The sequence below is a fragment of the Aeromicrobium sp. Root472D3 genome (assembly GCF_001426485.1).
Lineage (GTDB): Bacteria > Actinomycetota > Actinomycetes > Propionibacteriales > Nocardioidaceae > Aeromicrobium.
The window spans coordinates 1899076-2011513 of record NZ_LMET01000001.1; the positions used below are offsets into that span (position 1 = coordinate 1899076).

Here is a 112438-nt window from a genome sequence, read left to right on the forward strand (position 1 = left end):
GCATCACCGCGGCGCCCGCCGATCTGGCCGGGAGCCCGTGCAAGAACCAGTACGGCGACTCGTTCGAGGACACGGTCCGAGGCACGACGTATCCCGCCCTGGTCAAGGCGCTGACCGCCGTGCAGCAGCGGTCGCCGTACGCGCAGGTGCTCATCCTCGGCTACCCGTCGATCCTGCCGGCGACGACGGGCTGCTACCCGTTCGTGCCGGTCGCGACGGGCGACGTCCCCTACCTGCGCAGCCTCCAGGGCACCCTCAACGACGCCGTCCGGAGGGCGGCGTCCGCGACCGGTGCGACGTACGTCGACCTGAACGGCCCGTCGGAGGGGCGCGACGCCTGCCAGCCGATCGGGACGCGCTGGGTCGAGCCGGTCATCGGCGGCACGAACCCCGTGATCCTGCACCCCAACGCGCAGGGCGAGCAGGCGTTGGCCGATCTGGCCTTCGCGGCGTTCTCGTCCCTGCCGTCGTCGTCGACCCTCACGGGCCGGGTCACGGGCTACTCGGGCAGGGCGGTCAAGGGCGCCGACGTCCGCGTGACCGCCGTGGGTGGAACGTCCACCCGTTCGGTCACGACGCGCGCCAACGGCCGATTCACGCTGCCGGGCCTGCCGAAGGGGTCGTACGTGGTGCGGGTCGTCGACCCGAAGAAGGCCTGGGCCTCACGCTACCTCGGAGGTGGGTCGAGCCGGTCGACCGCACGGGTGGTGACGGTCAAGCGCGGCAAGGACGTCTCCGGGCTCGACGTGAGGCTCAAGGCGGCCGTGCGCGCGAGCGTCGCGCGCAGGGGCGGTGACGGCTCCGTCAAGGTGTCCGTCTCGATCAGGCGGGCCGTGACCAAGACGCGTCCCGGCGGCAAGGTCACCGTCTCGTACGGCTCGCGGGTCAAGGCCGTCAAGGTCAGGAAGGGGCGCGCGACGCTCACGCTGTCGCGCATCCCGGCGGGTACCCGCACCGTGAAGGTGACGTACTCGGGGACGGACAGCACGGCGGGGTTCACGCGCACGTACCGCGTCCGCGTGCGGTGACACGGATGCGCGCCCCGATCGAGGGGCGTGGTGGGATACGACGGTGACCGCGTCGACGTCCTCCGCTCTCGTGGCTCGCCTGCGCGCGGCCGGCAGCGTCTTCGCCGAGGACGAGGCCGACGTGCTGCGGTCGTCCGCCGCCTCACCGGGCGAGCTCGAGCTGATGACGGCTCGCCGGGTGCGGGGCGAGCCGCTCGAGGTCGTGGTCGGGTGGGCCGAGTTCCACGGACGACGGGTCGTCGTGGACGCGGGAGTGTTCGTGCCGCGGGCCCGCTCGGCCGTGCTGGTGGAGCACGGGATCGGGCTGGTGGGCGAGGGGGCCGTGGTGGTCGACCTGTGCTGCGGCACGGGGGCCGTCGGCGTGGCGCTGCACCACGAGGCGTCGGGCATCGAGCTGCACGCAGCGGACGTCGACCCGGGGGCGGTGGCCTGCGCCCGACGCAACGTCGAGCCGCTCGGCGGCCACGTGCACGCGGGCGACCTGTTCGACGCGCTGCCGGACGAGCTGCACCGGCGCGTCGACCTGCTGGTCGTCAACGCGCCGTACGTCCCGACCGACGCGATCGCGTCGATGCCGCCCGAGGCCCGCGACCACGAGCCCCGCACCGCGCTCGACGGTGGCCCCGACGGGATCGCGTTCCACCGACGGCTCGCCGCCGGGGTGGCGGACTGGTGGGCACCGGGTGGCCACCTGCTCGTCGAGACCAGCACGCGGCAGGCACCACTGACCGCCGAGGCCTTCGAGCGGGAGGGGCTGTCGGCACGAGTCGTCCGGTGCGAGCACGTCGACGGCACGGCGGTGCTGGTGTCGTCCACAGCCTGACGGCCGCCGCGACCGAGCTGTCGTGGGCTCCTGACACGATGCTCGTATGCCTTCTGCGACCAGCACCGCCTCCGACGCCACGACAGCGCTGCGGCGCCTCACGAGCCGCGACGACGCCGTCTTCCACGACGGGCAGCTCGAGGCGATCGAGGCGCTCGTCGACGGCCACCGGCGTGCCCTGGTGGTCCAGCGCACGGGGTGGGGCAAGTCGGCGGTCTACTTCATCTCGACCCTCCTGCTCCGCCAGCGCGGAGCTGGCCCGACGCTGCTCGTCTCGCCCCTGCTCGCGCTGATGCGCGACCAGGTCGCGGCCGCGGCGCGAGCCGGGGTCCGTGCCGTCGCGATCAACTCGGCCAACCCCCACGAGTGGGACGAGACGCGGGCCAAGCTCGCCGCCGACGAGATCGACATCCTGCTGGTCTCGCCGGAGCGGCTCAACAACCCGCGCTTCCGCGACGAGCAGCTGCCCGCGCTGATCGAGCGCATGGGCATGCTCGTGGTCGACGAGGCCCACTGCATCTCCGACTGGGGGCACGACTTCCGCCCCGACTACCGACGGCTCGCCGAGCTGATCGGGCAGCTGCCGTCCGAGCTGCCCGTGCTGGCCACGACCGCGACGGCCAACGCCCGCGTCGTGACCGACGTCGCCGAGCAGCTCGGCGCCGCGGGCGAGGTGCTGACCATCAGGGGGTCCCTGGCCCGCACCTCGTTGCGCCTCGGCGTGCTCGAGCTGCCCGGGGCGCGCGACCGGCTGGGCTGGTTGCTCAGCCACCTCGCCGAGCTGCCCGGCAGCGGCATCATCTACGCGCTGACGGTGTCCGCGGCCGAGGACACCGCGCGGCTGCTCCGCGAGGGTGGCCACGCCGTGCGCGCCTACACGGGGCGCACCGACCCCGAGGAGCGCGAGCAGCTCGAGGGCCAGCTCAAGGGCAACGAGCTCAAGGCCCTCGTGGCCACCAGTGCGCTCGGCATGGGCTTCGACAAGCCCGATCTCGGCTTCGTCATCCACCTCGGCGCGCCCTCGTCACCCGTCGCCTACTACCAGCAGGTCGGGCGCGCCGGACGCGCCACCGACAACGCCGACGTCCTGCTGCTGCCCGGGCGCGAGGACAAGGACATCTGGACGTACTTCGCGACGTCCTCGATGCCGAGCGAGGAGCGGGCGGCGGCCGTCATCGGCGAGCTCGGCGAGGCGCCGCTGTCGACGCCGGCCCTCGAGGCGCGGGTCAACCTGCGCCGCACCCCGCTCGAGCTGCTGCTCAAGGTGCTCGACGTCGACGGTGCGGTGCGCAAGGTGCAGGGCGGCTGGGTCGCGACCGGTCACCCGTGGGTCTACGACCGCGAGCGCTACGAGCGCATCGCGGCGGCCCGCGACGCCGAGCAGCAGTCGATGCTGACCTACCAGCACGATGCGACGTGTCGCATGGAGATGCTGCAGCGCGACCTCGACGACACCACGGCGGCGCCGTGCGGCCGGTGCGACAACTGCGCGGGCCCGTGGTTCCCGACCGGGGTCGACACCGCCGCGACGCAGGTCGCGTCCGGCACGCTCGACAAGGTCGGCGTCGAGGTCGAGCCGCGCGGTCAGTGGCCGACCGGGGCCGAGCGTCTGGGCGTCGAGGCGAGGGGCAAGATCCCGGTCGACGACCGCGCCGAGGCGGGCCGCGCGGTCGCCCGTCTGACCGACCTCGGCTGGGGAGGCGCCCTGCGCGAGCTGTTCGCCGCCGGGGCGGACGACGGGCCCATCAGCGACGAGCTGCTGGGGGCCTGCGTCCGGGTGCTGAAGGACTGGGGCTGGGCCGAGCGTCCCGCCGCGGTCGTCAGCATCCCGTCGCGGTCCAAGCCGCAGCTGGTCGACTCGATGGCACGGGGCATCGCGCGCATCGGTCGCCTGACCGATCTCGGGTCCCTCGACCTCGTCGGCGAAGGATCGCGGGGCGGGCCCGGTGGCAACAGCGCCTACCGGCTGGCCGACGTGTGGGGCCAGCTGGCGGTCGGTCCGGCCCTCGCCGACGGGCTCCAGTCGCTCGGCGGCAGGCCCGTGCTGCTGATCGACGACCGGGTCGACAGCCGGTGGACGTTGACGGTCGCGGCGCGCGAGCTGCGCCGCCACGGCGCCGGCGCGGTGCTCCCGCTCGTGCTGGCGCAGGTCGGCTGAGGCATTCGTCGGTACGTTGGACGGCATGGAACACAGACATCTCGGCAACAGCGGTCTCAAGATCTCGGAGATCGCCTACGGCAACTGGCTGACGCACGGCTCGCAGGTCGAGGAGGACGCTGCCACGGCCTGCGTCCGGCAGGCGCTCGAGGTCGGCATCACGACCTTCGACACCGCCGACGTCTACGCCAACACCAAGGCGGAGTCGGTGCTCGGTCGTGCCCTGGCCGGCCAGCGGCGCGAGTCGCTCGAGATCCTGACGAAGGTCTACTGGACCACCGGTCCCGGTGGCCCCAACGACTCCGGTCTGTCGCGCAAGCACATCATGGAGTCGATCAACGGATCGCTGACGCGTCTGCAGACCGACTACGTCGACCTGTACCAGGCGCACCGCTTCGACGTGCACACGCCGCTCGAGGAGACGATGCAGGCGTTCGCGGACGTCGTGCGGTCGGGCAAGGCCCTCTACATCGGCGTCTCGGAGTGGACGGCCGAGCAGATCCGCGAGGGGCAGACGCTGGCCCGTGAGCTCGGCTTCTCGCTGATCTCGAGCCAGCCGCAGTACTCGATGCTGTGGCGCGTCATCGAGGACGAGGTCGTGCCGGCCAGCGACGAGCTCGGCCTCGGCCAGATCGTGTGGTCGCCGATCGCGCAGGGCGTGCTGACGGGCAAGTACAAGCCGGGCCAGCCCGTGCCCGAGGGTTCCCGCGCGACCGACGAGTCGGGTGGTTCGCAGAACATCAGCCGGTGGCTGCGCGACGACGTGCTCGAGGCCGTCGCCCGGCTCGAGCCGATCGCCGACCAGGCCGGCATCTCGATGGCCCAGCTCGCGGTGGCGTGGGTGCTGCACCGGCCCAACATCTCCGCCGCGATCATCGGCGCCTCGCGTCCCGAGCAGGTCACCGACAACGCCAAGGCGTCGGGTGTCGCGCTGGGCGACGACGTCATGGCGGCCATCGACGAGGCCCTCGGCGACGTCGTCGTCCGTGACGCCTCGTTGACGGCCGAGCAGACACCGGCCACGCGTCCGTCGTGAGCGGCGACGTGACGGTCCTGCGTGACGTCGTCTCGGTGCTCGACGGCCTGTACGACCCGCGGTGGGCCGACGACTGGGACGCCGTCGGCACGGTGGCGGGTGATCCCGACGCGCCCGTCACCACGGTGCTCCTGGCCGTCGACCCCGTCGCCGCGGTGGTCGACGAGGCCGTGGCCTGGGGCGCCGACCTCGTGGTCGTCCACCACCCGCTGTGGCTCAAGGGCGTCACGTCGGTGGCGGCCGACTCGCCGAAGGGCCGCGTGGTGCACACCCTGATCGGCCACGGCATCGCGCTGCACACGTGCCACACCAACGCCGACTGCCCCCCGCTCGGCGTCTCGGAGTCGATGGCGTTCGCGCTGGGCGTGCAGGACGTCCGGCCGCTCGAGCCCGACGACTCACCCGAGCGCGGCAGCGGTCGCATCGGCGCGCTGGCCTCACCGGTCACGCTCGACGAGTTCGCCCGCCGCGTCGCGACGAGTCTGCCGTCGCACCACAGCGCCGTGCGCATCGCCGGCGACCCGGGCCGGACGGTCGAGACCGTCGCGCTGTGCGGGGGATCGGGCGACTTCCTGCTCGGAGCCGCCCAGGCGCAGGGAGCCGACGTCTACGTGACGTCCGACCTGCGACACCACCCCGTCAGTGAGCACCTCGAGCAGCCCGATCCGTGTGCCGTGATCGACGTGCCGCACTGGTCGGCCGAGTGGACGTGGCTGCCGGTCGCCGCCGACGCGCTGAGGTCGGCCCTGCCCGGGCTCGAGGTACGGGTGTCGACGATCGTGACCGATCCGTGGACCGCGAGCCTGCCCGGTACGGTGTGACTGTGAAAGCCGATCCCACCGCCCAGGCCGCGCTCCTCGAGCTCCAGGCCCAGGACGCACGCCTCGCCCAGCTGCAGCACCGCAAGAACACCCTGCCCGAGCTCGCGGAGATCACCGCGCTGGAGGCCCGTTTCAAGGAGCTCGACGGCCAGCGCATCGAGCACGACACCGCCGTCTCCGACCTGACCCGCGCCCAGAAGAAGGCCGACGCGGAGGTCGAGATGGTCAAGACCCGTCGCACCCGCGACGAGGAGCGCCTCAACTCCGGCGCCGTCAGCAACCCCAAGGACCTCGCGAGCCTGCAGCACGAGCTTGTTGCCCTCGAGCGCCGCATCGGCACCCTCGAGGACGAGGAGCTCGAGATCATGCAGTCGCTCGAGGAGGCGCAGGCGCGGCTGACGAACGTCCAGGGCGATCTCTCGGCCGTCACCGCCGAGCTCGAGCAGAAGGTCGCGGCGCGCGATGCCGCGATCGCCGTGCTCGACGAGCAGGCGTCCGCGGCGCAGACCGATCGCGCGACGTCCGCCGCCGACGTGCCGGACGACCTCGTGACGCTCTACGACAAGCTGCGCGGACAGTACGGCACCGGTGCGGCCGCGCTGCGGGCCCGTCGCTGCGAGGGCTGCCGCCTCGAGATCAACGGAGCCGACCTGCGCGAGCTCGCGGCGCAGCCGGAGGACGACGTCCTGCGCTGCCCCGAGTGCAGCCGCATCCTGGTGCGCACCGCCGAGTCCGGTCTGTGACCTCGCGGGTCGTCATCGAGGCCGACGGCGGCTCGCGCGGCAACCCCGGTCCTGCGTCGTACGGTGCGCTGCTCCGCGACGCCGGCACGGGTCGGGTCATCGTCGAGCGCGGTGAGACGATCGGCGTGGCGACGAACAACGTCGCCGAGTACGCCGGCCTCATCGCCGGTCTCGAGCTCTACCTCGAGCACGCCGACGGTGCCGAGCTCGAGGTGCGGATGGACTCCAAGCTCGTCGTCGAGCAGATGGCCGGACGGTGGAAGGTCAAGCACCCCAGCATGATCCCGCTGGCCGAGAGGGCCCGCCGGCTCGCTCCCCGCGGCACCACGTGGACGTGGGTGCCGCGCGAGCAGAACAAGGCCGCCGACGCCCTCGCCAATGCCGCCCTCGACAGCCAGCGCGACGGCGGGTCGGGCCTCGTGACCGGACCGTCCGCCGCCACGCCCGCCCCCGCGCCTGCACCGGCCAAGGGCTGGGGCGGCGCGTCCGGCACCGCGACGACGTTCGTCCTGCTGCGGCACGGCGTCACGGCGGCCACCGAGCGCAAGGCGTTCAGCGGCAGCGGCGGCACGGCCGACCCCGAGCTGACCGAGGCCGGCCGCGAGCAGGCGCGGCGAGCGGCCCGCTGGCTCGCCGACCACGGCTCGATCGAGGCCATCGTCGCCTCTCCGATGCGCCGCACACGTGAGACGGCCGCCGCCGCCGCCGACGTGCTGGGTCTGGACGTCGAGATCGACGAGGGCGTCGTCGAGACGGCCTTCGGCGACTGGGACGGCCACACGTTCGCCGAGATCCAGGAGGGATGGGGCGACGAGCTCACGGCGTGGCTCGCCGACAGCTCGGTCGCGCCGCCCGGCGGCGAGTCGATGGACGCCGTGCACGAGCGCGTCGCCGAGGCGCGCGACCGCCTCGTCACGCGGTACGCGGGCCGCACCGTGCTGGTCGTGAGCCACGTGACGCCGATCAAGATGCTGGTGCGGCTCGCGCTCGACGCCCCGATGGGCGTGATCTACCGGATGGAGCTGTCGCCCGCCTCGATCACGACGGTGTCGTGGTGGCCCGACGGCCCCGCGTCGCTGCGCGGCTTCAACATCGTCCCCTGACGGGCCGGCTCAGCTCGTCGCGACCTCGTCGACCACGACGTCCAGGCGCGTCCCGGCCCGCTCGACCGTCCATCCGAGGTCGGCGAGCGTCGCCTGCAGCTCGTCGACGGTCCGCGGCTCGGCCCCGGCCTCGAGCAGGCCGCGGACGATGCGTCCCTTGGTGGCCTTGTTGAAGTGGCTCACGACCTTGCGCTGCCCGTTGTGCTCGTGCAGCACCCGCATCGTCGCGGTGCGCTCGGCCAGCTCGACGGGTGGCTTGCCGAGCGCGGTGTAGGTGCCCGAGCGCAGGTCGACCAGCAGTCCGTCGCCGACTTCCTCGGCCATGACACGGGGCAGGGGAGTGCGCCAGCGTCCGGCGACGGGCCCCAGGCGCGGCAGGCTGACGGTGCCCGACAGCCGGTAGGCCGGGATGAGGTCGCCGGGCCGCACCAGCCCGAACAACGCGCTGGCGATCGCCAGGGACTCATCGGCGCGCCGCCGTGCGACGTCGTCGAGGCTGGCGGGGTCGAGGGCGGTGAACAGGACGCCCGTGTAGACGGTGTCGGCGCGTGCCGCCGGCTCGTCGGGAAGGACGGCGTTGACCGCGATCGCGCCGGCCTGCGTGGGACCCAGGCCGAGCACCTCGGCGGCGCGCCTCGGGTTGCCCGACGACAGCTTCACGAGACTGCGCAGCAGCTGCTCGCGGACGGGGTTCAGCCGCGCGAACGACAGCGCGTCGAGGTCGAGCGGCGGTCCGTCCTCCGGCCGGGTCTTGCCTTCGGACGGGGGGAGCAGGATCAGCACGCCCCGACCCTATCCGTCACCAGATGACGGAGGTCCAGGCCCACAGGACGACGGTGCAGAGCACGACGAGCACGGGTGTCGTGGCGAACCCGATCGTGTGGAACTCGCGGATCGTGGACACGCTGCGTCCGCCCGATTTGCGCCACAGGATGTTCGCGAGCGATCCGATCATCGTCAGGTTGGCGCCCACGTTGACCCCCACCAGCAGCGCCAGCACGGGGCCCGGGCCGGCGGCCTCGGCGGCCGGCAGGAGGAGCAGCGTCGCCGGCAGGTTGTTGACCAGGTTCGCCGCGATCATCGCGATCAGCGCGACGGCCAGGAGCGACCAGAGCCCCTCGCCGGACGGCAGGGCGTCGGTCAACCGGTCGCCGAGGCTCGTCGATCCGACGTAGCCGACGGAGAACGCCCACGCCAGGATCACGGCGGCCAGCGGCAGGTTGGCCGCGTCGAGCAGCTCGCGCCACGTCGACAGGCGGCGCACGAGGGCGCGCGTGCTCAGCACGACCGCACCGATCGCGGCCGGGATCCACGGTGTCAGCCCGCTGCCGAGCCCGATCAGCACGAGCACGACGACCGTGACGGGCACGAGCGGCACGGGCTGGACGTCCGCGGGCACCGGTGCGGCGTCGCGCAGCTCGCCCCTGAACCACACGCGCAGGACCAGGTACTCGGCGACGACGGCGACGATCCAGACGGGCAGCATCGCCCAGGTGAACCCGAGGAACGTCAGGCCCGTCGACCCGAAGGCCAGCAGGTTGGTCAGGTTCGAGACCGGCAGCAGCGTCGACCCGGAGTTGGCGAGCCGCACCGACGCGTAGGCGTACGAACGCCGTGCTGAGGCCGCGAGCAGCACGGGCGTCAGCAGCACGACCGTCGCGTCGAGGCTGAGGGTCGCCGTGACGACCGCGGCCGTCGCGACGGCGTAGGCCAGCAGCCGGCGACTCGATCCGCGCGCGCCGCGTGCCACCCGACCGCCGAGTGCCGTGAAGAGGCCTTCGTCCGCGCAGGCCTGCGCCAGCACGGTCATCGCCACGAGGAAGCCGATGATCTCCGCGAGGGATCCGAGGTCGTGCGTCACGCGCAGAACCTACCGGACGGGCCCACGGTAGGATCGGCGACGCGAATGAGTCGGCCGGGCGGCCGCGGCGTCCCTCGCGGGGCGTCGAGGAAAGTCCGGACTCCACAGAGCGACGGTGGTGGCTAACGGCCACCCACGGCGACGTGCGGGACAGTGCCACAGAAATCAGACCGCCAGCGGCCCGTGCTCCTCGGAGCACGGGTGCGGGTAAGGGTGAAACGGTGAGGTAAGAGCTCACCAGCGTCCCGGGTGACCGGGACGGCTAGGTAAACCCCACCGGGAGCAAGACCAAGAGGGCCGCATGCCGCTTCGGCGGTGCGCGGCCTGCGCTGACGGGCTGCTCGTCCGATGTCAGCGGGTAGGTTGCACGAGGCGCCCAGCAATGGGCGTCCCAGATGGATGGTCGCCCACGACAGGATCCGGCTTACAGGCCGACTCATTCGCCCTTCTTCAGCTCCTCGGCCAGCATCACGATGATGCCGCTGGGGCCGCGCACGTAGGTGAGCCTGTACACGTCCTGGTAGGTCGCCACCCCGCGCAACGGATGACAGCCGTGCCTGGCGGCGATCCGGAGTGCCTCGTCGATGTCGTCGACGGAGAAGGCCACCCGGTGCATGCCGATCTGGTTCGGCGGGGTGGGCCCGGCCTCGATCGCGGCGGGGTGGATGTACTCGAAGAGCTCGATGACGCCGTTGCCGTCGGGCGTCTGCAGCATCGCGATGTTGGCGTGGTTGCCGTCCAGCCCGACGGCGGTGTCGGTCCACTCGCCGCTGACCGTGTCGCGGCCGAGGACGGTCAGGCCGAGGTCGGTGAAGAAGGCGATCGCGGCGTCGAGGTCGCGCACGGCGATCCCGATGTTCTCGAGCTTGATGGGCATGTGCCGCACGCTAGCGTCTGTCGGGCGTTCGTCAAGCAGCCTCGGGTCTGGTGGTCCAGTGCAGGATGCCGTGTCCCTCGAGGTTCGCGGCTCGTACCTCGCCACCCCATCGAGTCGTCGCCGTGCTGAATGCTGACGTGCCGCTCGGCCGTTCGTCCTCGGCGCGCGATCAACCGTCGTCCGCCGTCATCGTCGCGGGCGGCAGCCAGTCGGCGCCGAGGAGCCGTGCGACGTCGGTGAGCCCCTCGGTGTCGCTGCCCACCGAGTCGGAGGCGGCGGCGATCCGCTCGACCATGACCCGGCCGACCTGCTCCTCGACCGTGCCCTCCGCGTAGGCGATGTGCCACGGCGAGACCTGGTGGTCGCGGTGGGTGCGCCCGGTCACCTGCCGCGCCGCGATGCCCGAGAACCGAGCCTGGTGGAAGATGCCGACCCGCGGCTCGGTGCTCGCCCGACGGCCGTCCGCCAGGGACTCGCCGGCGTGGAGGCTGATCGAGGCGACCGTCGTGAAGACGCACACCGGGGCCTGACCCGTCTGGAAACGGAGGCGCTCGGCCTCGGCGTCGAAACGGCCGCCCCCGAAGATCGTCGCCACGTCGATGCCGGAGGCGCGCAGCCTGTCGGTGATCGGCTCGGCGGCGGTCGTGACGAACTCGACCGAGCACGCCACCTGGCGCTCGGACCTCACCTGCTGGGCGATCCAGTCGACGGTCGAGTCGACCCGGATCAACCCGGCCTTCTGCCGGAAGCGCAGCAGGGCGGCCCGCCCCTTCGCGACGCTGCGCCCGCGCCGGGCGATGTCCATCTCGCGGCAGAACTCGCCCCACTCGGCCTCGTAGGCGGCCCGCTCGGACGGGGTGAGCGTCACCGGCATGCCGGAGATCGGCACCGGACCCCACGGTGCCGCGCGGTGCAGCATGGCCGGAGGCTGCTCGTCGGCGAGCCAGCCGCGCACCATCGTGAGGTCGGTCGCACGCCGACCGGGATCGGTCGTCCAGGTCGCGCCGTACCGGCCGTGCTCGACCCCCACCCCGTGGCGCTCGAGGGCCGCGGCGAACGCCGTGCCGGGCTGCGTCGTCGCGGTCCACTCCCGCACCGGCTCGCCCAACGCCTGCGCGTAGGCCGGGGCGAGGTAGGGCAGCTCGAGAGGCGTGTGCCCGGGGGTCGCCGTCGTCGCGATCACGAACGGTGCGCTGTCGTGGGGGCGCGCGTGCCCCGACACCTTCGCCCAGGCCTTCCACCGCTTCGTCGTCGTCCGCCGCAACGCGTGCGCCTCGTCCGCGACGATCACGTCCCACGCGTGGTCGGCGACCTTGTCCAGCCGGTCCCACGTGATCACGACCCACTCGAGACCGCCGTCGCCCAGCGCCGTGATGGTCCGGCACCAGTGACCGATCGTGATGGCAGCGGGTCGATCGGCCACCACGAGCACCCGACGCGCGCCACGCAGGTCGCCCACGGCCGTCGCGCCGAGGACGGCCGAGATCGTCTTGCCGACCCCCGGCTCGTCGGCCAGCAGGAACAGGCGGCCACCCGCGGCGGCGCGCTCGGCGATCGCGTCGGCCGCCTCGAACTGGATCCTCCGCGGCTCCAGGGCGCCGGACGGCTCGGGGCTCGGGGCCGGGTCGTCGGGGTTCAGGGTGTTCTCGACGAAGCGACCGAGCGTGTGCGCCCCGGGGGAGTAGGGGGCGAGGTGCGGGGGCAGCGACCGTCCGACGAACAGGTGCGTCCTGACCGCCGGGTGCCAGGTCGCGCCGTCGACCTGCGTCCCGTAGGGGACGTCGAGCACCCACACGCGCTCGCCCGGCCCGGACGGCACCGGGAGCGGCGGCCGCGGCTTCGCGCTGCGGGCCCGCGACGCGCTGCGCCGACGAGATCCGGATCGACGGGCACTGGACACGCCCGGACGCTACACGGGTGCGAGCGGGCTACCCGGGCCGGTACGGCTCGAACTGCGTCATGTCCGCACGGTCTCGCCACCCGGGGATTGGGAACATCGACCACAGCGAGTACGACGTGTCCATCGTCTCGTACCCGTCTCCGACGTCGACCTGTATCGACCTGCGTCCGGGCCCGTCGAGGAGGCGCACGGCGCCAGCCACCGCGGCGTCGATGTAGAAGTCCACGTGCCGAGGTTCGTAGGTCATCTCGCCGCCGGTGCCGTCTTCCTGGCCCGTGAAACTGACCGCAGAGGTGCCGTCTCCGTAGTCGAGAAGCGTCACGCCGACGGCGCGCGGATTGTCGGGCACGAGGAACAGCGTCTGGCCGGTGAAGTCCTGCACCGTGCGAAGTGACGTGCAGTCCTGTAGCTCGCCAGCACGGTCCTCGAAGTGCGCACGGGTCGGATTCGGCATGTCGCGAACCTATCGACTCCATCTCCGCGCGCCTCGGAGAAGCGGACGCCTCGCAGTCCGTCTGTGCGTCCTCGCGGGGTCGAGGACGCGCGCGAGTTTGCCGCTCGCCCAGGATGGGTAGTGTCGATGACGGCCCCTCCACGAGAGGTGAGGCCATCCCACCAGACGTCCAGCCCAGGAGGCTTCATGAGCGTTCCCACCATCGATCTCAACAACGGTGTCTCGATTCCTCAGCTCGGTTTCGGGGTGTTCCAGATCGATCCCGACGAGACGAAGGACGCGACGCTCCAGGCGCTCGAGGTCGGCTACCGCCACATCGACACGGCCCAGATGTACGGCAACGAGAAGGGCGTCGGCGAGGCGATCGCCGAGTCGGGCATCGCCCGTGACGAGATCTTCGTGACGAGCAAGCTCAACAACGGCTTCCACGCCCACGACGACGCGCTCGAGGCCTTCGACGGCACGATGGACAAGCTCGGCCTCGAGAAGGTCGACCTGTTCCTGATCCACTGGCCGCTGCCGGGCATCGACGTCGACTTCGTCGAGACCTGGAAGGCGCTCGAGGTGATCTACGCCACGGGCCGCGCCCGCTCGATCGGCGTCTCGAACTTCCAGCCCTCGCACATCCGCCGGCTGGTGCAGGAGACGAACGTCGTCCCCGCGGTCAACCAGATCGAGGTGCACCCGTTCCTGACGCAGGACGACGTGCGCGCGGTCAACACCGAGCACGGCATCGCGACCGAGGCCTGGTCGCCCATCGCGAAGGGCATCGTGCTCGACAACCCCGTCATCCAGGGCATCGCGACCGAGCACGGCAAGACGACGGCCCAGGTCGTCCTGCGCTGGCACGTGCAGCGCGGTGACATCGTGTTCCCGAAGTCGGTCACGCGCAGCCGCGTCGAGGAGAACTTCGACATCTTCGACTTCGAGCTGTCCGACTCCGAGGTCGGCTTCATCAGCGCCCTGAACAAGGACGAGCGCACCGGACCGAACCCGGACGAGTTCAACTACATCCCGTCCTGACGGTCACGACCCATCCCTGACACTGCCCTGACCGCCACCGCGGTCAGGGCAGTGTCAGTATCTCGGCGCCGTCGCGGGTGACGAGGAGGGTGTGCTCGAACTGGGCCGTCCGCGACCTGTCGCGGGTCGCGGCGGTCCAGCCGTCGTCCCACATGTCCCAGTCGGTGCCGCCGAGCGTCAGCATCGGCTCGATCGTGAACGTCATGCCGGGCTGGATCACGGTGTCGGCCGACGGGTCGTCGTAGTGGGGGACGACCAGCCCGTCGTGGAACGCCGGGCCCACGCCGTGGCCCGTGAAGTCGCGCACGACGCCGTAGCCGAAGCGCTTGGCGTACGTCTCGATGACGCGCCCGATGACGTTGATCTCGCGCCCCGGCTTGACGGCACGGATCGCCCGCATCGTCGCCTCGTGGGTGCGCTCGACGAGCAGGCGCGACTCCTGGTCGACGTCGCCGACGAGGTACGTCTTGTTGGTGTCGCCGTGCACGTCGCCGATGTAGGCCGTGATGTCGATGTTGACGATGTCGCCGTCCTCGAGCGGACGGTCGTCGGGGATGCCGTGGCAGATGACCTCGTTGACGCTGCTGCACAGCGACTTGGGGTATCCGCGGTAGCCGAGCGTCGACGGGTAGGCGCGGTGCGCGACCAGGAACTCGTGCCCGACGCGGTCGAGCTCGTCGGTCGTGACGCCCGGGGCGATCGCGGCCTCGACGGCGTCGAGCGCCTGCGCGGCGATTCGGCTCGCGACCCGCATCGCCTCGATCGTCCGCTCGTCCCGCACCAGCGGGCCCTTGTAGGGCAGCGGCGCGATCTGGCCGACGTACTCGGGGCGGTCGATCGAGGAGGGCACGGCGCGCTCGGGGGACACCCGGCCGGCGGTCAGCACAGTCACCGGGCGAGTTTAGTGGCAGCGGCCCAGCGTCACCTGGTGCAGGATGGGCCCATGGCAGATCACGCGTTCTACTACTGCACGAAGCACAAGACGGTCGAGGGTGAGGAGGGCTGCCGCGCGGCCGACCGCCTCGGCCCGTACGACTCCGCCGAGGAGGCCTCGCACGCGCTCGAGATCGCCGCGGCGCGCACCAAGTCGTGGGACGACGACCCCGACTGGAACGACGAGGCGCCGAAGGAGCCGTGATCGGTTCGACCCGACGTCGGCGGCGGCGCAGCCGCAGGGGTGGGCTGCAGCTCGAGCGCTCGGGCCCGTGGATCGGGGTCGTCGGGCTGCTGGTGCTGCTGTGGCTAGCCGTCACGACGATGGTCTACGCCCCGTGGTGGGGCGTGGTGCTGCACGTCGTGGCGATCGTGCCGATCGCGGTCTGGACGTCGCGCTGGGCGCGCACCCGGCCGGCGGCCTCCACGTTCGTGCCGCTGGCCGGGCTGCCGGTCCTCGCCGCCGTCACCGCACTGGGCGTCCGGCTGGGCGGCTGGGGCGCCTGACGGGGCGAGGACCGGCCGGCGTCAGCTCTCGAACGAGTGCTCGGCCGCCGGGAACGACCCGCCCTTGACGTCGGAGACGTACTCCTGGGCAGCGCCCAGCATCACGCCGTGCAGGTCGGCGTACTTCTTGACGAAGCGGGGCACGCGCCCCGTGTTGATGCCGAGCATGTCGGTCCAGACCAACACCTGGGCGTCGCACCCGACGCCCGCGCCGATGCCGACGGTCGGGATGCGCAGCGCGGCGGTGACCGCTGCGGCAGCGGGAGCCGGCACCATCTCCATGACGATCGCGAAGGCCCCGGCGGCCTCGAGGGCCTTCGCCTCCTCGAGGAGCCGCGCGGCACCGTCGCCGCGTCCCTGCACGCGGTAGCCGCCCAGGTTGTGCTCGGCCTGCGGCGTGAAGCCGATGTGCGCGCAGACGGGGATGCCGGCGTCGGTCAGCAGCTGGACCTGCGGGGCCATCGCGATGCCGCCCTCGAGCTTGACGGCGTGCGCGCCCGCCTCCTTCATGAACCGCACGGCCGTGTGGAACGCCTGCTCGGGCGAGGCCTGGTACGAGCCGAACGGCAGGTCGGCCAGCACCAGTGCGTGCTTCGCCGAGCGTGAGACCGCCCGCACCAGCGGGATGAGCTCGTCGACCGTGACGGGCAGCGACGTCTCGTTGCCGAAGACGTTATTGGACGCCGAGTCGCCGACGAGCAGCACCTCGACCCCCGCCTCGTCGAAGATGCCGGCGGTGAACTGCTCGTACGCCGTGAGCATCGTCCACTTCTCGCCGCGGTCCTTCATCTGCTGCAGCGTGTGGGTGCGGATGCGCTTGCGGGCGGCCGGGGGAGCGGCGGGTCCGCCCCCGTAGGGCGCGGTCTCTTCTGGGGTCGCGTCGACCATGGTGGTTCTCCTGTTCGTCTCACGGCCCCGTGCGGGGTCCATGGATGTCTCCAGCGTGGCACACGCGGCCCGTCGGCACACGGACGCCGAGGTCGTCCTGCCGTGATGTGGACCACGTCACGCGAGGACCTAGGATCGTGCGGTGACCACGAACGAGCTCATCGCCCTCATCAGCATCATCGTCGCCGTCGTCGTCTTGGGCGGAGGCGCCGCCCTCGTCATCACGCGCGGCCGCCGACAGCTGCCCCCGGCCCCGCCGACGCGCGAGATCGACCAGCCGGACGGGGCGACCCCGATCTCGCCCGACCCGGAGGTGCCGGCCGAGCCCGAGCCCGCCGAGGCCGACCACGGCACCGTGGTCGACACGCTCGAGCGTCCCGAGGCGCCGCAGGGTCGCCTCGTCCGCCTGCGCGCCCGCCTGGCGAAGTCGCAGGGCTCGCTGGGCAAGGGCCTGCTGGCCGTGCTCGGACGCTCGACGCTCGACGACGCCGCGTGGGAGGAGATCGAGGACACGCTGCTCGCCGCCGACGTGGGTGTCGGCGCGACCGACGAGCTCGTCGCCAACCTGCGCACCAAGCTGCGGGTCGAGGGCGTCACCGATCCCGAGGTGGCCAAGGCGGCCCTGCGGGCCGAGCTCGTGCGCCTGGTCGACCCGACGCTCGACCGCTCGCTCTCGTCGGCCGGCGCCGACGGCAGGCCCGGCGTGGTGCTCGTCGTGGGCGTCAACGGCACCGGCAAGACCACGACGGTCGGACGGCTGGCGCGGGTGCTGGTCGCCGACGAGAAGACCGTCGTGCTGGGTGCGGCCGACACGTTCCGCGCCGCCGCCGCCGACCAGCTGCAGACGTGGGGCGAGCGCGTCGGCGTCCCGACCGTCCGCGGCCCCGAGGGCGGCGACCCCGCCAGCGTCGGGTTCGAGTCGGTGCAGCGCGGCATCGCCGACGGCGCCGACGTCGTCCTGGTCGACACCGCGGGACGGCTGCACACCAAGTCGGGCCTGATGGACGAGCTCGGCAAGGTCAAGCGCGTCATCGAGAAGCAGGCGCCCGTCACGGAGGTGCTGCTCGTCATCGACGCGACGACGGGCCAGAACGGCCTGACCCAGGCGCGCGTGTTCGGCGAGGTCGTCGACGTCACGGGCATCGTCCTGACCAAGCTCGACGGCACCGCGAAGGGCGGCATCGTCATCGCGGTCCAGCGCGAGCTCGGCGTGCCGGTCAAGTTCGTCGGTCTCGGCGAGGGCGCCGACGACCTCGCGCCGTTCGACGCCGACGAGTTCGTGGACGCCCTGCTGTCCTGACATCTCCGGGCGTCCCGAAACATGCTGTTAACGCAGCAGCGCGTTTCGTGACACGGGCGCAACATCGGGCACCGCAAACCGAAATCCTCCGACATCAGGCTGTGATGCAGCGGGCGGCACCTCGCCCGCGTCCATCACTTCGGAGGTTTCATGGATACCGGCGACACCGCGTGGATCCTGGCCAGCTCGGCCCTCGTCCTGCTCATGACGCCAGGACTGGCGTTTTTCTACGGCGGCATGGTCCGCTCCAAGACCGTCCTCAACATGATGATGATGAGCTTCTCGGCGCTCGCCATCGTCCCCGTCCTGTGGGTGCTGTACGGCTACTCGTTCGCGTTCAGCCCCGGCGGCAACCAGTTCCTCGGCGGCTTCGACCGCCTCGGGCTGCAGAACATCTCCGTCGACACCGCGTACGGCACGATCCCCGAGTACGTCTTCGTCGCCTTCCAGCTGATGTTCGCGATCATCACGCTCGCCCTGATCAGCGGCGCGATCGCCGACCGGGCCAAGTTCACGGCCTGGATCCTGTTCTCGGTCATCTGGATCACGATCGTCTACTTCCCGGTCGCGCACTGGGTCTTCGACTTCGGTGACGACGGCGGCTGGATCGCGACCAAGCTCGAGGCGGTCGACTTCGCCGGCGGCACCGCGGTGCACATCAACGCGGGCGCCGCGGGCCTGGCCCTGGCCCTGGTGCTCGGCAAGCGCGTCGGCTGGCGCCGCGACCCCATGCGTCCGCACAACCTGCCGTTCGTGCTGCTCGGCGCCGGTCTGCTGTGGTTCGGCTGGTTCGGCTTCAACGCCGGCTCGGCCGTCGGTGCCAACGGCCTCGCGGGTCTCGCGTTCGTCAACACCGCCGTCGCCACCGGCGCGGCGATCATCGGCTGGCTCGCGGTCGAGTTCTTCCGCGACAAGAAGGGCACGAGCCTCGGAGCCGCGTCGGGTGCCGTCGCCGGCCTCGTCGCGATCACCCCGGCCGCCGGTGCGCTGTCGCCGTTCGGCTCGATCTTCCTGGGCCTGGTCGCCGGCGTCCTGTGCGCCCTCGCGGTCGGCCTCAAGTACAAGCTCGGCTACGACGACTCGCTCGACGTCGTCGGCGTCCACCTCGTCGGCGGTCTCGTCGGCACCCTGCTGATCGGTCTGCTCGCCGTCGGCGACGGTCTGTTCTACGGTGGCAGCCTCAGCCTGCTGGGCAAGCAGTTCGTCGCGGCGTTCGTCGTGCTGGCCTACTCGTTCGTCCTCACGTACGCGATCGGTAAGTTGATCGACGTCACGATCGGCTTCCGCGTCTCCGAGGAGGACGAGGTGACCGGCATCGACCAGGTCGAGCACCTGGAGACGGCGTACGACTACGGAAGCAGCAGCGGCGGGTCCAACCTCTTGAAGGAGCTCTGAGCATGAAGCTTGTCACCGCGGTCATCAAGCCGCACAAGTGGGAAGAAGTCCGCGAGGCACTCGCCGCGGCCGGTGTCGCCGGCATGACGGTCACCGAGGCCAGCGGGTACGGACAGCAGAAGGGGCACACCGAGGTCTACCGCGGTGCCGAGTACGACGTCTCGCTGGTGCCCAAGATCCGGCTCGAGGTCGTCGTCGACGACGCCGACGTCGAGAGCGTCGTCGCCACGATCACGTCGTCGGCGCAGACCGGCAAGATCGGCGACGGCAAGGTCTGGGTCGTCCCGGTCGACTCGGTCGTGCGCGTGCGCACGGGCGAGACCGACGAGGCAGCCCTCTGACCCGCTGCACCTCCACCGCTGGGCCCGACGCGTGCACGCGTCGGGCCCAGCGGTGCGTGCGGGGTGACTAGCCTGTGGCCGTGACGGATCACCGCGAGCTCGCCCAGCGTCGGGCCGACCGGGCGCTGGACGCCGACCGCCGGCTGCGGCAGCTGTTCGCCGACGCGGCCCCGTCCCACGGCGGCGACCCCCGCGAGGGATCGGGCCTGGCGCTCGTCGCGGTCGGCGGCTACGGGCGGTCCGAGCTGTCGCCGTTCAGCGACCTCGACGTCGTCCTGCTGCACGACCCGTCCGTCGACGAGGCGCTCGTGCGCGAGGTAGCCGAGGCCGTCTGGTACCCGCTGTGGAACGACGGCGTGGCGCTCGACCACTCGGTGCGCGACACGATCCAGATGCGCGAGGCCGCCGCGACCGACCACCGGGCGGCCATGGGGATGCTCGACGCCCGCGCCGTCGCGGGCGATGCGGGGCTCGTCCTGACCCTGCGGTCGCAGGTGCTCGCCGACTGGCGTCGCGACGCACGCACCCGCGTCGAGGAGGTCCGCGAGGCGCGCACGACCCGCATCGACCGGGCGGGGTGGCTGGCGCACGCCGCGGTGCCCGACCTCAAGGAGTCGGGCGGCGGCCTGCGCGACAGCGTCACGCTGCGCGCACTCGTCGCGACGTGGCTGATCGACGTCCCGCACGGCGAGTCCGAGATGCTGCGGGGCGCGCTGCTCGACGTCCGCGACGCGCTGCACGAGACGGTCGGACGTCGCGTCGAGCGGCTGGACGCCGAGGTCGTCCCCGACGTCGCGCGCCTGCTCGGCATGGAACCCGTCGAGCTCGACCTGCACACGCGCCAGGTCGGACGGCGCATCGCGCACCTCGCGTCGCTGGCGTGGCGCAAGGTCGACGACGCCCTCGAGCCCATCACGCGCAAGGGCGCCTTCACGTCCAGGGGACCGCTCGTGGTCGCGCTCGACGACGGGGTGGGGGTGCTCGACCGCGAGGTCATCGTGACCAAGGACGCCGACCCCGGCACCGACCCCGAGCTCGCGCTGCGGGCCGCGGCCGCGGCCGCACGGCAGGGGCTGCCGATCAGCCCTGGCTCGGCCCGGCGGCTCGCGACCGCGATGGGCGAGCTGCCCGAGCCATGGCCGGCCTCGACCACGCGGCACCTGGTCGACCTGCTGACCGCGGGGCCGGGGCTCCTGCCGGTGTGGGACGAGCTCGACTTCGCCGGCGTCGTGGACCGTCTGCTGCCCGAGTGGGCGGCGATCCGCCTGCGCGGCTCGTCGTCGCCGGTCCACCGGTTCACGGTCGACCGGCACAGCCTCGAGACGTGCGTCATCGCCGCGGGGCTCAAGCGCGACGTCGCACGACCCGACCTGCTGGGGGTCGCCGCCCTGCTCCACGACATCGGCAAGGGCGTGGCGGGCGACCACTCGGAGGTGGGCGAGCCCATGGCCGTCCGCATCGCGACCCGGTGGGGCTTCGGCGACGACGACGCGCGGACGATCGGGCGTCTGGTGCGCTGGCACCTGCTGCTGCCCACGATCGCCACGCGGCGCGACATCGAGGACCCGTCGACCGCGGCGAACGTCGCCGAGATCGTCGGCACGGAGGACTTCCTCGACCTGCTGAGCGCCCTGACGGCGTCCGACGCGCGGGCCACCAGCCCGACGGCGTGGTCGGGCTGGCGGCAGGGCCTGACCGAGGGACTGGTCGGCAAGGTGCGCCGGGTGCTCGACGACTCGGTCGTCACCCCGGACGCGACGACGTACGAGGGGTGGCCCGCGCACGTCCCGATCCCCGACCACGGCACCACCGGCCCGTCCGACTTCACCCTCACGGTCGAGTCGCACCGCGGCGGGTCGCTGCTGACGATCGTGACGGCGAACCGGGCCGGTGTCATGGCCGATCTCGCCGGCGGGCTGGCGCTGGCCGGCCTGGCCGTGCGGTCGGCCCGCACCGTGACGCTGGGCGACGCGGCGGTGACGCTGTGGGAGGTGTCGCGGGCCGACGTCGACGCGGGCCGCCTGACCGAGCGGCTGCGACCCGCGATGGCCGGCGAGCTCGACCTGGCCGGGCGCCTCGAGCTGTCGTCGATCCCCGATGCGCCCGACGCGCGCGTGCGGCTGCTGGGACGCGTCACCGAGACGGCCGCCGCGATCGAGGTGCGGGCGCTCGACCGGCGCGGACTGGTGTGGACGGTGTGCGACCAGATCGCCTCGTCGGGCCTGTCGATCCGCTCGGCGCACATGTCGACGTACGGCGACGAGGTGCGCGACGTCTTCTACGTCGTCGACGCCGACGGGCACCGCCCGGACGACGCGACGTCGGCCTCGCTGCGCGACGCCATCGCGTCCGCCCTCGCCTAGCCCCCATCCGCCGACGAGTCACGCACGCCCGCCGGCGAGTCACGCGCGCCTGCCGGCGAGTCACGTGCGCCCGGCGGGAGTGACTCCTCGCCCGGCGGGAGCGACTCCTCGCCGGGCGGGAGTGACTCCTCGCCGGGTGTACGCGACTCCTCGGCGGGCTCGGTTAGAGTTGGGACGATCTCGTTTCTTCCACCAGAGGACGTCGCAGCCCCATGTTCGACACCCTGCAAGGCCGCCTGCAGTCCGCGTTCAAGAACCTGCGCGGCAAGGGCCGGCTCTCCGAGGCCGACATCGACACCGTCGCCCGCGAGATCAGGGTCGCCCTGCTCGACGCCGACGTCGCGGTGTCGGTCGTCCGCGAGTTCATCGCACGGGTCAAGGAGCGCGCCCTCGGCGCCGAGGTCAGCCAGTCGCTCAACCCGGCGCAGCAGGTCATCAAGATCGTCAACGACGAGCTCATCGAGATCCTCGGCGGTGAGACGCGGCGCATCCGCTACGCCAAGAACGGCCCGACCGTCATCATGCTGGCGGGCCTCCAGGGCGCCGGGAAGACGACGCTCGCCGGCAAGCTCGGCCTGTGGCTCAAGGAGCAGGGCAAGTCGCCGATGCTCGTCGCGGCCGACCTGCAGCGTCCCAACGCCGTCACGCAGCTGCAGGTCGTCGGTGAGCGCGCGGGCGTCACGGTCTTCGCCCCCGAGCCCGGCAACGGCGTGGGCGACCCCGTCCAGGTCGCCACGGCGGGTCTGGCCGAGGCCCGACGCACGCTCCACGACGTCGTGGTCGTCGACACCGCCGGACGTCTCGGCATCGACGCCGACCTGATGCAGCAGGCCGCCGACATCCGCGCGGCCGTCGACCCCGACGAGGTGCTGTTCGTCATCGACGCGATGATCGGCCAGGACGCCGTCGTCACGGCGGAGGCCTTCCTCGAGGGCGTCGACTTCACCGGCGTCGTCCTGACCAAGCTCGACGGCGACGCCCGCGGCGGTGCCGCCCTGTCGGTGCGCTCCATCACGGGCCGTCCCATCATGTTCGCGTCGACGGGCGAGAAGCTCACCGACTTCGACGCCTTCCACCCCGACCGCATGGCCGGCCGCATCCTCGACATGGGCGACGTGCTGACCCTGATCGAGCAGGCCGAGAAGGCCTTCGACGCCGAGCAGGCCGCCAAGGACGCCGAGAAGCTCATGGGGGGCTCGTTCACCCTCGACGACTTCCTGAAGCAGATGGAGGCCATCTCGAAGATGGGCTCCATGACCAAGATCATGGGCCTGCTGCCGGGCATGGGCCAGTACAAGGAGCAGATCGAGAACTTCGACGACCGCGAGGTCGACAAGATCAAGGCGATCATCCTGTCGATGACGCCGGCCGAGCGCGAGAACCCCAAGATCATCGACGGCTCGCGCCGCGCCCGCATCTCGAAGGGCTCGGGCACGCAGGTCAAGGACGTCAACGGCCTGGTCGACCGGTTCTTCGACGCCCGCAAGATGATGCAGCAGATGGCCAAGGGCGGCGGCATGCCCGGGATGCCGGGCATGCCCGGGATGCCCGGTGCCGGCAAGCGGGCCGGCGCCAAGCAGAAGCCCCAGCAGAAGAAGAAGGGCAAGCGGGTGTCGGGCAACCCGGCCAAGCGTGCTGCTGCCGCGACGGGTGCGGCACCGGCCAAGGACGGCGCGAACGCGTTCGGCTTCCCCGCGCAGGGCGACCAGCCGTTCGAGCTGCCCAAGGAGCTCAAGGACCTGATGTAGGCCGGCGCCTCGCCAGCACGCGCAGCCGCCACCACGTGGCGGCGACGCCGGCGAGGCAGACGGCCGCCGCGGCGGTGTCCTGGACGACCTCGCGGCCCGCGGTCACCGCGTCGTCGTAGGGCGCGACCAGGAACGGCATCACGACGCCCACGAGCACCGAGCCGATCACGAGCGCCGTCACGTGGGCGTCGGTCCAGCGCGGGCTCGTCGACCACCTGCCCACCACCGCGACGACGCCGGTCGCCACGACGACCCCCACCGCGAGGGCGGCGCCGGACTCACCGGGCAGGTACAGCAGGTACGCCGCGAAACCGATGGCCGCGACGGTGACGGTGGACGGCACCCGGACGTCGGTCACGTCGCGCCTGCGCCACCTCAGGGCGCCCGCCACGAGGAGCGCCGCCGCGACGACCGCGACGAACGTCTGCACGGGTGCCGCCTGGAACCCGTGCCCCTCCTCGTCCTTGACGCCGAGGTGGTTGACGACGCTCGCGAGGACGTAGACCGTCGCCACGACCGGCAGCCCGCGCCGCCCGAGCCACGGCCTGCGCCGCGACGGCGCGCGCGTCCACGCCTCGGCCAGGGCGATCGGCGTCGCGATGCTCGCGACGACGTGACCGCTCACGAACGCGAACAGGAAGTAGAGGCTGACGTCGAGCCCGGCGACGTGCACAGGGTGCTGGAAGTCGAAGCGTCCGTAGGAGGGGTTGAACAGCGACTGGTCGACGACGCCCGCCTGCAGGACGCCGAACGCCGCGGCGAGCATCAACATCGACGGCCACCCGCCCCCGGCGCGACGCGCGACCTCGCGGACCAGCAGCGCCGCGCTGCCGTAGAGGGGGGCGAGGAACACCAGCACCAGCGGCAGCTCGGTGACGGCGATGCCACCCCATGCCATCTCGGCGAACCACGGTGCCGCCACCAGCACGCCCAGCACCGGGAGCCACCGCGTCCGCCTCGTCATGGCTCCGACGCTAGGCGGGACGGCACCCGTGCGGCATCGACCGATCGGTTACAGGCCGTGCCGAAAGTCGTACCCCCGTCGCGCCGCGCGAGCATCGGGCATACGGTCGGTGCATGGGAGCAACACCGCTGGTCGTCGTCATGGGCATCTCGGGAGTCGGCAAGTCGTCGGTGGGGCACGATCTCGCCGACCGGTTCGGCGTCGAGTACGCCGACGGCGACGACTTCCACTCCGAGGCCAACATCGCCAAGATGTCGGCCGGCACGCCGCTGACCGACGAGGACCGCTGGCCGTGGCTCGAGAAGGTCGGCCAGTGGCTGGCCCGGCACGGCGCCGACGGGGGAGTCATCAGCTGCTCGGCCCTGCGCCGCGTCTACCGCGACGTCCTGACCGACGCCGCGCCCCGCACGATGTTCCTGCACCTGACCGGCGACCACGACCTCATCCGGTCGCGCATGGAGGGTCGTGACCACTTCATGCCGCTGTCGCTGCTGGAGTCGCAGGAGCAGACGCTCGAGGCGCTGCAGGACGACGAGCGTGGTTGGGCCTTCGACATCACCCCGCCGCCCGACGAGATCGTCGACGAGTTCGTCGCCAAGGCCGGGCTCACGCAGGAGGACGCGTCATGATCGACTCACTCGTCGCAGCGGCCGGTGACCCCGTCGAGGCGGTCGCGGGCACCGGCCAGCTCATCACGGCCGCGATCGTCGGCATCGCCGTCCTGGTCGTCGCGATCACGGTGTTCAAGCTGCACCCGTTCCTCGCGCTGATCCTCGGGTCGTTGACGGTCGGTGCCATCGCCGGGCGCGACATGCTCGCCGTCGTCGACAGCTTCAGCAGCGGGGTGGGCGACACCGTCGCCGGCGTCGGCGTGCTGATCGCCCTCGGCGCGATGTTCGGCAAGCTGCTGGCCGACTCGGGCGGGGCCGACCAGATCGTCGACACCATCGTGGGACGGTCGAGCCCGCGGATGCTGCCGTGGTCGATGGCCGCGATCGGAGCCATCATCGGTCTGCCGATGTTCTTCGAGATCGGCCTCGTCCTGCTGATGCCGGTCATCTTCCTCGTCGCCAAGCGCGCCGAGCGGTCGATCATCTCGCTCGGCATCCCGGCCCTCGCGGGCCTGTCGGCGATGCACGGGTTCGTGCCGCCCCACCCCGGACCGCTCGCGGCGATCGCGGCCGTCGACGCCAACCTCGGCCTGACCCTGGGTCTCGGCATCATCGTCGCCATCCCGACCATCGTCGTGGCCGGACCGGTGTTCGCGCGCTTCGCCGACCGGTGGGTCCCGGTCCCGGCAGGCGACCTCTACGACGCGTCGCCCGAGAAGCGCGAGCGCCGGCCCAGCTTCGCCGTGACCCTCGCGACGGTGCTGCTGCCGGTGGTCCTGATGATGGGCAAGGCCTTCGGCGACATCCTGGTCGACGACGGCACGACGCTGCGCAGCGTCCTCGACTTCATCGGCGAGCCCTTCGTGGCGCTGCTGATCGCGGTCATCGTCGCGATCTTCACGTTCGGCATCTCGACCGGGATGACGAAGGAGGACGTCTCGGACGTCCTCGGCAGCTCGCTGCCCCCGATCGCGGGCATCATCCTGATCGTCGGCGCGGGCGGCGGGTTCAAGCAGACCCTCGTCGACACCGGCATCGCGGAGGTCGTCGCCGACTTCGTCCGCGACAGCGGCGTGCCGGTGCTGATCATCGCATGGCTCGTCGCGGTGGTCATCCGTGTCGCCACGGGCTCGGCCACGGTCGCCACGATCACGGCGGCCGGCATCATGGCACCCATCGCCGCCGACCTGGCGGGCCCGGAGGTGTCGCTGCTGGTGCTCGCGATCGGTGCGGGGTCGGTGTTCTTCTCGCACGTCAACGACGCGGGGTTCTGGCTCGTCAAGGAGTACTTCGGGCTGACGGTCGGCCAGACGCTGAAGAGCTGGTCGATCATGGAGACCGTGCTGTCGGTCATGGGGCTCGTCGTCGTGCTGGGCCTCGACGTCGTCGTCTGACGTCTACGCCGAGAGCGAACCACGACGGTCGTCGTGGGGTCCCGTCGGTGCGCGGGGCTAGCCTGAGGTCATGCTGATCCCGCTCCTGCGGACGTATCTTGCTCCGTACAAGCGGCCCATCGCGATCGTCCTGTTCTTCCAGCTCGTGCAGACGCTGGCCAACCTCTACCTGCCGGGCCTCAACGCCGACATCATCGACCGCGGCGTCGTGCTCGGCGACACGGGCTTCATCGTCCGCACGGGGCTCGAGATGCTGGGCATCACGGTGCTGCAGGTCGTGTGCACGATCGTCGCGGTCTACTACGGCGCGCGCACCGCGATGGCCCTGGGCCGCGACCTGCGGGCCGGCGTGTTCGGCAAGGTCGAGACGTTCGCGGCGCGCGAGATGACCGAGCTGGGCGCGCCGACCCTCATCACGCGGTCGACCAACGACGTCCAGCAGGTGCAGCTCATCGTGTTCATGGCGCTGACGCTGCTCGTCACCGCGCCGATCATGTGCTTCGGCGGCATCGCGATGGCCCTGCGGCAGGACGTCGAGCTGTCGGGCCTGCTGCTGCTGGTCATCCCCGCGCTGGTCGTCAGCATCGCCCTGGTCATCCGCCAGATGCGCCCGCTGTTCCGGCTCATGCAGGTCAAGATCGACACGATCAACGGTGTGATGCGCGAGCAGATCATGGGCATCCGCGTCATCCGCGCCTTCGTCAAGGAGGACCACGAGGCCGAGCGGTTCGGCGACGCCAACCGCGACAACATGGAGGTCGCGATCGCGGTGGGCCGCCTCATGGCCATGATGTTCCCGATCGTCATGCTGATCATGAACGTCTCGGTCGTGCTGGCGACGTGGTTCGGTGGCTACCGCATCAGCAGCGGCGACCTCGAGGTCGGCACGCTGACGGCGTTCCAGAACTACCTGGTGCAGATCCTGATGTCGGTCATGATGGCGACGTTCATGCTGATGCTGTGGCCGCGCGCCGAGGTGTCGGCCGAGCGCATCACCGAGGTGCTCGGGACCGAGCCGAGCGTCCAGGCGCCCGACGACGCCCCCCACGTCTCGTTGACCGAGGGACGCATCGACGTCCGGGGCGCCTCGTTCGCGTTCCCGGGGGCCGAGCACGACGTCCTGCACGACGTCGACCTGATCGCGCGACCCGGTGAGACGACCGCGATCATCGGCTCGACCGGCAGCGGCAAGTCGACGCTGCTGGGGCTCGTCCCGCGCCTGTTCGACGCGACGGGCGGCTCGGTCGAGATCGACGGCCACGACGTCCGGTCCCTGCACCCGGAGGACGTCTGGGCCGCGATCGGGCTGGTGCCCCAGCGCCCGTTCCTGTTCTCGGGGACCATCGGGTCCAACCTGCGCTACGGCCGCCCCGACGCCACCGACGACGAGGTGTGGCAGGCGCTCGAGATCGCCCAGGCGCGCGACTTCGTCGAGAGGATGCCCGAGCGGCTCGACGCCCCGATCGCCCAGGGCGGCTCCAACGTGTCGGGGGGCCAGCGCCAGCGGCTCGCGATCGCGCGCGCGATCATCAAGCGCCCGCCGATCTACCTGTTCGACGACTCGTTCTCGGCGCTCGACTACGGCACCGACGCGGCCCTGCGCGCCGCGCTGCGCCCGGTCACGGCGGCCTCGGCCGTCGTGATCGTCGCCCAGCGCGTCTCGACGATCCGCTCGGCCGACCGCATCGTCGTGCTCGACGAGGGGCGCGTCGTCGGCACCGGCACGCACGCCGAGCTCATGGACGACTGCGACGTGTACCGCGAGATCGTCCTGTCGCAGCTGACCCTCGAGGAGGCGACAGCATGAGCGGGGCGAGGCCCGGTGGGCCGGCACTCGCCGGCATGGGCATGGGCCCGCAGCGCGCCCGCGACTTCAAGGGCACGCTGCGGCGGCTGGCAGACCGCCTACTGCGCGAGCGGTCGCTGGTGTGGGGCCTGGTGCTGTTCGGCACCCTGGCCACGTCGCTGTCGGTCGTCGGCCCCAAGGTGCTGGGCCACGCGACCGACATCGTCTTCACGGGGTACCTGTCCGACCAGTTCCCCGACGGCGCCACCAAGGCCGAGGTCGTCGCGCGGCTGCGTGCCGAGGGCAACGACCAGCTGGCGTCGCTCGTCGGCTCGGTCGACCTGCAGCCCGGGTCCGGCATCGACTTCACGAGCCTGTCGTGGGTGCTGGGCGGCGTGCTGGTGCTGTACGTCGTGGCCTCGCTGCTGCAGTGGTTCCAGGGACGCCTGACGACGATCGTCGTCCAGCACACCGTCGCCGACCTGCGCGGCGACGTCGAGGCCAAGCTCAACCGCATGCCGCTGGCGTACTTCGACCGCACCGAGCGCGGCGAGGTGCTGTCGCGCACGACCAACGACATCGACAACATCGCGCAGTCGTTCCAGCAGACCATGAGCCAGCTGCTGACGTCGGTGCTGATGGTCGTCGGCACCCTGACGATGATGATCGTCATCTCGCCGCTGCTGGCGCTCGTCGCGGTCGTGACGATCCCGCTCGCGTTCGTCATCACCAAGGCCGTCACGAAGCGCTCCCAGCCCGAGTTCGTCAAGCAGTGGACGAGCACGGGCCGGCTCAACGGCCACATCGAGGAGGTCTTCACGGGCCACGACGTCGTCAAGGTCTTCGGCCGCCAGAAGGAGGCGCGCGAGGAGTTCGACCAGCGCAACGACGCGGTGTTCGGCGCCTCGTTCAAGGCGCAGTTCATCTCGGGCGTCGTGCAGCCCGTCATGATGTTCGTCGCCAACATCAACTACGTGCTGGTCGCGGTGATCGGCGGGCTGCGCGTCGCGTCCGGCTCGCTCAGCATCGGCGACGTGCAGGCGTTCATCCAGTACTCGCGCCAGTTCACGCAGCCCCTGACGCAGGTCGCCGCGATGATCCAGGTGCTGCAGTCGGGCGTCGCCTCGGCCGAGCGGGTCTTCGCCCTGCTCGACGAGGACGAGGAGCGGCCCGACGAGGTCGACGCACCGTTCCCCGATCCCGTCCGGGGTCGCGTCGTGTTCGAGGACGTCTCGTTCTCGTACTCGCCCGACGAGCCGCTGATCGATCACCTCGACCTCGTCGCCGAGCCGGGCCAGACCGTCGCGATCGTCGGGCCGACCGGCGCGGGCAAGACCACGCTGACCAACCTCGTGCTGCGGTTCTACGACCTGACGTCCGGACGCATCACCCTCGACGGCGTCGACATCGCCCGCATGGACCGCGGCCCGCTGCGGCGGAACTTCGGTGTCGTCCTGCAGGACACCTGGCTGTTCAACGGCACGATCCGCGAGAACATCGCCTACGGCGCCGACGACGCCACCGAGGAGCAGGTACTGGCGGCGTCCGAGGCGGCGTTCGTCGACCACTTCGTCCGCACGCTGCCCGACGGCTACGACACCGTGATCGACGACGAGGGCACCAACGTCAGCGCGGGCCAGCGCCAGCTGCTGACGATCGCGCGGGCGTTCCTGGCCGATCCGTCGATCCTCGTCCTCGACGAGGCCACGAGCTCGGTCGACACCCGCACCGAGTCGCTCGTGCAGGGCGCGATGGAGCAGCTGCGGGCCGGCCGGACGTCGTTCGTCATCGCGCACCGGCTCTCGACGATCCGCGACGCCGACCACATCGTCGTCATGGAGGACGGTCACATCGTCGAGCAGGGCACGCACGACTCGCTGCGCGCGGCCGGGGGGGCGTACGAACGGCTCTACTCGGCGCAGTTCACGGCGCCGGCCTGACGGCGGTCAGGCGATGAAGGCCGTGACACGGTCCTTCGGACGTCCGATGATCGCCCGGTCGCCGCGCACCAGCACGGGACGCTGCATGAGCCGTGGGTGCTCGACGAGCAGGTCGGCCACGGCGTCGGGCGTCGTGACGTCGGCGGGATCGATCCCGAGGCCCGCGAAGAAGGCGTCCTTGCGGACCAGGTCGGCGGGCGGGTCCTCCAGCCGGCCGATCAGCTCGAGCAGCGCCGGGCGGTCGAGCGGGGTCGTGAGGTACCGGACGACGTCGGCCTCGACGCCCGCGGCGGCGACCTCGTCGACCGCGTGACGCGACGTGGAGCAGCCGGTGTGGTGGTAGATCACGAGATCGGACATGACCCGATCGTAGGTCGAGGGACGGACCGAATTGGAGCGTGGGCACCGGGTCTGGCAGAATGACCCCTTGCGTCCGGTTCGCACGGAGACCCTCTCATCTTCGCGCCGTCCGGCTCACCGATCTCGTCGGCCGTGTCCCCATGCGGCACCGACTGGCTCACCCACATACACACATCTGAGGAGACACCACACTCGTGGCAGTCAAGATTCGCCTGAAGCGTATGGGCAAGATCCGCACCCCGTTCTACCGCGTCGTCGTGGCCGACTCGCGCACCAAGCGCGACGGCCGTGTCATCGAGGAGATCGGCACGTACAACCCCAAGGCCGAGCCCTCGATCATCACGATCGACGGCGAGCGCGCGCAGTACTGGCTGGGCGTCGGCGCACAGCCGTCCGAGGCCGTCGCCGCCCTGCTGAAGATCACCGGCGACATCGGTGGCAACAACACCATGAAGTTCGCCGAGGAGAAGCGCAGCAAGGAAGACATCTTCCAGGACGCGCTGAAGGAGCTCCACGCAGAGCCCAAGGCCGACGCCGTCACCAAGAAGGCCGCCGCCAAGAAGGCCGAGCCGAAGGCTGACGAGGCCAAGGCCGACGAGCCCGCCGCCGACGAGGCCAAGGCCGACGAGCCCAAGGCCGACGACGCCAAGGCCGACGAGCCCAAGGCCGACGAGGCCAAGGCCTGATCGTGGCGGCCCCCCTCATCGAGGTCATCGAGCACCTCGTCTCCGGCATCGTCGACCACCCCGACGATGTCGTCGTCCGCACCAAGCAGACGCGTGGAGGCGAGCTGTTCGAGGTCCGGGTCAACCCGGACGACCTCGGCAAGGTCATCGGCCGCCAGGGCCGCACGGCCACGGCCATCCGCAAGGTCGCGGGCGCGATCGCCGGTCACGGCGGTGCGCGCATCGACTTCGTGGACGTCGATCGTCGTAGCTAGATCATCGACATGTTGGTCGTCATCGGCCGCATCGGCCGCGCCCACGGCATCCGTGGAGAGCTGAACGTCGACATCCGAACGGACGAGCCCGACCGGCGATTCGCCCCGGGCTCGTCCGTCGTCTGCGCCGGACGCACGCTGACCGTGAGAACCGCCCGCCACCACGGCGGACGTCTCGTCGTCGCCTTCGTCGAGGTCGCCGACCGCACGGCCGCCGAGAAGCTCCACGGCACGGTCCTCGAGGCGCTCGTCGACCCCGCCGACACCCCCGACGACCCCGACGAGTTCTACGACCACCAGCTGGTCGGGCTCGAGGTCCGCAGCACCGGCGCGGACGCCGCCGACCGCGTCGTCGGCACCGTCACGGGTCTGGTCCACCTGCCCTACCAGGACACCCTGACCGTCGACGTCGACGGTCGCGAGGTGTTCATCCCGTTCGTCACCGAGCTCGTGCCGGTCGTCGACGTCGCGGGCGGCTTCGTGACCGTCAAGGACGTCGAGGGTCTGCTCGACCCGACGCAGGCCGAGAACGCCGCGTCCGACCTCGCCGAAGACTGAAACCGTGCGCATCGACGTCGTCTCGATCTTCCCCGCGTACCTCGACGCGCTGCAGCTGTCGCTGGCCGGCAAGGCGCAGAGCTCGGGCCTGCTGCAGATCCGGACCCACGACCTGCGCACCTTCACGAGCGATCGTCACCACACCGTCGACGACACCCCGTACGGCGGGGGAGCGGGCATGGTCATGAAGCCCCAGCCGTGGGGTGAGGCCCTCGACGAGATGGCCACCGACGAGACCGTCGTGGTCGTGCCGACGCCGTCCGGCACGCCGTTCACCCAGCGGATCGCCGAGCGGCTGAGCGGCGAGCAGCACCTGGTGTTCGCGTGCGGCCGCTACGAGGGCATCGACCAGCGGGTCATCGACGAGGCCGCTGCGCGCTGGCGGGTCGAGGAGATCTCGCTCGGCGACTTCGTCCTCAACGGCGGGGAGGTCGCGGCGCTGGCGATCATCGAGTCGGTCGTGCGGCTGATCCCCGGGTTCATGGGCAATCCCGCCTCGCTCGTCGAGGAGTCGCACGGCGAGGACGGCCTGCTCGAGTACCCCGTGTACACCAAGCCGTCGTCGTGGAGGGGGCGCGACGTCCCCGACGTCCTGCTGTCGGGCAACCACGGCGCGATCGCGGCCTGGCGCCACGAGCAGGCCCTCGAGCGCACCCGCCGTCGACGTCCCGACCTGCTCGCCTGATCCCGGCCGGCGCGGACGGGTCGGCCAGACCTGCCCGCGGCACGAGGAATTAACACGGGCGCCGCTGCCGTAACACGCCCGTCATCCTCAGGCAAGCCTCAGAAAACCTCTCACCGACACAGTGACACTGCACTGAGCGCAGCAGCGTCGCTGTCCGCTCGGCCGGCTCGCCCCCCACGAGAGGTATTTCGCATGGATCTGTCTTCTGCCTGGTTGCTGCTCACCGCAGCCCTGGTGCTCTTCATGACGCCCGGACTGGCGTTCTTCTACGGAGGCCTCGTCAAGGCCTCGAGCGTGGTGTCGATGATGATGCTGAGCTTCGGCGCGATGGGACTCGTCGCCGTCCTCTGGGTCCTCTACGGCTTCAACATGGCCTTCGTCGACGGCAGCAGCGGAGACTGGATCCCCGAGGTCGTCGGCAACGCCTTCTCCGACTTCGGCATGGCCGACGCGGCGCAGGCCGCGTTCGCGGGCGAGGGTGAGCTGACGCTCGCCGGCGTGATCTTCGGTGGCACCTTCGCGATCATCACCGTCGCGCTGATCTCGGGTGCGATCGCCGACCGCGCCCGCTTCTTCCCGTGGATGGTCTTCGCCGGACTCTTCGCGACGCTGGTCTACTTCCCGGTCGCCGCCTCGGTGTTCTCGTTCGTCACCGACGACGCGGGCGTCCCGACGTTCACGGGCTGGGTCGGCCAGCTCGGCGGCCACCTGGGCCTCGACGTCGGCACGATCGACTACGCCGGTGGCACCGCGGTCCACATCAACGCCGGCGCCGCGGCGCTCGCGCTCGCGATCGTCCTGGGCAAGCGGGTCAACTTCAGCCGCGAGCTCCAGAAGCCCCACAACGTCCCGCTCGTGCTGATCGGCGCGGCCATCCTGTGGTTCGGCTGGTTCGGCTTCAACGGTGGCGCCGCCCTGGCGACCGGCACGGCCGGCACCAACGGGTCCGCGGGCCTGATCTTCGTCAACACGCTGGTGGCCCCGGCCGCCGCGCTGCTGGGCTGGATCCTGGTCGAGCACTTCAAGAACGGCAAGGCCACTGCGGTCGGCGCCGCGTCGGGCATCGTCGCCGGCCTCGTCGCGATCACGCCGGCGTGCGCCAACCTGTCGCCGCACTGGTCGATCGTGCTGGGTCTGCTCGCCGGTGGCGTCTGCGCCATCGCGATCGAGTTCAAGTACAAGCTCGGCTTCGACGACTCGCTCGACGTCGTGGGCATCCACCTCGTCGGCGGTGTCATCGGCACGCTCTACCTGGGCTTCTTCGCGATCGGCACGGGCCTGTTCACGGGTGGCGGCAACCTCGACCAGTTCATCGTGCAGCTGATCCCGGCCGCCGCGGTCGGCGCCTACTCGTTCGTCGTGGCCTTCATCCTGGGCACGATCATCGACAAGACGATCGGCTTCCGCATCCAGGAGGACGAGGAGGCCGCCGGCATCGACTCGGTGCTGCACGGCGAGACGGGCTACGCGCTCAACTGACGCCTTCACCTCCGCACGACCCGACGCGCCCACCGGTACGCCCGGTGGGCGCGTCGTCGCGTGACGGCCCGAGCCGTCGGGCGGGAGGCGATTGGCTCCGGACGGGCGCGCTGTGGCAACATTGACCCTTGGCGCCGGACGGATCTGCCACAGGGGAGCCGTCGATCATCGCCAACTCATCCTTTTGATCCAACCCATCCGTGGGTGACCTGTGGCACCAGCGAGGAGCACAACCATGACCAACCTCATCGACCAGGTCGCCAGCGCGTCGCTGCGCACCGATCTGCCGGCCTTCCGCCCGGGCGACACGCTCGAGGTCCACGTGAAGGTCATCGAGGGCAGCCGCTCGCGCATCCAGGTCTTCAAGGGCGTCTGCATCAAGGTCCAGGGCTCCGGCGTCGGCCGCACCTTCACGGTCCGCAAGGTCAGCTTCGGCGTCGGCGTCGAGCGCACCTTCCCGCTGCACACCCCCGTGATCGACCACATCGACGTCGCGATCCGCGGCGACGTGCGTCGCGCCAAGCTGTACTACCTGCGCAACCTGCGCGGCAAGGCAGCCAAGATCAAGGAGAAGCGCGACATCTGAGTCGCGCCACCCCATGACCGACCGGTCCCTGGAGCCCTCGCCGTCCGCGGCGGGGGCTCCTGCCGTTCCCGCACCCCTCGACTGGACGCTGCGGCCCGCCCGCTCCGACGACGCGCTCTGGATGGCCGAGCTGCGCGCCGTCGTGATGCGTCCCGACCTCGAGCGCCTCGGTCGCTACGACAGTCATCGGGTGCGCCGCCGGTTCCTCGACGCGTTCGAGGCCCGTCACACCCGGGTCGTGCAGGTCGGCGGTGAACCGGTCGGCCTGTTCGCGGTGCGGCCCGAGCCGCGCGAGCGGTGGTTCGAGCACCTGTACCTGCGGTCCGACGTGCAGGGGCGCGGCCTCGGCGCGCAGCTGATGAAGCACGTGCTGCGGCGCGACGACGACGCACGCCCGTTCCGCCTCAACGTCCTGCAGGGGAGTGCGGCCCGGCGCCTCTACCAGCGGCACGGCTTCGTCGTCGAGCGCGAGGACGCCGTCGACGTCTGGATGGTCCGGCACTGAGGCGTCGGTCCGCGTCCGCCGGCGACGGCTACGATCGGCGGGTGCCCACGACGAAGCGACGCCTGCCGATCTGGCAGGAGACGATCCTGCTGGTGGTCGTGGCGGTCGTCATGGCCGTCGTGGTCAAGACGTTCTTCGTGCAGGCGTTCTACATCCCGTCGGGCTCGATGGAGCCGACCATGATGATCGACGACAAGATCCTCGTGCAGAAGGTCTCCTACTGGGGCGGCGACGTGCACCGCGGCGACGTCGTCGTGTTCGACGACCCGGGGGGCTGGCTGCCGGTCTCCGACAGCGCGCGGCCCGGCAACGTCGCGCAGGAGGCGCTCGAGCGGATCGGGCTGTTCCCGAGCGGCGGTCACCTCATCAAGCGGGTCATCGGCGTGGGGGGCGACCACGTCGTGTGCTGCTCGAAGGGGCGGCTCACGGTCAACGACGAGCCGGTCGACGAGCCGTACCTGCTCGACGACACGGCGACGGCCGACACCCCCTTCGACGTCACGATCCCCGCCGGACGCCTGTGGGTCATGGGCGACAACCGGGGCAACTCCGAGGCGTCCCCGCAGCACCTGGGCGACCCCGGAGGCGGCTTCATCCGCGAGTCCGCGGTCGTCGGCAAGGCGTGGCTGCGGCTGTGGCCGCTGGGCCGCGCAGGCTTCGTCGACGGGACGTCGGCGTTCGACGACGTCCCCGCTCCCTGAGCGCGCGAACACGTTCCAGACGTCCGTCGGCCTGTTGAGCTCTGCGGCTAGGCTCTCCGGGTGACCGACACGAAGAAGCGACAGCTCCCGGTCTGGCAGGAGTCGATCCTTCTGGTCCTCACCGCCATGGTGATGGCCGTCGTCGTCAAGACGTTCTTCCTGCAGGCGTTCTACATCCCGTCGGAGTCGATGGAGCCGACGATGCTGGTCGACGACAAGATCCTCGTGCAGAAGGTCTCCTACTGGGGCGGCGACGTGAAGCGCGGCGACGTCGTCGTGTTCGACGACCCGGGGGGCTGGCTGGGCCCCGACGAGTCCCGGCGCGCCAGCAACCCCGTCCAGAGCGTCCTCGAGAAGGTCGGCCTGTTCCCGACCGGCGGCCACCTGATCAAGCGGGTCATCGGCGTCGGCGGCGACACCGTCGAGTGCTGCACCGACGGCAAGCTGACCGTCAACGGGGTCAAGCTCGACGAGCCCTACCTGCTCGACGAGACCGCGACGAAGGACCAGACCTTCGAGGTCAAGGTCCGCAAGGGCTACCTCTGGGTCATGGGCGACAACCGCGGCAACTCGTCCGACTCGCGCGCCCACCAGGCCGATCCGGGCGGCGGCCAGGTGTCGGAGAACGCCGTCGTCGGCAAGGCGTGGGTACGGGTGTGGCCGCTCGGACGCGCGGGATTCATCAAGAAGCCGTCGACCTTCGACGAGGTCAACGGCAGGTGACCCGCAGCACCGGCGGCGCCGTCACCGGCACGAGACGCCCGTCCGTGCCGACCCTGCGCATCGAGCGGCAGATGCTGCGGTCCGGGCTGTCCGCGGTCGCCGGGTGCGACGAGGTGGGCCGGGGCGCGCTCAGCGGGCCTGCGACCGTCGCGATGGTCGTGGTGACCGCCGACAGCAAGCCGGCCCCGTTCGGGGTGCGCGACAGCAAGCTGCTGACGCCGCAGGCCCGTCAGGCGCTGGTGCCACGCATCCGGCGATGGGCCGCGGCGTCGGGGATCGGTCACGCCAGCCCCGCCGAGATCGACCAGCTCGGCATCATCGCGGCGCTGAGGCTCGCGGGCCACCGGGCGCTCGCCGGGCTGTCCGTGGTGCCCGACACGGTGCTGCTGGACGGCAACCACGACTACCTGCGGTTCCCCGACCCCGAGCAGCTCGAGGGGGCCGTGCCCGCGCCGAGGGTGCTGTCCGAGGTGCCCCCGGTGGTCACGATGATCAGGGCCGACCTGAGGTGCGCGGCGGTGGCGGCTGCCAGTGTCCTGGCCAAGACGGCGCGCGACGCGATCATGACGGAGCTGGCCGCCGACCACCCGCACTACGGCTGGGACGAGAACAAGGGGTACGCCAGCTCCCACCACGTCGCGGCCCTCCGCACCCACGGCCCGAGCGAGCAGCACCGCCGCAGCTGGCGGCTGCCCGGCTGCGACGCCGATCCGGCCGACGCCGAGGTACCCGCGCGCCCGTGACCGGAGTGTCAGCGCGGCCGCACGCCATCTGTCTGTAGCCTTGCGCCATGAGTTCGGAAGACCTGGAGCGGTACGAGTCGGAGATGGAGCTGGCGCTCTACCGCGAGTACCGCGACGTCGTGTCGATCTTCAAGTACGTCGTCGAGACCGACCGGCGGTTCTACCTGTGCAACGCGGTCGACGTGAAGGTGCGTTCCGAGACGGGCGACGCCTACTTCGAGGTCTCGATGAACGACGCCTGGGTGTGGGACATCTACCGCCCGGCCCGCTTCGCCAAGAACGTCAAGGTGCTGACGTTCAAGGACGTCAACGTCGAGGAGCTGCAGGACTCCGACGTCAAGGTGCCCGAGAGCGCCTGACGCTCTCGCAGGCGTCCGTCCACAGCTGACCGTGGTCGTGCGCGGCGTCCACAGGACGTCCGCGGTGCCTGTCGGCGCGCCGGTCCGGCGACGACGCTGGACGCATGACGTATCAGCGCAGCAAGTCCGTCGGCCAGTACGGCGAGCGGGTCGCGGCCGATCATCTCCGCGGGCTGGGGATGGTCGTGCTGGCGACCAACTGGACGTGCCGGTTCGGCGAGATCGACATCGTGGCCCGTGACGGCTCGACCCTCGTGATCTGCGAGGTCAAGACCCGCACGTCCCACGAGCACGGTGGCCCGTTCGAGGCCGTCACGGGGCAGAAGGCCGCGAGGCTCCGCCGGCTCGCGACGCACTGGCTCGAGGTGCACGACGTCTCGCCGCCCAGCGTCCGCATCGACGTCGTCTCGGTCGTGGTGCCGCCCAAGGGCGGCCCGATCGTCGAGCGCATCGCGGGGGTGGCCTGATGGCCGCCGCGACCCACTCGGTGACCCTCGACGGTCTGTCGGGTCGGGCGATCGAGGTCGAGGCCGACATCGGGGGAGGCCTGCCGCAGACCGTGCTGGTCGGCCTCGTCGACACGATGGTCACCGAGGCGCGCGACCGGTGTCGGTCGGCGGTGTCCAACTCCGGCACGACGTGGCCCGACCAGCGGGTCACGATCAACCTGGCGCCGTCGACGCTGCCCAAGAGCGGCTCGCACTACGACCTCGCGATCGCGCTCGCGGTGTTCGCGGCCAAGTCGCTCATCCCGGCCGAGCAGCTGGCCGGCGCCGCCTTTCTCGGTGAGCTGGCCCTCGACGGTCGCCTGCGGGCGATCCGCGGCGTGCTGCCGGCGACGATGGCCGCCGCCGAGGCGGGCTTCGAGCGCGTGTTCGTGCCGGAGGTCAACGTCCCCGAGGCCGAGCTCGTCCAGGGCATCGCCGTGGTCGGGGTGCGGTCGCTGCGCCAGACCGTCGCCCTGCTGACGGGTCAGGAGCAGCCTGACGACCCGCCCGTCCCGCCGCTCGACGACACCCCGTCGATCTCGTGGACGTCCGGCGACCGGCTGGCGCACCTCGACCTCGCCGACATCTCCGGGCAGGACGACTCGCGCATGGCGCTGCTGGTCGCTGCGGCCGGAGGGCACCACCTGCTCATGACCGGGCCGCCCGGCATCGGCAAGACCATGCTGGCCCAGCGTCTGCCGGGCCTGCTGCCCGACCTGACGCACGAGCAGTCGCTGGCGGTCAGTGCGGTGCACTCGGTCGCGGGCGTCCTGCCGAGCGACGCCCCGCTGCTGACGCGGCCGCCGTTCCTGGACCCGCACCACACCGCCAGCGCCGTCTCGATCGTCGGAGGGGGCAGCCGGGCCATCAGGCCGGGTGCGCTGAGCCTGGCCCACCACGGGGTGCTGTTCCATGAATGTAAGGTCTGAGGATGCCCGGAACCGCAGCGATCTACGTGCGCATCAGTAAGGATTCCACACGTCAGGGCCTGGGAGTGGAGCGTCAGGAGGCAGCCTGCCGGGAACTTGCGGGACGGGAGGGACTGACGGTCGGGGACGAGGCAATTTTCAAAGACAACGACATCAGCGCCAGCACGAACAGCCGGAAGCCCCGTCCCGCCTTCGATGCCATGGTTTCTGCGGTGCGAGCCGGAAAGTTCACTCACGTCGTCTCGCACAGCAACACCCGCCTGACTCGACGGATGCGCGAGTTAGAAGACCTGATCGAACTATCCAAAGAAACGGGCGTGCAGTACCTCACCGTCGTCAGCGGCAACGACAACCTTGCTACCGCCACCGGAAAGCAGATGGCCCGAATCAAGGGCAGCATTGCAGCGGGTGAAGCCGACCTCACCAGCGAGCGAGTGAAGGACGCGGCCAAGCAGCGTGCCGAGATGGGCAAGCCGAAGCACAGCCGATACCGGACCTTTGGCTATGACGCCGAGTTCAAGGCGATACCCGAAGAGGCCGACGTCATCCGGGATGCTTTCGAACGGGTGGTGCGCGGGGAGTCGGTCTCTTCCATCGCTGTTCTGTGGCGGGAGAATGGCGTCAACATGGGCAATGGCAAGGATGTTCACTACTCGACCGTCAAGAACGTCGTGAGAAGGCACCTGTACGCCGCTCTGTCGACGTACAAGGGCGAAGTCGTAAGCCGGTCCACTGCGGAGCCAATCGTCTCAGAGGCCCTGTTTTGGGCGGCTCAGGACGTGCTGGACAGGAAGCGAAATCCTCGCAGCGGGAAGAACGCGCGGCGGTATCTGTTGGCAGGACTTATCCAGTGCGGGGAGTGCGGGCACGTCCTCTACGGATCGCACACCTACACGAACAAGTCGGGCAACTCCCGGCACTCGTACATCTGCAAGACCCACATGCAGGGATGCGGCAAGGTCTCCGTTATGGGTCATCACATCGATGAGATGGTCCTGACGATGGTCAAGCGCCGGATGACGATGACCGACGCCATCGCGGTACCCGAGACCATCGACTACCAGTCGAAGATTCAGGCTCTCGAAGAGCAGATGCAGGTAGCACGAGCCGACGTCCGCGAGGGCCGGTTGACCTTCCTGGACATCCGCGAAACGCTCATCGACTTGTCACAGCAGAAGACGGCGCTTGAAGCCCTTGCGGTGGCTCAGGAGGACGAGGAGGCGAACTACGTGCCCAACAGGACGTGGGTTGAGTTCAAGACCGCATCGTTGTCAGAGCAGATGGCGACGGTCGGTGCCGTCATTCAAGGTGTCGTCGTTTCCGCTGCCACGTCAAACAAGTGGGACGCCAGTAGGGTGACGATCTATACGAAGCGGGGTAACGCGGTCCCCGGTACAAGCATCAAATCCGACGTAGGTGATATGCGCCGGATCGTGGCGGGGTTCCGAGATATCCCGGTGAAGCCGACGAAATTGAGCAAGCCAATCAAGGGACTTGACGGCAAGTTCGCGGGTTCAAACAAGGCCGACAACTAGGAGAGTAAATGTTGAGAGAAGTAGTTTTTGAAACGATTGAGCCTGACGGCTACACGCTGTACGGAACCAACGACACCGAAGAGGCGATCGAGCGACTTGTTGGCATCGTCATGCGGAGCGGGCAGCGGGTTGAGACTCACGAGTTGATACGCGGGATGCTGGCAGACGGCAGTCTGGTGATGACGGTGGACGCCGGAGCAGTCAGGTTTGACAAAGGTGACGTCTGACGGGTTCCTCCCTCACGAAGGTGCAATCACAGGTTAAGGATTTCACGCCACGGCATCCGCACTACTGACCAGATGAAGATTGGCCCGACAACGAGCGTGTAGATGAGCGTGAAGATCATCTGACCTCGGAAGCCCCATCGCGCGTCAACGAACTTGACCATGTAGAACATGCTGATTGCCCCGAAACTTATTGCGGCGATGATCCCAAGGACGCTCATGGCTGTGTCGTCTGAGACATACCCAGCGGCGTAGGCAACTACGAACGCCCCAACACCGAGGATCGCCCACTGAATGACGTTCTGGGCGATGGGACGCCAGAACTCTTCGTCTTTCAACCAACCTAGGAAGGTCTTGGTGGGTGAGGAGGGCGCGGGTGGAGATTGATTTGATGTCATGGAAGAACCTTAGCGTATTTCGAGATTAGAGCGCCGGTACCTGGAAGCAATGAATGATATACTGTACATATAGTCATACCGATCATCAATAAATTAGTGTAGTTGAGTGTCCTAGGTGTGGTTATACAAAATACTTCAAGTCTTAACAGTAAGACTAATTAAGGAGAAGTATGGTGTACGTGTCCGTTGGTGGCCATGGTAGATGCTGACATCATGAACCCGGTTACATTCCGGCTGGGAACTAGGGCTAGTAAATTGAGTGTATTTACATAGCACGTAAGAGACACGCGCACTTAATACTTAAAGATATATGGAAAACAAGAACGGCAAAAGATACACGGATGTTGAGAAGTCTGAGTTTTGCGAATTAGCACAAGTTCACGGCATCCGTCAAGCAATTAGAGAATTAAAGTACCCATCGTATCCAGTAGCAGTCGGATGGATGGAAAAGCGTGGCATCAAGCCTGAACTGTCAAACATCATGGAGACGGCTAGGAAGTACCACACCTTCTATCAAACAGAAGACCTCTTAGCAGCCATCGACAACGCCATGTCCGTAGTGCAGGAGATGTACGCGACTGTTGAGACAGCCGACGAAGCCAAGAAGTTGGCAGAGGCAGTACAGAAGTTGGTCAATACCCGCCAGTTGCTAGAGGGCAAGGCCACAGTGGTCACGGAGAAGCGCGAGACCACACAGCAAGACCTAGAAATTGCTGCAATGCTGCGAGCAGAGCAGACCAAGCAAGACCAGATGACCTAACAACTTCCTCTGTCTGACTACAGGCAGAGGACTCCCGAGGCACCGACGAACTCATATGCGTCGGTGCCTCTTTTTATGCCCTGTGACGTTCCGGGGTACAGACAGCCACCAACAGTGTGAGAGGCCGTTGAAAGGCCATATGAGCAGCCTCAGACCCATCTCAGAGACCCTTGACGCATTAATCATTGCCACTAATCCGGCTTATGTCCTAGCAAGACCTAAAGCATGGCCTGAAATGAGTGTTTGTGCAGGTCAGAGGGGGTGTAGGACTAGCCATGCTAGGGCGGTTACCTAGTTCCATCAATCTTTTCTCATTAATCCTTGACAAACGGCAAATCATCAGAGTCATGGCATGAGAGCATTGACACATGGATGCATCCACAAATCCGAGACCCAACGGAAGTGTCTTTTTGTGGTGGTCATCCATGTCAGAATGATATTTTCAATAATGCAAGATTTTTAAGAGTCTTTGTCAAGTTCGATCGACATGACCATCGAGTCAATGTCAATATCAGGATCGAACAATCGAGCGGCACTCAACTCTCTCTGCATGATCCCTGCCATCTTTTGCTCATGCGCTGCGCGTTCACCGGGAGCCTTGCCCTCCCAGACCATCCTGTCCCACTCCCGTTCCGGCTCGGTCCTAATTCGCGAACGCCGGAGTGCCCAACGCACCATGAATTGTGCATTCTCTGAGGCTGTTAGGCCGTTGACGACATCAAAACATTGTTCGATGTACTCCCACTTCGTTTCCCAGTCGAACAAGTGAGCATCGTCGCCATACTCGTCACGGTAAGCCTGCCCACCGATTTGAAGCACCGCGTACAGCAGCAACTCCTCGTCAGACGAGTCCGGGCGAGCAGCATCGACATTGCCAAGCAAGTAGATCGTTGCCATGTCGCCAGCCGGTGAGCCGGGCATGTCGCCTAGAAACTCGCGCATTCGCCCGCCACCGGCACGCAAGTCTTCGAACCAGGCCCTCACGAAATCCGTGATGTCTCGTCCGGCAGCGGCAAGCGTTATGTCTGACATGCGGTCGAGTATCGCACCTTCGACGGTTGGTTAGTGCGGAATCCGCATTGGGAAAGGAATGGATTTATGATTGAAGAGTAATGAAATTAATTGAGGCTATTAGAACGGACTTTAATCCTGACCTTTTGAACCATGCAGCGGGTAGACGACTTCTAACGAAGAACGATCCCATGATGTTCGCTGCGGTGTACTTGCCGCACAAACTCCGTACGCCTGCGCTGCCTGACATCACGCTCAATCAGTTCCATCTAGACATCTGTGAGTACGCCAAGGTCTGGACGCAGCCGCTAGGCAAGCCTGCCGAGCATCGTGACACGTTCGTTGCCCCTAGATCATGCGGCAAGTCAACGTGGATTTTTCACATCCTGCCTATCTGGGCAGCAGCGCACATGCACAAGCGATACATCATCGCTTTTTCTGACTCCGAAGATCAGGCCATCAATTGGTTGCGCAACTTCAAGATGGAGTTGGAGAACAACGAACTCCTGCAAGAGGACTTCCCCGAACTCTGCGACACGTTCCGTCGTGGAGCGTCCAGCAAGGTCATGATGGACAACCGCAACGCCACGCAGCGTGCCAACGGCTTCATCTTCCAAGCAAAGGGTGTCGATAGCGCCATCCTCGGGGCCAACATCGGCGGTCTACGTCCTGAGGTCATCCTCTTTGATGACATCGAGCCACCTGAGAGCAACTACGGCGCTACCGAACTCAAAAAGCGCAAGTCAACGATCCTCACGACCCACCTCTACCTCAACACCAACGCGCTGGTGGCCTTCGTGGGGACAACAACCATGCCGAACAGCCTCATCGACCAGATGCGCAAGGTCGGGCAGGCATGGGACGACTTCGACGGCGACCCAGACACGTTCAAGGGCACGCTGGACCCCGAGTTGCAGTGGGTCGTGTCAGAGAACATTCGTTGCCACTACTACCCGGCGATCATCACTGACGATCACGACGTAGAGGTTTCGCTGTGGCCCGAGGTCTGGCCGTTGGAGCAGTGGGACGAGATGCGCAGCACCCGCGAGTTCCAGATGAACATGATGAACCGGCCTATCAGTGGCGAAGAAGGTTACTGGGACGACTCAGACATCAACGTCGATCGCACGGAGTACGGCAACACGGTCCTGAGCATCGACCCTGCGGTGACCACGAGCAGACGAGCCGACTACACAGCCTTTGCCGTGGTGAGCCGTGGAGCCGATCGGAAGTTGTACCTACGCCACGTCGAACAGGTCAAGGGCAACAGCGACGTCCTCCGAGAGCGTGCCGTGGCTCTGGTGGAGACCTACGGCGTCGGCGTCGTCCTCATCGAGACCAATCAGGGCGGCAACCTGTGGCACCAGGTCTTCAAGGACATCGGTGCTCGTGTGCGCTTCCTAAATCAGCGCATCAAGAAGGAAATCCGTATTGCTCAGTCAGCGGACTTCTACAAGAAGAACCGCGTGGTCCACACGCAGCACTTCCCGCAGTTAGAAGAGCAGATGCTCGCGTATCCCAACGTCCAGCACGACGACCTAGTGGACGCGGTAGCCACAGCCGTTCTGTACTTCGAAAAGACCAAGGGCAACCGCGTTGTTGCTCAGCAAATTCAATACAAGGAGACATAAACGAACAACTTATGACAATTATGAAAGAGGCCGTGAACGCGGTCATGGAACGCCGAGACCATTACGTCGAAGCCCAACATTATTTTGAAGGAGACGTACCCGAGACGTTCTCAACTGCGAAGTTGCGCCGAGTGTTCGCCACTACCGGCGACCGATCACGCCTGAACTTCTGCCGTCCCATCGTCAACGCAGTCAGCAACCGTCTAGAGGTTGCCAGCATCCAAGGGGACACCAAGGCCGCAACAGCCAAGATTGCCGAGGTCTGGGAAGCCAACGACCTAGGGCTAGAAGCCAAGGAGATTCACGACAACGCGCTGATCCACGGTGACGCCTTCGTTCTCGTCTGGCCGGACAAGGATGGCGAGGTTCAGATTTCCTACGAGTCTCCCCGCCAGATGGCTCTTGTCTACGACGTGGAGAACCCACGCAAGAAGTCCTACGCCGTCAAAATCTGGCAGTCAGCCGAGAACATCAGCCGTATGTCGATCTACGCGGCCGACAAGATTACAAAGTTCTACGCCAACACTGGTGAGCCAACAGACGGCACTCAGTGGACCTTGATGCAGACCGTTCCCAACCCATGGGGTGAGGTTCCGGTCTTCCACTTCCGCACGCACCGTCCGTTCGGTCGTCCTGAGCACCTTGACGCCTACGACGCTCAGAACGCCATCAACAAGTTGTTCGTGACCAACATGCACACGATCGACTACCAGGGCGCTCCGCAGCGATACGCGCTAGCCAACGCAGACGGTGGGGACCTAGGCGACTTTGACGACGACAAGGCCGACACCGAGAACCTAGCCAACCTGAGCGATGCAGCCGGGTCACTTTGGTACATGAAGGGCGTCTCCAAGGTCGGAGAGTTCTCCGTAGCCGACGCCAAGGCGTTCTGGGAACCCATCAAGGACACGATCCGCGCCATGAGCGCGCTGACTGATACGCCGTTGCACTACTTCGAACGCACGGGCAACAACCCGACTGGCAACGGCCTGCGCACCGCCGAAGCGCCATTGCTCAAAAAGGTTGCCGATCGACAGACGTCGTTTGGCTACTCATGGCGTGACGTCTCCCGCTTCGTCTTGAAGATCGAAGGCATCCCGAGCCTTGGCGTGCAGGTCTTTTGGAAGACACACGAGTCCTTGGACGAGATGGAGCGATGGGACGTAGCCGCAAAGAAGATCAACGCTGGTCTGAGCCACCGCCAGGCACTCCGTGAAGGCGGCTATTCGGCCGATCAGGTCGACCAAATCATGGCCGAACGTCAGGCCGAGGCAGACGGGGGACTCTTCTACGCCCGTGCCCCACGGACCCGTGTGAACACGAGTCACGACGAGACAACACCACTACATGAAAGCGAGACACAAGATGACAGAACAAATTGAGAACCCCGAGGCTGTACTAGCGGCGCTAGAGCGTGCCAAGGCCGATGCGAAGAAGTACCGCGAGGCATCCGAGTCCCTACAGGCAGAGGTGACCGCCCTACAGACGTCCACGGACGAGATGAAGGCCGTCATCCAGTCCATGGAGGACGGAGACGGCGAGTGGAAGGCGAAGGCCAAGGAACTCCTGGTGCGGGAGTCGCTTGACGCCACGAATCGAGACCGAGTGTTGAAGTTCCTTGATCTCGATTCCATCGACTTCGACGGCGACGGCAAGTTGACCGGCGTTGATGACGCGGTAGCCAAGGTGAAGACGGACCTGCCCGAACTCTTCGACGTCAAGCGTTCTGTTGGGGGAGAGGCTGACCAATTTACTAAGCAAGAGGCAAAGCCTGATCCTTCTGATACAGATTTGCAAATGGCACGCTTATTTAAGAAGTCATAAACCGCCTCAGGAAGCGACCAATAGTACAATTAAAGAGAAGAGCCATCCATTTCTTTGGACGAAGAACTTGTTTGGTTCGGACCCTCTTTAATGTCAGGGGATGGACGTCCCGTAGCACTACAGATTGGAGTCCCAATCACACAAATTATCTAAAGAAAGCAGTGAATAATGAATGGTCACAGACCTATCAGTAGAAAATGGCTGGATTCCGATTCAGCAAGGAACGGAAGTTCTATCGCGAGACGTAGAAGTCTCAGCAGTTGAGGCAGTAGCCCGTAGAGAGGTTATGACCTCAGAATTTAAGTCAGTACCCCGCTTCCTCGCGAACGGGGTTGACGTAGTCGCGGAACATGCAACGATCCCTCTAAAGGACGCAACGCTTGACGACGTGACGCTACAGGCTCACAAGTTCAGCAACCGATACGCAATCTCAATTGAGGACCGCGAGGACGCCGTAGCCGACTCCATCAACGCCTACAAGCGGGAGTGGCTATCAAACTTCGCGGTGACGCTAGACAATGCTGTCCTAGGCGTCACAGGGACGGGTGGTCCCTTCGAGAGTGTCTATCGCAAGGTTGGATCGGGAAACCGTCTAGCCACCGCAGGCGTGCTGACATACGAAGACCTCGTGCAGGTCATCGGGGATATGGAGTCCAACCGTAAGGGAGGACTTGTCATCATCGCTCATCCAAAGTTCAAGATGGCACTTCGCAACCTAAAGGACTCAAACGGTGACCGTGTTGTCACTGATCCTTTCGGCGCTGGCGTTCCAACTGTGTTCGGTCACGAGGTTCGTTTCTCTCACGGAGCGCGCACATCAGCGACCTACACGGATGACCCACAGGGCAACCCTTTGTTGGTCGTTGCGAACAAGAGCAACCTCATCCTGGGTGTCCGTAGTGGACCTGAGTCAGCCCTCTCCGAGGAACCGCAGTGGGCGAACGACAACGTTGAGTTGAAGGTCCGCGCGCGTCGCGGCTTTGTGCTTGCCGACAGCAACTCTGCCCGAGTTGTTGAACTCACACCTGCCGCCTAAGCGACAGCAGAACGACCAAGCCGAGGGGTAGGGGCAACGCGCCTCTGCCCCTCGCTTGCATCTAATACTTGAAAGAAGGAACAGAAATGCTTGCAACAAATATTGATGTAGAAGACCTGACGGGCTACACCGCCGACGTGACGGACGTCCGTAAGGCTCAGGCCATCGTGGAGGTCTACGCAGGCCGCACAGAGGCTCTAGTCACGCTTCCTAGGGATCGTGAGTGGATGAAGTACGCGATCTGTTGGCAGGTCACGTACATGGCTCAGGATGGAAACAGCGTCTTTGAACAGGCCAACGTCGAGAGCCTGCGCCAAAACGACACGACCATAGTGTTCGGAGACCGCGCCTACGCCATCTCGCCGTTGGCCCAGCAGGCGATCGGTCGTCTTTCCTGGCAGCGATCCCGTGTGATCGACACCCGTCCTTGGTACGACCGCGTTGTGCCTGTCTACGAATGGACGACTGACTAGTGCCGCGACTACTAGCGGCGAAGGCGTACCCGGCGCTGGTCGACGTCTACACCGAGAGCGAAACGCAAGACCCGATCACCGGGGGCATCAACCATGGCTGGGACTACGAGAACCCCGTCACGTTCGGGTGCAACTTCTTCTCGCTGCGAGGTCATGCCGAGAAGTTCGGGGACGAGTACGCCAACACCGATGCCGTGAAGTTGGAGGTTTGTCCTTCGGACGGCGCACTCATCAACTTGTCTCAGCGATTCGGACATCTCCGTATGAGGCTGGACGAGACAGAGACGTACTACGAAAACGTAGGGATGCGTCCTGCCGGGGGACGGCGCTACGTCTTCAACATCGACGCCATGAGTCCCCAGGTTGATCCCTTGGGACGTGTCGTCTGTGTGGAGGTCTTCGGCGTCCTCGCGCAGGTCGCTTAACAGCGCGACAAGCCGACGACTGACCTAGCATCTTCGTCATGAGCGAAGGAACAGTTGGCGCTATCGCCGCCCTACCAATGATGGCGGTCATCGGAATGATCGGCGTTCCCCAAGCACTTCGACGCGCGAAGTCAGCGAAGACCGATGGACTCAGGAAGACGATGCTGGCTCCTACCGAACCCACCGAACGCGAGAAACGTCTGATGCCCATTGCGTTCGTCTTGGTCGGTATCTGGGTAGTGGCGTGGCTCGTTTACGCAGTCGTCAGGTAGCCGCCCCAAGTGCACGGAGGGGCTAGCCGGCGATCCGGCTAGCCCCTCCTGTTGCGCAGTCTTCTACTTCTTGGCCTTCTGAGCCTCGCGGTACGCCTCAGCGACAACTGCCGGGATTTGGCCACGGTCACCCAGAGTGCGCTTGGTGCCGTCAACGCCTTCGTACTCGAAACCTGTCGACTGCGCCCACTCACGTATCTTCTTGTTCTGGGTGGAAGAAGACGCAGTGCCGCTCGATGCAGTCGAAGCCGCTGAAGCCGTCTCAGCCTTCTCGATATAGGGACTCAGGGCGGAATCCAACTTCTTCTTGTTGTCGTCGGACAGGAAGATTGAGTAATTCTGTCCTTCGTAGGAGAACGTGACAGGCGTGGCCTCTTCTCCGAGGTCGCTACCGTCGATGTCGTCAACGTACGTGGTCTTGATACCCATGAGATTCCTTAAGTTTGATGCGTCTCACGCCACGTTAGCAGGATTGGTGCGATTGGCCGACAGCATTGCGTCCAGTTCGTCAGCGAGACCGGCGTCATCGGACTCGTAAAGGTGGCCGTAGCGATCTAATGTGAAACTGACGGACGAGTGACCGGCTGCCTTGCTGACTTGTTTGGCATTGCGTCCGAGGCTCACCCACAGCGCCACGAATGTGTGTCTGAGGTCGTGGAAGCGCAATCCTGAAAGACCGGCTTTCTCCACCGTTGGCAGCCAGTACATGCGGTAGAACCACGATCGACGGATTGCTGTACCCCGCTTGCCGGTGAAGACCAACGCATCGTCTCCAACAGCCGTGTAGGCGTCCATATGAGCGACCAACTCCAACATGATGGATCGGGGGACGGTGACGGTCCTGATTGAGGTTTTCGTCTTCGGGGGACCGAACGTCACGCCACCCTTGCCGAGGTCGATGAGCGTCCGACAAACCTGAATCTGATTGGTCTCAATCAAAATATGCTTGCGCTGTAGCCCGGTGACTTCTCCAAATCTCAGACCGCCGAATACTGCCACCAGCACCATGGCTTTGAACTCAGCGGGGATCGTCTCTGCCAGCGTCCATGCCTGCGAGTGAGTCAGGTACTTCTGCTCGTGCTTCGGCTCTGCCGGTAGGCGCACAGCAGCCGCGACATTGGTCCTGATGAGTCCGTAGGACACGGCAAGGTCGAGGACACGGCGAAGCGCAAAGACGTTCTTCCGCACGGTCGATGCGTTCAGGCTCAAAGACATCTTGTTTACCCATGCGGCCACCGCGCGTGCGTCGACAGCGTTGAGGGGCAGGTGACCAAACTCCGGCAGTACGTGAGAGCGATATATCCCGTCGATCCGGTTGCGGGTGCTGACCCTGACATCGATCACAAGAGCCTCAGCGTGGTCGGCTACGAACTTCGCAACCGTGATGGTGCCGTGCTTGGGGTCGAGGTAGTTCCCGTTCACCATGTCGCCTTCCAGCACGGCCTTGAATCGCTTCGCATCGCCGTGGTCCTTGAAGGACTTGCTTCGCTGGCGGTCGTTCGCCCACCAACGGACCCGGAACGTCACTCTGCCGGGAGTCTGCTCGCGCTTTTCGAGAGTTGCCATGCTCTGAGCATACACAGGATTTCGATTAAGGGGTTGGTTGGTGGAAGATTGACAAAACATTGAGGACTGGCATTGGGGGCCAGACTGTGGTATCGTTAGTGACGAAGGTGCTTTGCGCTGGCTTCTGACTCTTTAACTTGACACTAATGTTTGGTTAGTGTATACTGATCTTATCGGGACTTTCTCGGTGGACCAGTTCTTATAGTGTTAGAGGAATCATAAGTGTTACTCAACCTAGTGTAATAAATAGTAGACGTTAACCCGTTTCGGTACTGGTCCACCGGAGCGGGTTTCGTCATTTATTAAACACTAAGGAAGTAGTACATATGACCGCAAAAGGTAACAAAAACGGCGTGCTTGCGTCAGTGGTGGGTGCGGCGACATGAGCAATACCCGCTTCAAGGTGCTCAATCTCATTCGGGACGCTCGCGGGCTGAACAGCAAGGAAAAGGTATTCCTGTTCGTAGTTGAGTCTCGAAATGAGATGTTCTCCAAGATGGAACCCGCACGATTCGACATGGGGCTGTCGAAGAATCACTACTACGAGGCGCGCGCCTCGCTACTCGACAAGAAACTGATTACTGCAACGCGACGCATGGACGACACGACCGTCTACACGGTCGATGAAGGTGGTCTAGAGGCGTGGTCCGATTCCTGTATCGGGAATGAGGCACCTGCCGAACAACTGCTAGACGATCCTGATTCCCGTATTGGGAATCAAACTTCCTGTATCAGGAATGAAGATTCCTGTATCGGGGAAACTAAGGTAACCCTTGAAGGTAACCCGCTAAGTGAACCCATTGTCGAAGCGCCGGAGGATTCATCTACTAAGAAGGATGATAATTCTATCCCTCCCTCTTCCTTGACGGATTTTGAGAACCCTATAGGCAATTCCTGTATCAGGAATGAGCCGATCACAGACATCTTTCAAGTCGAGTTTGGTGGAAAGCCTGCAGAGAATGTGGACACTCGTCCAAAGAAGCCCAAGAAGTCTTTGGACGAGTGCTTTAAAGAGTTCGGATGGTAGTCGACGTGCAGACCCTCAACGCCTCTTGGTGCCAGCACGACAGCAACGCAGATGAAGCCAACGCGCCGGTACTGACCTGCAAGACCTGTCCAGTCCATGGAAGTCATGAGACAGATACACACTTTCGGGCGCAGCAACACAAATATGGAAGAAGAAATGGAACAGCAATAATGAACGAAGAAAGTAATATCGAAAAATGCGCATACGACGCATGCGACCGTCCAGCACAAGTCCTCGGTTGGTGTCGAGGCCACTATCAACAGCAGCACAAGGGTCAGGAACTTCGGCCACTCAAATCGCGGGTACTGAACACAAGTTCAACGCATAAGTTCTGCCCTCAATGCGGGAAGACGAAACTGCGCGATGAGTTCTACGTCCGATCAAATGGCGTGATTCAGTCGGCCTGCAAGTTGTGCATGATCGAAAAGGCGAAGGTGCACCAGAAGGCAAAGTACGATGCAGCGCGCGCGATCCGTGAGACTTTGCCTAAGCCAACGACGAAGGCCTGTACCAAGTGCGACGCTGAGAAGCCAATGGATGACTTCTATCTGAAGACGGGACGGAAGATGTCTAGGTGCCGGGAGTGCCGTCGTCTGGATTCGTTAGAGCGTAATCGAGCGCGTGCGGCGATCATTCACAAACGCAATGGCACGGTTCAACGCAGATACCGTCTTTAAACGTGCGAGGCTTGATTCTAAGCCCCTTGGAGAGTTTGAATGTACATTCGTATGACAGATTCGTTACGGGTCTTAGAAGGCGGTTTAAGCGGGTGTGGAGAACGGGGCAAGACCTGCCTTGGTTCGCTCGCTTCGCAGTTCCGTTTCGTTCTGGTCGATGGTCGTCATGATGCGGACAACCATCCGACCGTCGACTGTTCCGAGGTCGTGCCCCTCGACGGTGGCGACGCTGACGCCGGTTGTCTCGATGAGGTCCAGAAACGCTTCCATCTCACTGGCCTTTCGTGTGATCCGGTGAGATGTGTGAGCCACGATCGCATCAACTTCCCCGGACTGGACATCGGCCATCAGTCGGGACAATGCATCGCGACTTCCGCCGTGGTCTACGTAGGCAGCCGTGACAGTCCAGCCTTTCGAAGCGGCAAGGTCTCGACAGGCAACGTTCTGTCGCTCGATGCCAGGGCCGTCTGTGGCAGCCCGGACGTAGATTGCTGCGCGGGTATCGGTCTTCATTTGTCTCCTAAGTTCGGTGTCAGCGGGGTTGCTCACAACCCGAACTCTTCCGTTACGATGCCCCATCTCCTACAGTCTCGGAGATTGTTGACGACGCTGAGAGAGTGTGTTCATGGGCTTCTGGACGAGCGCAAACCCACCATGGTGGCTGAGCGTGCTGACGCTCTTGATCGGCCTCTTCGGTGCGCACTTCGCCACCAAGTACTCCGATCAGCGACGTTTCGAGGTTGAGGATCAGCGGCAGGCAAGCCAAAGAGCCTCCGAGAAGGAGCAGTACTTGGTGAATCGAATCCTGGACGAGACTGGCTTGCTTCTTGCCGTAGCAGAGGAGTTTCGCCTCTATCTGTGGTCAGGACTTGCCCTCTTGCCTAGGGGCGAGGACGGCAAGATTGCTTCGCCTGGTGAAGGAGCGAGTCCCAAGGATGCGGTGTATCTCAATGTAGACGACGTTCTCGCGAGGTTCACGGCGCAGATATTTCGAGTTGAGATGGTGTCGGACGGCGACCTTCAAGAGGCCGTAGTGCGACTGAAAAAAGCCTCGCAACGCTACTACATCTCCGGCGTAGGCACTCTTGACGAATTCCGAAAGAGGCACGAGAAGTTCAAAGTTGCGATGTCCGTGGTTCGGAAGGCGGCTCACAAGAGGGTCACGGCTGTCTGACTTCGTCAGTAGGGGAGTGCAGGCGGTTCCTATGGCACGAACGACACGAGTTGAGACCTAACCCATCGACAGGTGAGGACCGCGTGGGTGTCTTCGTGGTCGATCAGCGCCACGTACGACCAGTCGATGCCGTTGCGGCTCTGCGATCCGATGAGCAGACCTTGGTAGGTGACGGTAGGGGACTCGTGGACCCACACATGGCGCACGATCCGGCGAGGTCGCGGCTTGGTGTGATTCGCCGGTCGCTTCACCATGACCAGAACACTAGAACACACGTTCGACCGCGGTGGTCCGCGGCTATGCAAGGATCGCCGAATGCATGCGGACTGGTGGACTCTGTTGACGGCCGACAAGGCTCCCTGGTGGTGGAGCGGCATTCTCGGATTGGTGGGCGCGGTGATCGGCGGAGCCATCGGCCACCTTTCGCGCCGAGTGCAAGATCAAGGTGGCTTGCAGGAAGAGTGGCGGTCGTCGCTGCGTGCTTCCGTAGCGACTTTTCTATCCGTCCAGCAGGAAACCGCCACTCAGTATTGGAACTTCCCCGTGGACATGAGGGTCCCGCAGAGTGACGACTACATCGACTGGTACAACCGGCGAGTGCACGTTATGAACATGGCCCTCTACCAGGTGGACATGACGGCCCCTGACGACATCGCCGCCGTCGCTAACGACTTGAACGATTACATTGCGGTCAATGTCGACAAGGGCACTTGGAAAGGCGCCGACATCGAAGCGATCAACAAGAAGATGCTCGGTCTTTCTGATGACCTCGTGGCACTGGTCAAGAAGCATACGAAGGTTGCTCGCTACTTCAAGTAGGTTCGCTCGACCAGCGCCGAGGTCCCCACGCCGTTGAAGAAGGGTTTGCAGATGCTTGCCAACGTCAAGCGGATTATGACGGGGGAGGACAGGTTTTGATGTTCCTCAGCGTTCCCTTGGACACCGACGTGAGGTAGACGACTTGTCAACAACGTCAAATTTGACTTGACAACTAATTTGCTGCAATTGCAGTAAAAATCGCTGGTAGAATTGTTCGATTACTTGTCTCGGAGGAGTAGACACAACCATGTAATTCGGGCACACTGGACACAAGGTGTTAGGCGCTGGACCTGTCAAGCAAGGTCACACAGCGTGCGAACACCGGCAAACCAGAAACGGCCCCGGTACTAGAGAGAATCTAGGAAGTTTTCTCTCGTTCTGGGGCCGTTCTGTGTGCTTAACCCTGCACGGACTTGCCGCTATCGCCCCGGCAAGTGGGCGAGTCCAACAACATCATGGACCTTCCCCCTTTCGGAGAGAGCCAGTACGGACCTACATGTGGAGAACCACATCGATGTAAGTACTAACTCCGAGACCAGTATCGCTTGCCATGTGGTGACACAGCAAGGCGCGACCACGCAATGTTCTGAACTTTCTTCCGGGAGTCACGTTTCCGCAGGTCAGAGCCTTGCGCGTTCACATATTTGTCCTAACTTCGACTGACACGGGGGGTCAGCGATCAACAGGTTTTGACAGCGTTTCGCAGGTTTTGGCATGCCTTAGGCGGCACGGATTATCCGTACATCGCATCTTTGGGTGGCTCAGCGAACATTTCAGTTGCTCAGGCCATAAATGCGTCCAATGCGGGCTATCCCTACATTGAGCCAACAGCACCGGGGTGCTGTTCCTCGACGAGGCGCCCGAGTTCGCGTCCAACGTGCTCGAGGCCCTGCGGCAGCCGCTCGAGAGCGGCCACGTCGTGGTGTCGCGGGCGGCGATGACGGCTGCCTTCCCGGCCCGGTTCCAGCTCGTCCTCGCCGCGAACCCGTGCCCGTGCGGGCTGGGCTCGTCGGCGGGCGACCAGTGCCGGTGCACGCCACTGATGCGACGACGGTACGCCGATCGGCTGTCGGGCCCGATCCGCGACCGCGTCGACATCCACCGGGTGCTGACCTCGATGTCGCGCCCCGAGCTGGCGTCCGCCATGACGGGGGCGCGGTCGACGTCCGATCTCGCCGTGACGGTCGCGGTGGCCCGCGAGCGTCAGGCCCGTCGCCTCGACGGCACGCCCTGGCGGCTCAACAGCGAGGTGCCGGGCGTCGAGCTGCGCAAGCGGTGGCCCGTGCGCGACGAGGGTCGCGTGCTGGTCGACCAGCAGCTGCGCACGCTCAAGCTCAACGCCCGCTCGGCCGACCGCATCCTGCGGCTCGCGTGGACGATCGCCGATCTCGTCGGCCATGACGTCCCCGGTGCCGGCGACGTCGAGACGGCGCTGTCGCTGCGGCGTGGCACGGCGCTGGGCGGGGCGATGCGCGACCTGGTGCAGACCGCGTGACGCGCCTCGACCGCATGGCGCTGAGCCTGGTCGTCGAGCCGGGCGACCCGCGGCTCACGACACTGCTGGCCGAGCACGAACCGGGCCGGGTGCTGGCCGTCGTCCGGGGTGACCGGACGCTGCCGGGCGCCCGCGTGCCCGATGCGTGGCGCGAGCGCGCCGGCGACCTCGACCTCGCCCTCGAGACGACCCGGGCGCGGGCCGCGGCCTCGGGCCTCCGGTGGGTGTGCCCGGGCGACCGCGGCTGGCCCGAGCGACTGGGCGACCTCGACCACGTCGAGCCCCTGCACGGCTCGGGTGGCTCACCGCTGGGGCTGTGGCTGCGGGGGAGGGGCGAGCTCGACGCGACGACCGAGCGCTCGGTGGCGGTGGTCGGTGCCCGCGACTGCACGACGTACGGGGCCGAGTGCGCGTCCGACCTCGGCGCCGACCTGGCCGACGACGGATGGACCGTGGTCAGCGGCGCGGCCTACGGCATCGACGGCTGCGCCCACCGCGGGGCGCTGGCGATGGACCGGCCGACGGTCGCCGTGCTGGCCTGCGGTGCCGACGTCGACTACCCGCGCTCGCACGCGACGCTGCTCGGACGCATCGCCGAGGACGGTCTGGTCGTCAGCGAGCAGGCACCGGGCCAGACGCCGATCAGGAGTCGATTCCTGTCGCGCAACCGCATCATCGCGGCGCTCAGCATCGGCACCGTGGTGGTCGAGGCCGCCGTGCGCAGCGGATCGCTCAACACCCTGCACTGGGCCGACCAGCTCGGACGCGTCACGATGGCGCTGCCGGGCCCCGTCACGTCCAAGGCGTCGGGCGGTGCGCACGCCGCGGTGCGCGAGGGGCGGGCTGTGCTGGTCACGAGCGGCGCGGACGTCGTCGAGGAGGTGGGCGGCCTCGGGGCCGACGAGTCGGCCGAGGTCGTCCGGCAGACCGAGTTCGACCTGTTGGCGCCCGCGGTCCGGTCGACGCTCGACGGTCTCGACTGGCGCGAGCCGCTCTCGGCGGCCGCCGTCGCGGCGCGGGTGCGTCTGACGGAGGGGCAGGTGAGGGTCTCGCTGGGCGACCTCGAGGGCCGTGGGCTGGTGCGACGAGAGGCCGCCGGCTGGGTGCTGGAGCGACGCGCCGACGTCGACCGACACGCATGACGCCCCGCCGCCGTCCGCGTGGGCCACACTGGGACGGATGACTGCCGAGACCCGCGACGAGCTGACCGAGGCGTGGTCCGCCGTGCTCGCGGCCTACGAGCAGCACCTGACGGCCGAGCGCGACCTGTCGGCCCACTCGGTGCGGGCGTACCTGACCGATGTCGAGAGCCTCGCGTCGCACGCCGGACGACTGGGGGTCGGTGATCCGGCCGATCTCACGATCCGGGTGCTCCGCAGCTGGCTCGCCCACCTCAAGACGATGGGCAAGGCACGCACGACGCTGGCCCGTCGCTCGACCGCGGCGCGCGTGTTCACGACGTGGCTCGTGCGCACGGGCCGGTCGACGAGCGACGCCGGGGCGCTGCTGGTCAACCCCACCGCTCACCGTGAGCTGCCCGTCGCCCTGAGCCAGACCGAGGTGCGCGCCCTGATCGACGCGACGACCGCGTCGCTCGTCGACGACGGGGCCAGGGGGCTGCGCGACCTGGCGGTGCTCGAGCTGCTGTACGCCACCGGCATCCGCGTGGGCGAGCTCGTCGGCCTCGACGTCGACGACCTCGACCGCGAGCGGCGCGTCGTGCGGGTGTTCGGCAAGGGACGCAAGGAGCGGTCGGTGCCGTACGGACTGCCGGCGTCGGACGCGATCGAGTTCTACCTGCAGCGCGGACGGCCCCAGCTGACGGTCGAGGGCAGCGGGGCCGCGATCTTCCTGGGCTCCCGCGGGGGGCGGATCGACCAGCGCGCCGTCCGGCGCATCGTCCACGAGCGCATCGCCGCGGTCGACGGGGCACCCGACCTCGGGCCCCACGGGCTGCGGCACACCGCCGCGACCCACCTGCTGGAGGGCGGTGCCGACCTGCGCAGCGTGCAGGAGATCCTCGGGCACGCCTCGCTCGGGACGACCCAGATCTACACGCACGTCAGCACCGAGCGCCTGCGTCGGGCGTTCACGCAGGCGCACCCGCGGGCCTAGTCGGCCGTCCGTCAGAGCCGCGACATGGGGTCGACGGGCGTGCCGGCGTCGATGACCATGACGTGCAGGTGGCAGCCGGTCGACATCCCCGTCGTGCCGGACCGTCCGATCACGTCGCCGACCGCGACGGTGCTGCCGACGGGCACGGACGCCGCGGACAGGTGGGCGTACGAGGTCTCGAGCGCGGGCCCGTGCCGCAGGGTGACGCGCAGGCCGTAGGCTCCCGCGTCGCCGCTCGACTCGACCGTCCCGCGGGCCGCGGCGTGCACCGGGGTGCCGCACGGCACGCCGAAGTCGGTGCCGTCGTGCAGCTTGCGCACGCCGGTGACGGGATGCACCCGCATGCCGAAGGGCGACGTGACGGGCCCGCCGACCGGACGCCTGAGCGTCCCGTCCGCTCCGGCGGGCGGGGCGGGCGGCGTGCCGTAGGGGCTGATCAGTCGGAAGCGTGCGCGGGCGAGCACGTCGAGCGGGTCGCGGTAGTCGGACCCGGCCCGGCGGCCGAGGTGCAGGCACGCGCCGGGGCAGTGGCTGTGCTCGCCGAGCAGCGTCCCGATGACCTGGCGGGCGGCGACGGCGTCGCCGACCCGCACCGTCGCGGCGACGGGCTGGTAGGTGGAGCGCTCGGCACCGTGGTCGATCGTCACGACCGGCACGCCACCGACCCGCCCGGCGAACGTCACGCGGCCGGGTGCCACGGCCCGCACCGGGTCGCCGACCGTCCCCGCGAGGTCGACGCCGCGGTGGCCGGCCCCGTACCGGTCGGCCGGCGGGTCGAAGCGCTCGCCGACCGACTGCCGGTCGAGCGGCCACGACCACGGCTCGGAGGAGGCGACGGCCGACAGGGGCAGCAGACCCAGGCCCACGGTCGCGACGGAGACGGCGGTGGCGGTGGCGGTGGCGAGGCGACGGTGCATGGGATCCATGCAACGACGGCGGGCTGGACGACGACAGCGCCCCGGGTCGTCCTGGGGACGGGCAGGAGCGGCGACCCGGGTGCTGTGGATTTCGTCGCGGACGGGGGAGTGCCCTAGACTGGTGGCACTCACCTCCGCGGAGGTGAAATTCGCGCGCCTGTCTCCGTATGACGCGAGAGCTGAATGCGGAAGATGCCCTGGTCTGCCGGCACGGTCGGCAGTTGGACACCTCATGCGGCAGGCGCCAGGTCACCGTCAACCGGCGGTGAGTCAACCAGGAATCGGCACACGTGTGCCACAAGGAGATACGACCATGGCCGTCGTCACCATGCGCCAGCTGCTCGAGAGCGGCGTCCACTTCGGGCACCAGACCCGTCGCTGGAACCCCAAGATGAAGCGATTCATCTTCACCGAGCGCAACGGCATCTACATCATCGACCTGCAGCAGTCGCTGGCCTACATCGACGCCGGGTACGAGTTCGTCAAGAACACCGTCGCCCGCGGCGGCACGATCCTGTTCATCGGCACCAAGCGCCAGGCGCAGGAGCCGATCGAGGAGCAGGCCAAGCGCGTCGGCATGCCCTACGTCAACCAGCGCTGGCTCGGCGGCATGCTCACCAACTTCCAGACGATGCACCAGCGGCTCCAGCGCATGAAGGAGCTCGAGGAGATCGACTTCGACGACGTCGCGGGATCCAACCGCACGAAGAAGGAGCTCCTCGGCATGAGCCGCGAGTACGCGAAGCTGTCGCGCACCCTCGGCGGAATCCGCGACATGGGCCGCACGCCGGCCGCCGCGTGGATCGTCGACACGAAGAAGGAGCACCTCGCGGTCGACGAGTGCCGCAAGCTCGGCATCCCGATCATCGCGATCCTCGACACCAACTGCGACCCCGACGACGTCGACTTCCCGATCCCGGGCAACGACGACGCGATCCGCTCGGTCGGCCTGCTGACCCGGGTCATCGCCGACGCCGTCGCCGAGGGCCTCATCGCCCGCGGTGGCGCCAAGACGGGCGAGGAGCAGCCCGGTGCCGAGCTCGGTGCCGAGGAGCCCCTGGCCGACTGGGAGCGCGAGCTGCTGGAGAAGAAGGACGCCGAGGCCGCTGCCGCGCCCACGACGACCGACGCCCCCGCCGCCGCCCCCGCCGCCGCCGCCGAGGCCCCCGCCGCCGACGACGCGAAGAAGGACGACGCCGCTCCGGCTGCGGAGCCGGCTGCCGCCGCTCCCGCCGCCGAGTGATCCCGTCCACGACTACCTGAGAAGCGAGAACATCACCATGGCCATCACAGCCACAGACGTCAAGAAGCTCCGCGACGCCACCGGCGCCGGCATGATGGACGCCAAGAAGGCGCTCACCGAGGCTGACGGCGACTTCGACAAGGCGATCGAGGTGCTCCGCATCTCGGGCGCCGCCAAGGCCGCCAAGCGCGGAGCCGAGCGCGAGGCCACCTCCGGCCTCGTCGCCAACTTCGGCAGCGCGATCGTCGAGCTCAACTCCGAGACCGACTTCGTCGCCAAGAACGACCAGTTCATCGCCCTGGCGGAGAAGCTGGCCGAGAAGGCCGACGAGACCCGTCCGGCCGACTCGGCGGCCTTCGCCGCGACGCCGTTCGAGTACGGCAAGACCGTCGGCGAGGCCGTCGCCGACATGGCGGTCCTGATCGGCGAGAAGATCGAGCTCGGCCGCGTCGCCAGCTTCGACGGACAGGTCGCGACGTACATGCACCGTCGCGCCAGCGACCTGCCGCCGGCCGTCGGCGTGCTCGTCGAGTTCGAGGGCGAGGCGGGCCACGACGCGGCGCGCAGCGTCGCGATGCAGATCGCGGCCATGCGTCCCCGCTACCTGACGCGTGACGACGTCCCCGCCGACATCGTCGCCAAGGAGCGCGAGATCGCCGAGGCGACGTCGCGCGAGGAGGGCAAGCCCGAGCAGGCGATCGCCAAGATCACCGAGGGACGCCTCAACGGCTTCTTCAAGGACACCGTGCTCCTCGAGCAGCCGTCCGTGCAGGACAACAAGAAGACCGTCAAGGCTCTGCTCGATGAGGCCGGCGTGACGCTCAAGCGTTTCGCGCACATCGAGATCGGCGCCTGACACCCGCACGACCCGTTCAACCGCTGACCGACGAGAGGCCGGAACCGTGACCACTGCCGAGCATGTCGACGTTCCGGCCTCTTCCGGTGGGCGCCCGCTGCGCAGAGTGCTGCTGAAGCTCTCGGGCGAGGTGTTCGGCGGAGGCAAGATCGGCATCGACCCCGATGTCGTCAACGGCATCGCCAAGCAGATCGCGGCCGCGGTCTCCGACGGCGTCGAGGTCGCGATCGTCGTCGGGGGTGGCAACTTCTTCCGCGGCGCCGAGCTCAGTCAGCGTGGGATGGAGCGCTCGCGGGCCGACTACATCGGCATGCTGGGCACCGTCATGAACAGCCTGGCGTTGCAGGACTTCTGCGAGAAGCAGGGCGTCGACACCCGGGTGCAGTCGGCGATCACCATGGGCCAGGTCGCCGAGCCGTACATCCCCCGCAAGGCGATCCGGCACCTCGAGAAGGGCCGCGTCGTGATCTTCGGCGCCGGGGCCGGCATGCCGTACTTCTCGACCGACACCGTCTCGGCGCAGCGCGCGCTCGAGATCAAGGCCGACGCCGTGCTGATGTCCAAGTCCGGCGTCGACGGCGTCTACTCCGCGGACCCGCGCACCGATCCGTCGGCCCGCAAGTACGACGAGCTGACCTTCGACGACGCGCTGCGCATGGGCCTCAAGGTCGTCGACGCCGCCGCGTTCGCCCTCTGCATGGAGAACGACCTGCCCATGATCGTGTTCGGCATGGAGGGCGAGGGAAACATCGCCCGGGTGCTGCGCGGTGAGAAGATCGGAACACTCGTGCACGCCGCATCGGCTGCTGGCACGCCAGAATCACTGTGAAAGAACTACCCGGATGGGACGACTATCGTGATTGACCAGACCCTGCGTGACGCCGACAGCAAGATGGGCAAGGCCGTCGAGCACACCCGCGAGGAGTTCGCCGCGATCCGCACCGGTCGCGCGCACCCCGCGATGTTCGCCCAGATCACGGCCGAGTACTACGGGCAGCCCACGCCGCTCAACCAGCTCGCGGGCTTCCAGGTCCCCGAGCCGCGCACCGTGATCATCCAGCCGTACGACGTGGGCGCCAAGCCCGCGATCGAGAAGGCGATCCGCGAGTCCGACCTGGGCGTCAACCCCAGCGACGACGGCAAGGTGCTGCGCGTGACGCTGCCCGAGCTGACCGAGGACCGCCGCAAGGAGTACATCAAGCTCGCCAAGTCCAAGGCCGAGGACGGACGCATCGCGGTCCGTGGCGTGCGTCGCAACGCCAAGCAGGCGATGGACAAGGCCGAGAAGGACTCCGAGATCAGCAAGGACGACAACACGGGCGCCGAGAAGCGGCTCGACGGGCTGACCAAGAAGCACGTCGAGATCATCGACGAGCTGCTCAAGAACAAAGAGGCAGAGCTCCTTGAGGTCTGAGTCTCCCCACGAGGAGACTCCGCCCGACGTCTCCCCGGACGACCTGACGCCCGACGGAGACGTCATCCCGGCCGTCGCGCTCAAGACCAGCCGTGCCGGCCGCAACCTGCCGGCGTCGATCGCGGTCGGCGTCGCGCTGGTCGCGATGGTCGTGCTGTCGCTGTTCGTCGTCAAGGAGGCGTTCATCGCCGTCGTGGCGGTCGCGCTCGCGATCGGCCTGTTCGAGCTGGCTCGCGCGTTCGGCACGGCGCGGATCGCGCTGCCCGTGCTGCCGGTCGCCACGGGCGGCACGCTGATGCTGATCGGCGCGTACTTCGGCAGCATGGAGACCGCGTCGATCGCGATGGCGCTGACGGTGCTCGGCACGATGGTCTGGCGGCTCAGCGACGGCGCCGAGGGATTCGTCCGCGACGTCACGTCGGGCGTGTTCTGCCTGTCGTACCTGTACCTGATGGGCACGTTCGTCCTGCTGATGCTCAAGGAGGACGACGGGGCGTGGCGCATCGTCGCGTTCATCGTCGCCACGATCGCGTCCGACATCGGCGGCTACGTCGCGGGCGTGCTGTTCGGCCGCCACCCCATGGCCCCGACGATCAGTCCGAAGAAGTCGTGGGAGGGCTTCGCGGGGTCGTTGCTGTTCGGCATCGGCACCGGCATCGCGACCGTGACCTACGCGCTCGACGGCGACTGGTGGGTCGGCATCGTGCTGGGCGTCGCGGGCGTCGTGTTCGCGACCCTCGGCGACCTGTCGGAGTCGCTGATCAAGCGCGACCTCGGCATCAAGGACATGGGCGACCTGCTGCCCGGCCACGGCGGCCTCATGGACCGGCTCGACTCGCTCATCGCGGTCGCCCCCGTCTGCTGGCTCATCCTGTTCACCCTCGTTCCCGTCACCTGACGCCCGCGAGTCACTGCCGCCCGCCGACGAGTCACCCAGGTGACTCGTCGGCGGGCGCACGTGACTCGTCGTCGGGCGCACGTGACTCGTCGGCGGACGGGGTCGGGGCGGTGACGAGGACGTGGCCGCGACCGGGCAGTCTTGGGGCATGTCGATCAAGGTCGCTCTCGAGCACCGGACCACCTACTCGTTCGACCGACCCGTGGGGCTCGGCCCGCACGTCGTGCGGCTGCGACCGGCCCCGCACAGCCGGACGCCGATCGAGGCCTACTCGCTGACCGTCAGCCCCGCGAACCACTTCGTCAACTGGCAGCAGGACCCGTTCGGCAACTGGCTGGCGCGCCTGGTCTTCCCCGAGAAGGTCTCGACGCTCGACATCACCGTCGGCCTGGTGGCCGACATGGTCGTGGTCAACCCCTTCGACTTCTTCATCGAGGAGTACGCCGAGACCTTCCCGTTCGCGTACGAGCCGTCGCTCGCCGCCGATCTCGCGCCGTACCTGCGTCCGGTCGGCGAGGGCGACACCGAGACACCGGGGCCGCTCGTGACCGCGTTCCGCGACCGCCTCCCGCCCGTGCCCGACGGCGGCATCGCGATGGTGCCGTTCCTGGTGCAGGTCAACGCCGCGGTGCACGCCGCCGTCGCGTACTCGGTGCGCATGGAGGCCGGCGTGCAGAGCCCCGACGAGACGCTCGAGCGTGGCATCGGCTCGTGCCGCGACAGCGCGTGGCTGCTGGTCTCGCTGCTGCGCCAGCACGGCCTCGCCGCCCGATTCGTGTCGGGATACCTGGTGCAGCTCGCCTCCGACACCGTCGCGATCGACGGCCCCAGCGGGCCCGGCGAGGACTTCACCGACCTGCACGCCTGGGCCGAGGTCTTCGTGCCCGGCGCGGGCTGGATCGGCCTCGACCCGACGTCGTCGCTGTTCGCGGGCGAGGGCCACATCCCGCTCTCGGCCACGCCCCACCCGGCGTCGGCGGCGCCGATCTCGGGCGTGCTGACCGAGCGCGCCGACGTCGACTTCTCGTTCCACAACACGGTGCGACGCGTCCACGAGGACCCGCGGGTCACCAAGCCGTACACCGACGAGCAGTGGCAGCGCATCGACGCGCTCGGCGAGGGCGTCGACCTGCGCCTGCAGGCCGGTGACGTCCGCCTGACCCAGGGCGGCGAGCCGACGTTCGTCGGGCTCGACGAGGTCACGTCGCCGCAGTGGAACACCCAGGCCGACGGCCCCGAGAAGCGTCTGAAGGCCAGCGAGCTCGCCGAGCGGCTGCGCGAGGTCTACGCCGTCGGCGGGCTCGTGCACCGCGGCGACGGCAAGTGGTACCCCGGCGAGGAGCTGCCCCGCTGGCAGATCTCGCTGCAGTGGCGCGAGGACGGCGAGACGCTGTGGTCGTCGCCGTCGCTGCTCGCCGACCCGTGGGACGAGGCCGCAGCCGATCCCGAGGCCCCCGCGCGGGCCGAGGAGCTCGCGCGCGAGGTCACGGCACTGCTCGGGCTGCCGGCCGGTCAGCTGCGCCCCGCCTTCGAGGACCCCCTGACCGAGCTCGTGCACGAGCTGCGGCAGCCGGACGGCGACCGCCCCGGGCTCGATCCCGAGCGCGCCGACGCGTCGCTCGCGTCGTCGCTCGACGCCGGGGTCGTCGACCCGACGGGATGGGTGCTGCCGCTCGTGACGGGCGAGGAGTGGGTCAGTCCCGACTGGTCGCTGCGGCGCGGACGCATCGTGCTGCTGCCGGGCACGTCCGCGGTGGGCCTGCGACTGCCGCTGAGCGCGATCTCGTGGGTCGACCCGCGGGCGTCCGGCGATCCGTCGTACGTCGAGGCCGGCCCCCGGCTCGACCCGGGCGTGCCGTCGGTGGCGGTCGTCGACCCCGCCGAGCAGCCCACGACGGCCCTGACGATCGAGGCCCGTCACGGCCACGTGCACGTGTTCCTGCCGCCGACCGAGCGGCTCGACGACTACGCCGACCTGCTGCGCGTCATCGACCTCGCCGCCACCCGGCTCGGGCAGCGGCTCGTGATCGAGGGCTACGGCCCGCCCCCGGACGCCCGCCTGACGCAGCTCGTCGTCGCGAGCGATCCCGGCGTGATCGAGGTCAACGTGCAGCCGACCGCGTCGTGGTCCGAGCTCCGCGACCTGACGACGTCGCTGTACGACATCGCCCGCCACGCCCGCCTGACGACCGAGAAGTTCGACCTCGACGGCGTCCACACCGGCACGGGCGGTGGCAACCACATCACGCTCGGCGGCCACGAGCCGGCCGCGTCGCCGCTGCTGCGCCGGCCCGACCTGCTGGTCAGCCTCATGACGTACTGGCAGCGTCACCCGTCGCTGTCGTACCTGTTCTCGGGACGCTTCATCGGCCCGACGAGCCAGGCGCCACGCTTCGACGAGGGACGTCCCGAGTCGCTGTACGAGGCCGAGATCGCGTTCCAGGAGATCGACCGGCTGACGGCCGAGACCGACGAGCCGCGGCCGTGGCTCGTCGACCGCGCGCTGCGCCACCTGCTGACCGACCTGACCGGCAACACGCACCGCGCCGAGTTCTGCGTCGACAAGATGTACAGCCCCGACTCCTCGCGCGGACGCCTGGGGCTGCTCGAGCTGCGCGGCTTCGAGATGCCACCGCACGCCCGGATGGCGATGGTGCAGTCGCTGCTCGTCCGCTCGCTCGTCGCGATGTTCTGGGAGGAGCCGTACCGCGCGCCGCTCGTGCGCTGGGGCACGGCGCTGCACGAGGACTTCCTGCTGCCGCAGGGCGCGATCGACGACATCGGCGCCGTCGTGGCCGACCTGCGCGAGCACGGCATCGACTTCGAGGCCTCGTGGCTCGACCCGTTCACCGAGTTCCGGTTCCCGCGCATCGGTCTGGCCCGGGTGGGCGGTGGCATCGAGCTCGAGCTGCGGGGGGCCATCGAGCCGTGGCACGTGCTGGGCGAGGAGGCGACGTCCGGCGGGATGGCCCGCTACGTCGACTCGTCGGTCGAGCGGATGCAGGTGACGGTGCGGGGGGTTCTGCCGCACGAGCACCTCGTGACGTGCCAAGGTGTTCCCGTGCCTCTGACACCGACGGGCGTGGCCGGCGAGTACTACGCCGGCGTGCGCTACCGCGCGTGGCAGCCGCCGTCGGCGCTGCACCCGTCGATCGAATCGCACGCACCGCTGCGCTTCGACGTCGTCGACCGCGCCTCGGCCACCTCGGTCGGTGGGGCGACGTACCACGTCGTGCACCCCGGGGGACGCGCCCACGAGCGTCCGCCCATCAACGCGCGAGAGGCCGAGGCCCGCCGGTCGAGCCGGTTCGAGCCGTTCGGCCACACCCCCGGCGCGCTCGACGTGGCGGCGATGGTCGAGGCCGGACGTCGTGCCGCCAGCGACGAGTACCCGCACACGCTCGACCTGCGCCGCACCGTGCCGTCGGGCAGCGCGCCGAGGCGGGGGACGGCCGGACGGTGACGGCGCTGCGCGACTACTCGGCGGCGGTCACGCAGCCGACGCTCGGGGGCGACCCGCCCCGCTACGACGAGGTCGTGGCGCCCGACGGCGCCCTGCGCCCCGGCTGGCGCCGTCTGGCCGAGGGGGCCGTCCAGCTGACCGAGGACGACCTGCGGCGGGTCGGCGGCGACATCGAGCGCTTCCTGGCCAACGACGGCGTGACGTACACGCCCGCCGACCAGGACCCCGGGCCGTGGCGGCTCGACCCCGTCCCGCTGGTCGTGGACGCCGCCGAGTGGTCGCCCCTCGAGGTCGGCCTCGCGCAGCGCACCGAGCTGCTCAACGCGATCCTCGTCGACCTCTACGGGCCCCAGAGGCTGCTGTCGTCGGGCGTGCTGCCCCCGGCCATCGTGTTCGCGCACCAGGGGTTCCTGCGGGTGTCGGCGCGGGCGTCGGCCGTCGACCCGCACCCCCTGCTGCTGGCAGCGGCCGACCTCGGGCGCGCGGCGTCGGGGGAGTGGCAGGTGCTGGCCGACCGCGCCCAGGCGCCCTCCGGCATCGGCTACGCGATGGAGAACCGGCGCGTCATCTCGCGGGTCATGCCCGAGCTCTACCGGCAGGCCGGCCTGCACCGCATGGCACCGTTCTTCCAGGCCCTGCGGGCGACGCTGATCGACTCGGCGCCCGCCAGCTCGCCCAATCCCCGCGTCGTCGTCCTGTCGCCCGGCACGCTGTCGGAGACCGCCTACGACCAGGCGTTCGTGGCCTCGAGCCTGGGCTTCCCGCTCGTCGAGGGCAGCGACCTCGTGATGCGCGAGGGAGCGGTCTGGATGCGGGTGTTCGGACGTCTCGAGCGCGTCGACGTCATCCTGCGACGGGTCGACGCGGAGTGGAGCGACTCGCTCGAGCTGCGCAAGGGGTCGCAGCTGGGCGTCGCGGGACTCTCCGAGGCGGTGCGGCGCGGCACGGTGCGCGTCGTCAACGGTCTCGGCGCCGGGGTGCTCGAGAACCCCGGCCTGCTGCCGTACATGTCGGCGATGTGCGAGCTGCTGCTCGACGAGCCGCTGCGGCTGCCGTCGGTCCAGACGTACTGGGCCGGGGACCCGCGCTCGGCCCGGTACGTGCTCGACCACCTCGACGGCCTGGTCGTGCGCACGATCGACCAGGGGTCGGGCCCGGGCCTGGAGCACCACGGTCCCGACCGTCTGCGCGAGCTGATCGTCGCCGAGCCGCACCGCTACGTCGGCCAGGAGCTGCTGCCGCTGTCGCAGTCGCCGACGCTCGACGCCCGCGGCGTCCACCCGCAGGCGGTGACGCTGCGGACGTTCACGCTGCGGTACGGCTCGACGTACCGGCCGCTGGTCGGCGGGCTCGCGAGCGTCAGCGACGACGACCGCGTCCCCTCCAGCAAGGACGTGTGGGTGCTGAAGGAGCGTCCCGAGGACCCCGACCAAGGGCTCGTCGACGTCCTGCCGCTGACCAACGTGCGGGCACCCGCCGCGATGGTCCCGCGCGTGCTGGAGGACATGTTCTGGTTCGGCCGGTACGCCGAGCGCGCCGAGGACATGCTGCGCCTCGTGCTGACCGCCCACGCCAGCGCGGAGGACTACCGCTCCCGTCCGCACACCGCCGGCGGGGCGAGCCTGGCGGTGCTGATGTCGGCCGTCGCGCGGCTCAGCGGATCGCGCCACACCGCCGACCAGCTCGACGACAACTTCCGGTCGCTGCTGCTCGACGCGCACCGCCCCGGCTCGGTCGCGCAGTCGATCGGGGCCCTGCGCGACGCCGCGCAGAGCGTCCGCGACCAGCTCTCGCCCGACACGTGGCAGGCGTTCAGCTGGACCGAGCGGGCGTCGGCGCACCTCTCGACCTATCACTACAGCCACCAGGTGGCCGAGAGCGCGGGGCAGATGCTGACCGGCATCCTGTCGCTGCAGGGCGTCACGGCCAACATGATGCGCGACCCCGGGTGGCGGATGATCGGCACGGGTCGCGCGATCGAGCGGGGGCTGCAGCTGTGCCACCTGCTGGCCGCGACGACGACCGTCCGGCGGGGCATCGACGTCGACCGCGACGTCAACACCGCGGTGCTGTCGGCGGCCGAGAGCGCCGTGACGCACCGCCGCCGCTACCGCGGCTACGTGCGGCTGCCGGGGGTGCTGGAGCTGCTGCTCGCCGACGCCGAGAACCCGCGGTCGCTGGCGGCCGGCATCGAGGAGATGCGCCAGCACCTCGCCGCGATGCCCGAGTCGACGGGCTCGACCCGCCCCGAGCGGCTGCTCGACGACCTCGCCGACGAGCTCGACCGCGCCGACGTCGCGTCGCTGGCGGTCGTCGAGGGCGAGAACCGTCCCGACCTCGAGCGCTTCCTGACCAGCTGCATCGGCCAGCTCCTCCGGCTCGCCGACGCCGTCGGCGACGTCCACTTCGCCGGTGCGCCCGTCCCGCGCGCGTTCGGCTTCGCGACGGTGACCGAGTGACCGGGGACGAGCCGGAGGTGGGCCGGCGGTACCGGGTCTCTCACCGCACGACGTACTCGTACGACGACGACGTCAGCGACAGCCTCGGCATCGCCTACCTCGTCCCGCGTGAGCTGCCGTGGCAGACGGTGGGGCGCAGCGAGCTGACGATCACGCCGACACCGCTCGACCAGACCGCCGACGTCGACTACTACGGCAACACCGCGACGTACTTCCAGGTCACCGAGCCCCACCGCGTGCTCGACGTCCTCGCCGTCACCGAGGTCGAGGCGCGGGCCGATCGGCACTCCGCCGAGGCGCTGGCCGTCCCGTGGGAGGACGCACGACCCGCGCACCGCCCCGACGTCCCGGACGCGTGGCAGGCCCAGGACCTCGCGCTGCCGTCGTCGCTGGCCGACCAGACGGACGAGGCCCGCGCCTACGCGGCGCAGTCGCTGACGCCGGGGCGTCCGGTCGGCGAGGCCGTCGTCGAGGTCATGCGGCGCATCCACGCCGACTTCGCGTACGACAAGACCGCCACGACGGTGACCACGACGGTCGACGACATCTTCGAGAAGAGGGCGGGGGTCTGCCAGGACTTCGCGCACCTGACGCTGGCCTGCCTGCGCTCGCACGGGCTGGCCGTCCGCTACGTCAGCGGCTACCTCGCGACGACACCGCCGCCCGGCAAGGAGCGGATCGTCGGCGCCGACGCGACGCACGCGTGGGCGGCCGTCTGGATTCCCGGCGACGGCTGGCTCGCGGTCGACCCGACCAACGACCAGCTCGTCAACGACCGCTACGTGACGGTCGCGTGGGGTCGCGACTACGCCGACGTCCCACCCGTCAAGGGCGTGATCTTCACCGAGGCGAAGAGCTCGACCCTGCGCGTCGAGGTCGACGTGGCGCCCGTCACGGACTGACCGGCCCGCAGCGGTCGCCATCGCGCCAGATCCTGACAGACTTGACCGGTGAAGGCCTTCTCCTGCCGTGTGTGCGGCAACTCCCTGTACTTCGAGAACTCCAAGTGCGTCTCGTGCAAGAGCAATCTCGGGTTCTCCCGCGGCGAGAGGGCCATCGTCCCCGTCGACGCGAAGGGCCAGTACGTCGACGCCGACGGCGACATCTGGCACGTCTGCAAGAACCTCAACCTGTCGGGCTGCACCTGGCTGACGGAGTTCCCGGGCGGCTTCTGCTTCAGCTGCGGCCTGACGCGCACGCGTCCGAGCGACGCCGACGCCGTGGGCCTGCGTGAGTTCAAGGTCGCCGAGGAGGCCAAGCGCAGGCTCGTCGTCGAGCTCGACACGCTCGGGTTCCCGATCGTCACCCGCGTCGAGGACCCCGACAACGGGCTCGCGTTCGACCTGCTGTCGAGCGTGTCCGAGGACGTCACGACGGGTCACGACAGCGGCATCATCACGCTCGACCTCGCCGAGAGCGACGACGCCCACCGCGAGAAGGTGCGGGTCAACCTCGACGAGCCGTACCGGACGATGCTGGGTCACTTCCGTCACGAGATCGGCCACTACATCGAGTGGCAGCACGTGCGCGGCGACAACATCCAGAAGGCGCGCGAGCTCTTCGGCAACGAGGAGGAGAGCTACGCCGACGCGATCGAGCGGCACTACTCCGAGGGCCCGCCGGCGGGCTGGGAGAAGAACTTCATCAGCATGTACGCCACGATGCACCCGTTCGAGGACTTCGCCGAGACCTTCGCGCATTACATGCACATCTGCGACACGATCGAGACGGCGTCGGCCTTCGGGCTCGCGACCGTGGCGTCGCCGCAGGACTTCACGTCGTTCCGCGACCTGGTCGTGGGCGTGTGGATCCCGTTGAGCGTCGCGCTGAACCAGATCAACCGCAGCATGGGCAAGGGTGCGCTGTACCCGTTCGTCATCCCGTCGCCGGTGCTGGCGAAGCTGCAGTTCGTCGCCGACCTGCCCCGCGGCTGACCTCGACCCACGCCGGCTCCGCGAGTGGCGCGGGTCGGACGATTCGGGGGAACGTGGCCCCGAATGAGAGACTGGTGGACGTGTCTTCCGTCAACCCGAACCCGTTGCCGCTCGTCTTCGAGCAGAAGCGTGGACGCGTCAAGCCCCCGCGCCACCTCGCCGACCTGAGCGCCGACGAGCGCACCGCGGCCGCCGAGGCGATGGGGGAGCCGGCGTACCGCGTCAAGCAGGTCGCCCAGCACTACTACGGACGGCTCGAGCGCGACCCGGCCGCCATGACCGACCTGCCGGCCGCGAGCCGCGACCGCATCGTCGAGCACCTCCTGCCGACGCTCCTCAACCCGGTCCGCACGATGGAGGCCGACAAGGGCACGACGGTCAAGAGCCTCTGGAAGCTGTTCGACGGAGCCCTCGTCGAGTCGGTCCTGATGCGCTACACCGACCGTGCCACGATCTGCGTCTCGAGCCAGGCCGGCTGCGGCATGGCGTGCCCGTTCTGCGCCACCGGACAGGGCGGTCTCGAGCGCAACATGAGCACCGCCGAGATCGTCGACCAGGTCGTCGACGCGGCCGGTCGCATGGCCCGCGGCGAGGTCGCGGGCGGCCCGGGGCGACTGTCGAACGTCGTGTTCATGGGCATGGGCGAGCCGATGGCCAACTACAAGGCCGTCATCGGTGCCGTCCGCCGCATGGTGGCCCCCGCGCCCGACGGCCTCGGCATGTCGGCCCGCAACATCACGGTCAGCACCGTCGGCCTCGTGCCGCGCATGAAGCAGCTCGCCGACGAGGGCATCCCGGTCACGCTGGCGCTGTCGCTGCACGCCCCCGACGACGAGCTGCGCAACGAGCTCGTGCCAATCAACACGCGGTGGTCGGTCGCCGAGGCCGTCGAGGCCGCGTGGGAGTACGCGCAGAAGACCAAGCGCCGCGTCTCGATCGAGTACGCCATGATCAAGGACATCAACGACCAGGCGTGGCGCGCCGATCTGCTCGGCGACGTGCTGCAGTCGTACGGCGACTGGGGCTGGGTGCACGTCAACCTGATCCCGCTCAACCCGACGCCGGGATCGATGTGGACCGCATCGCGTCCCGAGGACGAGCGCGAGTTCGTGCGTCGCCTGATCGCCAAGGGCATCCCGACGACGGTCCGCGACACCCGCGGCAGCGACATCGACGGCGCCTGCGGCCAGCTGGCCGCCGCCGAGTAGCGACTAGCTCGTCGCCGAGACCAGGGCGACGACGAGCACGATGTCGATCACGGCGATCGTGACGAAGGTCGCGATCATGAGCGCCATCTTGGCCCGGTCGCTCCGGGCGCTGCGGATGACGGTCATGTTGATCGCGACGCCGCCGAAGGCGAGCGCGAAGCCGAGCAGGCCCTGGAAGACCAGGAGCGACAGCACCGGGAGCACCCCGAGCGCCTGCAGCAACCTCGGGGTGGGCGGTCCCGTCGTGTACTCGCCGTCGCCGACGACCAGGACGGGGTGGGCGCGGAAGGCGCCGCCCTTGATCTTCGCCTCGACAGGACCTGCCGTGCCGGGGAGCGTCAGCCTGTTGCGCAGGAAGCCGCGCGGCTTGACGCGCTGTCCGTCCACGAAGAACTTGTAGCCGGTCCAGAACGCGTACGTCGTCGAGATCTCCCCGCTGACGCCGGGGATGGTCATGGGGGCGAACGTCATGCGTCGAATCCTCGCAGATGCGGTGGGTCGGCGTGGCGCGCGACGTCGACCACTGCGATCGTGGACGACATGCCGAACCGCCCCCGCGTCGTCGCGACCGACCTCGACGGAACGCTGCTGCGCACCGACGGATCGCTCTCGGACCGCACGCGGCGGGCGATCGAGACCGCCGCTGACGCAGGCGTCCCGACGCTGTTCGTGACGGCCCGCCCGCCACGGTGGCTCGACGAGCTGGCCGACGTCGTCGGCGGTCACGGCGTCGCGATCTGCGGCAACGGCGCCTTCGTGTACGACCTGGTCGAGCGGCGGGTCACGTCGTCCCGCGGGCACGACCCGGCGGAGATGGACCGGGTCGTGGCCGATCTGCGGCAGGCGGTGCCCGGCGTGACCTTCGCCGTCGAGCGGGCCGACGGCATGGGTCGCGAGGACGCGTACACCTACGCGCAGGAGCACGGCGACGGGCACACGGTCGGTGACTTGTCGGCCATCTCGGCGACGCCGGTCGGCAAGCTGCTGGCGCGCTCGCCGGGGCTCGACCCCGACGAGTTCCTTCGCCGCGTCGAGTCCGTGGTCGGGTCGCGCGTCGAGCTCGGCTTCTCGGGCGCCGTCGGGCTCGCCGAGATGACGGCGCCCGGCGTCACGAAGGCCAGCGGTCTGGCGACGTGGTGCGAGGGACAGGGCATCGACGCCGCGGACGTGTGGGCGTGCGGCGACATGCCCAACGACCTGCCGATGCTGCGGTGGGCCGGCCGCGCGCACGCCGTCGCGAACGCCCACGCCGACGTGCTCGAGGTCGCCGACGTCGTCCTCGCGTCCAACGACGACGACGGGGTCGCGGCCCTGCTCGAGTCGCTGGGCTGACGGACTCGCGTCAGGCGAGGGGGTCGCGCAGGAGCAGCTCGGTGTTGCGGTCGGCGACGGCGCCCTCCTGGGCCGCCGCGCGCTGCTGCGGGTCGTTGGCCGACAGCTCACGTGCCAGGGCGGCCAGGTGCACCGAGTCGGCCAGCGTCCCGCCGTGCGACGCGGGCCCGGCGTGGTCGAGCATCGTGGTGAAGATCGACAGCGTGCCGTCGTGGTTGTCGGCGAGCTCGACCAGCCTCGACTGCTGCGGGAAGTCGACGTGGGACGCGGTGTTGATCTCCCAGAAGCCGCTCGTGCCGTCGGCACTGCGGTGCGCCGTCACCTGGTTGCGGTGCGTGTGCCCGTTGACCCAGGCGATGACGGTGCGGCTCGCGAGCAGCGTCGCGACGACGGCGTCGCCCAGCACCCGCGGGTTCAGGTCGAGGCCCGTCACGACGAGCGGGTTGGTCATCGTCGCGGACGTGTGGTGGCTGAACACGACGACGTACTTGTCGGTCGACGCCGCCAGCAGCGCCGTGAGCCACTCGTGCTGCGGACGGTCGATCGAGCCGTCGGCGTAGCCGTTGGGGTTGACGGTGTCGAGCACGACGCACCGCACCGGCCCGTTGTCGAAGCTGTAGTAGGCGGTCTTCCTCTGCCGGTTGGTCGCGGTGAAGCCGTGGCCGACGGGGGAGCCCGAGGTCTTGAAGTGCTCCTCGACGACCTGCCCGCGGGTCAGCGTGCGGCGCTGGCCGTCGGCGCTGACGAGCGTCGCGGACGTCAGCGACACGGCGCCGAGCAGCGAGCCGGCGTTCGCCGTGGCGAGGCTCGAGACGACGTCGGCCTGCGACAGCCCGGGCGGCAGGGCCGTCGCCTTCAACGGGCCGGTCGCGAGCACCGACAGCGGCAGCGAGTGCGGGAAGTTGCCCTGCACGAGCCCGTCGTGGTTGCCGAACACCGAGTACCACGGGATGTCGAGACCCTGCGGCTCGAACGACCGCCGGGACGCGTCGAGCAGGCCCGGCACGCGCGGGAAGCCGTACCGCGACGTGTACACGTCCTCGGCGCCCCCCGGCCTCCGCGGCCCCTCGGGGTGCCAGTAGTGCGCGTCCCAGACCTTGGTGTCGGCGACGCCCTCGTACGCCGTGCGGCTGCCCGAGTCGGGCGTGATGCGCTCGCCGTCGAGCACGTCGATGTTCCAGCGCACCTCGTTGTACTGGCAGTTGTCGGAGTTGTCGCCGGTCTGGATCGCGAAGGCCAGGCCCTGACCCGTCACGGGTCCGCGACCGACGCGGTTCACGGCGCGCACCATCGAGTCGGCGATCTGCGGCGTCAGCATCTCCTGGGGGCGGTAGCTCGACGAGAGCAGCCCGCCGAGCGTCGGGGCACCGCCGTACGAGTCCTCGAGGCGGTCGACGTACTCGACGCGCGCGGGCGACTGGGCGTCGATGATGTGGACGTCCGTGAGGTGCGCGAAGCTCAGCACGGCGGTGCGGGTCGTCGCGCGTCCTGCACCGGGTGCGACGCCCAGGTCGTCGCGGACGGTGTGCGCCTCGCCGGCCGCCGCCACGACGGGCGTGTAGCCACCCGCGCCCGCGGCACCGCGGCGGTAGCAGCTGTCGATCGTCGTGAGCTGCGGTGCGACCACGCCGGGCGCGGCCCATCCGGTCCCGGGGCGGACGCCGACGGCGACGGCGCCTCCCACGACGGCTCCGGTGCGGATCAGGGCGCGGCGAGAGATCGTCATGCCCCTGTAACGAGTGTCACAGCGGCGGGGTTACCGCCTGGTCACGTGTCCGCCCGTGTGCCGGGGCGATAGCGTGAGGACGACCCCCCGAGGAGGACCATGATCGCCACGTCCCGCGACGTCAGCGGCTCCGACCACGTCGTCGTGATCGAGCTGCAGCGCGAACAGCGGCGCAACGCCCTCGATCTGGAGCTGTGCCACGCCATCCGTGCCGCCGTCGACGCGGCGGTCGACGACGGGGCGCGGGCCATCGTCGTGACGGGCCGGGGGTCGGCGTTCTGCTCGGGTGCCGACCTGGGCGGTGTCTACGGTCCCGACTTCCTCGAGGCGCTGTACGGCATGCTCCACCACCTGACGCGTGTCCCGGTGCCGCTGGTCGCCGCGGTGAACGGGCCCGCGATCGGCGCCGGCACGCAGCTGGCGATGGCGTGCGACCTGCGGGTCGCCGACGAGACGGCGTCGTTCGCGGTGCCGACGGCGCGCAACGGCCTGGCGGTCGACGCGTGGACGATCCGCACCCTGGGCGATCTCGCCGGTGTGGGCCGGGCCCGACGGCTGATGCTGGCGGCGGAGTCGCTGGGACGCGACGAGGCGCTGGCGTGCGGCCTGGCCGATCGTGCGGGCACCGTCGACGACGCGATCGCGTGGGCGCACGAGATCGCCGCCTTCGCGCCGCTGACGCTGGCGCACAACAAGCTCGTCCTGAACGGGACGACCGCCGACGACGCCGCGATCGAGAAGAGCTTCGCCGACGTGTGGGCCAGCGACGACGTGCAGGAGGCCGCCCTGGCCCGCTCCGAGCGCCGCGCGCCGGTCTTCAGGGGGCGTTGATGACGAGCCTGGTGTTCCGCCTCCTCGACCACCACGTGATCTCCGGGCTGGCCGACGACCTCGCGGTCGCCGACGACCGGGGGACGGTGTCGTACGCCCAGCTGCTGCACGAGTCGGCGTGCATCGCCGCGGGTTTGCACCACATGGGCGTCGACGCCGGCACGGCGATCGTCCTGGACGGCCTCCACGGGCGCGACCTGGTCACCGCGGTGACGGCGTGCGCGCGGATCGGGGCGGTGCCGGCCGCCTCGGGAGACTTCCGCCTGGTGGGGAGCCCCCCGGTGCTGCACGCGCCGGGCACGGAGGTCACCTGGGACGTCCTCGACAAGGCCGGTCGCACCGAACCGCACACGGCCCCCGACCGCGACGAAGAAGGCTACGAACCAACCCTCCGCGCGTCGTACGGCACCATCATCGAGACCCTCGAATCAGGCGGAACCGTGCAGGCACACTGAACCCAGCGTCCCGACCAACGGTCGACCGAGCGCAGCGAGGGAGACAGGTGTCCGGGCGCAGCCCGGCCGCGCCGAGGGACGAGGCGCGGGCGAGAACGGCGAGGGACGAGCCGTTATCGCACACCCCAGGCGTACGTCTGCTTCTCGAGCCGCAGGTAGACGAAGGTCTCGGTCGCGACGACGCGGTCGAGGGCACCGATCTGGGCCGAGACGATGTCGAGGAGCTCGTCGTCGCTCTCGGCGACGATCTCGGCGAGGATGTCGAAGCGTCCGGTCGTGATGACGATGTAGTCGAGCTGGTGCATCGTGGCGAGCTCGGCGGCGACCTCGCGGATGTTGCCGTTGACCTTGATGCCGATCATGGCCTGCCGGGCGAAGCCCATCTGGAGGGGGTCGGTGACGGCGACGACCTGCATGACGCCGCTGTCGATGAGCTTCTGCACGCGGTGGCGGACGGCGGCCTCGGACAGTCCGACGTCCTTGGCGATCGCCGAGTACGACAGCCGGCCGTCGTCCTGGAGCAGCTCGATGATGCGCTTGGCGGTGTCGTCGAGGCTCTGCCCTCGCGCGGCCACGGGCTTGCGGTCGGTCATGACGGACATTGTGCCGTACAGGCCGCCGATGAACAGGCCAGCGCGCCGATGGCAACGGTTTCGTGAGCGAAACACACTCTTAACAGCGGAATCCCTTGTGCTGAGGCCGCGATGTTGCGAGTATTCGTGAACACGACGAAGTGAGGGTGGCGCATGGCGGGTGTCGACCGGCGGACGGTGCTGAAGGGTCTCGGTGGAGCGGCGGGCCTGGGGGTCAGCGGATTCCTGCTGACCCGGTTCGACACGCCCGACCAGAAGCAGGATCCCACCCGGCGCATGGCCACGGACGTCTCGGCCTCCGACCGGTCGCTGGTGTTCAGCAACTGGCCCGAGTACATCGACGAGGACGACGGCGACTACGTCTCGACGCTGACGCAGTTCGAGAAGGACACCGGCATCTCGGTGCGGTACACCGCCGACGTCAACGACAACAACGAGTTCTTCGCCAAGGTGAAGAACCAGCTCGGCTCGGGCACGTCGTCCAAGCGCGACCTGTTCGCGCTGACGGACTGGATGGCGGCCCGCATGATCCAGGTGGGGTGGATCCAGAAGCTCGACGCGGCCAAGGTCCCCAACCTGCACGCCAACATCATCGACTCGCTCAAGTCGCCCGAGTGGGACCCGGGTCGTGACTACTCGGCACCGTGGCAGAGCGGTCTGACCGGCATCGCGTACAACAAGTCCAAGGTCGGCGAGATCAAGTCGTTCGAGGAGCTGCTGACCCGCAAGGACCTCAAGGGCCGGATCTCCCTGCTGACCGAGATGCGCGACACGATGGGCTTCCTCGTCATGATCGGCGGGGGAGACCCCGAGAACTTCACCGACGCCGAGTGGCAGGACGCCGTCGAGCTGCTGAAGAAGACGCGACGCGACGGTCAGGTGCGCTCGTTCTCGGGCAACGAGTACGTCCAGGACCTCGCGTCCGGCAATATCCTGGCGTGCGAGGCGTGGTCGGGCGACATCGCGAACTCCGGTGACGAGAACCTCGTCTGGATCCCGCCGGAGGAGGGGATCATGATCTGGGCCGACAACATGCTCGTGCCCAACCTCGCGACCCACCAGGACAACGCCGAGGCGTGGATCAACTACTACTACGAGCCCGAGGTCGCCGCGAAGCTCGCCGCGTACAACAGCTACATCTGTCCGGTGAAGGGCGCCCAGGAGGCGATGCAGGACGTCGACCCTGAGCAGGTCGAGAACGAGCTGATCTTCCCGACAGAGGCGACCCTGTCGAAGACCCACCGATTCATGGCGCTCGACGAGGCCACGATGCGAACCTACGAAGGGGACTACGCCGATGTCACAGGTGCATGAGGCCGCGCCGCGCGCCGCTGGGGGGCCCGACGGCTCGCGAGACCTGAAGCTGTCGCAGCTGACCAAGGAGTACTCGACCTTCACGGCCGTGAAGTCGCTCGACCTGGTGGTGCCGCAGGGGCAGTTCTTCGCCCTGCTGGGCCCGTCGGGCTGCGGCAAGACCACGACGTTGCGCATGGTCGCCGGGCTCGACACGCCGACGTCGGGCACGATCCACCTCGGCGACACCGAGATCACGTACGAGAAGCCGTACCGGCGTCCGGTCAACACGGTGTTCCAGAACTACGCGTTATTCCCGCACCTCAACATCGCCGACAACGTCGCGTTCGGCCTCAAGCGACGCGGCGTCAAGGACGTCAAGCAGCAGGTCGCCGACATGCTCGAGCTGGTCGAGCTGACGTCGCAGGCGCACAAGAAGCCGACGCAGATGTCAGGCGGTCAGCAGCAGCGCGTCGCGCTGGCGCGGGCGCTGATCAACAAGCCCGAGGTGCTGCTGCTCGACGAGCCCCTGGGCGCGCTCGACCTGAAGCTGCGGCGCGGCATGCAGCTCGAGCTCAAGCGCATCCAGACCGAGGTCGGCCTGACGTTCGTGCACGTCACGCACGACCAGGAGGAGGCCATGACGATGGCCGACACGATCGCGGTCATGAACCAGGGCGTCATCGAGCAGATGGGGGCGCCGAGCCAGCTGTACGAGAACCCCCGCACGACGTTCGTCGCCAACTTCCTGGGCCAGTCCAACCTCATCGCCGGCGAGATCGAGGGTCGCGAGGGCGACCACGTGACGGTGCGGGTGCAGGGCGCCCTCGCCTCGGTGCCGGGCGACCGCGCGCACTCCGACTCCGGCAAGGGCTGGCTCGGCATCCGTCCCGAGAAGGTGCTGATCGCCGAGGCCGGTCACCCGATCGACGCGCCCGGCGACGTCATCACGGGCGGCTACGTCACCGACGTCAGCTTCGTCGGCGTCAGCACGCAGTACTCCGTCATGATGCCGTGGGGACAGGAGCTCACGGTCTTCGAGCAGAACACCGGTGCCCGGTCGATGCTCCCGGTCGGCACCAAGGTCGACGTGTCGTGGCGGCCCGAGTTCGCGTTCCTGCTCGACGCGAGCCAGGACGCCAAGGCCGGGATCGAGGACGACTAGTGGCGACCCTGGACGAGGTGGCCGCCCCCCAGCGCCGCACCAAGCGCAAGCTGACCGGCTACTGGCTGATCCTGCCCGGTGCCATCTGGCTGCTGGTGTTCTTCGTCGTCCCGTTCTACTCGCTCGTGGCGTCGAGCCTGTTCGACCCCGACGGCTCGGTGCTGACGGGCTACGAGATGACGTGGCACGTCGGCAACTACTGGGACGCGTTCGACCAGTACAAGGGCCAGCTCGGCCGCTCGCTGCTGTACGCCGGCATCGCGACGGCCCTGTGCCTGGTGATCGGCTACGTCCTGGCCTACGCGATCGCGTTCAAGGCGGGGCGCTGGAAGAACCTGATGCTGGTGCTGGTCATCGCACCGTTCTTCACCAGCTTCCTGCTGCGCACCCTGTCGTGGAAGCTGATCCTGGCCGACGACGGCTGGGTCGTGGGCGTCGCGCAGGCGATCCACCTGACCGACCTGCTGAACCTCGTGGGCCTGACGACGACCGACGACCGTCTGCTCGCGACGCCGTTCGCGGTCATCGCGGGCCTGACCTACAACTTCCTGCCGTTCATGGTGCTGCCGCTCTACGCGAGCCTCGAGAAGGTCGACGTGCGCCTGATCGAGGCGGCCGGCGACCTCTACGCATCCCCCATGCGGGGATTCTTCAAGGTCACGTTCCCGCTGTCGCTGCCCGGCGTCGTGGCCGGCACGCTGCTGACGTTCATCCCGGCGGCCGGCGACTACGTCAACGCGCAGCTGCTCGGCAGCACCAACACCAAGATGATCGGCAACTCGATCCAGAGCCTGTTCACGACGCAGCTCGACTACGCCACGGCCGGCGCGCTGTCGGTCATCCTCATGGTCATCATCGTGGCCGCCGTCATGGCCTACGTCCGCACCGCAGGAACGGAGGAGCTCGTATGACCCGCGCGCGCCGCTGGATCGGCGAGCACCTCGTCCTCGGACTCGGGATGCTCGTGCTGGCCTACACGTTCGTGCCGATCGCGATCGTCGTGCTGATGAGCTTCAACGACAGCAGCCAGTCGCGCAACGTGTACAAGTTCCAGCAGTTCACGTGGGACAACTGGCTGCACCCGGGCGGCTGGGCGGACGGCATGGCCGACTCGGTGTGGCTGAGCATCCGCATCGCCCTGCTGGCGACGCTCGCGGCGACGTTCCTCGGCACGCTGGCGGCCTTCGCGCTCGTCCGGCACCGGTTCGCCGGTCGGTCGGCCGCGAACCTGATCATCTTCCTGCCGATGGCCTCGCCCGAGATCGTGATGGGGTCGTCGCTGCTGGCGCTGTTCGTGTCGACCAGCATCATCCCGCTGGGGTTCTGGACGATCCTGATCGCGCACATCATGTTCTGCCTGTCGTTCGTGATCGTCACGGTCAAGGCCAGGTTGAGCGGCCTCAACGACAACCTCGAGCAGGCCGCGATGGACCTGTACGCGACGGAGGCCCAGACGTTCTGGCGGGTGACGTTCCCGCTCGTCCTGCCCGGCATCATCGGTGCGGCGCTGCTGAGCTTCTCGCTGTCGTTCGACGACTTCATCATCACGAACCTCAACTCCGGCCAGGAGGTGACGTTCCCGATGTTCGTCTACGGCGCCAACCAGCGCGGCGTCCCGATGGAGGTCAACGTGATCGGCACCGCGATGTTCGTCATCTCCATCGCCTTCGTCCTCGGCAACGAGATCGTGCGCCGGCGCCAGGAGAAGGCCCTCGCCCGCTGACGGGTCGGTCTACCACGGGACCGTGGTAGACACTGTCCGCCCGGGGGATGCTTCCCCCGGGCGGACGCGGTTCACCACGGGACCGTGGTGAACCGCGTGGGGCGGGTCAGATCAGGCCCTGGGCCTCGGTGAGGACGCTGCGCAGGATCTGCTCGATCTCGTCGAAGTGCGACTGGTCGGCGATCAGCGGCGGCGCGAGCTGGATGACCGGGTCGCCCCGGTCGTCGGCGCGGCAGTACAGGCCGTTGTCGAACAGCGCCCGCGACAGGAACCCGCGCAGCAGCTTCTCGGACTCGACGTCGTCGAAGGTCTCCTTGGTCGCCTTGTCCTTGACGAGCTCGATGCCGTAGAAGTAGCCGTCGCCGCGGACGTCGCCGACCAGGTCGAGGTCGAGCAGCTTCTCGAGCGTCGAGCGGAACGCCCCCTCGTTGCGCAGCACGTGCCCGTTGAGGTCCTCGCGCTCGAAGATGTCGAGGTTGGCCATCGCGACGGCTGCCGAGACGGGGTGGCCGCCGAACGTGTAGCCGTGCGCGAACGACGCGTTGCCCTTCAGGAACGGCTCCATCAGCCGGTCGGACGCGATCATGGCGCCCAGCGGCGAGTACCCGGACGTGAGCCCCTTGGCGCACGTGATGATGTCGGGCTGGTAGCCGAACTTGGTCGCGCCGAACATCTCGCCGAGTCGTCCGAACGCGCAGATGACCTCGTCGGAGACCAGCAGGACGTCGTGCTCGTCGCAGATCTCGCGGACGCGCTCGAAGTACCCCGGCGGGGGCGGGAAGCATCCGCCCGAGTTCTGGACGGGCTCGAGGAAGACCGCCGCGACGGTGTCGGCGCCCTCGGCGAGGATCGCGTCCTCGATGCGGTTCGCGGCCCAGCGCCCGAACGCCAGCTGCTGCTCCTTCTCGTCGGAGAAGCCGCCGAGCGACTCGTCGGGGGCGCGGTAGAAGTTGGTGTTGGGGACGTGCGACGTCGACGGCACGAGCGGCTCGAACATCGACTTCATCGCCGGGATGCCGGTGATCGACAGGGCTCCGTGCGGCGTCCCGTGGTACGCGACCTGACGGCTGACGACCTTGGTCTTGGTGGGCTTGCCCGTCAGCTTGAAGTACTGCTTGGCCAGCTTCCACGCCGTCTCGACGGCCTCGCCGCCGCCCGTCGTGAAGAACACGCGGTTGAGGTCGCCCGGCGCGTACGCGGCGATGCGCTCGGCGAGACGGATCGCGTGGGGGTGCGCGAACGTCCACAGGGGGAAGAACGCGAGCTCCTTGGCCTGCTTGGCGGCGGCCTCGGCGAGCTCCTCGCGACCGTGACCTGCCTGGACGACGAACAGCCCGGCCAGCCCGTCGAGGTACTTGCGACCCTGGGCGTCCCAGATGTGCATGCCGTCGCCCTTGACGATGATCGGGATGTCGTGGGTGTCGTCGTAGCTCCCGTGACGCGAGAAGTGCATCCACAGGTGCCGCTTGCCGGCCTCCTGCAGGTGGTCGTGGTCGTCGATGCTCATGGCCCCATTGTCAGGGGCGCAACGCATCGAAGACAAGGGATTTCGTGGTGTCATCCAATGTTTACTTCGGAATCCGTTGTTCAGTCGCGGTGACTGCGCTTGGATGGGAGGCTCACGGGGACGTGCGAGGAGGGGTGGGATGGAGCGCTGCGACACCGTCGTGGTCGGGGCCGGGGTCGCGGGCCTGACGGCGGCCCGTCTGCTGGCGCGCGCGGGCCGGCGCGTCGTGGTGCTCGAGGCACGCGACCGCACCGGTGGACGGCTGTGGACCGATCGGACGGACGGCTCGGTCACCGACCTCGGCGCGTCCTGGATCCACGGCGTCACCGACAGCCCGGTGGCAGCCGCGGCCGAAGCCTTCGGCATGCGCCCGACCGAGCTCACGGTCGGCGGCTACCAGCCCGACAGCCGTCCGATCGCGTACTACGGACCGGACGGTCGGCGGTTGTCGGACGCCGCGACGAGGCGCTTCGTCGACGACGTCCACGCCGTCGACTCCCTGCTGCCCGCGGTGGTCGCGGGGTCGGCGCCGGACGCCTCGTACGCCGACGTCACCGAGCAGGTGCTCGCCGCGACGGGGTGGGACGCCGAGCGCACCGAGCGCGTGCGCGAGTACCTGCGCCACCGCTCGGAGGAGCAGTACGGCGTGTGGATCGACGACCTCGCCGCCCACGGCCTCGACGACGACCAGATCGACGGCGACGAGGTCGTCTTCGCCGACGGGTACGACCGGATGACCGAGCACCTGGCGGCGGGCCTCGACGTCCGCCTCGAGCACGTCGTGTCGCGCATCGAGTGGGGCGACGCCGGCGTGACCGTCAGCGGCGCGTTCGGGACGGTGGCGGCCGGGACCGCCGTGGTCACGGTGCCGGTGGGCGTGCTGCGCGGCGACGACCTCACGATCGAGCCGGCGCTGCCGGAGCCCGTCGCCGGCGCGCTCGACCGCCTCGCGATGAACGCCTTCGAGAAGATCGTGCTGCGGTTCCCGACGGCGTTCTGGGACGACGACGTCTACGCGATCCGGCAGCAGGGGCCGCAGGGGCGGTGGTGGCACTCCTGGTACGACCTGACCCGGCTGCACGGCACACCGACGCTCCTGACGTTCGCAGCGGGTCCGGCCGCCCGCGAGACGCTCGACTGGGACGAGGCCGACGTCGTCGAGTCGGTGCTCGCGCAGCTGCGACGCCTGTTCGGCGACCGGGTCGAGCGGCCGACGTCCGTCCACGTCACGCGCTGGCAGGACGACCCGTTCGCGCGCGGGTCGTACGCGTACATGACGGTCGGCTCGACGACGTCCGACCACGACGACCTCGCGACGCCCGTGGGCGGCGTGCTGCACCTGGCGGGCGAGGCGACGTGGACCGACGACCCGGCGACCGTCACGGCGGCCCTGTGCTCGGGCCATCGCGCCGCGGTCGCCGTGCTGGGGCGCGACGTGCCGATCGAGGACGCCTGGGCGTCGCTGCCGGGCTGACTCAGGCGGGCACGTGGTCGATGCCGGCGGCGCGGCACACGTACGTCCACACCGACCGGCGCGCGTCGGGGTCGTCGGCCCTGCCCGGCAGGAAGTACGTCGAGCGCGGACGGCGGTCGCTCCAGAAGCGTCCGCTCGTGCGGGTCGCGAGGGGTGACGCCGTGAGCCACACGATCGTGTCGGCGCCCTGCTCGGCGGTCCGCAGGATCGGTCCGATGACCTTGGCGAACCGCGGCATCGACTCCGTGACGCCCGGGGTGTCGGCCCAGCCCGGGTGCATGCTGTGCACGACGATGCCGTCGGCGGAGTACCGCTTGGCCATCAGCTCGGTCATCGTGACCTGGATGCGCTTGGTGCGCGCGTACGCGCGGATGCCCTCGTAGCGCCCGCGCCGGTACTCGATGTCGTCGCCGATCGAGGCGTCGAGGGGGGCCGAGTACATGCCGCCCGACGACACGATCACGACGCGCGGCGCCTCGGCGGCTGCCAGCGTCTCGCGCAGCAGCTCGGTCAGCAGGAGCGGTCCGATCGCGTGGGTCGCGAGCGCGAGCTCGTGGCCCTGGTCGGTCTCGGTGCGCTCGGGCGGCATGACGCCGGCGTCGTGGACGATCGCGTGCAGGGCCCCGACGTCCTTGGTCAGGGCCGCGGCGTAGGCGCGGACCGAGTCGAGGTCGCTGACGTCGCAGACCTCCTCGACGAGCTGCGCGTCGGGCACGTCGCGGCGGACCAGGTCGGCGGAGTCGCGCAGGCGATCGGCGTCGCGGCCGACGAGGTGGACGGTGGCGCCCAGACGGGCGATGCCGGTCGCGGCGGCGCGTCCGAGGCCGCTGCTGCCGCCCGTCACGACGACGTGGCGGCCGACCAGGGCCTGCGGGTCGGGGTCGTCGGCCCACCAGCGACGGCGCAGCGCCGGGCCGATCGCCGAGTAGCCGCCGATGAGGGACTTGTCGAGGACGGTGTCGACGACGGACGTCAGGGGAGAGGCCATGCCCCCACGGTAGGCGGGGACGAAAGCAGATGCATCGTCACCGGCATGTGGTCACGACGCCTCATGGTCGCGAGGCATCAGGTTTCGTCCAGCCCCGGGCGAGGAAGAGGCGCACGAGCTGGTCGCCGACCTCCGCCCTCTGGCGTCGCACGGAGAACGACGAGAACGCGAGCAGGCGCCGTCCTCCGATGACGATCTCGTTCGCGCGGGTCAGGTCGGTGCTCCACTGCTCGGCCTCCAGGTGACCCACGCCGTGCACCTCGACGGCGATGTCCCACTCGTCCCACGTCGCATCGAGGTAGAAGCGGCCGTCAGAGCCCTTCGCCCTCGCCTGACGGGTGGGAGCGGGCAGGCCCACCGACCGGCGGACGTCGTCGAAGTCGCGCTCGGGCAACGACTGGATGCCGCCGACGGCGTCGAGGACCGACTCGACGATGAGGGCGCGCCGACGGCACGGTCCACGACGCTGCAGTGCCTCCCGCACGGTGCGGGCCGACACGAGGCCCTGCTGGAGCGCGGCGATGACGTAGGTGCGTGCCGCCCGGTCGCTGGGCGCCCAGCTCGCGGCGTCGACGAGCGACCGAGCCGTGCGAGTGCGGCGTGGTTCGTGGGTCGGGTGCACGTCCTCGTGGTCGAGTCGCGTCGACCAGTGGAAGACGGCGTCGTGCTGGGGGCGCCGGGCACCTTCGGGCAGCACGACCCAGGTCGTGGTCTGCCCGAAGCCCTTCAGGCGATCCCGTTCGAGTGCCGTCAGGCCACCCAGCGCGGACGCCGGTGGTGCGAGGCACAGCGCCAGCTCCTGCTGCTCGCGTCGGTCGAGCTCGCGGTTGTGCGTGACGACGACACCTCGGGCGGGCCGGCGCCACTGGCCGCGCCGCACGCGCCACCGGACGGTGGCGGCGCCGAAGGCCGTGTCGGCCTCCGCGCTCCGGAACACGGTTCTCATGGCGCGATGCTGGCGCGGGCCCCCACCCGACCGCGCCCCTCGTCGTCCCGCCTGAGGACATCTGACGACCCGCGGGGCCCTGTGGACCCACGAAACCTGATGCATCGTCACCGGTATGTGGTCGTGATGCATCAGCTCTCGTCGGCTAGAGCAGGCCGGCCTCGTGCATCGCGATCGCGACCTGGACGCGGTTGGTCGCGCCGAGCTTGGTGAACAGGTGCGAGATGTGCGCCTTCACGGTCGCGACGCTCATGTGCAGCGAGACGGCGATCTCGGCGTTCGACGCGCCGCGGCCGATCGCCACCGCGACCTCGCGCTCGCGGTCGGTCAGGCACGCGACGCGCTCGAGGGCCTGCCCCGCGCGCACGTCGGGCACGGCGTCGGTCACCTGACGGATCAGCTGCTCGGTGATCGCGGGCGACAGCATCGGCTCGCCGGCGACGACCCGCGCGACGGCATCGACGATGTCGGCGGGCGGCGTGTCCTTCAGGAGGAAGCCGTTGGCGCCCGCCGCGAGCGCCCGGACGACGTACTCGTCGGCGTCGAACGTCGTCAGCACGATGACCTTCGGCGCGTCGGGCAGCGCGACGAGCGCGGCGGTCGCGGCGATGCCGTCCATGACCGGCATGCGGATGTCCATCAGGACGAGGTCGATGCCCCCGGCCCGCACGCGGCGCACCGCCTCCTGGCCGTCCGAGGCCTCGCCGACGACGTCGATCGTGGAGGAGCCGCCCAGGATCATCGCCAGCCCGGCCCGCACGAGCGCGTCGTCGTCGGCGAGCAGCACCCGGATCGGTGCGTCCGTGCCCGGCCCCGCTCCCGTCACGTCGGCCACGGCAGCCACGTCTCGAGCACGAACTCGGCAGCGGGGGAGACCTCGTGCGTCAGGGTGCCGCCCGCCAGCTCGGCCCGTTCGGCCAGCCCTGCGAGCCCGAGCCCCGACCGGGGGGCCGACGCGACCGGCTCGCCGACGCGCAACGGGTTGCGCACCTCGATCGTCAGGCCGTCGGCGGGACCGCCCGTGAGCGTCACCGACACCAGCGTGTCGGCGGCGTGCTTGCGGGCGTTGGTCAGCCCCTCCTGGACGACCCGGTACGCCGTGCGGCCCAGGGCGTCGGGGACGTCGGCCAGCTCGACCCCGACCCACAGGTCGACGCGCGTGCCCGAGGCGCGCGCCTCGTCGACCAGCGCCCGCAGGTCGCTCGCCGACGGCTGCGGACGCTCCGGGGCCGAGTCGCCGGGGCCGTCGCGCAGCACGCCCAGCACCTCGCGCAGCTCGACCATCGCGCGGTGCGAGTTGTCCTGGATGATCCCGGCCGTCGTGCGCACCTCGTCGCGGCTGAGGTCGTCGCGGTACGCCAGCGCACCCGCGTGCATCGTGACGAGCGAGATGCGGTGGGCCAGGACGTCGTGCATCTCGCGGGCGATGCGCGAGCGCTCGGCGGTGCGCGCCTGCGCGACGCGCGAGGCCTGCTCGACCTCGGCGGTCTCGGCGCGCTCGCGCAGCGTCGCGATGAGCTCGCGACGCGACCCGATGAACATGCCCCACGCGACGGTGGCGGCGACGACCACCGCGACGAACGGGATCGTGAACGCGAAGTCCTGCGTGCTGACGGGGTTCATGCGCTCGAGCGCGAGCCCGGCCACCAGACCGAGCGCCGCGACGGGCAGGACCTCGCGCCACCGGCGCCGCGTCGCGAGGGAGACGAGGGCCAGCGTCGCGGGCCCGCCCGACGACCACGAGACGACCGTGACGGCGTTGACGACCACGGCGACCGCGAACGGGTGCCGGCGCCGCCAGGCCAGCAGGACCAGCGAGAACACGCCGAGGCCCAGGTCGGTCCAGAACCACCAGCGCCGGTGGTCCCACTGCCACGGGGCGATCTCGAACCAGGAGATCGCCGAGATCGCGACGACGAGGACGTACCGCCACGCATGATTCCACCAGCGCAGGGGCGGCTGGTACGTCACGGAGGGCACCACCCAAGGCTAGGGGCGCGGTGTCCCGTCCACAGCAGCAGAAGGTCTGCGCCGTCTCATACTTTCGGCTAGCGCGACATGGTCCCCGGGTGGATGACTCCGGGCTCCCGGTGCCCCAGAGTGGAGGCATGATCACAGTTGACCGTCTCACCAAGACCTACGGTGCGTACCGCGCCGTCGACGACGTGTCGTTCACGTGCCGCCCCGGAGCCGTCACCGGCTTCCTCGGCCCGAACGGTGCCGGCAAGTCGACGACGATGCGCATCATCGCCGGCCTCACGCCCGCCACGTCCGGCACCGCGCACGTCAGCGGTGTCAACTACCTCGACATCCCCAACCCGGGCACGCAGATCGGCGTCCTGCTCGACGCCTCGGCCCAGCACGCGGGCCGCACCGGCCGCGAGATCCTGATGCTGAGCGCGCTCACGATGGGCCTGCCCACGTCGCGCGTCGACCAGATGCTCGAGCTCGTCAGCCTGACGCCGGCCGAGTCCAAGCGCCGCGTCAAGAACTACTCGCTCGGCATGCGCCAGCGGCTCGGCATCGCCAACGCGCTGATGGGCGATCCCAAGATCCTGATGCTCGACGAGCCGGCCAACGGCCTCGACCCCGCCGGCATCCACTGGATGCGCAGCCTGCTGCGCGACTACGCCAACCGCGGCGGCACGGTCCTGCTGTCGTCGCACCTGCTGCACGAGATCGAGGTCATCGCCGACGAGATCATCGTCATCGGCCAGGGCAAGATCGTCGCCGAGGGCACCAAGGCCGAGCTGCTGCAGACCGCCGGCACGTTCGTCAAGGCCGGTGACGCCTCGGCGCTGGCCAACGCGCTGACCGCGGCCGGCATCTCGTCCGGTCCGTCCGGCGACGGGGGACTGCGCACCGAGACCGACCCGGCCACGGTCGGCAAGGCCGCCGCGGCAGCCGGCGTCGCGCTCGTCGAGCTGCGCCCCGCCGACGGCGCCGGCCTGGAGGAGATGTTCCTCCAGCTGACGTCGACCACCCAGCGCGAAGGAGCCTCCTCATGAGCACGACCACCGCACCCGTCACGATCGACACGAGCCGTCCGGGAGTTCCCCTGGGCCGTCTGGTCAAGGTCGAGCTCCGCAAGATGTTCAACACCCGGTCGGGCTTCTGGCTCATGATGAGCATCGCGATCGTGGCCCTGCTGGCGACGATCGGCTGCATCCTGTTCGTGCCGGACGACCAGCTCGAGTACGCGGTGTTCGCCGGGGCGATCGGCTTCCCGATGGCGCTGCTGCTGCCGGTCATCGCGATCCTGTCGGTCACGGGCGAGTGGAGCCAGCGCACGGGTCTGATCACGTTCACGCTGGTGCCGCACCGTGGCAGCGTCATCGCGGCCAAGGCGATCGCAGCCGTCATCGTCGGCGTCGTCGGCATGTCGGTCGCGCTGCTGATCGGCGTCGTCGGCAACCTCGCGGCCGCCGCGATCAACGGCGTCGACGTCGTCTGGAACTTCGGCGCGTCCGACGTCATCGGCCTGCTGGTCGCGAACGTCCTGGGCCTGCTCGTCGGCTTCATGCTCGGCGTCCTGATCCGCAACACCCCCGGCGCGATCGTCGGGTACGTCGTGTACTCGTTCCTGCTGCCGGTGATCTTCCAGCTCCTGGCGAGCCTGCAGGAGTGGTTCAGCGACCTGCGTCCGTGGGTCGACTTCAACTTCTCGCAGGCGCCGCTGCTCGACGGCAACGGACCCTCCGGCGAGGAGTGGGCCCAGCTGGGCACCTCGGGCCTGATCTGGCTCATCATCCCGATGAGCGTGGGCGTCTGGGCGGTGCTCCGCTCCGAGGTCAAGTAGACCCCGGCGACACAGACCTCCGGGGCGCGAGGCGGCGACAGGACATCTCCGCCGGGCGTCCCGGACAGCCGGCCCGGCCGGTGACGGTGGCGGCGTGCTCCTGAGCACGTCGCCACTCGTCGTCGGCGGACGGTCGCACGCCAGCCGGGTGCCACAATGGCCCCATGCGCACGCGTGTGGCCGTCCTCGGCTCGACCGGATCGATCGGCACCCAGGCCCTCGAGGTCGTCGCCGCCAACCCCGACCGGTTCGAGGTCGTGGCGCTCGCCGCGGGCGGGGCCAACCCGCGGCTGCTCGCCGAGCAGGCGATCGCCTTCGACGTCCCGCTGGTGGGGGTCGCCCGCGCCAGCGCCGCCGAGGACGTCCAGCTCGCGCTGTACGCCGAGGCGCAGCGCAACGGCTACGCCCATGGCGACCACCGCGTGCCGCGCCTGCTGGCGGGCCCCGACGCGGCCAGCCAGATCGCGCGCACGCCGTGCGACGTCGTGCTCAACGGCATGACGGGAGCCGTCGGCCTGCTGCCCACGCTCGCTGCGCTCGAGACCGGCACGACGCTCGCGCTGGCCAACAAGGAGTCGCTGATCATCGGCGGATCGCTCGTGATCGACGCCGCCGCCCCCGGGCAGCTCGTCCCGGTCGACTCCGAGCACTCGGCGCTGGCGCAGGCGATGCGCGGCGAGAGGCCCGACGACGTCCGCCGGCTGGTCGTCACGGCCAGCGGCGGTCCGTTCCGCGGACGCACGCGGGCCGAGCTGGCCGACGTCACGCCCGAGCAGGCCATGGCCCACCCGACGTGGGACATGGGCCCGGTCATCACGATCAACTCCGCGACCCTCGTCAACAAGGGCCTCGAGGTCATCGAGGCGCACCTGCTGTTCGGCATCGGCTTCGACCGCATCGAGGTCGTGGTGCACCCGCCGTCGATCGTCCACTCGATGGTCGAGTTCGTCGACGGCGCCACGATGCTGCAGGCGTCGCCGCCCGACATGAAGCTACCGATCGCGCTGGGGCTGTCGTGGCCCGACCGCGTCCCGGACGCCGCGGCCGGCTGCGACTGGTCCAGCCCCGCGACGTGGGAGTTCTTCCCCCTCGACGAGGAGGCCTTCCCGGCCGTCTCCCTCGCGCGGCGCGCCGGCGAGTTCGGTCGCACGGGTCCGGCGGTCTTCAACGCCGCCAACGAGGTGTGCGTCGAGGCGTTCGTCGACGGACGGTTGGACTTCCTCGGCATAGTGGACACGGTGGGCGCAGTCCTCGACGAGCACGTCTCCGACCCGGACGCCGCCCGCCAGGAGATGAGCCTCGACGGCGTGCTGGGCGCCGACGCGTGGGCCCGCGAGCGGGCCGGAGAACTGGTGGGACAGAGATGATGAACGCACTGATCTACACGCTCGGTGTGGTCGTGTTCGTGATCGGCGTGGTGCTGTCGATCGCGCTGCACGAGATGGGCCACATGTACCCGGCCAAGAAGTTCGGGATCAAGGTCACGCAGTTCTTCGTCGGCTTCGGCAACACGGTGTGGTCGACCAAGCGGGGCGAGACCGAGTACGGCTTCAAGAGCATCCCGCTCGGCGGCTACGTCAAGCTCGTCGGCATGCTGCCGCCCGCCAAGGACGCCGATCCGCACGAGGTGCGCACGACCAACACCGGCCTGTTCACGCAGCTGATCTCCGACGCCCGCAACGCCGAGTACGAGCACGTCGAGGACCGAGACCTCGACCGGCTGTTCTACCGCAGGCCGTGGTGGCAGAAGCTCATCGTCATGGCCGGCGGGCCCATGGTGAACATCGTGATCGCGGTGTTCCTGTTCGCGGTCGTGTTCATGGGCTTCGGGGCCATGACGCCCACGACGACGGTCCAGGCCGTCTCCGACTGCGCCATCACCGACGCCGAGGCAGGTCGCACCTGCACGTCGTCCGATCCCGAGACGCCCGCGAGCAAGGCCGGCCTCGAGGCCGGCGACCGCATCACGGCCTTCAACGGCAAGCCGATCGACGACTGGGACGAGCTGTCCCAGATCATCCGCGCCAACGGCTCGCGCGAGGCGACGATCGACTACGTCCGCGACGGGCGCACCCTGAGCGCGACGGTCGCGACGTCGGTGCTGGCCCGCGCCGACCTCGACGACCCCACCAAGACCGTCGAGGTCGGCTTCCTGGGCGTCCAGCCGACCCAGGAGATGCAGCGCCAGGGGCCCGTCTACGTCGCGCAGGTGATGGGCGACTACGTCGAGGGCACCGCGAAGGCGATCTGGCACCTGCCCGTCCGCATGGTCGACGTCACGAAGGCCGCCTTCGGCGCCGACCGCGATCCCGAGGGGCCCATCAGCGTCGTCGGCGCGAGCCGCGTCGCGGGGGAGTCGTTCACGATCGACGACCCGACGTGGGCCGAGCGGGCCCAGCGGGTGCTGGTGCTCCTCGCGGGCCTCAACCTCTTCCTCGCGATGTTCAACTTCATCCCGCTGCTGCCGCTCGACGGCGGGCACATCGCCGGGGCCCTGTGGGAGGCCGTGCGGCGCGGCGTCGCGAAGCTGCGCGGGGCCCCCGATCCGGGCTACGTCGACGTCGCGAAGATGCTGCCCGTCGCGTACGCCATGGGTGCGCTCCTTATGCTGATGAGTGTGATCCTGATCTACGCAGACATCGTCAACCCGGTATCGCTCTCATGACCGAGCGCCAGCGAGGGAATCATCAGGTGCTCATGACGACGCCGTCGTTCGGTGCTCTTCTCAGGACGGTGGAGTCATGACAGATCTCGGTCTGCCCGCCATGCCGCCGCCGGTGCTCGCGCCGCGCCGCAAGACCCGCAAGATCAAGGTCGGCTCGGTCGACGTCGGCGGCGACGCCCCGGTGTCGGTGCAGTCGATGACGACGACCCTGACGTCCGACGTCAACACGACGCTGCAGCAGATCGCCGAGCTCACCGCCGCGGGCTGCGACATCGTCCGTGTCGCGTGCCCGAGCCAGGACGACGCCGACGCGCTGCCCGAGATCGCCCGGCACTCCAACATCCCGGTCATCGCCGACATCCACTTCCAGCCCAAGTACGTGTTCGCCGCGATCGACGCCGGCTGCGCCGCCGTCCGCGTCAACCCGGGCAACATCCGCAAGTTCGACGACCAGGTCGGCGCGATCGCCCGCGCGGCCAAGGACGCCGGCACGTCGATCCGCATCGGCGTCAACGCCGGCTCGCTCGACAAGCGCATCTTCGACAAGTACGGCTCCGCGACGCCCGAGGCGCTCGTCGAGTCCGCGGTGTGGGAGGCGTCCCTGTTCGAGGAGCACGACTTCCACGACTTCAAGATCTCGGTCAAGCACAACGACCCCGTCATCATGGTGCGGGCGTACGAGCTGCTGTCGGAGGCCGGCGACTGGCCGCTGCACCTCGGCGTCACCGAGGCCGGCCCCGCCTTCCAGGGCACGATCAAGAGCTCCGTCGCGTTCGGCTCGCTGCTCAGCAAGGGCATCGGCGACACGATCCGCGTCTCGCTGTCGGCTCCTCCCGTCGAGGAGGTCAAGGTCGGCATCCAGATCCTGCAGTCGCTCAACCTGCGTCCCCGCAAGCTCGAGATCGTGTCGTGCCCGTCGTGCGGACGCGCGCAGGTCGACGTCTACACGCTGGCCGAGCAGGTGACGGCGGGCCTCGAGGGCATGGAGGTGCCGCTGCGCGTCGCCGTCATGGGCTGCGTCGTCAACGGTCCCGGCGAGGCGCGCGAGGCCGACCTCGGCGTCGCGTCCGGCAACGGCAAGGGCCAGATCTTCGTCAAGGGCGAGGTCATCAAGACCGTCCCCGAGGCCAAGATCGTCGAGACCCTGATCGAGGAGGCCCTGCGCCTCGCCGAGGACATGGAGCCCGTCGAGGGCGGCTCGGCCTCGGTCTCGATCAGCTGAGGCCCGCCGGCCACGTCCCGGACGGACTCGGCAGCGTCGGCGCCACCGGTGCGCCGTAGGCTGTCAGGACCGCGTCGGGACAGGGGAGGAAGAGTGCTGAAGACCACGCCGCACCTCCGTGCCCTGACGCCCGACGACCTGCCCGAGCTGCACGGGCTGCTCGATCGCGACCCCCTGGTGAACCTGTTCGTGCGCAACCGGGTCGACGCGACCCGGCTGCAGGCCCGCTGGCTGGGCGGGCAGGTGTGGGGCTACTTCGAGGACGACGTGCTGGTGTCGGCCTGCCACGCGGGTGCCAACGTCGTCCCGGTGCAGGCGACGCGCAAGGCGCTCGCGGCCTTCGCCGAGCGGGTGCTGGCCGACAACGTCCGCCCGTCCTCGATCGTGGGCCTGCGCGACGCCGTCCTGCCGTTCTGGGAGATGCTCGAGCCGCGCTGGGGCCCCGCACGGTCGCCGCGGCTGTCGCAGCCGTTCATGACCCTGCGGCGTGACAGCCGGGTCGCCCCCGACCCGCGGGTGCGTCCCGTGCTGATCGACGAGTTCGACGTGCTCTACCCGGCGAGCGTCGCGATGTTCACCGAGGAGGTCGGCGTCGACCCCGAGGTCGGCAACCGGACGGGCTACCGGGCCCGTGTCGCCCAGCTCATCTCGCAGGGGTGGTCGTTCGCGATCATCGAGGACGGCCGGGTGCTGTTCAAGACCGAGGTCGGGGCCGCGACGACCGAGGCGTGCCAGCTGCAGGGCGTCTACATCCACCCCGAGCTGCGCGGGCGCGGTCTGGCCGTCCCCGCCATGGCCGCGGTCGTGCAGCAGGTGCGGCGCACCGTGGCGCCGGTCGTCACGCTGTACGTCAACGACCACAACACCGCGGCGCGGCGCACGTACGAGCGGGTCGGCTTCGAGCACACCGCGACGTTCGCGTCGGTCCTGCTCTGAGCCCACGCACCGGGCCCGGGGCTAGGGTGCGTGCATGACTCGCGACATCACCATCATGGGCGGCGCCTTCATCGGCATGGGCCTCCTGCACTTCGTCAGGCCCGCCCCGTTCGAGAACATCGTCCCGAAGGCGCTGCCCCGCAAGAAGGAGCTCGTGTACGCGTCGGGCGTCGTCGAGATCGCGACCGGCGCGATGATGCTGCACCCGCGCACGCGTCGCCTGGGCGGACTCGGCGCCGTGGGCCTGCTTGCGGGCGTGTTCCCCGCGAACCTGCAGATGACGGCCGACGCGCTGCGCAGCTCGCGGGCCCCCGGCTACTACAAGGTCGGCACGGTCCTGCGCCTCCCGCTGCAGGCGCCGATGATCCGCGTCGCGCTGAGGGCCGCCCGCGCCTGACGTCCGCCGCGAGGGGGGCCGATAGGCTCGCGGCATGCGCATGACCAAGCTCTTCCTCCGCACGCTCCGCGACGACCCCGCCGACGCCGAGGTGCCCAGCCACAAGCTCCTGGTGCGGGCCGGCTACGTCCGTCGCGTGGCCCCCGGCATCTACTCGTGGCTGCCGCTGGGCCTGAAGGTGCTCGCCAAGGTCGAGCGGATCATCCGCGAGGAGATGGGCGAGATCGGCTCCCAGGAGGTGCGGTTCCCCGCGCTGCTCCCGCGCGAGCCCTACGAGGCGTCGAACCGCTGGACGGAGTACGGCCCCAACCTCTTCCGGCTCAAGGACCGTCGCGGCAACGACATGCTGCTCGGGCCCACGCACGAGGAGATGTTCGCGCTGCTGGTCAAGGACCTCTACTCGTCCTACAAGGACCTGCCGCTGAGCCTGTTCCAGATCCAGACCAAGTACCGGGACGAGGCGCGCCCCCGCGCCGGCATCCTGCGCGGTCGCGAGTTCATCATGAAGGACTCGTACTCGTTCGACGTCGACGACGCGGGCCTCGAGGCGTCCTACCAGGCGCACCGGGCGGCGTACGTCCGCATCTTCGACCGGCTGGGCTTCGAGTACGTCATCGTGCACGCCGACTCGGGCGCAATGGGCGGCTCGGCGAGCGAGGAGTTCCTCGCCGTCTCCGAGACGGGGGAGGACACGTTCGTCCGCTCGCCGGGCGGCTACGCCGCGAACGTCGAGGCGGTCACGACGATCGCGCCCGATCCCGTCCCGTTCGACGGCCTGCCGGCCGCGCACGCCGAGCAGACCCCCGACACCCCCACGATCGCGACGCTCGTGACGCACCTCGACGACGCGTTCCCGCGTGACGACCGGCCGTGGCAGGCGTCCGACACGCTCAAGAACGTGCTGGTCGTCCTGCGCCACCCCGACGGCACGCGCGAGCCGCTCGCGATCGGGGTGCCCGGTGACCGCGAGGTCGACGCCAAGCGTCTCGAGGCCGCGGTGTCGCCGGCCGAGGTCGAGCCGTTCGACGAGAAGGACTTCGCGGCCCACCCCGCGCTCGTGAAGGGGTACATCGGACCCGGCGTGCTCGGCGCCGAGAGCGAGTCCGGCATCCGCTACCTGACCGACCCGCGGGTCGTCGACGGCACCCGGTGGGTCACGGGCGCCAATCAGCAGGGCTCGCACGTCATCGACCTGGTCGCGGGCCGTGACTTCACCTCCGACGGCACGATCGAGGCCGCCGAGGTGCGCGCCGGCGACCCCGCTCCCGACGGCTCCGGCCCGCTCGAGCTCGCCCGCGGCATCGAGATGGGACACATCTTCCAGCTCGGCCGCAAGTACGCCGAGGTGCTCGACCTGAAGGTGCTCGACGAGAACGGCAAGCTCGTGACGGTCACGATGGGCTCGTACGGCGTCGGTGTGTCACGGGCCGTCGCCGCCGTGGCCGAGTACGCGCACGACGACGCGGGCCTGGTGTGGCCCAAGGAGCTCGCGCCGTTCGACGTCCACCTGATCGTCGCCGGCAAGGACGAGTCGGTCGTCGCGGGCGCCGAGCAGGTCTACGCCGATCTCGTCGGCGAGGGCTTCGACGTGCTGTTCGACGACCGCCCCGGCAAGGTCTCGCTGGGCGTCAAGTTCAAGGACGCCGAGCTCGTGGGCGTCCCGACGATCGTGGTCGTCGGCAAGGGCTTCGTCGACGGCGTCGTCGAGGTCAAGGACCGCGCGACGGGCGAGCGTCAGGACGTCGCCCTCGGCGATCTCGTGGCGGCACTGCGCGCCTGAGCCGGGTCAGGGCAGGCCGGGGAAGGCCGTCGGGGCCGCACCCCAGACCTGGGCCGCCAGGGCGGACGTCCGCAGGGCCGTGACGGCCAGCTCGCGGACGTCGCCCTCGGCCGTCCCCGCCAGGGTCAGCACGGCCGCGCACACGCGGTCCTCGAGCGACCGGGACGCCGCGCGCGCCTCGTCGGCGGTCGTGAGGGGCCCGACGGCGTAGCCGAGGGCCGCCGAGACGGGCTCGACGCCGCGGGTGCGCAGGCGGACCACCAGGTCGTCGCGGACGTCGCGGTGCGCCTCGAACGACGTCGTCGCGCGGTCGCGCAGCGCGTCGAGGCGGGCCCCGACGACGGGGTAGAGCCAGACGGCCTCGTGCTCGAGCGCGAGCCAGGCCTGCAGCGCCTCGGTCGGCGTCATCGCAGGCCCCTCACGGCCCGCACGCCCTGCGCGTGACCGGCCGACATCGACGCGAGCACCCGCACCAGCGCCGGCGACCCCGCGGCGAGGGCGTCGCGCCGACGGTCCGTGCGGGCCGCGTCGAGCGCCGTCGCCAGGGCGTCGACGGCGGCCGCGACGTCGGCCGGGGGAGCGGGGGACGCAGGAGGCGTGGCCCCGCCCAGCGCGGCCAGCTGCTCGCGCACGATCGCGGCCACGGGGTCCAACGCCAGCTCGGGGTGCGCGGCAGCCGTCGACTCGACGCCCGCCAGCAGGGCCGCCGTCGCCGTCGCCGCGCGCCGCAGGATGCGGGTGTCGCCCGGATCGGGCTCGGGCCTCGGGTCGAGGCCGACCGCGTCGGCGACGTCGTCCAGACGTCCCGTGGCCTCGGCCGCGACCAGGAGCCCGCCGGCACCCACCACGGCGACACCCGTGCCGATCAGCACGCGGCGAGTCATCACCCCGGCAGGCTATCCGACGCCCGGGAGGCCCCCGCACGTCGCGACGTCCGGAGCACCCTCCGCCACCCGATAGGGTGGAGCGACGCATCACGGCCGGAGGACATCACCCGGCCGACAACCGAAGACGGAGGACGTACCATGACGGACAGTCTGGAGACCCTCGTCGAGAGCACCGTGACGTCGCTGGGGCTCGACCTCGAAGCCCTCGACCTCACCCCCGCCGGCAACAAGCGCGTCCTGCGCATCGCGGTCGACCGCGACGGCGGGGTCGGCATCGACCACATCACCGACGCGACCCGCGCCCTGTCCGAGGTGCTCGACTCCTCGGACGTCATGGGCGAGCAGCCCTACACGCTCGAGGTCACCTCGCGGGGCGTCGACCGTCCGCTCACGCTGCCGCGCCACTGGCGTCGCAACGAGGGCCGCCTGGTCCGCCTGCGGCTGGCGGGCGACGACGTCGTGGACGAGACCTCGGTCGACGGACGCATCGGTGCCAGCGACGACACCGGCGTCGAGATCGTCGGACGCTCGACGACCCGCTACGCCTACACCGACATCACCTCAGCGCTCGTGCAGGTCGAGCTCAACCGGAAGGACGCCTGATGGACATCGACATGGCCGCCCTGCGCGCCCTCGAGCGCGAGAAGGAGATCCCCTTCGCGGCGATCTGCGAGGCGATCGAGACCGCGCTGCTCTCGGCGTACCACAAGACGGGCGTCGCGAAGCAGCACGCGCGTGTCGAGCTCGACCGGACGTCCGGCCACGTGACGGTCTGGGCCAAGGAGCGCATCGAGGTGCCTCCTGCCCCCGAGCCCGCCGAGGGCGAGGAGCCCGCGCCGCGCCCCGAGCCGTCGTTCACGCCCGAGTTCGACGACACGCCGGACGACTTCGGCCGGTTCGCGGCGACGATCGCCCGCCAGCTCATCATGCAGAAGATCCGCGACGCCGAGGACGAGTCGAAGTACGGCGAGTTCTCCGGCAAGGTCGGCGACATCGTGTCGGGCGTCATCCAGCAGGGTCGCAACCCGCAGGACGTCATGCTCGACCTGGGTCGCGTCGAGGCCGTCCTGACCGGCACCGAGCGCGTCCCGGAGGAGAAGTACGCCCACGGCGAGCGCCTGAAGGCGTACGTGTACGAGGTCGAGAAGGGCCTGCGGGGGCCGCGCGTCAAGGTCTCGCGCACCCACCCCAACCTCGTCAAGCTGCTGTTCGCGCTCGAGGTGCCCGAGATCGCCGACGGCTCGGTCGAGATCTTCGCGATCGCCCGCGAGGCCGGCCACCGCACCAAGATCGCGGTGCGCGCCAACGTCGCCGGCGTCAACGCCAAGGGCTCCTGCATCGGTCCGATGGGCCAGCGCGTGCGCAACGTCATGCACGAGCTGCACGGCGAGAAGATCGACATCGTCGACTTCAGCGACGACCCGGCCGAGTTCATCGGCCACGCGCTGTCGCCGTCGCAGGTCCGCAGCGTCACGATCGTCGACGAGTCGACCCGGTCGGCGCGGGTCGTCGTCCCCGACTTCCAGCTGTCGCTCGCGATCGGCAAGGAGGGCCAGAACGCCCGGCTCGCCGCCAAGCTGACGGGGTGGCGCATCGACATCCGCTCCGACACCGAGGCGCCGCGCGCCGAGGCCGACTGACCGATGGCGCAACCGTCAGCCCAAACGGGTAGACTGGGTGAGGTCGTCCGGACGTGCATCGGTTGCAGGCAGCGTTCGGACAAGACCGATCTGGTGCGAGTCGTCGCAGTTCAGGGGCCCACGACAGTCGTCGTGACTCCCGATCCGCGCGGCGCGCTGCCGGGACGAGGGGCGCACCTGCACCCCACGGCCCGGTGCCTGGATCTGGCGACGCGCCGCAAGGCGTTCGGTCGGGCCCTTCGAGTCGAGGGGCCGCTCGACCTGGACGTCCTGAGATCCGTCGTGGCCGGTCCGGACACCACTGCATGACCACGAGGAGCGCAACAGCGTTCCCTGACCGAAATCGGAGCACTCGCTCATGTCACACATGAATGGCCTCGGCCGATGAGTACTGCGCGATGAGTACTGCGCAATGAGCACGTTCGTCAACTAGTGGTCTGATCCTCCTTCGGGGTCGGACCCCCCTGAAGGAGAAAAGTGGCTGTCAGAGTCCACGAGCTCGCACGCGAGTTCGGCGTCGAGAGCAAGGTCGTCCTGTCCACCCTGAAAGACATGGGTGAGTACGTGAAGTCGGCCTCCTCGACCGTAGAAGCCCCCGTCGTCCGGCGCCTCAACGAGGAGCACGGCGACGCCCTGCGCGCGCAGGGCGCCAAGAAGTCCGGCGGCAAGAAGGCCGCCGCACCCCAGCCGTCCGCCCCGGCCGCCGCAGCACCCGCTGCTCCGGCCGCCGACGCCCCGGCGCCCGCGGCACCCCCCGCCGCGGCCACGCCCGCCCCGGCGGCGCCCGCGCGCACCCCCGGGCCTGTGCCCGGACCGCGCAAGGTCGTCCCCGATCCCGAGCCGGCGCCCGTCAAGGAGGCCCCGGCTCCTGCCGCCGAGGCTCCTGCCGCGGCGACGCCCGCGGCCCCCGCCGCCAGGGCGACCCCCGGCCCCACGCCCGGACCCCGTCCGGCCGCGCCGGGGGGTGCCCGTCCCGGCAACAACCCGTTCTCGTCGACGCAGGGCATGCAGCGCAACACGCCGCGTCCGCCCGCCGCTCGTGAGGGCGGCGGCACCGGCGCCGCACCCACCCCGGGCGCCGGTGGCGGCGGCATGCCGCGTCCGAACCCGGCCATGATGCCGCGCCAGTCGGGTCTTCCGGGCCCGTCGGCCGGTCGCGGCGGCCCCGGAGGCCGTCCCGGCGGCGCTCCCGGTCGTCCCGGCGGCGGTGCTCCCGGTCGTCCCGGTGGCGGTGGCGGCGGCTTCGCCGGTCGCCCCGGCGGCGGTGGCGGAGCCCCCGGCCGTCCCGGTGGCGGCGGCTTCAGCGGTCCTCCCCGCACGGGTGGTCCCGCGGGTCGCAACACCCGTGGTGGCACGCAGGGCGCGTTCGGTCGCGCCGGCGGCCCCGTGCGTCGTGGACGCAAGAGCAAGCGCGCGAAGCGTCAGGAATTCGACCAGATGCAGGCGCCCGCGATCGGCGGCGTCCGCGTCCGCAAGGGCAACGGCGAGACCGTCCGCCTGACGCGCGGCTCGTCGCTGGCCGACTTCGCCGACAAGATCGGCGCGGACTCCGCGTCGCTCGTCGAGGTGCTGTTCCACCTCGGCGAGGTCGTCACGGCCACGCAGTCGGCCAACGACGAGACGCTGCTGCTGCTCGGCGAGGAGCTCAACTACACCGTCGAGGTCATCTCGCCCGAGGACGAGGACCGTGAGCTGCTCGAGTCGTTCGACATCGAGTTCGGCGAGGACGAGGGCAGCGAGGACGACCTCATCGCCCGTCCGCCCGTCGTCACGGTCATGGGTCACGTCGACCACGGAAAGACCAAGCTCCTCGACGCGCTGCGCAGCAGCAACGTCGTCGACAAGGAGGCCGGCGGCATCACCCAGACGATCGGCGCCTACCAGGTCTCGACCGAGGTCGACGGCACCGAGCGTCGCATCACCCTGATCGACACCCCCGGTCACGAGGCGTTCACCGCCATGCGTGCCCGTGGTGCCCAGGCGACCGACATCGCGATCCTCGTGGTCGCGGCCGACGACGGCGTCATGCCGCAGACGGTCGAGGCGCTCAACCACGCCAAGGCCGCGGGCGTCCCGATCGTCGTCGCGGTCAACAAGGTCGACAAGCCCGACGCCGACCCGACCAAGGCACGGGGCCAGCTCACCGAGTACGGCCTGGTGCCCGAGGAGTACGGCGGCGACACGATGTTCGTCGACGTCTCGGCCAAGGCCGGACTCGGCCTGGACGACCTCCTCGAGGCCATCGTCCTGACCGCCGACGCGTCGCTCGACCTGCGGGCCAACCCCACGCAGAACGCCGAGGGTCTCGTCATCGAGGCGCACCTCGACCGCGGTCGAGGCCCCGTCGCGACGGTGCTGGTGCACCGTGGAACCCTCAAGGTCGGCGACTCGATCGTCGCCGGACCGGCCTTCGGTCGTGTCCGCGCGATGCTCGACGAGCACGGCAACAACATCGAGGAGGCGACCCCGTCGCGTCCCGCCCTGGTGCTCGGCCTCACCGCCGTGCCCGGTGCCGGTGACAACTTCATGGTCGTGTCCGACGACCGGCTGGCGCGTCAGATCGCCGAGAAGCGCGAGGCGCGCGAGCGCAACGCCCTCCTGGCCCAGCGCACCGGCCGCCGCACCCTCGAGGACTTCATGTCGTCGATGGAGAAGGGCGAGACCGACGAGCTGCTGCTCATCCTGAAGGGCGACGGATCGGGCTCGGTCGAGGCGCTCGAGGACGCACTGGCCCAGATCGACGTCGGCGACGAGGTCGCGCTGCGGGTCATCGACCGCGGTGTCGGTGCGATCACCGAGACCAACGTCATGCTGGCCGCGGCGTCCAACGCCGTGATCATCGGCTTCAACGTCCGCCCGCAGGGCAAGGCGACGGAGCTGGCCGACCGCGAGGGTGTCGAGATCAAGTACTACTCGGTCATCTACAACGCGATCGAGGAGATCGAGGCGTCCCTCAAGGGTCTGCTCAAGCCGGAGTTCGAGGAGGCGCAGCTCGGTACCGCCGAGATCCGCGACATCTTCCGCTCCAGCAAGATCGGCAACATCGCCGGTTGCATGGTCACCAGCGGCACGATCAAGCGCAATGCGAAGGCCCGACTGCTCCGCGACGGCTCCGTCGTCTCGGACAACCTCGACTTCAGCAGCCTGCGTCGCGAGAAGGACGATGTGTCCGAGGTGCGTGAAGGCTTCGAGTGCGGTCTCGTGCTCCGTGGCTACAACGACATCAAGATCGGCGACATCGTCGAGACGTTCGAGCTGCGCGAGAAGCCTCGCGCGTAGTCAGCACCGCCCAGGACGTCATACCGGGCGTGGCCCCCGTGCCACGCCCGGTATGACGTCCGACTGATTCCGGGAGAGACAGAACATGGCAGGACCCCGCAACGCCAAGGTCGGCGACCGCATCAAGGTCATCGTGGCCCAGATGCTCGAGCGTCGCGTCAAGGACCCTCGACTGGGCTTCGTGACGATCACGGACGTCCGCATGACCGGAGACGGTCAGCAGGCGTCGGTGTTCTACACCGTGATGGGCGACGAGCGTCAGCGCGACGACACCGCCGCGGCCCTGCGCAGCGCCACGGGCCTCATCCGGTCCGAGGTCGGCAAGCAGCTCGGCACCCGCATCACCCCCTCGATCACGTTCTTCCTCGACTCGGTCCCCGAGACCGCCAAGGAGATCGAGGAGCTCCTCGCGAAGGTCAAGGCCTCCGACGACGAGGTGCTGTCGCGCACCGCCGGGGCGCAGTACGCCGGCGACGCCGACCCGTACAAGAAGCCCGTCACCGTCACCGACACCGACGAGGACGACGAGTGACGGGAGTCGGATCGGGTCTGGTCATCGTCGACAAGCCGGCGGGCTGGACGTCGCACGACGTCGTCGGTCGCATGCGCCGTCTGGCGCAGACCAAGAAGGTCGGCCACGCGGGCACGCTCGACCCCATGGCCACGGGCGTGCTCGTGCTCGGCGTCAACCGGGCCACGCGCCTGCTGGGCTACCTGACGCACGCCGACAAGGAGTACGTCGCCACGATCCGCCTCGGTCAGTCGACCGTCACCGACGACGCCGAGGGCGAGCTGACGGCGTCGACGTCGGCGGCCCACCTCGACAAGCAGGCCGTCCGGTCGGTGCTGCCGGCGTACACCGGTGACATCCAGCAGGTGCCCTCGTCGGTCTCGGCGATCAAGGTCGACGGCGTGCGCTCGTACGCCAAGGTGCGGGCCGGCGAGGAGGTCGCGCTGAAGGCGCGGCCCGTCACGGTGTCGACGTTCGACCTCGACGCCGTCCGGGCCGAGGGCGAGGTGCTGGACGTCGACGTCCGCGTCGTCTGCTCCAGCGGTACCTACATCCGCGCCCTGGCCCGCGACGTCGGCAACGACCTCGGCGTCGGGGGACACCTGACGATGCTGCGTCGTACCCGTGTCGGCGGGTTCCCGCTGCGGCTGGCCCGCACGCTCGAGGAGCTCGAGAACGAGCTGCACGTCATCGGCCTCGACGACGTCGCACGCGCGAGCTTCGACTCGTACGACCTGCCGGAGCGCGAGGCCAACGACGTCCGGTACGGGCGTGCCCTGACCGGCATCGACCTCGGCGCGCCCCGTGCGGTCGCGATGTTCGACCCCGCAGGCGAGTTCCTGGCGCTGTACGAGCAGCGGGGCGGTGTGGCCAAGCCCGTCGCGGTGTTCGTCTAGGGTCGACCCATGTCACTGCGAGACTCGACCCGCCGCCTCGTCCGCCAGGGTCTGCTCGCGGTGCTGGCCGCCCAGGTGGCCGCCGTCGCGTCGCTGATGGGGGCAGACCGCCTCCGCCGGCTCCTGCGCGGTCGCAGGATCCCCGAGCTCGAGCCGTCCCAGCCCGTGTCGCACCGCATCGGCGACGGCAGCACCGCCACGACGTACACGTACGGCGAGGTGCTGTTCGACGACATGCTCGCCGCGATCGAGGGCGCGTCCCGGCGCATCCTGCTCGAGACGTACATCCTCAAGGGCGACGACATGGGGCGGCGCTTCAAGCGGGCGCTGATCGACGCCGCCGAGCGCGGCGTCGAGGTCTACGTCGTGTACGACCAGTTCGCCAACCTCGTGGTCAAGCCGAGCTTCCTGACGTTCCCCGAGCCCGTTCAGGTGCTGCGGTACCCGCTGATCTCGTCGTGGAAGCTGCTGAGCCCCCGGCACCTCGGCCGTGACCACCGCAAGATCCTCGTCGTCGACGACGCCGTCGCGTACGTCGGCGGCTACAACATCGGCTCGACGTACGCGACGGAGTGGCGCGACACCCACCTGCGGATCGAGGGGCCCGCGGTGTGGGACCTCGACAACGCGTTCGTCGACTTCTGGAACACCCACCCGCGGCGGACGACCGACCGTCTCCCGCAGATGCCGGCGGCCAGCTGGCGTCCCGAGATCCGCGCGCACCGCAACGTGCCGAGACAGCTGATGTACCCGATCCGCGGCATGTACCTCGAGGCGATCGACCGCGCGCACGTCAGCATCAGCATCACGGCGGCCTACTTCATCCCCGACCGCGACATCCTCGACGCCCTGCTCGACGCCCGACGCCGCGGGGTGCAGGTGCGGATCATCGTGCCGAAGGTCTCCAACCACGTCGTGACCGACTGGCTGTCGCGCGGCTTCTACGGACAGCTGCTGCGCGCCGGCGTCGAGATCCACCGCTACGCCGATCACATGGTGCACGCCAAGACCGCGACGATCGACGGCGAGTGGACGACGATCGGCACCGCGAACATCGACCGCCTGAGCCTGCTCGGCAACTACGAGATCAACCTCGAGATCCTCGACCGGGGCCTGGCCGAGGGCATGGAGAAGGTCTTCGCCGACGACTGCGCGAAGTGCGAGCGGCTGAGCCTCGACGAGTGGATGGAGCGACCGGTCCTGGCGCGCGTCTACGAGGCCATCCTCAAGCCCCTGGGCCCTCTGCTCTGACCTCTCGCGCATGAGAGGTGTCTCATGCGCGGCTCACGCGGGCCTCACCCCCCGCGACGAGTCTTGCCCCTGTCAGCACACCGACAGAGGAGACACCATGAACACCTTCATCCGCGCCGGCATCGTCACGGTCGCCGCCACGGTGGGGCTCGGCACCGCCGGCTTCGCCGTCGCCACCGCCAGCACGTCGTCCGACACGCCGGAGCCCGTCGTCGTCAAGCGGGAGGACACCTCGACGTCCTGGACGCAGTCGACCGATCTCGACGACGACGTGCGCGACGACGTCGACGACGACTCGCCGACCGTCGACACGGCCGGCACCGTCGCGACGAGGAACACGACGGTCACGAAGAACACGGCCCCGACCCAGGACCAGCCGACCCAGAACACCGTCAAGACGGTCAAGACCGCGCCGACGAAGAACACCGCGCCGACCGCGAACACCGCCGGCTGATGTCCGACACCTGGGACCTGGCCGGGGGCGACGCGATCGCCCCCGGCCTGACGGCCGTCCGGCCGGTCGGCGGCGGTGACGTGTTCGAGGCGTGGTCGGCCTTCGACGAGCGGCTGCACGCGCCGGTCGTGGTCAAGATCGTGCGGCCGGGCCACGTCGACGTCGAGAGCTCGCGGGCCGGCCTGCTGCGCGAGGTCGAGATGCTGTCGCGGCTGAACCACCCCGGCGTGGTCCGGCTCTTCGCCTACGACGACGAGGGGCCCCGCCCGTACCTCGTGCTCGAGAACGTCGACGGCCCGAACCTGTCGTCGCTGATCTCGCGGCACGGTCACCTGCCGCTGCACCAGCTGCTGCCGCTGGGCCTCGAGCTCGCCTCGGCCCTGCACTACCTGCGGCACGAGGGCGTGTGCCACCTCGACGTCAAGCCCAGCAACGTCATCATGGGCGCTCCTGCGAAGCTCATCGACCTCAGCGTCGCGATGGACGTCGCCGACGCCCGGGCCCTCGACCACCCCGTCGGCAGCGACGAGTACATGGCGCCCGAGCAGTGCGAGCCGGGGGAGCGGGGTGCCGTCGACCACGCGAGCGACGTGTGGGGGTTCGGCGCGACGATGTTCCGCGCGGCCGCCGGCCACCGTGCCTTCGACCGCGAGCCCCGCTGGCAGCAGCTGACGCACGGGCCCGCCGCGCTGCCGCACTTCGTCCCGCACGAGCTCGGCGACCTGATCACGTCCTGCCTGGCCCCCGACCCGGCCGACCGGCCCCTGCCGTCCGAGATCGCCCTCGCGATCGAGCCGATGATGGACCGCCTGCCCACGGCCCGGCTCTCGGGCTTCAAGATCTCCCTCTGAGTCGTCCGTCCCAGCCGGCGCTGCGGAGCAGGCGGGTGAGCTGGTCGGCGACCCGCGCCTGCTCGTGACGGGTCGAGCACGACGTGAACGCGACGAGTCGCGGGCCGGTGATGACGACCTCGTTGCACACCACGCTGTGGACACGACGGACCCTGAGACAAGAGGGTCGCCCTGGCGACCCGAATGCCTCAGGCTTCGTCACGCCCCGGGCGAGGGTCAGTCGACGCGGTAGCCGAGGCCGCGGACGGTCGTGACGAGCTCGGCGCCGAGCTTGCGGCGCAGGTAGCCCACGTAGACGTCGACGACGTTCGAGCCCGGGTCGAAGTCGTAGCCCCACACCTGCGACAGCAGCTGCTCGCGCGACAGCACGAGCCCGCGGTTGCGCAGCAGCACCTCGGCCAGGGCCAGCTCGCGCGCCGACAGGTCGACCTCGCGCTCTCCGACGAAGGCGCGTCGACGGCGCAGGTCCAGACGCACCGGCCCGACCACGAGCTCGTCGTCCGGCGGTGCCTCGCCCGGCGAGCGCAGCCGCAGCCGCACGCGGGCCAGCAGCTCGCCGAAGCGGAACGGCTTCGACATGTAGTCGGCGGCACCGCCCTCCAGCGCCGCGATCGTGTCGGTGACCGAGTCGCGCGCCGTCAGCACGATGACCGGCAGGGCGGGCCGCTCCGCCGTCACGCGCTCGAGGATCGTGAACCCGTCCATGCCCGGCAGCCCGATGTCGAGCACCATCAGGTCGAACTCGCCGGTCAGCGCGTAGTCGAGCCCCGTCACGCCGTCCGAGACGACCGTCGGGGTGAAGCCCTCGGCCTTCAGGCCCTTGGCCACGAACGACGAGATGCGGTCCTCGTCCTCGACGATGAGGATGCGGTTCACGGGGTGGCTCCTGTCGGGATGCGGATGCGGAACGTGGCGCCGGGCGACGCGGCGCGGTCGGACGGGGCGTCGAGGACGACGTCGCCGTGATGGGCCTCGGCGATCGCGCTGACGATCGACAGCCCGAGGCCGAACCCGTCGTCGGAGTCGTCGCCGCGGGAGAACCGGTCGAAGATGTCGACCGCGATCGCGGGGTCGACCCCCGTGCCGGTGTCGCGGACCCACAGCTCGACGCGCCCCTCGTGCAGCCGTGAGCCGATGCCGATCTCGTCGCCGGGCGACGTGTGGCGGGCCGCGTTGGCCGACAGCTGCAGCAGCGCCTGGGTGACGCGCTGGCCGTCGAGCGGCGCGGACGTGCGGGCGACGGCGTCGAGCACCCACCGGCGGTCGGCGAGGGCACGCGCGCGGTCGATCGCACCGTGGGTCAGCGACTCGACGTCGGCGGCGTGCGGGCGGACGAAGTCGGGCCGGCGTGCCTTCGCCAGCATCAGCAGGTCGTCGACCAGCCGGGCCATGCGGTCGATCTCGTCGAGCAGCAGCTCACGGGTCGCCGCGACGTCGTCGGGGTCGTCGAGGTCGAGCACCTCGAGGTGGCCGCGCAGCACCGTCAGCGGGGTGCGCAGCTCGTGCCCCGCGTCGTCCAGGAGCTGTCGCTGCGTCACGAAGGACGACTCGAGGCGGTCGAGCATGTCGTTGAACGTCCGCTGGAGGTCGGAGAGGTCGTCATGACCCGTGACCTCGAGCCGTCCGCCGAGGTCGCCGTCGCTGATGCCCTGGGCCGTCTCGCGCAGCCGGCGCACCGGACGCAGCAGGCGGCCGGCGCTCCACGAGGCGAGCCCGGCGATCAGCACGACCGACAGCGCCGCCAGCAGCGCGTACGTCGTCATGAGCTCGTGCAGGTCGTCGCGGCTGCCGCCGACATCGTGGACGACCACGAACGCGGCGCGCTGGGAGCCGGCGGTCACGGGGAGCACGGCGACGCGGTACTCACGACCCGCGAGGTCGAGCGTGCGTGACCCGCCGGACGTCGACAGGTCGGCCACCAAAGCGGGGAACTCGGACGACTGCTGCAGCGTGGGGTTCGGGTCGCCCTGGTAGGTCGGCGTGCCGACGCTGGGGAACGCGAACAGCTGCTCGTTCGCGTCGGGCAGGTTGCGCTCGAGGAAGACCTCGAGGAGCCGGTCGGCCGACGCGAACGGCTCGCGCGTCTGCGGGTCGACCTCGTTCTGCTGCAGGGCCCGGAACTCGCCGAGCTCCTGGCTCAGGCTCGACTCGATGGAGCGGTCGATGCGGCTCGACTCGATCGCGTAGAGCGTGAGGCCGACGGCCACGAGCGCGAGTGTCGTCAGCAGCGCGATCGTGCCGGTGAGGCGCTGCCGCACCGACAGGCGCGAGAGGGGTGAGGTCACGTACATCGAGGTCAGTCGTCAGTCGTCGTCGTCGAGGTCGTCGCGGTCGTCCGGGTCGTCGTCATCGTCGTCGTAGTCTCGCGGAGACGGCACGGTGCGGTCGAACCGGTCGTCGTCGTCATCGTCGTCGTCCGCGGGCGCCGGAGCCGGCGCCGGCGCGGGCGACGACCCCGGGGACGGGTCGGGCGCCGGGGTGGCGGTCGGCGTGATGACGACGGGGGTCGTGTCCTGCGGCTCGGGGTCGGCCCCGGCCGCGATCCGGGCGACGACGACGATCGCGAGCGCGACCGCGACGACCGCGATCACGATCGTGACGACACGGCGTGGCTCGAGCATGCTCCCAGCCTGCCCGACGCGGTCCCGCGGATCGATGAGGAGGCGATGAGAGACTTCTTAGGTTCGGCCCGCCACGGCACGGCCGCCGTCGTGTGGCACAGTTTTCCCGTGACGATCTGGCGCGACTTCCCCGGGGCATCGACCGTCGCACGCGTCGAGCCCGCCGCCGTGACGGTCGGAAACTTCGACGGCGTCCACCGCGGCCACCAGCACGTCATCGAGCGCACGCGCGAGCTCTCGCGGGGTCTGCCGGTCATCGCCGTGACGTTCGAGCCCCACCCGCTGGCCGTCGTCGCGCCCGACCACGCGCCCAAGCGGCTCGCGACGACCGAGCGCCGCGTCGAGCTGCTGCACGCCGCCGGGGCCGACGAGATCCGCATCCTCGACTTCACCCGGGCGATGGCGGCGTGGACGCCGCAGGAGTTCGTCGACCGCGTGCTGCGCGACGAGCTGCGCGCCTCGCTCGTCGCGGTCGGCGAGAACTTCCGCTTCGGCCACCGCGCCCAGGGCGACACGACGTTCCTGCGCCGGGCGGGCGAGCAGGCCGGCTTCACGGTCGACGCCCTCGACCTCGACGGCGGCACCGAGCCGTACTCATCGACGCTGGTGCGGGCTCACGTCGCCGCCGGCCGGATGCGCGAGGCGGCCGACGTCCTGGGCCGTCCGCACGAGGTCTCCGGCATCGTCCGCAAGGGCGACCAGCGCGGACGCGACCTGGGGTATCCCACGGCCAACGTGCCGGTCGACGAGGCGTACGCCGTGCCGCCCGACGGCGTGTACGCCGGATGGCTGGTGCGCGACGGTGGCACCGGCGAGCGGCTGCCGGCCGCGATCTCGGTCGGCACGAACCCGACGTTCGACGGCGTCGAGCGGAGGGTCGAGTCGTACGTCCTCGACCGCACCGACCTCGACCTGTACGGCGAGGCGATCCGCGTCGAGTTCGTCGACCTGCTGCGCGGCATGGAGAAGTTCGACGGCATCGACGACCTGATCGTGCAGATGGCCGACGACGTCGTGCGCACCCGCTCGGCCCTCGGCCTGTAGCCGCCCCGGGGCGACGCGGGTCAGCGCACCGCCGCGGCCACCAGGTCGGCCACGGCCGTCATGCCGCGGGCGGTGGGGTGGAACACGATGCCGTCGCCGGCCTTCGGCGACACGCCGTTGGTCCAGGCCTCGTCGCCGGCGCACGCGTCGTGACCCTCGGACGGCCCCCGCAGCGACACGTAGGCGACGCCCGCCTGCTCGGCGGCCCTCGCCAGCGCGGCGTCGAGCGCGGTCTCGGCCGTGACGACCGAGGTGACGTCGCCCGCGACGATGCCGGCGGCCTCGCACGTGCCGGAGGCCGGCATGATCCGCGGGTAGCCCACCAGGACGACCCGGGCGCCGGGCGCGGTCGTGCCGGCCTTCTCGAGCAGGGACACGAGGTCTCCGGTCGTCCGCTCGAGGATCGCCGGCGCCTCGTCGTCGACGTAGGAGCTGCACTGCTGGGCGCTGACGGTGCACGCCTGGATCAGCGACAGGAAGAGCCCGCCGTCGTTGCCGCCGGCGCTGACGGTCACGAGGCCGGCGTCGGCCGGGACGGTGCCGGAGCCGAGCGTCGTCGACAGGTCGGCCGTCGTCGCCCCCGAGCAGCTGAGGTCGGTCAGGGTCAGGTCGAGCGAGGCGGCCAGGCGTGTGGGCCAGTTGGCCGACGACCGGCCGCACAGCCCGGCGTTGGCCTGCTCCGGCGCGATGCCGGGACCGGCGGTGTAGGAGTCGCCCAGCGCGACGTACGTCGAGGCGTCGGCCGACGAGGGCACCGGGGCCGTGGGGGAGGACGTCGCGGGGCTCGGCCCGGCGGCGTCGGACGACCCGCCCGCGCTGCACCCCGCCACGAGGACGAGGAGTGCGGACAGTGCCGTGACGGCGGAGCCGATCGTGCCAAGTCGTCGCGGCGGTGTGTGCATGCAGCGAGGCTAGCGACCGCTGCCACGCGGCGGGGACGTGCCGCGCGGCGATTGGCCCTGGGAACACCGCCGCTGATAGTCTGGTCGCTGCCGTGTGATCGGCCACGGATCGATAGTGCCCCGGTGGATGTGCCCGGGCGCGCCGTGCAACGGAACCTCAAGGAGAAACGTGTCGAAGAAGACTGCTGCGCCCACAGTTGCGGGCGTCGCCAAGGAAGACATCATCAAGCAGTACGCGCTCAGCGACGGCGACACCGGATCCCCCGAGGTCCAGATCGCCCTGCTCACCGCGCGCATCGCGCACCTGACGGGTCACCTGCAGGAGCACAAGCACGACCACCACAGCCGTCGTGGCCTGCTGCTGCTGGTCGGACAGCGTCGTCGCCTGCTCAACTACCTGCAGAACAACGACATCGAGCGCTACCGCGGGCTCATCGAGCGTCTCGGTCTGCGCCGCTAGCACCCCCGGAGGCGGTCACTTCTTCGAAGTGGCCGCCTCTTGCACAACTCCACAGCACCACCCCGAAACACTCCAGACGAGAGCCGCGGCACGCGCGCTCGGTCCTCGGTAGTGGCCGTCGGGACGCTCGCAGCACGTGGGCTCCCCGCAGGCCTCGATCGAAGACCGGCATGGTTCACCGCCGTTCGGCGCTCGTCCCAACAGGCAGGCTCCCGCCTGCGGAAGGGACTTCCATGTCCGAACTCCACTCCGTCGAGACAGTCATCGACAACGGTGCCTTCGGCACCCGCAGCATCCGCTTCGAGACGGGCGTCCTCGCCCAGCAGGCCGCCGGCTCGGTGTCGGCGTTCCTCGACGACGACACGATGCTGCTGTCGGCCACGACGGCCGGCAAGCACCCCAAGGACCACTTCGACTTCTTCCCCCTGACGATCGACGTCGAGGAGCGGATGTACGCCGCCGGTCGCATCCCGGGCTCGTTCTTCCGTCGCGAGGGCCGTCCCTCCGAGGACGCGATCCTCACGTGCCGCCTGATCGACCGCCCCCTGCGCCCGACCTTCAAGAAGGGTCTGCGCAACGAGGTCCAGGTCGTCATCACGGTCCTGGCGCTCAACCCCGACACCCCGTACGACGTCCTCGCGATCAACGCCGCCTCGGCGTCCACCCAGATCTCGGGCCTGCCGTTCACCGGCCCGGTCGGCGCCACGCGCGTCGCCCTGATCGACGGCCAGTGGGTCGGCTTCCCGACGCACAGCCAGCTCGAGAACGCGGTGTTCGACATGGTCGTCGCCGGCCGCATCACCGCCGACGGCGACGTCGCGATCATGATGGTCGAGGCCGAGAGCACCGAGGTCACGTGGGACCTCGTCCAGAGCGGCGTCCAGGCGCCGACCGAGGAGATCG

General features: G+C 69.2%; 115 protein-coding genes and 1 other RNA gene (2 of these 116 running past the window's edge). 87 read left to right on the forward strand and 29 right to left on the reverse strand.

All coding sequences use genetic code 11. The annotated features are described in order from the left end of the window. The 7 genes in view from ASD10_RS18750 to ASD10_RS09360 are tightly spaced (at most 46 nt apart) and all read left to right on the forward strand, a layout consistent with a single transcriptional unit that may run on beyond the window. On the forward strand, positions 1-1028 hold the 3' portion of the coding sequence (locus tag ASD10_RS18750; RefSeq protein ID WP_235501797.1) for a GDSL-type esterase/lipase family protein. Its footprint begins 331 nt before the window's first position; the window shows 1028 of its 1359 coding nt (coding positions 332-1359); its start codon lies beyond the left edge, outside the window; its stop codon occupies positions 1026-1028. A gap of 43 nt (positions 1029-1071) precedes the next feature. Next, positions 1072-1851: a putative protein N(5)-glutamine methyltransferase gene (locus tag ASD10_RS09335; RefSeq protein WP_056607587.1), complete on the forward strand. Its 780-nt coding sequence runs from the start codon at positions 1072-1074 to the stop codon at positions 1849-1851. Between the two features lie 46 nt (positions 1852-1897). After that, positions 1898-4009: an ATP-dependent DNA helicase RecQ gene (locus ASD10_RS09340; protein WP_056607588.1), complete on the forward strand. Its 2112-nt coding sequence runs from the start codon at positions 1898-1900 to the stop codon at positions 4007-4009. Positions 4010-4034: 25 nt separating this feature from the next. After that, positions 4035-5045, forward strand: a complete 1011-nt coding sequence (locus ASD10_RS09345; RefSeq protein ID WP_056607589.1) for an aldo/keto reductase family protein — start codon at positions 4035-4037, stop codon at positions 5043-5045. After that, positions 5042-5866 carry a Nif3-like dinuclear metal center hexameric protein gene (locus ASD10_RS09350; RefSeq protein WP_235501798.1) on the forward strand — a complete coding sequence of 275 codons (825 nt, stop codon included), beginning with the start codon at positions 5042-5044 and terminating at the stop codon, positions 5864-5866. The genes ASD10_RS09345 and ASD10_RS09350 overlap by 4 nt, the downstream gene beginning before the upstream one ends. A gap of 2 nt (positions 5867-5868) precedes the next feature. Beyond that, positions 5869-6609 carry a zinc ribbon domain-containing protein gene (locus tag ASD10_RS09355; protein WP_200938199.1) on the forward strand — a complete coding sequence of 247 codons (741 nt, stop codon included), beginning with the start codon at positions 5869-5871 and terminating at the stop codon, positions 6607-6609. Next, on the forward strand, positions 6606-7712 hold the full coding sequence (locus ASD10_RS09360; protein ID WP_056607590.1) for a bifunctional RNase H/acid phosphatase: 1107 nt from the start codon (positions 6606-6608) through the stop codon (positions 7710-7712). Before ASD10_RS09355 ends, ASD10_RS09360 begins: the two co-directional genes overlap by 4 nt. 9 nt (positions 7713-7721) lie before the next feature. Here ASD10_RS09360 and ASD10_RS09365 read toward each other — a convergent pair whose 3' ends face one another. Together ASD10_RS09365 and ASD10_RS09370 are read right to left on the reverse strand one after the other, a co-directional pair. Continuing rightward, entirely contained in the window at positions 7722-8495 is a 774-nt protein-coding gene (locus tag ASD10_RS09365; RefSeq protein ID WP_056607591.1) for a YaaA family protein, read from the reverse strand. Between the two features lie 16 nt (positions 8496-8511). Further along, positions 8512-9573, reverse strand: a complete 1062-nt coding sequence (locus ASD10_RS09370) for an SLC13 family permease (RefSeq protein WP_056607592.1) — start codon at positions 9571-9573, stop codon at positions 8512-8514. A 46-nt stretch (positions 9574-9619) separates the two neighbouring features. Here ASD10_RS09370 and rnpB point away from each other — a divergent pair. Then, positions 9620-10016, forward strand: an RNA gene (gene rnpB, locus ASD10_RS14790) — RNase P RNA component class A. On the opposite strand, the gene ASD10_RS09375 is transcribed toward rnpB, so the two are convergent. From ASD10_RS09375 to ASD10_RS09385, 3 genes are all read right to left on the reverse strand, one after another. Next, positions 10010-10450 (reverse strand): VOC family protein, encoded by a 441-nt coding sequence (locus tag ASD10_RS09375; RefSeq protein WP_056607593.1) that lies wholly within the window; start codon positions 10448-10450, stop codon positions 10010-10012. The genes rnpB and ASD10_RS09375 overlap by 7 nt on opposite strands. Before the next feature lie 169 nt (positions 10451-10619). Continuing rightward, positions 10620-12350: a helicase gene (locus tag ASD10_RS09380; protein WP_056607602.1), complete on the reverse strand. Its 1731-nt coding sequence runs from the start codon at positions 12348-12350 to the stop codon at positions 10620-10622. Between the two features lie 28 nt (positions 12351-12378). Continuing rightward, the gene (locus ASD10_RS09385) at positions 12379-12804 is read right to left on the reverse strand and encodes a hypothetical protein (protein WP_056607603.1); all 426 of its coding nucleotides are present in this window, start codon (positions 12802-12804) and stop codon (positions 12379-12381) included. 186 nt (positions 12805-12990) lie between these two features. On the opposite strand from ASD10_RS09385, the gene ASD10_RS09390 reads away from it, so the two are divergent. Then, the gene (locus tag ASD10_RS09390; protein WP_056607604.1) at positions 12991-13827 is read left to right on the forward strand and encodes an aldo/keto reductase; all 837 of its coding nucleotides are present in this window, start codon (positions 12991-12993) and stop codon (positions 13825-13827) included. A gap of 43 nt (positions 13828-13870) precedes the next feature. On the opposite strand, the gene map is transcribed toward ASD10_RS09390, so the two are convergent. Next, positions 13871-14719, reverse strand: coding sequence for a type I methionyl aminopeptidase (gene map, locus ASD10_RS09395; RefSeq protein WP_056607606.1), 849 nt, complete (start codon positions 14717-14719; stop codon positions 13871-13873). 51 nt (positions 14720-14770) lie between these two features. On the opposite strand from map, the gene ASD10_RS09400 reads away from it, so the two are divergent. Both ASD10_RS09400 and ASD10_RS09405 read left to right on the forward strand, forming a co-directional pair. Then, a complete protein-coding gene (locus tag ASD10_RS09400) occupies positions 14771-14965 on the forward strand; it encodes a hypothetical protein (RefSeq protein ID WP_056607608.1) in 195 nt (64 codons plus the stop codon). Next, a complete protein-coding gene (locus tag ASD10_RS09405; protein ID WP_056607610.1) occupies positions 14962-15267 on the forward strand; it encodes a hypothetical protein in 306 nt (101 codons plus the stop codon). Before ASD10_RS09400 ends, ASD10_RS09405 begins: the two co-directional genes overlap by 4 nt. 21 nt (positions 15268-15288) lie before the next feature. Here ASD10_RS09405 and panB read toward each other — a convergent pair whose 3' ends face one another. After that, a complete protein-coding gene (gene panB, locus ASD10_RS09410; protein ID WP_056607612.1) occupies positions 15289-16155 on the reverse strand; it encodes a 3-methyl-2-oxobutanoate hydroxymethyltransferase in 867 nt (288 codons plus the stop codon). A 142-nt stretch (positions 16156-16297) separates the two neighbouring features. Between panB and ftsY the strand changes: the two genes are divergently transcribed. The 5 genes from ftsY (at position 16298) to ffh (ending at position 23302) form a co-directional block, all read left to right on the forward strand. Continuing rightward, positions 16298-17455: a signal recognition particle-docking protein FtsY gene (gene ftsY, locus ASD10_RS09415; RefSeq protein ID WP_056607613.1), complete on the forward strand. Its 1158-nt coding sequence runs from the start codon at positions 16298-16300 to the stop codon at positions 17453-17455. A 150-nt stretch (positions 17456-17605) separates the two neighbouring features. Then, a complete protein-coding gene (locus ASD10_RS09420) occupies positions 17606-18850 on the forward strand; it encodes an ammonium transporter (RefSeq protein ID WP_056607614.1) in 1245 nt (414 codons plus the stop codon). 2 nt (positions 18851-18852) lie between these two features. Then, positions 18853-19191 (forward strand): P-II family nitrogen regulator, encoded by a 339-nt coding sequence (locus ASD10_RS09425; RefSeq protein ID WP_056607616.1) that lies wholly within the window; start codon positions 18853-18855, stop codon positions 19189-19191. Between the two features lie 80 nt (positions 19192-19271). Beyond that, entirely contained in the window at positions 19272-21554 is a 2283-nt protein-coding gene (locus tag ASD10_RS09430) for a [protein-PII] uridylyltransferase (RefSeq protein WP_162248834.1), read from the forward strand. A 212-nt stretch (positions 21555-21766) separates the two neighbouring features. Beyond that, the gene (ffh, locus tag ASD10_RS09435) at positions 21767-23302 is read left to right on the forward strand and encodes a signal recognition particle protein (protein ID WP_056607620.1); all 1536 of its coding nucleotides are present in this window, start codon (positions 21767-21769) and stop codon (positions 23300-23302) included. Here the strand turns inward: ffh and ASD10_RS09440 are convergent. Further along, the gene (locus ASD10_RS09440) at positions 23286-24266 is read right to left on the reverse strand and encodes a hypothetical protein (RefSeq protein WP_157432523.1); all 981 of its coding nucleotides are present in this window, start codon (positions 24264-24266) and stop codon (positions 23286-23288) included. The two genes, ffh and ASD10_RS09440, sit on opposite strands and share 17 nt — an antisense overlap. A 113-nt stretch (positions 24267-24379) precedes the next feature. On the opposite strand from ASD10_RS09440, the gene ASD10_RS09445 reads away from it, so the two are divergent. From ASD10_RS09445 to ASD10_RS09460, 4 genes are all read left to right on the forward strand, one after another. Further along, positions 24380-24895 (forward strand): gluconokinase, encoded by a 516-nt coding sequence (locus ASD10_RS09445; RefSeq protein ID WP_056607629.1) that lies wholly within the window; start codon positions 24380-24382, stop codon positions 24893-24895. Continuing rightward, a complete protein-coding gene (locus ASD10_RS09450) occupies positions 24892-26271 on the forward strand; it encodes a gluconate:H+ symporter (RefSeq protein ID WP_056607631.1) in 1380 nt (459 codons plus the stop codon). Before ASD10_RS09445 ends, ASD10_RS09450 begins: the two co-directional genes overlap by 4 nt. A gap of 70 nt (positions 26272-26341) precedes the next feature. After that, entirely contained in the window at positions 26342-28078 is a 1737-nt protein-coding gene (locus ASD10_RS09455) for an ABC transporter ATP-binding protein (RefSeq protein ID WP_056607632.1), read from the forward strand. Further along, the gene (locus tag ASD10_RS09460) at positions 28075-29997 is read left to right on the forward strand and encodes an ABC transporter ATP-binding protein (RefSeq protein ID WP_056607634.1); all 1923 of its coding nucleotides are present in this window, start codon (positions 28075-28077) and stop codon (positions 29995-29997) included. Before ASD10_RS09455 ends, ASD10_RS09460 begins: the two co-directional genes overlap by 4 nt. 6 nt (positions 29998-30003) lie before the next feature. Here ASD10_RS09460 and ASD10_RS09465 read toward each other — a convergent pair whose 3' ends face one another. Further along, a complete protein-coding gene (locus ASD10_RS09465) occupies positions 30004-30357 on the reverse strand; it encodes an arsenate reductase family protein (RefSeq protein ID WP_056607641.1) in 354 nt (117 codons plus the stop codon). A 194-nt stretch (positions 30358-30551) separates the two neighbouring features. Between ASD10_RS09465 and rpsP the strand changes: the two genes are divergently transcribed. From rpsP to ASD10_RS09540, 15 genes are all read left to right on the forward strand, one after another. After that, positions 30552-31043 (forward strand): 30S ribosomal protein S16, encoded by a 492-nt coding sequence (gene rpsP / locus ASD10_RS09470; RefSeq protein WP_056607643.1) that lies wholly within the window; start codon positions 30552-30554, stop codon positions 31041-31043. 2 nt (positions 31044-31045) lie between these two features. After that, positions 31046-31297, forward strand: a complete 252-nt coding sequence (locus ASD10_RS09475) for an RNA-binding protein (protein WP_056607645.1) — start codon at positions 31046-31048, stop codon at positions 31295-31297. Positions 31298-31306: 9 nt separating this feature from the next. Then, positions 31307-31855, forward strand: coding sequence for a ribosome maturation factor RimM (gene rimM / locus ASD10_RS09480; protein WP_056607646.1), 549 nt, complete (start codon positions 31307-31309; stop codon positions 31853-31855). 4 nt (positions 31856-31859) lie between these two features. Further along, positions 31860-32540 (forward strand): tRNA (guanosine(37)-N1)-methyltransferase TrmD, encoded by a 681-nt coding sequence (gene trmD / locus ASD10_RS09485; RefSeq protein ID WP_056607647.1) that lies wholly within the window; start codon positions 31860-31862, stop codon positions 32538-32540. A 192-nt stretch (positions 32541-32732) separates the two neighbouring features. Then, on the forward strand, positions 32733-34019 hold the full coding sequence (locus ASD10_RS09490) for an ammonium transporter (RefSeq protein ID WP_056607648.1): 1287 nt from the start codon (positions 32733-32735) through the stop codon (positions 34017-34019). Positions 34020-34254: 235 nt separating this feature from the next. Then, a complete protein-coding gene (rplS, locus tag ASD10_RS09495; protein WP_056607649.1) occupies positions 34255-34605 on the forward strand; it encodes a 50S ribosomal protein L19 in 351 nt (116 codons plus the stop codon). 13 nt (positions 34606-34618) lie between these two features. Further along, the gene (locus tag ASD10_RS09500) at positions 34619-35110 is read left to right on the forward strand and encodes a GNAT family N-acetyltransferase (RefSeq protein WP_082556122.1); all 492 of its coding nucleotides are present in this window, start codon (positions 34619-34621) and stop codon (positions 35108-35110) included. Positions 35111-35151: 41 nt separating this feature from the next. Further along, a complete protein-coding gene (gene lepB / locus ASD10_RS09505) occupies positions 35152-35811 on the forward strand; it encodes a signal peptidase I (protein ID WP_056607652.1) in 660 nt (219 codons plus the stop codon). Between the two features lie 60 nt (positions 35812-35871). Further along, a complete protein-coding gene (lepB, locus tag ASD10_RS09510; protein ID WP_056607653.1) occupies positions 35872-36534 on the forward strand; it encodes a signal peptidase I in 663 nt (220 codons plus the stop codon). Next, positions 36531-37277: a ribonuclease HII gene (locus ASD10_RS09515; RefSeq protein WP_235501799.1), complete on the forward strand. Its 747-nt coding sequence runs from the start codon at positions 36531-36533 to the stop codon at positions 37275-37277. The genes lepB (ASD10_RS09510) and ASD10_RS09515 overlap by 4 nt, the downstream gene beginning before the upstream one ends. 47 nt (positions 37278-37324) lie before the next feature. Continuing rightward, on the forward strand, positions 37325-37636 hold the full coding sequence (locus ASD10_RS09520; protein WP_056607655.1) for a DUF2469 domain-containing protein: 312 nt from the start codon (positions 37325-37327) through the stop codon (positions 37634-37636). 104 nt (positions 37637-37740) lie between these two features. Further along, positions 37741-38103 (forward strand): YraN family protein, encoded by a 363-nt coding sequence (locus ASD10_RS09525; RefSeq protein WP_056607657.1) that lies wholly within the window; start codon positions 37741-37743, stop codon positions 38101-38103. Continuing rightward, positions 38103-39053 carry a YifB family Mg chelatase-like AAA ATPase gene (locus ASD10_RS09530; RefSeq protein WP_235501800.1) on the forward strand — a complete coding sequence of 317 codons (951 nt, stop codon included), beginning with the start codon at positions 38103-38105 and terminating at the stop codon, positions 39051-39053. Before ASD10_RS09525 ends, ASD10_RS09530 begins: the two co-directional genes overlap by 1 nt. A 2-nt stretch (positions 39054-39055) precedes the next feature. Further along, positions 39056-40588 (forward strand): recombinase family protein, encoded by a 1533-nt coding sequence (locus ASD10_RS09535; RefSeq protein ID WP_056607658.1) that lies wholly within the window; start codon positions 39056-39058, stop codon positions 40586-40588. A gap of 8 nt (positions 40589-40596) precedes the next feature. After that, positions 40597-40815 carry a hypothetical protein gene (locus ASD10_RS09540; protein ID WP_056607659.1) on the forward strand — a complete coding sequence of 73 codons (219 nt, stop codon included), beginning with the start codon at positions 40597-40599 and terminating at the stop codon, positions 40813-40815. A gap of 26 nt (positions 40816-40841) precedes the next feature. Here ASD10_RS09540 and ASD10_RS18755 read toward each other — a convergent pair whose 3' ends face one another. Continuing rightward, positions 40842-41210 carry a hypothetical protein gene (locus ASD10_RS18755; RefSeq protein ID WP_157432524.1) on the reverse strand — a complete coding sequence of 123 codons (369 nt, stop codon included), beginning with the start codon at positions 41208-41210 and terminating at the stop codon, positions 40842-40844. A gap of 310 nt (positions 41211-41520) precedes the next feature. On the opposite strand from ASD10_RS18755, the gene ASD10_RS18760 reads away from it, so the two are divergent. Then, positions 41521-41970: a hypothetical protein gene (locus tag ASD10_RS18760; protein ID WP_157432525.1), complete on the forward strand. Its 450-nt coding sequence runs from the start codon at positions 41521-41523 to the stop codon at positions 41968-41970. A gap of 459 nt (positions 41971-42429) precedes the next feature. On the opposite strand, the gene ASD10_RS09555 is transcribed toward ASD10_RS18760, so the two are convergent. Continuing rightward, positions 42430-43002, reverse strand: a complete 573-nt coding sequence (locus tag ASD10_RS09555) for a hypothetical protein (RefSeq protein WP_056607663.1) — start codon at positions 43000-43002, stop codon at positions 42430-42432. A 170-nt stretch (positions 43003-43172) separates the two neighbouring features. On the opposite strand from ASD10_RS09555, the gene ASD10_RS09560 reads away from it, so the two are divergent. From ASD10_RS09560 to ASD10_RS18765, 7 genes are all read left to right on the forward strand, one after another. Next, positions 43173-44612: a hypothetical protein gene (locus ASD10_RS09560; RefSeq protein WP_056607664.1), complete on the forward strand. Its 1440-nt coding sequence runs from the start codon at positions 43173-43175 to the stop codon at positions 44610-44612. 32 nt (positions 44613-44644) lie between these two features. Beyond that, positions 44645-45994 (forward strand): phage portal protein, encoded by a 1350-nt coding sequence (locus ASD10_RS09565; RefSeq protein ID WP_162248835.1) that lies wholly within the window; start codon positions 44645-44647, stop codon positions 45992-45994. Continuing rightward, the gene (locus ASD10_RS09570; RefSeq protein WP_157432526.1) at positions 45978-46436 is read left to right on the forward strand and encodes a hypothetical protein; all 459 of its coding nucleotides are present in this window, start codon (positions 45978-45980) and stop codon (positions 46434-46436) included. Before ASD10_RS09565 ends, ASD10_RS09570 begins: the two co-directional genes overlap by 17 nt. A gap of 172 nt (positions 46437-46608) precedes the next feature. Continuing rightward, positions 46609-47472, forward strand: a complete 864-nt coding sequence (locus ASD10_RS18365; protein WP_082556124.1) for a phage major capsid protein — start codon at positions 46609-46611, stop codon at positions 47470-47472. Between the two features lie 68 nt (positions 47473-47540). Then, positions 47541-47945 (forward strand): hypothetical protein, encoded by a 405-nt coding sequence (locus tag ASD10_RS09575; protein WP_157432527.1) that lies wholly within the window; start codon positions 47541-47543, stop codon positions 47943-47945. Continuing rightward, entirely contained in the window at positions 47945-48370 is a 426-nt protein-coding gene (locus tag ASD10_RS09580) for a hypothetical protein (protein ID WP_056607669.1), read from the forward strand. Before ASD10_RS09575 ends, ASD10_RS09580 begins: the two co-directional genes overlap by 1 nt. 38 nt (positions 48371-48408) lie before the next feature. Next, positions 48409-48642 (forward strand): hypothetical protein, encoded by a 234-nt coding sequence (locus tag ASD10_RS18765; RefSeq protein ID WP_157432528.1) that lies wholly within the window; start codon positions 48409-48411, stop codon positions 48640-48642. A gap of 63 nt (positions 48643-48705) precedes the next feature. Here the strand turns inward: ASD10_RS18765 and ASD10_RS09585 are convergent, their stop codons facing one another. Continuing rightward, the gene (locus ASD10_RS09585; RefSeq protein WP_056607672.1) at positions 48706-49071 is read right to left on the reverse strand and encodes an Lsr2 family protein; all 366 of its coding nucleotides are present in this window, start codon (positions 49069-49071) and stop codon (positions 48706-48708) included. Positions 49072-49095: 24 nt separating this feature from the next. After that, the gene (locus ASD10_RS09590; protein ID WP_162248836.1) at positions 49096-50208 is read right to left on the reverse strand and encodes a site-specific integrase; all 1113 of its coding nucleotides are present in this window, start codon (positions 50206-50208) and stop codon (positions 49096-49098) included. 382 nt (positions 50209-50590) lie between these two features. Between ASD10_RS09590 and ASD10_RS18770 the strand changes: the two genes are divergently transcribed. Beyond that, complete coding sequence (locus ASD10_RS18770; RefSeq protein WP_157432529.1) at positions 50591-51235, forward strand: hypothetical protein; 645 nt, start codon at positions 50591-50593, stop codon at positions 51233-51235. 761 nt (positions 51236-51996) lie between these two features. On the opposite strand, the gene ASD10_RS18370 is transcribed toward ASD10_RS18770, so the two are convergent. Beyond that, positions 51997-52425 carry a recombinase family protein gene (locus ASD10_RS18370; RefSeq protein WP_162248837.1) on the reverse strand — a complete coding sequence of 143 codons (429 nt, stop codon included), beginning with the start codon at positions 52423-52425 and terminating at the stop codon, positions 51997-51999. Positions 52426-52537: 112 nt separating this feature from the next. Here ASD10_RS18370 and ASD10_RS09600 point away from each other — a divergent pair, with 112 nt between their 5' ends. From ASD10_RS09600 to ASD10_RS09620, 5 genes are all read left to right on the forward strand, one after another. After that, on the forward strand, positions 52538-53086 hold the full coding sequence (locus tag ASD10_RS09600; RefSeq protein ID WP_157432530.1) for a hypothetical protein: 549 nt from the start codon (positions 52538-52540) through the stop codon (positions 53084-53086). 315 nt (positions 53087-53401) lie between these two features. Continuing rightward, positions 53402-53905, forward strand: a complete 504-nt coding sequence (locus ASD10_RS09605) for a hypothetical protein (RefSeq protein ID WP_056607684.1) — start codon at positions 53402-53404, stop codon at positions 53903-53905. Between the two features lie 838 nt (positions 53906-54743). Then, positions 54744-55400 (forward strand): ATP-binding protein, encoded by a 657-nt coding sequence (locus tag ASD10_RS09610; protein ID WP_056607685.1) that lies wholly within the window; start codon positions 54744-54746, stop codon positions 55398-55400. Then, positions 55397-56542 (forward strand): DNA-processing protein DprA, encoded by a 1146-nt coding sequence (gene dprA / locus ASD10_RS09615; protein WP_056607686.1) that lies wholly within the window; start codon positions 55397-55399, stop codon positions 56540-56542. The genes ASD10_RS09610 and dprA overlap by 4 nt, the downstream gene beginning before the upstream one ends. A gap of 37 nt (positions 56543-56579) precedes the next feature. Further along, complete coding sequence (locus tag ASD10_RS09620) at positions 56580-57515, forward strand: tyrosine recombinase XerC (protein ID WP_056607691.1); 936 nt, start codon at positions 56580-56582, stop codon at positions 57513-57515. A gap of 11 nt (positions 57516-57526) precedes the next feature. Here the strand turns inward: ASD10_RS09620 and ASD10_RS09625 are convergent, their stop codons facing one another. Further along, positions 57527-58432 (reverse strand): peptidoglycan DD-metalloendopeptidase family protein, encoded by a 906-nt coding sequence (locus ASD10_RS09625; protein ID WP_162248838.1) that lies wholly within the window; start codon positions 58430-58432, stop codon positions 57527-57529. 313 nt (positions 58433-58745) lie between these two features. Here ASD10_RS09625 and rpsB point away from each other — a divergent pair, with 313 nt between their 5' ends. The 10 genes from rpsB (at position 58746) to rlmN (ending at position 71907) form a co-directional block, all read left to right on the forward strand. Further along, positions 58746-59675: a 30S ribosomal protein S2 gene (gene rpsB / locus ASD10_RS09630; protein ID WP_056607695.1), complete on the forward strand. Its 930-nt coding sequence runs from the start codon at positions 58746-58748 to the stop codon at positions 59673-59675. Between the two features lie 37 nt (positions 59676-59712). Continuing rightward, entirely contained in the window at positions 59713-60531 is an 819-nt protein-coding gene (gene tsf, locus ASD10_RS09635; protein ID WP_056607697.1) for a translation elongation factor Ts, read from the forward strand. A 97-nt stretch (positions 60532-60628) separates the two neighbouring features. After that, a complete protein-coding gene (gene pyrH / locus ASD10_RS09640) occupies positions 60629-61360 on the forward strand; it encodes a UMP kinase (RefSeq protein WP_200938315.1) in 732 nt (243 codons plus the stop codon). 63 nt (positions 61361-61423) lie between these two features. Then, positions 61424-61945: a ribosome recycling factor gene (gene frr / locus ASD10_RS09645; RefSeq protein WP_197983662.1), complete on the forward strand. Its 522-nt coding sequence runs from the start codon at positions 61424-61426 to the stop codon at positions 61943-61945. Next, a complete protein-coding gene (locus ASD10_RS09650) occupies positions 61935-62843 on the forward strand; it encodes a phosphatidate cytidylyltransferase (RefSeq protein ID WP_082556127.1) in 909 nt (302 codons plus the stop codon). The genes frr and ASD10_RS09650 overlap by 11 nt, the downstream gene beginning before the upstream one ends. 148 nt (positions 62844-62991) lie before the next feature. Beyond that, complete coding sequence (locus ASD10_RS09655; protein ID WP_056607704.1) at positions 62992-66306, forward strand: DUF2126 domain-containing protein; 3315 nt, start codon at positions 62992-62994, stop codon at positions 66304-66306. Further along, positions 66303-68765, forward strand: a complete 2463-nt coding sequence (locus ASD10_RS09660; protein ID WP_056607707.1) for a circularly permuted type 2 ATP-grasp protein — start codon at positions 66303-66305, stop codon at positions 68763-68765. Before ASD10_RS09655 ends, ASD10_RS09660 begins: the two co-directional genes overlap by 4 nt. Next, positions 68762-69667 carry a transglutaminase family protein gene (locus tag ASD10_RS09665; RefSeq protein WP_235501801.1) on the forward strand — a complete coding sequence of 302 codons (906 nt, stop codon included), beginning with the start codon at positions 68762-68764 and terminating at the stop codon, positions 69665-69667. Before ASD10_RS09660 ends, ASD10_RS09665 begins: the two co-directional genes overlap by 4 nt. A gap of 48 nt (positions 69668-69715) precedes the next feature. Then, the gene (locus ASD10_RS09670) at positions 69716-70699 is read left to right on the forward strand and encodes a putative zinc-binding metallopeptidase (protein ID WP_056607710.1); all 984 of its coding nucleotides are present in this window, start codon (positions 69716-69718) and stop codon (positions 70697-70699) included. A 74-nt stretch (positions 70700-70773) separates the two neighbouring features. Then, positions 70774-71907 carry a 23S rRNA (adenine(2503)-C(2))-methyltransferase RlmN gene (rlmN, locus tag ASD10_RS09675; protein WP_235501802.1) on the forward strand — a complete coding sequence of 378 codons (1134 nt, stop codon included), beginning with the start codon at positions 70774-70776 and terminating at the stop codon, positions 71905-71907. A 3-nt stretch (positions 71908-71910) separates the two neighbouring features. Here the strand turns inward: rlmN and ASD10_RS09680 are convergent, their stop codons facing one another. Beyond that, complete coding sequence (locus ASD10_RS09680; protein WP_056607711.1) at positions 71911-72378, reverse strand: hypothetical protein; 468 nt, start codon at positions 72376-72378, stop codon at positions 71911-71913. A gap of 69 nt (positions 72379-72447) precedes the next feature. On the opposite strand from ASD10_RS09680, the gene ASD10_RS09685 reads away from it, so the two are divergent. Further along, positions 72448-73239: an HAD family hydrolase gene (locus tag ASD10_RS09685; protein ID WP_056610091.1), complete on the forward strand. Its 792-nt coding sequence runs from the start codon at positions 72448-72450 to the stop codon at positions 73237-73239. Between the two features lie 10 nt (positions 73240-73249). Here the strand turns inward: ASD10_RS09685 and ASD10_RS09690 are convergent, their stop codons facing one another. Continuing rightward, entirely contained in the window at positions 73250-74965 is a 1716-nt protein-coding gene (locus ASD10_RS09690) for a TIGR03767 family metallophosphoesterase (RefSeq protein ID WP_056607712.1), read from the reverse strand. Between the two features lie 99 nt (positions 74966-75064). Here ASD10_RS09690 and ASD10_RS09695 point away from each other — a divergent pair, with 99 nt between their 5' ends. After that, positions 75065-75796 (forward strand): enoyl-CoA hydratase, encoded by a 732-nt coding sequence (locus tag ASD10_RS09695; RefSeq protein ID WP_056607713.1) that lies wholly within the window; start codon positions 75065-75067, stop codon positions 75794-75796. After that, positions 75796-76251 (forward strand): AMP-binding protein, encoded by a 456-nt coding sequence (locus ASD10_RS09700; RefSeq protein WP_157432532.1) that lies wholly within the window; start codon positions 75796-75798, stop codon positions 76249-76251. The genes ASD10_RS09695 and ASD10_RS09700 overlap by 1 nt, the downstream gene beginning before the upstream one ends. A 113-nt stretch (positions 76252-76364) precedes the next feature. Here ASD10_RS09700 and ASD10_RS09705 read toward each other — a convergent pair whose 3' ends face one another. Beyond that, on the reverse strand, positions 76365-76844 hold the full coding sequence (locus tag ASD10_RS09705; protein WP_157432533.1) for an Lrp/AsnC family transcriptional regulator: 480 nt from the start codon (positions 76842-76844) through the stop codon (positions 76365-76367). A 153-nt stretch (positions 76845-76997) separates the two neighbouring features. Between ASD10_RS09705 and ASD10_RS09710 the strand changes: the two genes are divergently transcribed. The 4 genes from ASD10_RS09710 to ASD10_RS09725 are packed head-to-tail and all read left to right on the forward strand — an operon-like array spanning position 76998 to position 81025. Further along, positions 76998-78158: a PotD/PotF family extracellular solute-binding protein gene (locus tag ASD10_RS09710; RefSeq protein WP_056607717.1), complete on the forward strand. Its 1161-nt coding sequence runs from the start codon at positions 76998-77000 to the stop codon at positions 78156-78158. After that, a complete protein-coding gene (locus ASD10_RS09715) occupies positions 78142-79302 on the forward strand; it encodes an ABC transporter ATP-binding protein (RefSeq protein ID WP_056607718.1) in 1161 nt (386 codons plus the stop codon). The genes ASD10_RS09710 and ASD10_RS09715 overlap by 17 nt, the downstream gene beginning before the upstream one ends. Then, complete coding sequence (locus ASD10_RS09720; RefSeq protein WP_056607719.1) at positions 79302-80213, forward strand: ABC transporter permease; 912 nt, start codon at positions 79302-79304, stop codon at positions 80211-80213. The genes ASD10_RS09715 and ASD10_RS09720 overlap by 1 nt, the downstream gene beginning before the upstream one ends. Next, the gene (locus ASD10_RS09725; RefSeq protein WP_056607723.1) at positions 80210-81025 is read left to right on the forward strand and encodes an ABC transporter permease; all 816 of its coding nucleotides are present in this window, start codon (positions 80210-80212) and stop codon (positions 81023-81025) included. Before ASD10_RS09720 ends, ASD10_RS09725 begins: the two co-directional genes overlap by 4 nt. A gap of 106 nt (positions 81026-81131) precedes the next feature. Here the strand turns inward: ASD10_RS09725 and ASD10_RS09730 are convergent, their stop codons facing one another. Further along, entirely contained in the window at positions 81132-82532 is a 1401-nt protein-coding gene (locus ASD10_RS09730; protein ID WP_056607725.1) for an aspartate aminotransferase family protein, read from the reverse strand. 139 nt (positions 82533-82671) lie between these two features. On the opposite strand from ASD10_RS09730, the gene ASD10_RS09735 reads away from it, so the two are divergent. Next, positions 82672-84006: an NAD(P)/FAD-dependent oxidoreductase gene (locus ASD10_RS09735; protein ID WP_056607727.1), complete on the forward strand. Its 1335-nt coding sequence runs from the start codon at positions 82672-82674 to the stop codon at positions 84004-84006. 1 nt (position 84007) lies between these two features. Here ASD10_RS09735 and ASD10_RS09740 read toward each other — a convergent pair whose 3' ends face one another. The 4 genes from ASD10_RS09740 to ASD10_RS18780 form a co-directional block, all read right to left on the reverse strand. After that, a complete protein-coding gene (locus tag ASD10_RS09740) occupies positions 84008-84994 on the reverse strand; it encodes an SDR family NAD(P)-dependent oxidoreductase (protein ID WP_056607729.1) in 987 nt (328 codons plus the stop codon). Positions 84995-85055: 61 nt separating this feature from the next. Then, positions 85056-85940, reverse strand: a complete 885-nt coding sequence (locus ASD10_RS09745) for a hypothetical protein (protein WP_157432534.1) — start codon at positions 85938-85940, stop codon at positions 85056-85058. A gap of 145 nt (positions 85941-86085) precedes the next feature. Continuing rightward, complete coding sequence (locus ASD10_RS18775; protein ID WP_255355127.1) at positions 86086-86775, reverse strand: response regulator transcription factor; 690 nt, start codon at positions 86773-86775, stop codon at positions 86086-86088. Then, positions 86763-87920: a sensor histidine kinase gene (locus tag ASD10_RS18780; protein WP_056610096.1), complete on the reverse strand. Its 1158-nt coding sequence runs from the start codon at positions 87918-87920 to the stop codon at positions 86763-86765. Before ASD10_RS18780 ends, ASD10_RS18775 begins: the two co-directional genes overlap by 13 nt. 128 nt (positions 87921-88048) lie before the next feature. Between ASD10_RS18780 and ASD10_RS09760 the strand changes: the two genes are divergently transcribed. The 8 genes from ASD10_RS09760 to ASD10_RS09795 all read left to right on the forward strand — a co-directional run bounded on the left by ASD10_RS09760 (position 88049) and on the right by ASD10_RS09795 (position 96739). Continuing rightward, positions 88049-88948, forward strand: coding sequence for an ABC transporter ATP-binding protein (locus ASD10_RS09760; protein ID WP_056607736.1), 900 nt, complete (start codon positions 88049-88051; stop codon positions 88946-88948). Further along, a complete protein-coding gene (locus tag ASD10_RS09765; protein ID WP_056607737.1) occupies positions 88945-89739 on the forward strand; it encodes an ABC transporter permease subunit in 795 nt (264 codons plus the stop codon). The genes ASD10_RS09760 and ASD10_RS09765 overlap by 4 nt, the downstream gene beginning before the upstream one ends. A 164-nt stretch (positions 89740-89903) precedes the next feature. After that, positions 89904-91106, forward strand: coding sequence for a 1-deoxy-D-xylulose-5-phosphate reductoisomerase (gene dxr / locus ASD10_RS09770; RefSeq protein WP_056607738.1), 1203 nt, complete (start codon positions 89904-89906; stop codon positions 91104-91106). Next, entirely contained in the window at positions 91106-92404 is a 1299-nt protein-coding gene (locus tag ASD10_RS09775; RefSeq protein WP_056607739.1) for an RIP metalloprotease, read from the forward strand. The genes dxr and ASD10_RS09775 overlap by 1 nt, the downstream gene beginning before the upstream one ends. A gap of 76 nt (positions 92405-92480) precedes the next feature. Continuing rightward, positions 92481-93626, forward strand: a complete 1146-nt coding sequence (gene ispG, locus ASD10_RS09780; protein WP_056607741.1) for a flavodoxin-dependent (E)-4-hydroxy-3-methylbut-2-enyl-diphosphate synthase — start codon at positions 92481-92483, stop codon at positions 93624-93626. 93 nt (positions 93627-93719) lie between these two features. Continuing rightward, positions 93720-94562: a GNAT family N-acetyltransferase gene (locus ASD10_RS09785; protein WP_056607743.1), complete on the forward strand. Its 843-nt coding sequence runs from the start codon at positions 93720-93722 to the stop codon at positions 94560-94562. Between the two features lie 34 nt (positions 94563-94596). Continuing rightward, positions 94597-94959, forward strand: coding sequence for a hypothetical protein (locus ASD10_RS09790; protein ID WP_056607745.1), 363 nt, complete (start codon positions 94597-94599; stop codon positions 94957-94959). Positions 94960-94999: 40 nt separating this feature from the next. Continuing rightward, positions 95000-96739 carry a proline--tRNA ligase gene (locus tag ASD10_RS09795; RefSeq protein WP_200938317.1) on the forward strand — a complete coding sequence of 580 codons (1740 nt, stop codon included), beginning with the start codon at positions 95000-95002 and terminating at the stop codon, positions 96737-96739. A 6-nt stretch (positions 96740-96745) separates the two neighbouring features. Here the strand turns inward: ASD10_RS09795 and ASD10_RS19040 are convergent, their stop codons facing one another. Together ASD10_RS19040 and ASD10_RS19045 are read right to left on the reverse strand one after the other, a co-directional pair. Beyond that, positions 96746-97147 carry a ferritin-like domain-containing protein gene (locus tag ASD10_RS19040; RefSeq protein ID WP_056607749.1) on the reverse strand — a complete coding sequence of 134 codons (402 nt, stop codon included), beginning with the start codon at positions 97145-97147 and terminating at the stop codon, positions 96746-96748. Further along, positions 97144-97626 (reverse strand): hypothetical protein, encoded by a 483-nt coding sequence (locus ASD10_RS19045; protein ID WP_162248839.1) that lies wholly within the window; start codon positions 97624-97626, stop codon positions 97144-97146. The genes ASD10_RS19040 and ASD10_RS19045 overlap by 4 nt, the downstream gene beginning before the upstream one ends. Positions 97627-97764: 138 nt before the next feature. On the opposite strand from ASD10_RS19045, the gene rimP reads away from it, so the two are divergent. The 9 genes from rimP (at position 97765) to ASD10_RS09845 (ending at position 106508) form a co-directional block, all read left to right on the forward strand. Continuing rightward, a complete protein-coding gene (gene rimP / locus ASD10_RS09810; RefSeq protein WP_056607751.1) occupies positions 97765-98229 on the forward strand; it encodes a ribosome maturation factor RimP in 465 nt (154 codons plus the stop codon). Continuing rightward, the gene (nusA, locus tag ASD10_RS09815; RefSeq protein ID WP_056607753.1) at positions 98229-99266 is read left to right on the forward strand and encodes a transcription termination factor NusA; all 1038 of its coding nucleotides are present in this window, start codon (positions 98229-98231) and stop codon (positions 99264-99266) included. The genes rimP and nusA overlap by 1 nt, the downstream gene beginning before the upstream one ends. A gap of 3 nt (positions 99267-99269) precedes the next feature. Then, positions 99270-99575, forward strand: a complete 306-nt coding sequence (locus ASD10_RS18380) for a YlxR family protein (protein WP_082556129.1) — start codon at positions 99270-99272, stop codon at positions 99573-99575. 168 nt (positions 99576-99743) lie between these two features. Next, entirely contained in the window at positions 99744-102545 is a 2802-nt protein-coding gene (gene infB / locus ASD10_RS09820) for a translation initiation factor IF-2 (RefSeq protein WP_056607755.1), read from the forward strand. A gap of 85 nt (positions 102546-102630) precedes the next feature. Continuing rightward, the gene (rbfA, locus tag ASD10_RS09825) at positions 102631-103077 is read left to right on the forward strand and encodes a 30S ribosome-binding factor RbfA (protein WP_056607773.1); all 447 of its coding nucleotides are present in this window, start codon (positions 102631-102633) and stop codon (positions 103075-103077) included. After that, complete coding sequence (gene truB, locus ASD10_RS09830; RefSeq protein WP_056607774.1) at positions 103074-103952, forward strand: tRNA pseudouridine(55) synthase TruB; 879 nt, start codon at positions 103074-103076, stop codon at positions 103950-103952. Before rbfA ends, truB begins: the two co-directional genes overlap by 4 nt. A gap of 9 nt (positions 103953-103961) precedes the next feature. Beyond that, positions 103962-105203, forward strand: a complete 1242-nt coding sequence (locus ASD10_RS09835; protein ID WP_056607775.1) for a phosphatidylserine/phosphatidylglycerophosphate/cardiolipin synthase family protein — start codon at positions 103962-103964, stop codon at positions 105201-105203. A gap of 97 nt (positions 105204-105300) precedes the next feature. Beyond that, positions 105301-105657: a hypothetical protein gene (locus ASD10_RS09840; protein WP_056607776.1), complete on the forward strand. Its 357-nt coding sequence runs from the start codon at positions 105301-105303 to the stop codon at positions 105655-105657. After that, a complete protein-coding gene (locus ASD10_RS09845; RefSeq protein ID WP_056607778.1) occupies positions 105657-106508 on the forward strand; it encodes a serine/threonine-protein kinase in 852 nt (283 codons plus the stop codon). Before ASD10_RS09840 ends, ASD10_RS09845 begins: the two co-directional genes overlap by 1 nt. A 216-nt stretch (positions 106509-106724) precedes the next feature. Here the strand turns inward: ASD10_RS09845 and ASD10_RS09850 are convergent, their stop codons facing one another. The 3 genes from ASD10_RS09850 to ASD10_RS09860 are packed head-to-tail and all read right to left on the reverse strand — an operon-like array spanning position 106725 to position 109129. Further along, the gene (locus tag ASD10_RS09850; RefSeq protein WP_056607780.1) at positions 106725-107384 is read right to left on the reverse strand and encodes a response regulator transcription factor; all 660 of its coding nucleotides are present in this window, start codon (positions 107382-107384) and stop codon (positions 106725-106727) included. Next, on the reverse strand, positions 107381-108793 hold the full coding sequence (locus tag ASD10_RS09855) for a cell wall metabolism sensor histidine kinase WalK (protein ID WP_200938213.1): 1413 nt from the start codon (positions 108791-108793) through the stop codon (positions 107381-107383). The genes ASD10_RS09850 and ASD10_RS09855 overlap by 4 nt, the downstream gene beginning before the upstream one ends. Positions 108794-108811: 18 nt before the next feature. Continuing rightward, positions 108812-109129 (reverse strand): hypothetical protein, encoded by a 318-nt coding sequence (locus ASD10_RS09860; RefSeq protein WP_056607787.1) that lies wholly within the window; start codon positions 109127-109129, stop codon positions 108812-108814. 45 nt (positions 109130-109174) lie between these two features. On the opposite strand from ASD10_RS09860, the gene ASD10_RS09865 reads away from it, so the two are divergent. Further along, positions 109175-110173 (forward strand): bifunctional riboflavin kinase/FAD synthetase, encoded by a 999-nt coding sequence (locus tag ASD10_RS09865; protein WP_082556130.1) that lies wholly within the window; start codon positions 109175-109177, stop codon positions 110171-110173. 20 nt (positions 110174-110193) lie between these two features. Here the strand turns inward: ASD10_RS09865 and ASD10_RS09870 are convergent, their stop codons facing one another. After that, positions 110194-111075 (reverse strand): SGNH/GDSL hydrolase family protein, encoded by an 882-nt coding sequence (locus ASD10_RS09870; RefSeq protein ID WP_056607788.1) that lies wholly within the window; start codon positions 111073-111075, stop codon positions 110194-110196. Between the two features lie 220 nt (positions 111076-111295). Here ASD10_RS09870 and rpsO point away from each other — a divergent pair, with 220 nt between their 5' ends. Both rpsO and ASD10_RS09880 read left to right on the forward strand, forming a co-directional pair. Continuing rightward, positions 111296-111535 carry a 30S ribosomal protein S15 gene (gene rpsO / locus ASD10_RS09875; protein ID WP_369797582.1) on the forward strand — a complete coding sequence of 80 codons (240 nt, stop codon included), beginning with the start codon at positions 111296-111298 and terminating at the stop codon, positions 111533-111535. 233 nt (positions 111536-111768) lie between these two features. Then, on the forward strand, positions 111769-112438 hold the beginning of the coding sequence (locus ASD10_RS09880; RefSeq protein WP_056607790.1) for a polyribonucleotide nucleotidyltransferase. Its footprint extends 1553 nt past the window's final position; 670 of the gene's 2223 nt are visible here — the first part of the coding sequence; it begins with the start codon at positions 111769-111771; the stop codon falls past the right edge of the window.

What these genes read in the sequence shown, in the direction of transcription:
- ASD10_RS09525 (WP_056607657.1), top strand. Translation starts at nt 37,741, where the DNA reads ATGACGTATCAGCGCAGCAAGTCCGTCGGCCAGTACGGCGAGCGGGTC.
- ASD10_RS09775 (WP_056607739.1), top strand. Translation starts at nt 91,106, where the DNA reads ATGAACGCACTGATCTACACGCTCGGTGTGGTCGTGTTCGTGATCGGC.
- ASD10_RS09870 (WP_056607788.1), bottom strand. Translation starts at nt 111,075, where the DNA reads ATGCACACACCGCCGCGACGACTTGGCACGATCGGCTCCGCCGTCACG.
- ASD10_RS09705 (WP_157432533.1), bottom strand. Translation starts at nt 76,844, where the DNA reads ATGACCGACCGCAAGCCCGTGGCCGCGCGAGGGCAGAGCCTCGACGAC.
- ASD10_RS09500 (WP_082556122.1), top strand. Translation starts at nt 34,619, where the DNA reads ATGACCGACCGGTCCCTGGAGCCCTCGCCGTCCGCGGCGGGGGCTCCT.
- ASD10_RS09865 (WP_082556130.1), top strand. Translation starts at nt 109,175, where the DNA reads ATGAGAGACTTCTTAGGTTCGGCCCGCCACGGCACGGCCGCCGTCGTG.
- ASD10_RS09745 (WP_157432534.1), bottom strand. Translation starts at nt 85,940, where the DNA reads ATGAGAACCGTGTTCCGGAGCGCGGAGGCCGACACGGCCTTCGGCGCC.
- ASD10_RS09840 (WP_056607776.1), top strand. Translation starts at nt 105,301, where the DNA reads ATGAACACCTTCATCCGCGCCGGCATCGTCACGGTCGCCGCCACGGTG.
- dxr (WP_056607738.1), top strand. Translation starts at nt 89,904, where the DNA reads ATGCGCACGCGTGTGGCCGTCCTCGGCTCGACCGGATCGATCGGCACC.
- ASD10_RS19040 (WP_056607749.1), bottom strand. Translation starts at nt 97,147, where the DNA reads ATGACGCCGACCGAGGCGCTGCAGGCCTGGCTCGCGCTCGAGCACGAG.
- ASD10_RS09680 (WP_056607711.1), bottom strand. Translation starts at nt 72,378, where the DNA reads ATGACGTTCGCCCCCATGACCATCCCCGGCGTCAGCGGGGAGATCTCG.
- ASD10_RS09585 (WP_056607672.1), bottom strand. Translation starts at nt 49,071, where the DNA reads ATGGGTATCAAGACCACGTACGTTGACGACATCGACGGTAGCGACCTC.
- ASD10_RS09425 (WP_056607616.1), top strand. Translation starts at nt 18,853, where the DNA reads ATGAAGCTTGTCACCGCGGTCATCAAGCCGCACAAGTGGGAAGAAGTC.
- ASD10_RS09375 (WP_056607593.1), bottom strand. Translation starts at nt 10,450, where the DNA reads ATGCCCATCAAGCTCGAGAACATCGGGATCGCCGTGCGCGACCTCGAC.
- rimP (WP_056607751.1), top strand. Translation starts at nt 97,765, where the DNA reads ATGACGGACAGTCTGGAGACCCTCGTCGAGAGCACCGTGACGTCGCTG.
- ASD10_RS09600 (WP_157432530.1), top strand. Translation starts at nt 52,538, where the DNA reads ATGGGCTTCTGGACGAGCGCAAACCCACCATGGTGGCTGAGCGTGCTG.
- ASD10_RS18760 (WP_157432525.1), top strand. Translation starts at nt 41,521, where the DNA reads ATGGAAAACAAGAACGGCAAAAGATACACGGATGTTGAGAAGTCTGAG.
- ASD10_RS09460 (WP_056607634.1), top strand. Translation starts at nt 28,075, where the DNA reads ATGAGCGGGGCGAGGCCCGGTGGGCCGGCACTCGCCGGCATGGGCATG.
- ASD10_RS09860 (WP_056607787.1), bottom strand. Translation starts at nt 109,129, where the DNA reads ATGCTCGAGCCACGCCGTGTCGTCACGATCGTGATCGCGGTCGTCGCG.
- ASD10_RS09455 (WP_056607632.1), top strand. Translation starts at nt 26,342, where the DNA reads ATGCTGATCCCGCTCCTGCGGACGTATCTTGCTCCGTACAAGCGGCCC.
- ASD10_RS09560 (WP_056607664.1), top strand. Translation starts at nt 43,173, where the DNA reads ATGATGTTCGCTGCGGTGTACTTGCCGCACAAACTCCGTACGCCTGCG.
- ASD10_RS18765 (WP_157432528.1), top strand. Translation starts at nt 48,409, where the DNA reads ATGAGCGAAGGAACAGTTGGCGCTATCGCCGCCCTACCAATGATGGCG.
- rplS (WP_056607649.1), top strand. Translation starts at nt 34,255, where the DNA reads ATGACCAACCTCATCGACCAGGTCGCCAGCGCGTCGCTGCGCACCGAT.
- rpsB (WP_056607695.1), top strand. Translation starts at nt 58,746, where the DNA reads ATGGCCGTCGTCACCATGCGCCAGCTGCTCGAGAGCGGCGTCCACTTC.
- ASD10_RS09390 (WP_056607604.1), top strand. Translation starts at nt 12,991, where the DNA reads ATGAGCGTTCCCACCATCGATCTCAACAACGGTGTCTCGATTCCTCAG.
- ASD10_RS09400 (WP_056607608.1), top strand. Translation starts at nt 14,771, where the DNA reads ATGGCAGATCACGCGTTCTACTACTGCACGAAGCACAAGACGGTCGAG.
- ASD10_RS09700 (WP_157432532.1), top strand. Translation starts at nt 75,796, where the DNA reads ATGACGAGCCTGGTGTTCCGCCTCCTCGACCACCACGTGATCTCCGGG.
- ASD10_RS09795 (WP_200938317.1), top strand. Translation starts at nt 95,000, where the DNA reads ATGACCAAGCTCTTCCTCCGCACGCTCCGCGACGACCCCGCCGACGCC.
- ASD10_RS09735 (WP_056607727.1), top strand. Translation starts at nt 82,672, where the DNA reads ATGGAGCGCTGCGACACCGTCGTGGTCGGGGCCGGGGTCGCGGGCCTG.
- rbfA (WP_056607773.1), top strand. Translation starts at nt 102,631, where the DNA reads ATGGCAGGACCCCGCAACGCCAAGGTCGGCGACCGCATCAAGGTCATC.
- ASD10_RS09695 (WP_056607713.1), top strand. Translation starts at nt 75,065, where the DNA reads ATGATCGCCACGTCCCGCGACGTCAGCGGCTCCGACCACGTCGTCGTG.
- ispG (WP_056607741.1), top strand. Translation starts at nt 92,481, where the DNA reads ATGACAGATCTCGGTCTGCCCGCCATGCCGCCGCCGGTGCTCGCGCCG.
- ASD10_RS09725 (WP_056607723.1), top strand. Translation starts at nt 80,210, where the DNA reads ATGACCCGCGCGCGCCGCTGGATCGGCGAGCACCTCGTCCTCGGACTC.
- ASD10_RS09625 (WP_162248838.1), bottom strand. Translation starts at nt 58,432, where the DNA reads ATGCACCGTCGCCTCGCCACCGCCACCGCCACCGCCGTCTCCGTCGCG.
- ffh (WP_056607620.1), top strand. Translation starts at nt 21,767, where the DNA reads ATGTTCGACACCCTGCAAGGCCGCCTGCAGTCCGCGTTCAAGAACCTG.
- ASD10_RS09440 (WP_157432523.1), bottom strand. Translation starts at nt 24,266, where the DNA reads ATGACGAGGCGGACGCGGTGGCTCCCGGTGCTGGGCGTGCTGGTGGCG.
- frr (WP_197983662.1), top strand. Translation starts at nt 61,424, where the DNA reads ATGGGCAAGGCCGTCGAGCACACCCGCGAGGAGTTCGCCGCGATCCGC.
- ASD10_RS18755 (WP_157432524.1), bottom strand. Translation starts at nt 41,210, where the DNA reads ATGACATCAAATCAATCTCCACCCGCGCCCTCCTCACCCACCAAGACC.
- ASD10_RS09715 (WP_056607718.1), top strand. Translation starts at nt 78,142, where the DNA reads ATGTCACAGGTGCATGAGGCCGCGCCGCGCGCCGCTGGGGGGCCCGAC.
- ASD10_RS09620 (WP_056607691.1), top strand. Translation starts at nt 56,580, where the DNA reads ATGACTGCCGAGACCCGCGACGAGCTGACCGAGGCGTGGTCCGCCGTG.
- ASD10_RS18365 (WP_082556124.1), top strand. Translation starts at nt 46,609, where the DNA reads ATGGTCACAGACCTATCAGTAGAAAATGGCTGGATTCCGATTCAGCAA.
- ASD10_RS09385 (WP_056607603.1), bottom strand. Translation starts at nt 12,804, where the DNA reads ATGCCGAATCCGACCCGTGCGCACTTCGAGGACCGTGCTGGCGAGCTA.
- tsf (WP_056607697.1), top strand. Translation starts at nt 59,713, where the DNA reads ATGGCCATCACAGCCACAGACGTCAAGAAGCTCCGCGACGCCACCGGC.
- ASD10_RS09445 (WP_056607629.1), top strand. Translation starts at nt 24,380, where the DNA reads ATGGGAGCAACACCGCTGGTCGTCGTCATGGGCATCTCGGGAGTCGGC.
- ASD10_RS18380 (WP_082556129.1), top strand. Translation starts at nt 99,270, where the DNA reads ATGGCGCAACCGTCAGCCCAAACGGGTAGACTGGGTGAGGTCGTCCGG.
- ASD10_RS09535 (WP_056607658.1), top strand. Translation starts at nt 39,056, where the DNA reads ATGCCCGGAACCGCAGCGATCTACGTGCGCATCAGTAAGGATTCCACA.
- ASD10_RS09730 (WP_056607725.1), bottom strand. Translation starts at nt 82,532, where the DNA reads ATGAGCATCGACGACCACGACCACCTGCAGGAGGCCGGCAAGCGGCAC.
- ASD10_RS09530 (WP_235501800.1), top strand. Translation starts at nt 38,103, where the DNA reads ATGGCCGCCGCGACCCACTCGGTGACCCTCGACGGTCTGTCGGGTCGG.
- ASD10_RS09450 (WP_056607631.1), top strand. Translation starts at nt 24,892, where the DNA reads ATGATCGACTCACTCGTCGCAGCGGCCGGTGACCCCGTCGAGGCGGTC.
- ASD10_RS09465 (WP_056607641.1), bottom strand. Translation starts at nt 30,357, where the DNA reads ATGTCCGATCTCGTGATCTACCACCACACCGGCTGCTCCACGTCGCGT.
- ASD10_RS09420 (WP_056607614.1), top strand. Translation starts at nt 17,606, where the DNA reads ATGGATACCGGCGACACCGCGTGGATCCTGGCCAGCTCGGCCCTCGTC.
- ASD10_RS18370 (WP_162248837.1), bottom strand. Translation starts at nt 52,425, where the DNA reads ATGAAGACCGATACCCGCGCAGCAATCTACGTCCGGGCTGCCACAGAC.
- ASD10_RS09605 (WP_056607684.1), top strand. Translation starts at nt 53,402, where the DNA reads ATGCATGCGGACTGGTGGACTCTGTTGACGGCCGACAAGGCTCCCTGG.
- ASD10_RS09765 (WP_056607737.1), top strand. Translation starts at nt 88,945, where the DNA reads ATGAGCACGACCACCGCACCCGTCACGATCGACACGAGCCGTCCGGGA.
- ASD10_RS09685 (WP_056610091.1), top strand. Translation starts at nt 72,448, where the DNA reads ATGCCGAACCGCCCCCGCGTCGTCGCGACCGACCTCGACGGAACGCTG.
- nusA (WP_056607753.1), top strand. Translation starts at nt 98,229, where the DNA reads ATGGACATCGACATGGCCGCCCTGCGCGCCCTCGAGCGCGAGAAGGAG.
- ASD10_RS09345 (WP_056607589.1), top strand. Translation starts at nt 4,035, where the DNA reads ATGGAACACAGACATCTCGGCAACAGCGGTCTCAAGATCTCGGAGATC.
- ASD10_RS09540 (WP_056607659.1), top strand. Translation starts at nt 40,597, where the DNA reads ATGTTGAGAGAAGTAGTTTTTGAAACGATTGAGCCTGACGGCTACACG.
- ASD10_RS09340 (WP_056607588.1), top strand. Translation starts at nt 1,898, where the DNA reads ATGCCTTCTGCGACCAGCACCGCCTCCGACGCCACGACAGCGCTGCGG.
- panB (WP_056607612.1), bottom strand. Translation starts at nt 16,155, where the DNA reads ATGGTCGACGCGACCCCAGAAGAGACCGCGCCCTACGGGGGCGGACCC.
- ASD10_RS09690 (WP_056607712.1), bottom strand. Translation starts at nt 74,965, where the DNA reads ATGACGATCTCTCGCCGCGCCCTGATCCGCACCGGAGCCGTCGTGGGA.
- ASD10_RS09835 (WP_056607775.1), top strand. Translation starts at nt 103,962, where the DNA reads ATGTCACTGCGAGACTCGACCCGCCGCCTCGTCCGCCAGGGTCTGCTC.
- ASD10_RS09570 (WP_157432526.1), top strand. Translation starts at nt 45,978, where the DNA reads ATGACAGAACAAATTGAGAACCCCGAGGCTGTACTAGCGGCGCTAGAG.
- ASD10_RS18770 (WP_157432529.1), top strand. Translation starts at nt 50,591, where the DNA reads ATGAGCAATACCCGCTTCAAGGTGCTCAATCTCATTCGGGACGCTCGC.
- rimM (WP_056607646.1), top strand. Translation starts at nt 31,307, where the DNA reads ATGTTGGTCGTCATCGGCCGCATCGGCCGCGCCCACGGCATCCGTGGA.
- ASD10_RS09590 (WP_162248836.1), bottom strand. Translation starts at nt 50,208, where the DNA reads ATGGCAACTCTCGAAAAGCGCGAGCAGACTCCCGGCAGAGTGACGTTC.
- ASD10_RS09655 (WP_056607704.1), top strand. Translation starts at nt 62,992, where the DNA reads ATGTCGATCAAGGTCGCTCTCGAGCACCGGACCACCTACTCGTTCGAC.
- ASD10_RS09760 (WP_056607736.1), top strand. Translation starts at nt 88,049, where the DNA reads ATGATCACAGTTGACCGTCTCACCAAGACCTACGGTGCGTACCGCGCC.
- ASD10_RS09490 (WP_056607648.1), top strand. Translation starts at nt 32,733, where the DNA reads ATGGATCTGTCTTCTGCCTGGTTGCTGCTCACCGCAGCCCTGGTGCTC.
- ASD10_RS09790 (WP_056607745.1), top strand. Translation starts at nt 94,597, where the DNA reads ATGACTCGCGACATCACCATCATGGGCGGCGCCTTCATCGGCATGGGC.
- ASD10_RS09845 (WP_056607778.1), top strand. Translation starts at nt 105,657, where the DNA reads ATGTCCGACACCTGGGACCTGGCCGGGGGCGACGCGATCGCCCCCGGC.
- ASD10_RS09740 (WP_056607729.1), bottom strand. Translation starts at nt 84,994, where the DNA reads ATGGCCTCTCCCCTGACGTCCGTCGTCGACACCGTCCTCGACAAGTCC.
- ASD10_RS09710 (WP_056607717.1), top strand. Translation starts at nt 76,998, where the DNA reads ATGGCGGGTGTCGACCGGCGGACGGTGCTGAAGGGTCTCGGTGGAGCG.
- ASD10_RS09555 (WP_056607663.1), bottom strand. Translation starts at nt 43,002, where the DNA reads ATGTCAGACATAACGCTTGCCGCTGCCGGACGAGACATCACGGATTTC.
- ASD10_RS09520 (WP_056607655.1), top strand. Translation starts at nt 37,325, where the DNA reads ATGAGTTCGGAAGACCTGGAGCGGTACGAGTCGGAGATGGAGCTGGCG.